The organism is Polycladomyces zharkentensis (genome assembly GCF_016938855.1).
Taxonomy (GTDB): domain Bacteria; phylum Bacillota; class Bacilli; order Thermoactinomycetales; family JIR-001; genus Polycladomyces; species Polycladomyces zharkentensis.
Genome location: NZ_JAFHAP010000001.1, coordinates 57,672 through 173,014, shown reverse-complemented (window position 1 = coordinate 173,014; position 115,343 = coordinate 57,672). Strand labels below are relative to the sequence as shown.

Annotated in this window: 110 protein-coding genes, 2 pseudogenes and 2 riboswitches (2 of these 114 cut by a window edge); of the genes and pseudogenes, 92 read left to right on the top strand and 20 right to left on the bottom strand. The window is 53.3% G+C overall.

From position 1 onward, the window contains the following. From JQC72_RS00800 to JQC72_RS00740, 13 genes are all read left to right on the top strand, one after another. Positions 1–252: the end of a TIGR01440 family protein gene (locus JQC72_RS00800; protein ID WP_419179820.1), read on the top strand. Its footprint begins 312 nt before the window's first position; the window shows 252 of its 564 coding nt (coding positions 313–564); its start codon lies off the left edge, out of view; the stop codon is at positions 250–252. 105 nt (positions 253–357) lie between these two features. Continuing rightward, positions 358–1,608, top strand: coding sequence for a serine hydroxymethyltransferase (glyA, locus tag JQC72_RS00795; RefSeq protein ID WP_419179819.1), 1,251 nt, complete (start codon positions 358–360; stop codon positions 1,606–1,608). 625 nt (positions 1,609–2,233) lie between these two features. Beyond that, positions 2,234–2,863, top strand: coding sequence for a uracil phosphoribosyltransferase (upp, locus tag JQC72_RS00790; protein ID WP_205492208.1), 630 nt, complete (start codon positions 2,234–2,236; stop codon positions 2,861–2,863). Between the two features lie 889 nt (positions 2,864–3,752). Continuing rightward, the gene (locus tag JQC72_RS00785) at positions 3,753–3,971 is read left to right on the top strand and encodes an AtpZ/AtpI family protein (RefSeq protein WP_205492207.1); all 219 of its coding nucleotides are present in this window, start codon (positions 3,753–3,755) and stop codon (positions 3,969–3,971) included. Positions 3,972–3,977: 6 nt separating this feature from the next. Next, a complete protein-coding gene (locus tag JQC72_RS00780) occupies positions 3,978–4,373 on the top strand; it encodes an ATP synthase subunit I (protein ID WP_205492206.1) in 396 nt (131 codons plus the stop codon). 8 nt (positions 4,374–4,381) lie between these two features. Continuing rightward, on the top strand, positions 4,382–5,107 hold the full coding sequence (gene atpB / locus JQC72_RS00775) for a F0F1 ATP synthase subunit A (protein ID WP_205492205.1): 726 nt from the start codon (positions 4,382–4,384) through the stop codon (positions 5,105–5,107). 91 nt (positions 5,108–5,198) lie between these two features. Further along, on the top strand, positions 5,199–5,417 hold the full coding sequence (gene atpE, locus JQC72_RS00770) for an ATP synthase F0 subunit C (RefSeq protein ID WP_205492204.1): 219 nt from the start codon (positions 5,199–5,201) through the stop codon (positions 5,415–5,417). A 112-nt stretch (positions 5,418–5,529) separates the two neighbouring features. Then, positions 5,530–6,018 carry a F0F1 ATP synthase subunit B gene (atpF, locus tag JQC72_RS00765; RefSeq protein WP_442956977.1) on the top strand — a complete coding sequence of 163 codons (489 nt, stop codon included), beginning with the start codon at positions 5,530–5,532 and terminating at the stop codon, positions 6,016–6,018. Further along, positions 6,015–6,560 (top strand): F0F1 ATP synthase subunit delta, encoded by a 546-nt coding sequence (locus JQC72_RS00760; RefSeq protein WP_205492203.1) that lies wholly within the window; start codon positions 6,015–6,017, stop codon positions 6,558–6,560. Before atpF ends, JQC72_RS00760 begins: the two co-directional genes overlap by 4 nt. A 36-nt stretch (positions 6,561–6,596) precedes the next feature. Next, positions 6,597–8,117, top strand: a complete 1,521-nt coding sequence (atpA, locus tag JQC72_RS00755) for a F0F1 ATP synthase subunit alpha (RefSeq protein WP_205492202.1) — start codon at positions 6,597–6,599, stop codon at positions 8,115–8,117. Between the two features lie 89 nt (positions 8,118–8,206). Continuing rightward, positions 8,207–9,064 (top strand): ATP synthase F1 subunit gamma, encoded by an 858-nt coding sequence (gene atpG / locus JQC72_RS00750; RefSeq protein ID WP_205492201.1) that lies wholly within the window; start codon positions 8,207–8,209, stop codon positions 9,062–9,064. Positions 9,065–9,139: 75 nt separating this feature from the next. Next, positions 9,140–10,549 carry a F0F1 ATP synthase subunit beta gene (gene atpD / locus JQC72_RS00745; RefSeq protein ID WP_205492200.1) on the top strand — a complete coding sequence of 470 codons (1,410 nt, stop codon included), beginning with the start codon at positions 9,140–9,142 and terminating at the stop codon, positions 10,547–10,549. 24 nt (positions 10,550–10,573) lie between these two features. Beyond that, on the top strand, positions 10,574–10,972 hold the full coding sequence (locus JQC72_RS00740) for a F0F1 ATP synthase subunit epsilon (RefSeq protein WP_205492199.1): 399 nt from the start codon (positions 10,574–10,576) through the stop codon (positions 10,970–10,972). 97 nt (positions 10,973–11,069) lie between these two features. Here the strand turns inward: JQC72_RS00740 and JQC72_RS00735 are convergent, their stop codons facing one another. Beyond that, positions 11,070–11,264, bottom strand: coding sequence for a hypothetical protein (locus JQC72_RS00735; RefSeq protein WP_205492198.1), 195 nt, complete (start codon positions 11,262–11,264; stop codon positions 11,070–11,072). Between the two features lie 445 nt (positions 11,265–11,709). Then, on the bottom strand, positions 11,710–12,807 hold the full coding sequence (locus JQC72_RS00730; RefSeq protein WP_205492197.1) for an AbrB family transcriptional regulator: 1,098 nt from the start codon (positions 12,805–12,807) through the stop codon (positions 11,710–11,712). 574 nt (positions 12,808–13,381) lie between these two features. On the opposite strand from JQC72_RS00730, the gene JQC72_RS00725 reads away from it, so the two are divergent. The 10 genes from JQC72_RS00725 to JQC72_RS00680 all read left to right on the top strand — a co-directional run bounded on the left by JQC72_RS00725 (position 13,382) and on the right by JQC72_RS00680 (position 22,583). Continuing rightward, positions 13,382–13,756, top strand: a complete 375-nt coding sequence (locus tag JQC72_RS00725; RefSeq protein ID WP_205492245.1) for an NADH-quinone oxidoreductase subunit A — start codon at positions 13,382–13,384, stop codon at positions 13,754–13,756. Further along, positions 13,747–14,265 carry a NuoB/complex I 20 kDa subunit family protein gene (locus JQC72_RS00720; protein WP_205492196.1) on the top strand — a complete coding sequence of 173 codons (519 nt, stop codon included), beginning with the start codon at positions 13,747–13,749 and terminating at the stop codon, positions 14,263–14,265. Before JQC72_RS00725 ends, JQC72_RS00720 begins: the two co-directional genes overlap by 10 nt. Then, positions 14,265–15,044, top strand: coding sequence for an NADH-quinone oxidoreductase subunit C (locus JQC72_RS00715; protein WP_302104379.1), 780 nt, complete (start codon positions 14,265–14,267; stop codon positions 15,042–15,044). The genes JQC72_RS00720 and JQC72_RS00715 overlap by 1 nt, the downstream gene beginning before the upstream one ends. Positions 15,045–15,432: 388 nt before the next feature. After that, positions 15,433–16,407: an NADH-quinone oxidoreductase subunit NuoH gene (gene nuoH, locus JQC72_RS00710; RefSeq protein WP_205492194.1), complete on the top strand. Its 975-nt coding sequence runs from the start codon at positions 15,433–15,435 to the stop codon at positions 16,405–16,407. Between the two features lie 21 nt (positions 16,408–16,428). After that, positions 16,429–16,842 carry an NADH-quinone oxidoreductase subunit NuoI gene (nuoI, locus tag JQC72_RS00705; protein WP_205492193.1) on the top strand — a complete coding sequence of 138 codons (414 nt, stop codon included), beginning with the start codon at positions 16,429–16,431 and terminating at the stop codon, positions 16,840–16,842. Positions 16,843–16,851: 9 nt separating this feature from the next. Next, a complete protein-coding gene (locus JQC72_RS00700; protein ID WP_205492244.1) occupies positions 16,852–17,349 on the top strand; it encodes an NADH-quinone oxidoreductase subunit J in 498 nt (165 codons plus the stop codon). Then, the gene (nuoK, locus tag JQC72_RS00695) at positions 17,343–17,654 is read left to right on the top strand and encodes an NADH-quinone oxidoreductase subunit NuoK (protein WP_205492243.1); all 312 of its coding nucleotides are present in this window, start codon (positions 17,343–17,345) and stop codon (positions 17,652–17,654) included. The genes JQC72_RS00700 and nuoK overlap by 7 nt, the downstream gene beginning before the upstream one ends. A 34-nt stretch (positions 17,655–17,688) precedes the next feature. Next, positions 17,689–19,551, top strand: a complete 1,863-nt coding sequence (gene nuoL / locus JQC72_RS00690; protein ID WP_205492192.1) for an NADH-quinone oxidoreductase subunit L — start codon at positions 17,689–17,691, stop codon at positions 19,549–19,551. Beyond that, entirely contained in the window at positions 19,548–21,068 is a 1,521-nt protein-coding gene (locus JQC72_RS00685; RefSeq protein ID WP_302104358.1) for a complex I subunit 4 family protein, read from the top strand. Before nuoL ends, JQC72_RS00685 begins: the two co-directional genes overlap by 4 nt. Before the next feature lie 6 nt (positions 21,069–21,074). Then, positions 21,075–22,583 (top strand): NADH-quinone oxidoreductase subunit N, encoded by a 1,509-nt coding sequence (locus JQC72_RS00680; protein WP_205492191.1) that lies wholly within the window; start codon positions 21,075–21,077, stop codon positions 22,581–22,583. Between the two features lie 377 nt (positions 22,584–22,960). On the opposite strand, the gene JQC72_RS00675 is transcribed toward JQC72_RS00680, so the two are convergent. Next, positions 22,961–23,299, bottom strand: coding sequence for a hypothetical protein (locus JQC72_RS00675; protein WP_205492190.1), 339 nt, complete (start codon positions 23,297–23,299; stop codon positions 22,961–22,963). A 171-nt stretch (positions 23,300–23,470) separates the two neighbouring features. Here JQC72_RS00675 and JQC72_RS00670 point away from each other — a divergent pair, with 171 nt between their 5' ends. The 4 genes from JQC72_RS00670 (at position 23,471) to spoIID (ending at position 27,056) form a co-directional block, all read left to right on the top strand. After that, positions 23,471–23,713, top strand: coding sequence for a DUF1146 domain-containing protein (locus JQC72_RS00670; RefSeq protein WP_205492189.1), 243 nt, complete (start codon positions 23,471–23,473; stop codon positions 23,711–23,713). Between the two features lie 105 nt (positions 23,714–23,818). Next, positions 23,819–24,544, top strand: a complete 726-nt coding sequence (locus tag JQC72_RS00665; RefSeq protein ID WP_205492188.1) for a YwmB family TATA-box binding protein — start codon at positions 23,819–23,821, stop codon at positions 24,542–24,544. Between the two features lie 19 nt (positions 24,545–24,563). Next, positions 24,564–25,865: a UDP-N-acetylglucosamine 1-carboxyvinyltransferase gene (gene murA, locus JQC72_RS00660; protein WP_205492187.1), complete on the top strand. Its 1,302-nt coding sequence runs from the start codon at positions 24,564–24,566 to the stop codon at positions 25,863–25,865. Between the two features lie 186 nt (positions 25,866–26,051). Then, positions 26,052–27,056: a stage II sporulation protein D gene (gene spoIID / locus JQC72_RS00655; RefSeq protein WP_205492186.1), complete on the top strand. Its 1,005-nt coding sequence runs from the start codon at positions 26,052–26,054 to the stop codon at positions 27,054–27,056. Positions 27,057–27,132: 76 nt separating this feature from the next. Here the strand turns inward: spoIID and JQC72_RS16335 are convergent. Then, positions 27,133–27,315: pseudogene (locus tag JQC72_RS16335) on the bottom strand (spore photoproduct lyase family protein); the annotation flags it as partial. Between the two features lie 209 nt (positions 27,316–27,524). Between JQC72_RS16335 and spoIIQ the strand changes: the two are divergent. The 17 genes from spoIIQ to JQC72_RS00570 all read left to right on the top strand — a co-directional run bounded on the left by spoIIQ (position 27,525) and on the right by JQC72_RS00570 (position 45,591). Further along, positions 27,525–28,193 (top strand): stage II sporulation protein SpoIIQ, encoded by a 669-nt coding sequence (gene spoIIQ / locus JQC72_RS00650; RefSeq protein WP_205492185.1) that lies wholly within the window; start codon positions 27,525–27,527, stop codon positions 28,191–28,193. 152 nt (positions 28,194–28,345) lie between these two features. Further along, positions 28,346–28,654: a sporulation transcriptional regulator SpoIIID gene (spoIIID, locus tag JQC72_RS00645; RefSeq protein WP_205492184.1), complete on the top strand. Its 309-nt coding sequence runs from the start codon at positions 28,346–28,348 to the stop codon at positions 28,652–28,654. Between the two features lie 536 nt (positions 28,655–29,190). Continuing rightward, complete coding sequence (locus JQC72_RS00640; RefSeq protein ID WP_205492183.1) at positions 29,191–30,012, top strand: DNA-directed RNA polymerase subunit beta; 822 nt, start codon at positions 29,191–29,193, stop codon at positions 30,010–30,012. A gap of 109 nt (positions 30,013–30,121) precedes the next feature. Then, a complete protein-coding gene (gene pgsA / locus JQC72_RS00635) occupies positions 30,122–30,643 on the top strand; it encodes a CDP-diacylglycerol--glycerol-3-phosphate 3-phosphatidyltransferase (protein WP_205492182.1) in 522 nt (173 codons plus the stop codon). Positions 30,644–30,706: 63 nt separating this feature from the next. Next, positions 30,707–31,993: an NAD-dependent malic enzyme gene (locus tag JQC72_RS00630; protein WP_419179824.1), complete on the top strand. Its 1,287-nt coding sequence runs from the start codon at positions 30,707–30,709 to the stop codon at positions 31,991–31,993. A 95-nt stretch (positions 31,994–32,088) separates the two neighbouring features. Then, positions 32,089–32,307, top strand: a complete 219-nt coding sequence (locus tag JQC72_RS00625; RefSeq protein ID WP_205492180.1) for a hypothetical protein — start codon at positions 32,089–32,091, stop codon at positions 32,305–32,307. 106 nt (positions 32,308–32,413) lie between these two features. Next, on the top strand, positions 32,414–32,848 hold the full coding sequence (gene fabZ, locus JQC72_RS00620) for a 3-hydroxyacyl-ACP dehydratase FabZ (protein ID WP_205492179.1): 435 nt from the start codon (positions 32,414–32,416) through the stop codon (positions 32,846–32,848). Between the two features lie 289 nt (positions 32,849–33,137). After that, positions 33,138–34,202 carry a non-hydrolyzing UDP-N-acetylglucosamine 2-epimerase gene (wecB, locus tag JQC72_RS00615; RefSeq protein ID WP_302104356.1) on the top strand — a complete coding sequence of 355 codons (1,065 nt, stop codon included), beginning with the start codon at positions 33,138–33,140 and terminating at the stop codon, positions 34,200–34,202. Between the two features lie 41 nt (positions 34,203–34,243). After that, positions 34,244–35,452 carry a glycosyltransferase family 4 protein gene (locus JQC72_RS00610; protein WP_205492177.1) on the top strand — a complete coding sequence of 403 codons (1,209 nt, stop codon included), beginning with the start codon at positions 34,244–34,246 and terminating at the stop codon, positions 35,450–35,452. 451 nt (positions 35,453–35,903) lie between these two features. Further along, the gene (locus tag JQC72_RS00605; protein ID WP_205492176.1) at positions 35,904–36,947 is read left to right on the top strand and encodes a Gfo/Idh/MocA family protein; all 1,044 of its coding nucleotides are present in this window, start codon (positions 35,904–35,906) and stop codon (positions 36,945–36,947) included. A gap of 4 nt (positions 36,948–36,951) precedes the next feature. Further along, entirely contained in the window at positions 36,952–38,061 is a 1,110-nt protein-coding gene (locus tag JQC72_RS00600; protein WP_205492175.1) for a DegT/DnrJ/EryC1/StrS family aminotransferase, read from the top strand. A gap of 19 nt (positions 38,062–38,080) precedes the next feature. Continuing rightward, positions 38,081–39,394 carry a nucleotide sugar dehydrogenase gene (locus JQC72_RS00595; RefSeq protein WP_419179818.1) on the top strand — a complete coding sequence of 438 codons (1,314 nt, stop codon included), beginning with the start codon at positions 38,081–38,083 and terminating at the stop codon, positions 39,392–39,394. Between the two features lie 10 nt (positions 39,395–39,404). After that, entirely contained in the window at positions 39,405–40,151 is a 747-nt protein-coding gene (locus tag JQC72_RS00590; protein WP_205492174.1) for an acyltransferase, read from the top strand. Between the two features lie 23 nt (positions 40,152–40,174). Further along, positions 40,175–41,632, top strand: coding sequence for a lipopolysaccharide biosynthesis protein (locus JQC72_RS00585; RefSeq protein ID WP_205492173.1), 1,458 nt, complete (start codon positions 40,175–40,177; stop codon positions 41,630–41,632). Between the two features lie 17 nt (positions 41,633–41,649). Then, on the top strand, positions 41,650–43,050 hold the full coding sequence (locus tag JQC72_RS00580) for an O-antigen ligase family protein (protein WP_205492172.1): 1,401 nt from the start codon (positions 41,650–41,652) through the stop codon (positions 43,048–43,050). Positions 43,051–43,237: 187 nt separating this feature from the next. Beyond that, a complete protein-coding gene (locus JQC72_RS00575) occupies positions 43,238–44,353 on the top strand; it encodes a glycosyltransferase family 4 protein (RefSeq protein WP_205492171.1) in 1,116 nt (371 codons plus the stop codon). A gap of 14 nt (positions 44,354–44,367) precedes the next feature. Next, positions 44,368–45,591 (top strand): glycosyltransferase family 4 protein, encoded by a 1,224-nt coding sequence (locus tag JQC72_RS00570; RefSeq protein ID WP_205492170.1) that lies wholly within the window; start codon positions 44,368–44,370, stop codon positions 45,589–45,591. 223 nt (positions 45,592–45,814) lie between these two features. Here the strand turns inward: JQC72_RS00570 and JQC72_RS00565 are convergent, their stop codons facing one another. Then, positions 45,815–46,759, bottom strand: a complete 945-nt coding sequence (locus JQC72_RS00565) for an LCP family glycopolymer transferase (protein WP_205492169.1) — start codon at positions 46,757–46,759, stop codon at positions 45,815–45,817. A gap of 571 nt (positions 46,760–47,330) precedes the next feature. On the opposite strand from JQC72_RS00565, the gene JQC72_RS00560 reads away from it, so the two are divergent. From JQC72_RS00560 to JQC72_RS00535, 6 genes are all read left to right on the top strand, one after another. After that, positions 47,331–48,770 (top strand): NAD-dependent succinate-semialdehyde dehydrogenase, encoded by a 1,440-nt coding sequence (locus tag JQC72_RS00560; RefSeq protein WP_205492240.1) that lies wholly within the window; start codon positions 47,331–47,333, stop codon positions 48,768–48,770. A gap of 513 nt (positions 48,771–49,283) precedes the next feature. Next, complete coding sequence (locus JQC72_RS00555) at positions 49,284–50,207, top strand: SDR family oxidoreductase (RefSeq protein WP_205492168.1); 924 nt, start codon at positions 49,284–49,286, stop codon at positions 50,205–50,207. Between the two features lie 263 nt (positions 50,208–50,470). Further along, complete coding sequence (locus JQC72_RS00550; RefSeq protein ID WP_205492167.1) at positions 50,471–51,118, top strand: sugar transferase; 648 nt, start codon at positions 50,471–50,473, stop codon at positions 51,116–51,118. A gap of 451 nt (positions 51,119–51,569) precedes the next feature. Then, positions 51,570–51,683, top strand: a riboswitch (SAM riboswitch). A gap of 78 nt (positions 51,684–51,761) precedes the next feature. Continuing rightward, positions 51,762–52,748 carry a methionine ABC transporter ATP-binding protein gene (locus JQC72_RS00545; protein ID WP_205492166.1) on the top strand — a complete coding sequence of 329 codons (987 nt, stop codon included), beginning with the start codon at positions 51,762–51,764 and terminating at the stop codon, positions 52,746–52,748. Then, positions 52,741–53,397: a methionine ABC transporter permease gene (locus JQC72_RS00540; protein WP_205492165.1), complete on the top strand. Its 657-nt coding sequence runs from the start codon at positions 52,741–52,743 to the stop codon at positions 53,395–53,397. Before JQC72_RS00545 ends, JQC72_RS00540 begins: the two co-directional genes overlap by 8 nt. Positions 53,398–53,517: 120 nt before the next feature. Beyond that, positions 53,518–54,312 (top strand): MetQ/NlpA family ABC transporter substrate-binding protein, encoded by a 795-nt coding sequence (locus JQC72_RS00535; protein ID WP_205492164.1) that lies wholly within the window; start codon positions 53,518–53,520, stop codon positions 54,310–54,312. Positions 54,313–54,631: 319 nt separating this feature from the next. On the opposite strand, the gene JQC72_RS00530 is transcribed toward JQC72_RS00535, so the two are convergent. After that, positions 54,632–55,267, bottom strand: coding sequence for a YigZ family protein (locus tag JQC72_RS00530; protein ID WP_205492163.1), 636 nt, complete (start codon positions 55,265–55,267; stop codon positions 54,632–54,634). A 157-nt stretch (positions 55,268–55,424) separates the two neighbouring features. Between JQC72_RS00530 and JQC72_RS00525 the strand changes: the two genes are divergently transcribed. Beyond that, positions 55,425–55,667: a hypothetical protein gene (locus tag JQC72_RS00525; protein ID WP_205492162.1), complete on the top strand. Its 243-nt coding sequence runs from the start codon at positions 55,425–55,427 to the stop codon at positions 55,665–55,667. On the opposite strand, the gene JQC72_RS00520 is transcribed toward JQC72_RS00525, so the two are convergent. Continuing rightward, positions 55,664–56,782, bottom strand: a complete 1,119-nt coding sequence (locus JQC72_RS00520; protein ID WP_205492161.1) for an LCP family protein — start codon at positions 56,780–56,782, stop codon at positions 55,664–55,666. The genes JQC72_RS00525 and JQC72_RS00520 overlap by 4 nt on opposite strands. Before the next feature lie 302 nt (positions 56,783–57,084). Here JQC72_RS00520 and JQC72_RS00515 point away from each other — a divergent pair, with 302 nt between their 5' ends. The 15 genes from JQC72_RS00515 to prfB all read left to right on the top strand — a co-directional run bounded on the left by JQC72_RS00515 (position 57,085) and on the right by prfB (position 74,183). Next, entirely contained in the window at positions 57,085–59,382 is a 2,298-nt protein-coding gene (locus JQC72_RS00515; RefSeq protein ID WP_205492160.1) for a S8 family peptidase, read from the top strand. 238 nt (positions 59,383–59,620) lie between these two features. Beyond that, positions 59,621–60,814 (top strand): methionine adenosyltransferase, encoded by a 1,194-nt coding sequence (gene metK / locus JQC72_RS00510; RefSeq protein WP_205492159.1) that lies wholly within the window; start codon positions 59,621–59,623, stop codon positions 60,812–60,814. A gap of 754 nt (positions 60,815–61,568) precedes the next feature. After that, positions 61,569–62,321: a LuxR C-terminal-related transcriptional regulator gene (locus JQC72_RS00505; protein ID WP_205492158.1), complete on the top strand. Its 753-nt coding sequence runs from the start codon at positions 61,569–61,571 to the stop codon at positions 62,319–62,321. Positions 62,322–62,380: 59 nt separating this feature from the next. Further along, positions 62,381–62,788 carry a hypothetical protein gene (locus tag JQC72_RS00500; RefSeq protein WP_205492157.1) on the top strand — a complete coding sequence of 136 codons (408 nt, stop codon included), beginning with the start codon at positions 62,381–62,383 and terminating at the stop codon, positions 62,786–62,788. Positions 62,789–63,029: 241 nt separating this feature from the next. Next, positions 63,030–64,739, top strand: a complete 1,710-nt coding sequence (locus JQC72_RS00495; RefSeq protein WP_205492156.1) for a helicase-related protein — start codon at positions 63,030–63,032, stop codon at positions 64,737–64,739. Continuing rightward, on the top strand, positions 64,736–65,437 hold the full coding sequence (locus tag JQC72_RS00490; protein WP_205492155.1) for a ComFC family protein: 702 nt from the start codon (positions 64,736–64,738) through the stop codon (positions 65,435–65,437). Before JQC72_RS00495 ends, JQC72_RS00490 begins: the two co-directional genes overlap by 4 nt. 120 nt (positions 65,438–65,557) lie before the next feature. Beyond that, a complete protein-coding gene (gene hbs / locus JQC72_RS00485; RefSeq protein WP_205492154.1) occupies positions 65,558–65,833 on the top strand; it encodes a non-specific DNA-binding protein Hbs in 276 nt (91 codons plus the stop codon). Then, positions 65,830–66,069, top strand: coding sequence for a hypothetical protein (locus JQC72_RS00480; RefSeq protein ID WP_205492153.1), 240 nt, complete (start codon positions 65,830–65,832; stop codon positions 66,067–66,069). The genes hbs and JQC72_RS00480 overlap by 4 nt, the downstream gene beginning before the upstream one ends. 100 nt (positions 66,070–66,169) lie before the next feature. Next, entirely contained in the window at positions 66,170–66,940 is a 771-nt protein-coding gene (locus tag JQC72_RS00475) for a basic amino acid ABC transporter substrate-binding protein (RefSeq protein WP_302104354.1), read from the top strand. A 141-nt stretch (positions 66,941–67,081) separates the two neighbouring features. After that, a complete protein-coding gene (locus JQC72_RS00470) occupies positions 67,082–67,768 on the top strand; it encodes an amino acid ABC transporter permease (protein ID WP_302104353.1) in 687 nt (228 codons plus the stop codon). Between the two features lie 9 nt (positions 67,769–67,777). After that, positions 67,778–68,500 carry an amino acid ABC transporter ATP-binding protein gene (locus JQC72_RS00465; protein ID WP_205492237.1) on the top strand — a complete coding sequence of 241 codons (723 nt, stop codon included), beginning with the start codon at positions 67,778–67,780 and terminating at the stop codon, positions 68,498–68,500. A 418-nt stretch (positions 68,501–68,918) separates the two neighbouring features. Then, on the top strand, positions 68,919–69,119 hold the full coding sequence (locus tag JQC72_RS00460) for a cold shock domain-containing protein (RefSeq protein WP_205492152.1): 201 nt from the start codon (positions 68,919–68,921) through the stop codon (positions 69,117–69,119). A gap of 206 nt (positions 69,120–69,325) precedes the next feature. Then, positions 69,326–69,874 carry a ribosome hibernation-promoting factor, HPF/YfiA family gene (gene hpf, locus JQC72_RS00455; protein ID WP_205492151.1) on the top strand — a complete coding sequence of 183 codons (549 nt, stop codon included), beginning with the start codon at positions 69,326–69,328 and terminating at the stop codon, positions 69,872–69,874. A gap of 438 nt (positions 69,875–70,312) precedes the next feature. Beyond that, the gene (secA2, locus tag JQC72_RS00450; protein WP_205492236.1) at positions 70,313–72,844 is read left to right on the top strand and encodes an accessory Sec system translocase SecA2; all 2,532 of its coding nucleotides are present in this window, start codon (positions 70,313–70,315) and stop codon (positions 72,842–72,844) included. A 219-nt stretch (positions 72,845–73,063) separates the two neighbouring features. Further along, a protein-coding gene (gene prfB / locus JQC72_RS00445) for a peptide chain release factor 2 (RefSeq protein WP_205492235.1) occupies positions 73,064–74,183 on the top strand; the annotation gives its coding sequence in 2 pieces (ribosomal slippage) (positions 73,064–73,135 and positions 73,137–74,183; 1,119 coding nt in all). 270 nt (positions 74,184–74,453) lie between these two features. Here prfB and JQC72_RS00440 read toward each other — a convergent pair. After that, positions 74,454–74,654, bottom strand: a complete 201-nt coding sequence (locus tag JQC72_RS00440; RefSeq protein ID WP_205492150.1) for a cold-shock protein — start codon at positions 74,652–74,654, stop codon at positions 74,454–74,456. A gap of 482 nt (positions 74,655–75,136) precedes the next feature. Here JQC72_RS00440 and JQC72_RS00435 point away from each other — a divergent pair, with 482 nt between their 5' ends. Then, on the top strand, positions 75,137–75,355 hold the full coding sequence (locus tag JQC72_RS00435; protein ID WP_205492149.1) for a hypothetical protein: 219 nt from the start codon (positions 75,137–75,139) through the stop codon (positions 75,353–75,355). 548 nt (positions 75,356–75,903) lie between these two features. Here JQC72_RS00435 and JQC72_RS00430 read toward each other — a convergent pair. The 3 genes from JQC72_RS00430 to JQC72_RS00420 are packed head-to-tail and all read right to left on the bottom strand — an operon-like array spanning position 75,904 to position 77,794. Next, positions 75,904–76,548, bottom strand: a complete 645-nt coding sequence (locus tag JQC72_RS00430; protein WP_205492148.1) for an ABC-2 transporter permease — start codon at positions 76,546–76,548, stop codon at positions 75,904–75,906. Next, positions 76,545–77,411, bottom strand: a complete 867-nt coding sequence (locus JQC72_RS00425; protein ID WP_205492234.1) for an ABC transporter ATP-binding protein — start codon at positions 77,409–77,411, stop codon at positions 76,545–76,547. Before JQC72_RS00425 ends, JQC72_RS00430 begins: the two co-directional genes overlap by 4 nt. Next, entirely contained in the window at positions 77,405–77,794 is a 390-nt protein-coding gene (locus JQC72_RS00420; protein WP_205492147.1) for a GntR family transcriptional regulator, read from the bottom strand. The genes JQC72_RS00425 and JQC72_RS00420 overlap by 7 nt, the downstream gene beginning before the upstream one ends. A gap of 194 nt (positions 77,795–77,988) precedes the next feature. Here JQC72_RS00420 and JQC72_RS00415 point away from each other — a divergent pair, with 194 nt between their 5' ends. From JQC72_RS00415 to argF, 12 genes are all read left to right on the top strand, one after another. Then, positions 77,989–78,417 (top strand): RrF2 family transcriptional regulator, encoded by a 429-nt coding sequence (locus JQC72_RS00415; protein ID WP_205492146.1) that lies wholly within the window; start codon positions 77,989–77,991, stop codon positions 78,415–78,417. Between the two features lie 218 nt (positions 78,418–78,635). After that, a complete protein-coding gene (locus JQC72_RS00410) occupies positions 78,636–79,685 on the top strand; it encodes a sulfite oxidase (protein WP_205492145.1) in 1,050 nt (349 codons plus the stop codon). Between the two features lie 92 nt (positions 79,686–79,777). Then, positions 79,778–80,563 (top strand): enoyl-CoA hydratase/isomerase family protein, encoded by a 786-nt coding sequence (locus JQC72_RS00405; RefSeq protein ID WP_335342365.1) that lies wholly within the window; start codon positions 79,778–79,780, stop codon positions 80,561–80,563. A 212-nt stretch (positions 80,564–80,775) separates the two neighbouring features. Next, entirely contained in the window at positions 80,776–81,393 is a 618-nt protein-coding gene (locus JQC72_RS00400; protein ID WP_205492143.1) for a hypothetical protein, read from the top strand. A 296-nt stretch (positions 81,394–81,689) separates the two neighbouring features. Further along, positions 81,690–81,824: a hypothetical protein gene (locus JQC72_RS16330; protein ID WP_302104350.1), complete on the top strand. Its 135-nt coding sequence runs from the start codon at positions 81,690–81,692 to the stop codon at positions 81,822–81,824. 355 nt (positions 81,825–82,179) lie between these two features. Next, positions 82,180–83,214, top strand: a complete 1,035-nt coding sequence (argC, locus tag JQC72_RS00395; RefSeq protein WP_205492142.1) for an N-acetyl-gamma-glutamyl-phosphate reductase — start codon at positions 82,180–82,182, stop codon at positions 83,212–83,214. 35 nt (positions 83,215–83,249) lie between these two features. Then, positions 83,250–84,518 (top strand): bifunctional glutamate N-acetyltransferase/amino-acid acetyltransferase ArgJ, encoded by a 1,269-nt coding sequence (gene argJ / locus JQC72_RS00390; RefSeq protein ID WP_205492141.1) that lies wholly within the window; start codon positions 83,250–83,252, stop codon positions 84,516–84,518. A 135-nt stretch (positions 84,519–84,653) separates the two neighbouring features. Beyond that, the gene (gene argB, locus JQC72_RS00385; protein ID WP_205492140.1) at positions 84,654–85,445 is read left to right on the top strand and encodes an acetylglutamate kinase; all 792 of its coding nucleotides are present in this window, start codon (positions 84,654–84,656) and stop codon (positions 85,443–85,445) included. Positions 85,446–85,451: 6 nt separating this feature from the next. After that, complete coding sequence (argD, locus tag JQC72_RS00380; RefSeq protein ID WP_205492139.1) at positions 85,452–86,654, top strand: acetylornithine transaminase; 1,203 nt, start codon at positions 85,452–85,454, stop codon at positions 86,652–86,654. Further along, a complete protein-coding gene (locus JQC72_RS00375; RefSeq protein WP_205492138.1) occupies positions 86,614–87,684 on the top strand; it encodes a carbamoyl phosphate synthase small subunit in 1,071 nt (356 codons plus the stop codon). Before argD ends, JQC72_RS00375 begins: the two co-directional genes overlap by 41 nt. Further along, positions 87,674–90,943, top strand: coding sequence for a carbamoyl-phosphate synthase (glutamine-hydrolyzing) large subunit (gene carB / locus JQC72_RS00370; protein WP_205492137.1), 3,270 nt, complete (start codon positions 87,674–87,676; stop codon positions 90,941–90,943). The genes JQC72_RS00375 and carB overlap by 11 nt, the downstream gene beginning before the upstream one ends. Further along, positions 90,940–91,899, top strand: coding sequence for an ornithine carbamoyltransferase (gene argF / locus JQC72_RS00365; RefSeq protein ID WP_335342364.1), 960 nt, complete (start codon positions 90,940–90,942; stop codon positions 91,897–91,899). The genes carB and argF overlap by 4 nt, the downstream gene beginning before the upstream one ends. A gap of 177 nt (positions 91,900–92,076) precedes the next feature. Here the strand turns inward: argF and JQC72_RS00360 are convergent, their stop codons facing one another. Continuing rightward, positions 92,077–93,438, bottom strand: coding sequence for a vWA domain-containing protein (locus tag JQC72_RS00360; RefSeq protein ID WP_205492135.1), 1,362 nt, complete (start codon positions 93,436–93,438; stop codon positions 92,077–92,079). A gap of 259 nt (positions 93,439–93,697) precedes the next feature. Here JQC72_RS00360 and JQC72_RS00355 point away from each other — a divergent pair, with 259 nt between their 5' ends. From JQC72_RS00355 to JQC72_RS00340, 4 genes are all read left to right on the top strand, one after another. Beyond that, positions 93,698–95,101, top strand: a complete 1,404-nt coding sequence (locus JQC72_RS00355) for an MFS transporter (RefSeq protein WP_205492134.1) — start codon at positions 93,698–93,700, stop codon at positions 95,099–95,101. A gap of 199 nt (positions 95,102–95,300) precedes the next feature. Next, entirely contained in the window at positions 95,301–96,065 is a 765-nt protein-coding gene (locus JQC72_RS00350; protein ID WP_205492233.1) for an ABC transporter ATP-binding protein, read from the top strand. A gap of 37 nt (positions 96,066–96,102) precedes the next feature. Beyond that, the gene (locus JQC72_RS00345; RefSeq protein WP_205492133.1) at positions 96,103–97,347 is read left to right on the top strand and encodes an ABC transporter permease; all 1,245 of its coding nucleotides are present in this window, start codon (positions 96,103–96,105) and stop codon (positions 97,345–97,347) included. A 243-nt stretch (positions 97,348–97,590) separates the two neighbouring features. Continuing rightward, entirely contained in the window at positions 97,591–98,580 is a 990-nt protein-coding gene (locus JQC72_RS00340; protein ID WP_205492132.1) for a hypothetical protein, read from the top strand. 435 nt (positions 98,581–99,015) lie between these two features. On the opposite strand, the gene JQC72_RS00335 is transcribed toward JQC72_RS00340, so the two are convergent. The 6 genes from JQC72_RS00335 to JQC72_RS00310 form a co-directional block, all read right to left on the bottom strand. Then, complete coding sequence (locus JQC72_RS00335) at positions 99,016–99,753, bottom strand: ABC transporter ATP-binding protein (RefSeq protein WP_205492131.1); 738 nt, start codon at positions 99,751–99,753, stop codon at positions 99,016–99,018. Beyond that, positions 99,737–100,510: an ABC transporter permease gene (locus JQC72_RS00330; protein WP_205492130.1), complete on the bottom strand. Its 774-nt coding sequence runs from the start codon at positions 100,508–100,510 to the stop codon at positions 99,737–99,739. Before JQC72_RS00330 ends, JQC72_RS00335 begins: the two co-directional genes overlap by 17 nt. Beyond that, a complete protein-coding gene (locus tag JQC72_RS00325) occupies positions 100,494–100,793 on the bottom strand; it encodes a thiamine-binding protein (protein WP_205492129.1) in 300 nt (99 codons plus the stop codon). Before JQC72_RS00325 ends, JQC72_RS00330 begins: the two co-directional genes overlap by 17 nt. A gap of 1 nt (position 100,794) precedes the next feature. After that, positions 100,795–101,793 (bottom strand): ABC transporter substrate-binding protein, encoded by a 999-nt coding sequence (locus JQC72_RS00320; protein WP_205492128.1) that lies wholly within the window; start codon positions 101,791–101,793, stop codon positions 100,795–100,797. A gap of 83 nt (positions 101,794–101,876) precedes the next feature. Next, positions 101,877–101,985: riboswitch (TPP riboswitch) on the bottom strand. A gap of 308 nt (positions 101,986–102,293) precedes the next feature. Next, the gene (locus JQC72_RS00315) at positions 102,294–103,304 is read right to left on the bottom strand and encodes a zinc-binding dehydrogenase (protein WP_205492127.1); all 1,011 of its coding nucleotides are present in this window, start codon (positions 103,302–103,304) and stop codon (positions 102,294–102,296) included. Between the two features lie 10 nt (positions 103,305–103,314). Further along, on the bottom strand, positions 103,315–103,617 hold the full coding sequence (locus tag JQC72_RS00310; protein ID WP_302104368.1) for a helix-turn-helix domain-containing protein: 303 nt from the start codon (positions 103,615–103,617) through the stop codon (positions 103,315–103,317). 662 nt (positions 103,618–104,279) lie between these two features. Here JQC72_RS00310 and JQC72_RS00305 point away from each other — a divergent pair. After that, positions 104,280–105,521: an MFS transporter gene (locus JQC72_RS00305; protein ID WP_205492125.1), complete on the top strand. Its 1,242-nt coding sequence runs from the start codon at positions 104,280–104,282 to the stop codon at positions 105,519–105,521. A gap of 134 nt (positions 105,522–105,655) precedes the next feature. On the opposite strand, the gene JQC72_RS00300 is transcribed toward JQC72_RS00305, so the two are convergent. Beyond that, complete coding sequence (locus JQC72_RS00300; RefSeq protein WP_302104347.1) at positions 105,656–106,174, bottom strand: AAA family ATPase; 519 nt, start codon at positions 106,172–106,174, stop codon at positions 105,656–105,658. A 263-nt stretch (positions 106,175–106,437) separates the two neighbouring features. Between JQC72_RS00300 and JQC72_RS00295 the strand changes: the two are divergent. The 4 genes and pseudogenes from JQC72_RS00295 to JQC72_RS00280 all read left to right on the top strand — a co-directional run. Continuing rightward, a pseudogene (locus JQC72_RS00295) lies at positions 106,438–107,100 on the top strand (ABC transporter ATP-binding protein); the annotation flags it as partial. A gap of 230 nt (positions 107,101–107,330) precedes the next feature. Then, the gene (locus JQC72_RS00290) at positions 107,331–108,158 is read left to right on the top strand and encodes a DUF2705 family protein (protein ID WP_205492123.1); all 828 of its coding nucleotides are present in this window, start codon (positions 107,331–107,333) and stop codon (positions 108,156–108,158) included. Positions 108,159–108,171: 13 nt separating this feature from the next. Further along, on the top strand, positions 108,172–108,930 hold the full coding sequence (locus tag JQC72_RS00285) for an ABC transporter permease (protein ID WP_205492122.1): 759 nt from the start codon (positions 108,172–108,174) through the stop codon (positions 108,928–108,930). A gap of 213 nt (positions 108,931–109,143) precedes the next feature. After that, positions 109,144–109,389 (top strand): hypothetical protein, encoded by a 246-nt coding sequence (locus tag JQC72_RS00280; RefSeq protein WP_205492121.1) that lies wholly within the window; start codon positions 109,144–109,146, stop codon positions 109,387–109,389. On the opposite strand, the gene JQC72_RS00275 is transcribed toward JQC72_RS00280, so the two are convergent. Continuing rightward, on the bottom strand, positions 109,382–110,563 hold the full coding sequence (locus tag JQC72_RS00275) for a vWA domain-containing protein (protein ID WP_205492120.1): 1,182 nt from the start codon (positions 110,561–110,563) through the stop codon (positions 109,382–109,384). The two genes, JQC72_RS00280 and JQC72_RS00275, sit on opposite strands and share 8 nt — an antisense overlap. A 678-nt stretch (positions 110,564–111,241) precedes the next feature. Between JQC72_RS00275 and JQC72_RS00270 the strand changes: the two genes are divergently transcribed. The 4 genes from JQC72_RS00270 to JQC72_RS00255 form a co-directional block, all read left to right on the top strand. Further along, positions 111,242–112,093, top strand: coding sequence for a GRP family sugar transporter (locus JQC72_RS00270; RefSeq protein ID WP_205492119.1), 852 nt, complete (start codon positions 111,242–111,244; stop codon positions 112,091–112,093). 38 nt (positions 112,094–112,131) lie between these two features. Continuing rightward, a complete protein-coding gene (gene gdh / locus JQC72_RS00265) occupies positions 112,132–112,917 on the top strand; it encodes a glucose 1-dehydrogenase (protein ID WP_205492118.1) in 786 nt (261 codons plus the stop codon). A gap of 83 nt (positions 112,918–113,000) precedes the next feature. Then, positions 113,001–113,612 carry a nitroreductase family protein gene (locus JQC72_RS00260; RefSeq protein WP_302104366.1) on the top strand — a complete coding sequence of 204 codons (612 nt, stop codon included), beginning with the start codon at positions 113,001–113,003 and terminating at the stop codon, positions 113,610–113,612. Between the two features lie 757 nt (positions 113,613–114,369). Next, positions 114,370–115,343 carry the 5' portion of an argininosuccinate synthase gene (locus tag JQC72_RS00255; RefSeq protein WP_205492116.1) on the top strand. It continues 283 nt past the right edge of the window, so only the first 974 of its 1,257 coding nucleotides appear in the window; it begins with the start codon at positions 114,370–114,372; its stop codon lies beyond the right edge, outside the window.

Sequence of the window (115,343 nt, the reverse complement as noted above, 5' to 3'; positions counted from 1 at the left end):
CCCGTACCGAAAGCGGGCGGTGCGATGGCTGCCTATGCTTACCGGCATCTGGATGATGCGGTCATAGTGGAAAGTGTGCGTGCCGACGCCGGGATCGACATCGGCGACACGTTGATCGGCATGCACTTGAAGCCGGTAGCCGTACCGGTGCGCCCCAGTTGTCGGCAGATCGGGGAAGCGCATGTGACGATGGCCAAAACACGTCCCAAATTGATTGGCGGTGCCCGTGCCGTCTATACGTTGCAACATTGATCGCACTGGATCACGAGGCAGGCAAGATTTTGATTCCACTTTGTCGGAAGTGCCGGACATGATAAGATAGTGAACGAATGGCACGTGAAAAAGGAGGAGAAGTCGGTGCTGGAACACATTCGGCAAACAGACCCGGAAACGGCGGAAGCCATCGCAAGCGAGTTGGCCCGTCAACAAGGAAAAATCGAACTGATTGCGTCTGAAAACTTTGTCAGCCGTGCGGTGCTGGAAGCGTTGGGAACCGTGCTGACCAACAAATATGCGGAAGGGTATCCCGGAAAACGGTACTACGGCGGTTGCGAATATGTGGACATCGTGGAGGATCTGGCCCGTGAGCGGGCGAAAAAGCTGTTCGGTGCGGAACATGCCAATGTGCAACCGCACTCGGGGGCGCAAGCCAACATGGCCGTTTATTTCGCCGTGTTGGAACCCGGCGATACGGTACTGGGGATGAACCTGGCCCACGGCGGTCATTTGACCCACGGCAGTCCGGTCAACTTTTCCGGAAAGTTGTACAAATTTGTCGCTTATGGCGTCGATCCCGAAACGCATCGGATCGATTATGAAGAAGTGCGTCGCCTGGCCCTCGAACACAAACCGAAATTGCTGGTCGCCGGCGCCAGTGCCTATCCGCGGACGATCGATTTCGCCAAGCTGCGGGAGATCGCCGATGAAGCAGGTTGCCTGTTGATGGTCGATATGGCGCACATCGCCGGTCTGGTGGCGACGGGACATCATCCCAACCCGGTTCCGTATGCCGATTTTGTTACGACCACCACGCACAAAACGTTGCGCGGTCCCCGGGGCGGAATGATTTTGTGCAAGGAGAAATACGCCAAACAGATTGACAAGTCGATCTTCCCCGGCATCCAAGGCGGTCCGTTGATGCATGTGATTGCGGCCAAAGCGGTGGCTTTTGCCGAGGCACTTTCCGATTCGTTCAAAGATTACTCGGCCAGAGTCGTCAACAATGCGGCCCGTTTGGCACAAGCACTGACCGAACGCGGATTCCAACTGATTTCCGGCGGTACGGACAACCACTTGATCCTGATCGATGTCCGCAACTTGAACTTGACCGGGAAACAGGCGGAGCACCTCTTGGACGAAGTGGGTATCACCGTCAACAAAAATGCCATCCCCTTCGATCCGGAGAGTCCGTTTGTCACCAGTGGTATCAGGATCGGTACACCGGCAGTCACGTCACGGGGAATGGATGAGGAAGCGATGGAAGAAATCGCCGACATCATGTCGCTGGTCCTGAAAAATCCGGATGACGCCCAAGCACAGGATCAAGCGCGTCAGCGTGTGTCCCGATTGACCGCCAAGTTCCCGCTGTATCCCGATTTGAAGTTATAAACCGCATCATGAAGTGATCATCCAAATGAAACAAGGGTGGGTTTTCCCGATTGGAGGGAACGACCCACCCTGAAAAAGCGGCAATCGAAACAATGATGTTCGCCGAACTTTGTCAAAAGCGATCTGCCGTATGATGCGGCTGTGAAACTGCTCTTGATTTCTCGGGTGATGTTTTCCCTCTCGCTCCTCTTTCGACAGCCCAACGGACACTCGTGTGAAAACGGCCACTCTCTTTTGGATGAGAGAGCGCTGATTTTGCCGCTGAATGTGGAGCTTAGACGGGGATCGGTTTTTGTCAACAACGTGCCTGCCGTACGATGCGGCAGTCTTTTTTTGGGGTGATATCCTGTTTTTGGGGAATGTTCATTCGATCAGGCGGCAACACATTCCCTGATAGGCGAGTTCTCAAGACCGAATGAGCGGAGAATCGAAAAAAGCGCGGAAATGAAGAAGTGTACGCCCGTGTCCTGCACCCCGGGTTACTGGCGGCCTTGGCAACCTCCCTTGCAGGTCGCATGGGGAGCGGTTCTGGAAAAAGATGCACGCGACAGGATCGGACTCAAAATGGACAAACGGCCCGGAAGACCTGTACAATGTGGAAGGAATCCGAAGGGAGTGAACCATCATGGGACATGTGTATGTGTTTGATCATCCGTTGATTCAACACAAATTGACCTATATACGCGACAAGCGAACCGGCACGAAAGAGTTTCGCGAACTGGTGGAAGAAGTATCGGCCCTGATGGCCTACGAGATCACGCGGGACATGCCGTTGGAGGAAGTGACTGTGGAAACGCCGGTAGCGCCGGCCAAGTGCAAGGTGCTTTCCGGCAAAAAGTTGGGATTGGTGCCGATCCTGCGGGCCGGCTTGGGAATGGTGGACGGCATTTTGCGCCTGATCCCGACGGCGAAAGTGGGGCATCTGGGATTGTATCGCGATCCGGAAACGCTGGAGCCGGTTCAGTATTATTCCAAAATGCCGTCTGACATCGGGGAGCGCGATCTGATCGTCATCGACCCGATGCTGGCAACGGGCGGTTCCGCCGCTGCGGCTCTGCGCATCTTGAAAGAAATGGGCGCACGCAATATGAAGTTGATGTGTTTGATCGCCGCGCCGGAAGGGATCGAACGCGTTCACCGTGAGCATGATGACGTGGATATCTATGTTGCGGCGGTGGATGAGAAGCTGAATGAGAAAAGCTACATCGTCCCCGGACTGGGAGATGCGGGCGACCGTCTTTTCGGTACGAAATAAAAGAAAGAATGCGGTTAACAAACGGATGGTAGGGAGAAGCCCGGAATGAAATCTGATCGCAATGATGATTATGCAGGGGGAGATGTTTTTCCGGTTGAGCGGCTTTTAGGAGCCGACAAAGCGGAGGAACGGACCATGAGTGAAAACGCGGGCTAGGGCGTGTCTGGTAAATCCGTAAGGGAGCAAATGGTTACCCAGGCGAGCGAAGACCCGGAAAGCGCAGGATGGAAATCGCGGACCGCCTCAAAGCGAAGCGTACTTTGCCGCGTCCCGCGCTCCGGGTCGGAGCGGTCATGGCCTGCTTCCTTGCAGGGCACAGGTGGAGTGAGCCGGGAAAGCAATGGGACAGTGAGCGCGTCTGGTCATTCATCAAGCCGCACCGTTTTCCTGACAAGTCGGTTTTTAAGCCCATTGAGCGGAGAACCGGAAAAGCGCGGGAATGAAGCGTACTTTGCTCGCACCCCGCGCCCCCCGTTACAAAGCGACCTGGATCTGCTTCCTTGCAGGGCAGATGGATGTGCGAAAACGACGGTTCGCTTCGACTATCGACATCTCATATTGGACAAACTGAAAGGGAAAAAGAGGGTGCAGATCATGGCAAAATCTTGACAGCCCCGATTGGAGCGGATTGAACAAGGGATTCTCTGCCATCTCACCCTGCAGAAACAACTGCCGCCAGCGTTTGGATCAGTTGATCAAAATGTGACTTTTTGTTCAAAATTGCGTCTGCGGAAGCGTTGACAACGGTTGTGAAGCTTCGATAGTATATACGGGGAACAATATGGCCACCCCGAAAAAAGGTGATCTGCAGCACAAAAAAGGATCGTTTGTTTCCTCCCCCGTTGGATCCTGCCTGTTTGCCAAGAGACTGTATACAGAGGGGGATTTTGTGAAGGAAAGCACAGATAATCCCTGGAAAATGATGGCTATCGCTGGTATGGTTGGCTTGGAAGTGGTGTTCTTGGCAGTCGGGGGCAGTTGGTTGGGATGGCTGTTGGATGAACGTTGGCACACCCGACCTGTCCTTTTGGTCACGGGGATGTTGTTGGGGTTTATCTTGGGTATAGCCAGTGTTGTCTATACCATCAAGGCTTTATTAAGGGAATGACTCCAAATGGACGCGCAAAACCTCTACCGCCGTCAAACGGCCATTCTCACCTCCATCTTCTTGGCCCTCGTTTCGTTTTTGTGGTGGACGACGTCGTGGAAGGCGTTTTTTGCGGGTTTTTTTATGGGTGGCGTAGCCGGTTTGTACAATGTCCTCTACCTCATCCACAAACTCCGTATCCTTGATGCACAGATTGCGTCCGCCGCGTCCGGGAATCGGCGGGTCAAAACAGGTTTGGTCAACCGGTTTTTGATGGCGGCGTTTCCGATGTTGTTAGCTGTCCGGTTTCCCGAGTGGATCGATTACCGGTCCGTCCTGCTGGGGTTACCGGTTCCATATATTCTCCTCATCGCCGTGGGATTACGGCACACTCAGCGCCAATTTTCCAAAGAAAAGAGGTGAGAGATGGGATGGAGCTCACACCGAAGATTCATTTGTTCGGCCTCACGTTTGACGTAGCCGTGATGATCACGACCGTCGTCACCTGCGTCGTGGTCTTTCTGATCGCTCTATGGGGTACGCGTGGACGGGACATTCGGCCGACGAAAATGCAGAATTTCGTTGAAATGCTCATTGAATTCATACGTGGCGTCACCCGTATCGGTTTGGACGCGAAGACGGCGGAGAAATACGTGGGGTTCGCCTTTACGCTCTTTTTGTTCCTGTTTGTGGCCAACCAACTGGGCCTGATCCTCAACATCAGCACGGAAGCGCATCACGCCATTCCGGCTCTCGGGATCGAGGAAGGCAAGCATTATGCTTGGTGGAAATCGCCCACCGCAGATATCAACATTCCGGTCGTCATGGCAGTCACTATCACACTTTTTGCACACTATATGGGGATCCGCTCGGGAGCCAAGCGGTACGTGAAGCATTATTTTGAACCGTTCGCTCCGATGGTGGTGATGCACATCATCGATGAGATCGCAAAACCGGTGACCCACGCGCTGCGTTTGTGGGGGAACATTTTCGCAGGGGAAGTGCTGATTCTGATCATGGTGAAAGCCGGTGTGTTCGGTTCATTGCCGCTGTTGCCCTGGCTGGCGTATTCGCTGTTCGTCGGCACGATCCAAGCTTATGTGTTTACGGTGTTGGCCGTTGTTTACATCGGGCAAAAACTGGCTCATGACCATTAATACACGATGGAGATTAAAACCAGATTAAAATAGAGGAATCCGAAAAGTATCGAAATTTTACCGAAAAGTATCCTGAAGGAGGAATTTGCTCATGTTGATGATTGCTGCTGCTATTATGTTGGGTCTGGCCGCCTTTGGTGCCAGCATTGGGAACGCTTTGGTGTACAGCCGTTATCTGGAAGGCATGGTCCGTCAGCCGGAAGCCAAGTTGTTCGGCCCAATGGTCCTCGGGATTGCGTTCGTCGAAGCGTTGCCGGTTATCTCCGTTGCCTTCGGTATCATGGTCCTCTTCGGGATTTTGGGCAAATAACGAACTTCCGACGTGAAGACGTGAAGGCGGGGTAGAACCCTCTACCCCGCATATTGCTGTACTCATACAAGCATCCGGTGGCGTTCAGCACGGTTGAAGGGAGTGACTTGGTGTGTTAAAGCTGGAATTGGGCACTATGCTGTTCCAGTTGGTCGCCTTCCTCGTTTTGATGGGCTTGATCATTCGCTTTGCGCTTCGCCCGGTCATGGGTGTGATGGAAAAGCGCCAAGCCTATATCGACGAACAGATCAACACGGCGGAGAAAAACCGCGCCGAAGCGGAGCGGCTGGTCGCAGAGCAGCGCGAAGAGCTGGATAAAGCGCGCAAAGAAGCACGTGAACTGTTGGAGCGGGCCAAGAAGCAAAAAGAGCAGGAAGCCGAAGCGATCATCAAGGAAGCCCAAGAGCGGGCGGAACGGATGATCCAGGAAGCGTCCAAGGAAATTGCTCGCGAGAAGGAAAAAGCATTGGCCGAACTCCGGGATCAGGTTGGTCAGTTGACCATCCTCCTGGCTTCCAAAGTGTTGGAAAAAGAAGTGGACGCCAAACAGCAATCCAAATTGGTGAGTCGCTATCTTGAACAGGTAGGCGAACTGCAATGAGTCAATCGGTGGTAGCCAAACGGTATGCGCGCGCCTTGTTCGAGGTGGCAACCGAGAAACAGTTGTTGGATCAAGTCGAGCAAGAGCTGTTTGCCGTAGTCCGGACACTGGAGGAAAACAGTGAATTTCAGCAATGGCTGGCGTATCCGCAGGTGGCCAAAGAAGAGAAAAAAGAATTGTTGGAACGCATCTTCGGAGAGCTGTCGGAGCCGACGAAACATCTCCTGTTCCTTCTGATCGACCGGGGACGGCAATCGGCGATCGGCAAAATCGCGGAGGAATTCCGCGCGTTGGCCAACGAATCGCGCGGCGTGGCGGATGCGGTTGTGACGACGCCGCGGAAGATGACGGTCAAAGATCAAAAGCGTTTGATTGCCCTTTTCAAAAAACTGATCGGGAAAGAGCTCTCCATCACCAACGTGGTGGATTCCGATATTTTGGGCGGGGTGATTGTACGGGTCGGCGACCGCCTGTACGATGGCAGCCTGAAGACGAAACTGGACCGTTTCCAGCAACAGCTGAGCGGAACCCGTATGCGTTGAAGAACGGATATGGACAGATAGGGGTGAAAACGGTTTATGAGCATCAAACCGGAAGAGATCAGTTCGCTCATTAAGCAGCAGATCGAACAATACCGGGCCGAGATCGAAATCTCCGATGTCGGAACCGTCATTCAGGTTGGTGACGGGATCGCCCGCGTCTACGGATTGCAAAAAGTGATGGCGGGCGAGTTGCTTGAGTTTGCCAACGGCGTCATGGGCATGGCGCTCAACTTGGAAGAAGACCATGTTGGGGTGGTTATCCTCGGACCATACACCGGCATCCGCGAAGGTGACCAAGTGAAGCGGACCGGCCGCATCATGGAAGTGCCGGTGGGTGAAGCCCTGCTGGGCCGCGTGGTCAACCCGCTGGGTCAACCGTTGGATGGCAAGGGTCCGATTGAAACGACCGAATTCCGTCCGGTGGAATCGGAAGCTCCGGGCGTCATCGACCGGAAATCGGTGCATGAACCGCTGCAAACGGGGATCAAAGCGATTGACGCGATGGTGCCGATCGGCCGCGGTCAGCGGGAGTTGATCATCGGTGACCGGCAAACGGGGAAAACGACGATCGCGATTGACACGATTATCAACCAAAAAGACCAAGACGTCATTTGTATCTACGTGGCCATCGGTCAAAAACAATCCACCGTGGTCGGTGTGGTGGAAAAACTGCGTCGTTTCGGTGCGATGGACTACACCATCGTCGTCTCCGCGACGGCTTCGGACCCGGCTCCGCTGTTGTTCCTGGCTCCGTACGCGGGTTGCGCGATGGGCGAGTACTTCATGTACAAAGGCAAACACGTGCTGGTCGTATACGACGACCTGACCAAACAGGCAGCCGCCTACCGGGAGCTGTCCTTGTTGCTCCGTCGTCCGCCGGGCCGTGAAGCATACCCGGGTGACGTCTTCTACCTGCACTCCCGCCTGTTGGAGCGCGCCGCCAAGCTGAGTGACGAAAAAGGCGGCGGTTCGCTGACGGCGCTGCCGTTCATCGAAACGCAGGCCGGTGACGTTTCCGCCTATATTCCGACCAACGTGATCTCGATCACCGACGGTCAGATCTTCCTGGAGTCCGACCTGTTCTACTCCGGTATTCGTCCGGCTGTGAACTCCGGGATCTCGGTATCCCGCGTAGGGGGTGCCGCACAGATCAAGGCGATGAAAAAAGTGGCCGGTACCTTGCGTCTGGACCTGTCGCAGTACCGTGAGCTGGCCGCTTTCGCCCAGTTCGGTTCCGACCTGGACAAAGCGACCCAGGCCCGTCTCGCCCGCGGGGAGCGCGTGGTGGAAATCCTCAAGCAGGATGAACACCAACCGATGCCGGTGGAGAAACAAGTCGTCTCCATCTACGCGGTGACCAAAGGATACCTGGATGATATTCCGGTGGCGGACGTTCGCCGCTTTGAAAAAGAATTCCATGCCTATCTGGACAGTGAAGGCAAAGAAATCCTGCAAGGCATCCGCGAGAAAAAGGAACTGACCAAAGAGATCGAAGAAAACCTGAAAAAAGCCTTGGAAACGTTCAAAAAAGGCTTTGTCACTTCGGAGCAAAAATAAACAGCGAGTCCGAACTCCCACGGTGACCGGGTCCGCTCGCGGATGCGGGCGGAGCCGGGACGCCGTCGGCAGAAAGGCGGTGAAGATGCGTGAAGAACAAACGGGAAATCAAACGCCGGATCCGCTCGGTTCAAAACACCAGACAAATCACCAAGGCGTTGGAAATGGTTGATGCGGCCAAACTGCGCCGTGCGCAGGAGCGGGTGGAATCGGCGCGTCCGTACGCGGAGAAAATGCGCGAAGTGATCGCCAACATTGCAGCCGGCACCTCTGTGGAACACCCGATGTTGGTCGCCCGTGAAGTGAAGAAAACCGGCTACCTGATCATCACGTCGGATCGTGGACTGGCTGGCGGTTTCAACAGTAACCTGCTTCGCAAATTGGTGCAAATCGTGCGCGAACGGCATCAAAGCCCGGATGAGTATGTGATTTTCGTGATCGGGCGCAAAGGGCGTGACTTCCTGAAGCGCCGGAAATATCCGGTGATCGGAGAAGTGGTGGGCTTGCCGGATTCGCCGACCTTCGCGGACATCAAGCAGATTGCCCGCCAAGCGGTGCAGTTTTATGCGGAGGAGAAATACGACAAGCTGGTTCTGCTCTACAACGAATTTATCAACCCGGTCACCCAGCGTCCGGTGGAAAAACAACTGCTTCCGTTGGAAAGCATCAGCTTGGAAGGTCAGGCCCGGACCCTCTATGAATATGAACCGGATGAAGAAGAAGTGCTGGCGGAACTGTTGCCGCGCTATGCCGAGACACTCATTTTCAGCGCACTGTTGGAGTCCAAAGCGAGTGAACACGGTGCCCGGATGACCGCGATGGGCAATGCGACCGACAACGCGACCGAGATGATCGCCACTTTGACCCTGCAATACAACCGGGCGCGTCAGGCCGCGATCACACAGGAAATCGCCGAAATCGTCGCCGGAGCCAACGCATTGTCCTGATCAACCCTGCGATCTACGCAGTTTGGATAAAGTACGGAATGAGTGTATCCCATCTGAAGCTGAGGAGGGAAACTGATGAGCACTGGACGCGTCGTACAGGTGATGGGTCCCGTCGTGGATATCCAGTTTGAGCGGGGCCATCTCCCTGAGATTTATAACGCGATCAAAATCGAACACAAAGCGGAGTCCAGCGACGAACGGGACATCAACCTGGTGGTGGAAGCCGCCGTTCACCTGGGTGACAACATCGTTCGTTGCGTGGCCATGTCCTCCACCGACGGTTTGGTACGGGGCATGAAAGCGGTGGATACCGGTGCGCCGATCTCGGTGCCGGTGGGCAAAGCCACCTTGGGCCGTGTGTTCAATGTATTGGGAGAGCCGATTGACGAGGCGGGTGAGGTGAAAGCGGAAGAGCGTCATCCGATTCACCGTCCGGCCCCGAGTTTTGAAGAACAATCCACCCAAGAAGAAATGCTGGAAACCGGGATCAAAGTCGTGGATCTCTTGGCCCCGTACGCCAAGGGTGGTAAGATCGGTCTCTTCGGCGGTGCCGGCGTAGGAAAAACCGTCTTGATCCAAGAGCTGATTCACAACGTCGCGCAGGAGCACGGCGGTTTGTCCGTGTTTGCCGGTGTGGGTGAGCGGACCCGCGAAGGGAACGACCTGTACCACGAAATGAAAGACTCCGGCGTTATCAGCAAAACGGCCATGGTGTTCGGCCAGATGAACGAACCGCCGGGGGCCCGTCTGCGCGTGGCGTTGACCGGTCTGACCATGGCGGAGTACTTCCGTGACACCGAAGGACAGGACGTGCTCTTGTTCATCGACAACATCTTCCGATTCACACAAGCCGGTTCCGAAGTGTCCGCGCTGCTTGGTCGGATGCCGTCCGCCGTGGGTTATCAGCCGACGCTGGCGACCGAGATGGGTCAGCTGCAAGAGCGGATCACCTCGACCAAACACGGTTCGGTTACCTCGATCCAAGCGATCTACGTGCCGGCCGACGACTACACCGACCCGGCTCCGGCCACCACGTTCGCACACTTGGACGCGACGACCAACCTGGAGCGGAAATTGGCCGAGAAAGGGATTTATCCGGCGGTGGACCCGTTGGCATCCACATCGCGGATTCTCACCCCGTCCGTGGTGGGGCGCGAACACTACGAAGTGGCCCGCGGCGTGCAGCAAATTCTGCAGCGGTATAAAGAACTGCAGGACATCATCGCCATCCTGGGGATGGACGAGTTGTCCGACGACGATAAACTGATCGTGGCCCGGGCGCGTCGGATCGAGAAATTCCTGTCGCAACCGTTCCACGTGGCCGAGCAGTTCACCGGTATGCCGGGTAAATATGTGCCGGTCAAAGAAACGGTGCGCGGATTTAAAGAAATCCTGGAAGGCAAACACGACGACCTGCCGGAAGACGCCTTCTACATGGTGGGCACAATCGACGAAGCCGTGGAAAGGGCGAAACAACTCGCCTAAGATGCGTAAAAGGAGCGGGTGTCCATGAGTACGATTCAATTGGACATCGTCACCCCCGAGCGGAAAGTGTTTTCCGACGAGGTGGAGATGGTGATCACCCGGGCCGCTGAAGGGGACATCGGGATATTGCCCAAGCACGCTCCCTTTGTGAGCCCTTTGGACGTCACGGTCGTACGCATCAAAAAAGATGGCAACGAACGCCAAGTGGCTGTCAGCCGCGGCTTCTTGGAAGTGCGTCCGGACAAGGTGACCGTGCTGGCTGAGGCGGCGGAGTTGGCTGAGGAAATCGACGTCGAGCGGGCGAAAGCGGCCAAGGAACGGGCCGAGCGCCGTTTGGCCGAAAGCTCGCCTGACATCGACCGTGCACGCGCGGAATACGCGTTGCGCCGCGCCGAAAACCGCCTCAACGTGGCCCGGAGATAAACAGGAAACGGAGAGAACACAAAAACTGCCGGTATTGCACCGGCAGTTTTTGTGTGCTGTTGATTCCACACGGCAAAAGCGCCAGTTGCCCTCCGTTTCACATCACCGTGGACTCTCGTTTTATCTGATGGTAACCCACATCCATGCACAACGGTTTCGCACCGGGACGTGTCGGATGTTTGCACCGCTTTTCGGGACGATCGGGAAGCAGGATCGCGGTCGATTGGAATCCGAGACGCGGGCCAGTTGCGCTTGGCATAACGGAGATTGCCCGCAGATTCGGTTTCTGCACTTTCGGTTCCCCTGCTTGGACGGGCTCGGATCGTCGCGCACTTGGGAAAACATTGCCCCTTCAAGGAATGACCAGAGACACACCTTGGTCCGGATGATTTGGTTTCACCGCGTTTTTAACGGATTTTGGGGAGGAGTATTGACAAACTCCGTGGGTTGCCGCTCCGTAGCGGCAACCAGAGTCGCTCCGACGAGAAATCCCGTTACCTAAAAAGAGGGTGGCCGTTTTCCCACGAGCGACCTTTGAGCTAGCGAAACAGGAGCGAGAGGGAAAATGGTGCACCCGGAATCGGGAGTAACACTTTGTCAGCAATCTCGGGAGCATATTCTTCTTGAGGAGCGGAACCGGATTTCCGACGCGTGTGTAGCTGAGGACGGGAATTCGGAGCCTGGGACTTTGTCATCAATCTGTTGCGGTGAATGAAGGTCTGTCTGACGGCTTTGCTTTAAGCGTGCGAGTTGCATGTGATCCGATGCAGCCATCGCAGCACCGGCGGGAGCATGATGATCACCGCCAGGACACGTATTACCTGCACGGCAACGACGAATGTGGCATCTGCATGAAAACTGATGGATGTGACCGCCATTTCGGCAACACCACCCGGTGCCATGGCAAACAGGGAAGTGGTCAGCGGGATATTCGTCCATTTCGAGATGATGAACGCACAAAGCACCATGACCGACAGCATGAGGAAGGACGTGATACCGCCCACCAGCGCCGCTGACTTGACTTCCATCAACCGTTGTCTGCTGACCTTGATGCCGATGCCGGTGCCGATCCACACTTGGGCTGCACAAAAAAGCGCATCACTCCACCAGGGATGCAGATCGTGCCCGAACCAGACGGAGACGGCCGTTTGAGCGAGTGCTGTTCCCAGCATACCACCTGTCAGCCAGGGAGCCGGAAATTTCAGTCGTTTCCCGACAATGGCCGCAATCCAGGCAGCAACGGTCAATACAATCGTCACCCAGAATGATCCGTTGTCTGTCCTGGCAGATACGACATGCCCGGAAGGGTGACCGACAAAGGCGAATGCCAAGAGCGGGATCAGGCTGACCACGAGAGAAAGGCGAATCAATTGCACCATACTTACCACAATCGGGTTGGCTCCCATTTCTTCTGCCAGGCTCGGCATGGTGGACATCCCGCCGGGAGTGGAGGCGAACAGACCGGTCAGCAGATCCGTGCGGCTGTATCGCCACAAAGCCCAACCACAGCATAGCGAAGCCCCGAAGGAAACGATCAACACAATGATGATAATCGGGCCGTTTTCAAACAAGGTCAGCCAAATCGAGCGGTTCACCTGCTTTCCCAGTTCAATCGCCAACAGCAATTGCCCCGCGTTTTGCCAAAACATCGAAAACTCTCGCTGGTTCGGATGAAACCAGTGTGGTTTCCAAAACGTCATGATGGCGGAAACCATCAATGACCCGATCATCCACCCGGCGGGAAGATCGGTCAATGCCACCAGCCAGCCGCCAATCCCCCCGATCACGATCAGTCCCGCATATCGCCCGTTTTTCTTTGTGAAAAAATGGCGCACAGAATTCCCCCTTTCTTGGTGAGGGTGATCTCACCGCAGGCCGGACAATCTGATTGGCGATTGTGAATGATTGGAGGTAATCGCGTTGGATGAGGGAAATTCAGTTGTGTGTCCGTTATTCGAAATTCGGGGTGAAAATGGCAAATTCTTTATAACCCAATAATACCATACAGAAAAATCAAAATCATGATCTGTCCATTTCATCCTTAAATGAAGGAACACCGACAGGGATGCAAGAAAAGTGGAATGGGCAATGTAAATACCGAGTTTTGTAAAAAAATAAAATGTGAGTATCTAGTAAAAACCAGTTGATGTTAGACACTTTTGAATCATTCTGCTATAATGAGGGTAAAAAATAGTGGGAATTACGATTCCCGCGTTGTATGAAGCGCTTACATCGGAAGGGATGGGGAAAAACGGGATTTTTTCATCAACCATAAATCGGTTCAGCATAAAAATGGTACTGAAACCCGCCGCCGGCGTACCATATTGGAGAAAAGATCAAGGAGTGCAGTCTCGCGCAACTCCAACGCTCACGATGAAAAATCAGACCATTTGGAGGGTAACCTTGGATATGGGCTATTCCGCCAATTACGTCATGCTTGCCGTATTCTTTTTGCTCGGGTTGGGACTTCCGCTTGTCGCGTTTACGGCGGGAAGCCTTCTTCGCCCCCGGAAACCGACTCCCGCAAAAGGGATCAGTTATGAAAGCGGAGCCGATCCGGTGGGAGACAGTTGGATTCAGTTCAATGTGCGATATTACCTGTTCGCGCTGCTTTTCGTCGTCTTTGATGTGGAGACGATTTTTCTCTACCCTTGGGCGACGGTGTATCACGAGCTTCGATCCGGCGTCGGATTGTTCACGCTGGTGGAAATGCTCGTGTTTGTGCTGTTGTTGTTGGTCGGATTATGCTACGCCTGGAAAAAGAAGGTGTTGGAATGGAAATAAATCTGGAAGGATTGTTGCCGGAGGAGAAAAAGGAACTGGAGCGCAACGTGTTGACCACCACATTGGAGCAGGTCAAAGGGTGGGCCCGCAGCAACTCGCTTTGGCCGTTGACCTTTGGCTTGGCCTGTTGTGCCATCGAAATGATGGGGACGGGCGGTTCCCATTATGATTTGGACCGCTTCGGCGTGATGTTCCGTGCTTCTCCCCGACAGGCTGATTTGATGATCGTCGCTGGTACCGTCACCAAAAAGATGGGGCCTTTGCTTCGACGATTGTACGATCAGATGCCGGAACCCAAATGGGTGATCGCCATGGGTTCCTGTGCCACGGCCGGCGGCCCGTATGTGAAATCGTATTCGGTGGTGAAGGGCGTTGACCAGATCGTCCCGGTCGACGTTTACATCCCTGGTTGTCCGCCCAATCCCGCAGCATTGATTTACGGGATCAACAAACTTCAGGAAAAAATCCGATATGAAGCGAAGACCGGGAGGAGGGTCACCCACCAGTGATGGACAAGGAAGAGCGAGGAAAAAACCATCCAGCCTCCGCCAGCGACTCCGATGACCAAAAGGGTGGTGAAGTCGATCGGGAATCCCCGAAGACACACCGAACGGAATCAAACGAGAAAACCGTGAAAAACGATCAAGTGAAGGATACAACCGCAAATGCCGCTGATGCGGATGCCAAGCGGAAAGCCGCAGCAGCCGCCCGCGCGAAAGCGGCAGCCGCGGCCAGAGCCAAACCGGTGGGGGCGGGGCGGAATCCGGCGGCCCGAAAAGCGGAAGAGAAAAAGAAGCCATTGGAAACTTCACCCAAACAACCCGTATTGGATGCGTTTGTCGACACCATCCGGAAACAAGCAGGGGATGATGCGGTGGAAGAAGCCATGATCAATCGGCCCAATCATCATTTGCCCACGATCGTGGTTGCAAAGGAGAAATGGCTTGAGGTGGCCCGTCTGTTAAAAGAGGACGATTCGCTCGCCTTTGACTACTTGCAAAATCTGTCGGGCGTTGATTATGAGACCCACATGGAAGTGGTCTATCATCTCTACTCGTTCCGGCATCGTCATTCCCTCTGTGTCCGGGTGAAAACGGACCGTGACGAAGCGCGGGTCGATTCGGTGACCTCCGTGTGGATCGGGGCCGATTGGAACGAACGTGAGGTGTACGATTTGTTGGGAATCCGTTTCGACGGACATCCCAATCTGAAGCGCATCTTCTTGCCCGAACACTGGGAGGGCCATCCCCTTCGGAAAGATTATGAGCCACTCGATCCGGAGATTTGATTGGGAAACCGACAGGAACGGCATACTTGGGAAAAGAAGATTCCGCTCGCGGCGGGAGTGAGTGTCCGGCCATTCCGTCAGAGGCAGGGTTTACCCGGATGAGCGACTTGCTCCACCCCGACCCGGCGGAGAACCGGAAAAACGAGAGGATCCAACAATGGCAGGCAACTTTCTCTGAGCAAAGCGTACGTTGCCTGCGTCCTGCATCCCCGGTTGCAAGCGTACAAGTTTCTGCTTCCGGAGAGAACGCAGGTGATGCGAGCCGGGAACAGGATGCACGTCATCCGGATCAGACACCCCCGAAGTATGTGTCTGGTCATCATCCAACTGAGAGAAGGATCGCTGATTCCGACGAAGTTTGGCTCGTTTCCAGGAGGTGGAGAGGCGGATGGAGATAGGGAAAACCATCGGGGCCGTCGTCATGCTGTTCATCCTGTTGGGGTTCGTCACGATGGCCGTATTGTTTGAGCGCAAAGTGATCGGGTGGATGCAGAGTCGTGTCGGCCCCAACCGCGTCGGGCCGTGGGGAATCCTGCAAACGGTGGCTGATGTACTGAAAATGTTGTTCAAGGAGGACACCGTCCCGCACAAAGCGGATCACACGCTGTTCAAGGCGGCCCCGATTCTCGCGTTTATGCCGGCGTTCGCCGTCGTGGCGGTGATTCCGTTCACACCGTCATTGGTCTTTTCCGACATCGCCGTGGGGCTGCTGTACTATATGGCAGTTTCCAGCATCACCACCATTGCCGTCATGGTCGGGGGATGGTCGTCCAACAACAAATATGCCCTGTTGGGCGGCATGCGCTCGGCGGCCCAGATGATCAGTTACGAAATTCCCTTGGTCATGTCGGTGGTCGGTGTGATCATGGCCGCGGGATCACTCAACCTGAAAGAGATCGTCGCTGCGCAAGCGGACATGTGGTTTATCGTGCCGCAATTTTTGGGCTTTCTGGTCTTTCTCGTCGCTTCCGTATCCGAACTGAACCGTACACCGTTCGATTTGCCGGAAGCCGAATCGGAACTGGTGGCGGGTTATCATGTGGAATACAGCGGATTTCGTTTCGCTTTTTTCATGTTGGCCGAATATGTGTATGTATTCGCAATGTCTGCATTGACGACAGTCCTGTTTCTGGGCGGATGGAACCCTGTTTTCGGTCTGACGTTCATCCCGCCGATCGTCTGGTTTGTCATCAAATTTGTCATCGTCGTCTTTTTCCTGTTTTGGCTGAGGGCGACCTTTCCACGGGTGCGGATGGATCAGTTGATGCAGTTGGGATGGAAGGTGCTCCTTCCACTGGCGCTCCTCAACATTTTCCTGTCCGCTCTGCTGAGGGAAGTGCCGTTCATCGGCCGGTTTTATTGACGTGACTTGGGAGGGATTCCCATGCTTGGGATGATAAAAGGTTTGGGCATCACACTGAAAACCATGACCAAGAAAAAGGTGACCTATCAATATCCGGATCGACCGCTGAAGATGCCGGAGCGATTTCGGGGCATCCAGCACTTCGACCCGGAGAAGTGCATCGTGTGCAACCAGTGTGCACGCATCTGCCCGACCGATTGCATCACCCTGACGGGCAAAAAACATCCCGATCCCAACAAAAAGGGAAAAATCATAGACACCTACGACATCAACTTCGAAATTTGCATTTTGTGCGATTTGTGCACGGAGGTGTGCCCTACCGAGGCGATCGTGATGACCTCCAACTATGAGCTGGCGACCTACAGCCGGGACGAACTGTTCAAAAATCTGGAGTGGCTCCATGAAAACGATCAGAACATCCGGGGAGGGTCGTAATTGGTACAGCTGACCGGAGAGTTTGTCGCGTTTTTCATCTTGTCCGTCATGGCGATCGGCGGTGCCGTGTTCATGATCAACCTGACGAAAGTGGTTCATATGGCGTTGGCCCTGGCGTTCACGTTTTTCAGCATTGCCGGGTTGTATCTGCTGTTGAACGCGGAGTTTCTGGCGGTCGTGCAAGTGTTGATCTATGCCGGAGCGATCACCATCCTGATGCTGTTCATGATCATGTTGACCCGTCATCAGGATGAAGGGGAAGCCGAACCGTTCGGATTGCGGCAGGGACTCTCTTTTGCAGGGGTGGCGGCGTTTTTCGGCATCGTGATGTGGGTGATCTACCGGACGCCCCTTCCGGCGAAAACGGCGGATACGTCCGGTTATACGGTGGAACGCATCGGTCATGTGTTGTTTCAACAGCAGGTGATCCCGTTTGAGCTGGTGTCGGTGCTGCTGTTGGCTGCACTGGTGGGGGCGGTCGTCCTGGCCCGGAAGGAGGAATCCTGATGCCGGTCACTTCGTATCTGGCATTGTCGGCCATCCTCTTCTGCATCGGTTTGTACGGGGTGCTGACGAAGCGGAATGCGGTGATGGTGCTGTTTTCCATCGAATTGATGCTGAACGCTGTCAACGTCAATTTGGTCGCTTTCTCCAAGTACGGATTGTATGCCAACTTGACCGGTCACATTTTTTCGCTGTTCACGATTACGGTGGCGGCGGCGGAGGCGGCGGTGGGAATCGCGATCCTGATCGCGCTCTACCGGAACAAAGCCACGACTGAGGCCGACAAGATCAATTCGATGAAAGGATAGTCATCAAACGATCTGAGAAAAGGATGGATGCTCCATGATCGCTTATGTTTGGATCATCCCGTTGTTCCCGTTGATCGCGTTTCTGCTGTTGATCGCCGGCCGGCGTCGGTGGAGCGAAAATGCGGCCGCCGTAATCGGAATCACGGCCACGTTGGCTTCATTCCTCGCTTCGGTGGCTGTACTGGCGCGGGAGGAAAGCGGAACAACCTCCGGGGTGCAAACCTTCCCGTGGCTGAAGGTGGGAAACACCGTTTTTTCGTTCGGGACGGACGTGAACCATCTGAACCTGTTGATGCTGGTCATCGTCAGCCTGGTCAGTTTTCTGGTGCACGTCTACGCCCGGGGATATATGCATGGTGATCCCCGTTTTACCGTGTTTTACGCCTATTTGACCTTGTTCACGTTCTCCATGCTGGGGCTGGTGATCTCGCCCAATCTGCTTCAGCTGTATATTTTCTGGGAACTGGTAGGGGTGTGTTCCTTCCTGTTGGTCGGTTTCTGGTACCACAAGCCGGAAGCCAAAGCAGCGGCGAAAAAAGCATTCATCGTCACGCGCGTCGGGGATGTGGGGCTGTTCATCGCCATCGCGTTGTTGTTTTGGCAGGTGGGCAGTCTGGACATCGCTTCCGTACTGAATGCGATTGAAGCCGGCAAAATCCCGCCGGCACTGTTGACGTGGATTGCCGTTCTCATTTTTGTCGGAGCTGTCGGCAAATCGGGTCAGTTTCCCTTACATACATGGTTGCCCGATGCCATGGAAGGTCCGACGCCGGTCAGCGCCCTGATCCATGCCGCAACGATGGTGGCCGCGGGCGTGTACTTGGTTGCGCGGTTATTCCCGTTGTTTGCGGCTTCCGAGACGGCGATGGACGTGGTGGCGTACGTGGGAGCATTTACAGCCATCTTCGCCGCATCGATCGGTTTGGTTCAGCACGATATCAAACGGGTGCTGGCCTATTCCACGGTGAGCCAGCTGGGGTATATGATGCTGTCACTGGGGTCGGCCGGATATGTGGCGGGCGTGTTTCATCTGATGACGCACGCCTTTTTCAAAGCACTGCTGTTCCTGGGCGCGGGTGCGGTGATCATCGCGTTGCACCACGAGCAGGACATTCGCCGGATGGGCGGTTTGTGGCGAAAAAACAAGGCCGTGGGATGGATGTTCCTCATCGGTTGCCTGGCCATATCCGGCATCCCGCCGTTTGCCGGCTTTTTCTCCAAGGATGAGATCCTGGCGGCGGCATACGCAGACGGTCGGACAGGGGTGTTCCTCGTCGGCCTGTTGGCGGCCCTGTTTACCGCATTTTACGTGTTCCGCCTGTTTTTCCTGGTATTCACAGGCGAGTATCGCGGACAGGCGCAGGTTCAACCGGTTCCCGCCGTGATGATCCTGCCGATGGCGGTATTGGCGTTGTTGTCCGTGGTCGGTGGTTTCGCCAATGCGCCCGTACCGTTGTTGGGCATGTGGCTCACGGAAGGGGTGGGTGTCCATGAGACGGCAGTTGGTACACCGCTTTGGGTCTCTCTCTGCGCCACGCTGGTCTCGTTGGCCGGTTTGGGGGTCGCCTGGATGATGTACGGACGCCGGGCATGGTCTCCCGCTGCGTGGAGAGAGCGGATGCCGATCCTGTATCAGTTGTTGTACCGAAAATATTACATTGATGAGATCTACCGGGCAGTATTTGTGGCCGGTTTGCGGAACATCGGCCGTCTGTTCCGCGGTTTTGACCGGTGGATCGTTGAAGGTTTGGTGGGACTGGCGGTCGGTGTGACGCGAATGATCGCCTGGGTCGGCTCCCGGTTGCAAAACGGTCAAGTGCAGGCCTACGCCCTGATCAGTCTGATCGGACTGGTTCTCCTGTTGGCCGGCCTGACGGCGGGGAGGTTGTTCGGATGACGGTGTGGAATGGGCTTCCTACATGGGTGACATTTTCGCCGATTTTGGGCATGCTGGTCTTGTTGTTCATTCCCCGGCAACGGAACCGGTGGCTGAAATGGGTCGGGATGGCGGGAACCTTGCCTCCGTTGATACTGGCCATTACGATGTTCGTGCTGTTTGACCCCCAATCCCGGGGTGTGCAATTTGCACAACACGTGTCATGGATTCACATCCCGATCCCGCAAAGTCCGGGATGGAAGCTGTCTTATGCCATGGGTGCGGATGGTTTGTCCTTGCCACTCGTCCTGATGACGACGATCATCGCGGCGCTGGCCGCAGTCGGATCGATGTACATCAAGGAACGGGTGAAAAGTTACTTCCTGCTGTTTCTTCTGTTGGAAACGGCGATGCTCGGTGTCTTTCTCGCCCGCGACCTGTTTCTGTTTTTCCTCTTCTTTGAGGTGACGCTGGTGGCCACCTATTTCCTGGTGGGCATCTGGGGGTACATGGAAAGAGAGCGAGCCGCCAACCAGTTCCTGCTGTATAACGGATTGGGTTCAGCATTGATGTTGCTTGCGTTTGGCGGTCTCTTGTTGGTGTTTGGCACGCTGAACCTGGATCAGTTGCTGGTTCGAACCTCGCAGCTGTTCGCTGACCCCGAATGGATGCAGGGGCCGCTCAGACAGGTGATATGGGGTATTTTCCTCTGCATTTTGATTGCATTCGGCATCAAGCTGCCCGCGTTCCCGTTTCATACCTGGATGTTGCGTGTCCATGTGGAAGCGCCCCCGGCAGTGGTGATGATCCACTCCGGTGTTTTATTGAAAATGGGTGCGTACGGGTTGATCCGGTTCGGCGTGGATCTGTTTCCTCCCTTGGTGCAGCAAATGGCGACGTTTTTGGCGGTGCTGGGGCTGGTCAACATCCTCTACGGTGCGGCGCTGGCATTTGTTCAGCGTGATTTGAAGCGCGTGTTGGCCTATTCCAGTGTCAGCCACATGGGGATCATCCTGTTCGGAATCGCCGCGCTCAATTTTTCAGGATTGCAGGGAGCCGTGTTTCAAGCGGTATCTCACGGTTTCATCTCCGCGCTGATGTTTTTGATCATCGCTGTGCTCTATGAACGGACGGGAACGACGATGATCGATGAAATGAGCGGATTGGCCAAGGCGATGCCGGTTCTCTCCGGCGTGTTGTTGGCGGGAGGTCTGGCGTTGCTGGGGTTGCCCGGTATGTCCGGTTTCGTCAGCGAATTTTTGGCGTTTCTCGGCATGTTCAAACAATACCCGGTCATTGCGGGCATCGGCGCATTGGGTTTGATCTTGGCCGCCGCCTATACGTTGCGGGCGGTCATGGCTGCCACGTTCGGACCTTTCCTGGACCGCTGGGAGCGCCTGACCGATACGAAGGCAGTGGAAACCGTGCCGATGTTGGTGTTGCTCGGCCTGATCATCGCGATCGGCGTCTATCCGCAGATGTTGGGCGAGCCGATGCAAACCACCCTGCAAATGATCGTCACCAGGATCGGAGGGTGAGCGGATATGGAAAAAGCCTTGGCACACATCGACTGGTCGGCGATGACACCCGAGTTGATCCTCGTCACCGCCGCCGCCCTGCTGATCGTGCTGGAGCTGTTGTTACCGGATGAGACTTCCCGCGACTGGCTGGGGTGGTTGGCCCTGTTGGCCGTCGTCGGGGCGGGGACGTACGTGGCCGTCCACTTCGGAGCGGCGACGGTGGATCTTCTGCAGGGATCATACCGTACGGACCCGGTGGCCCAATCGTTCAAACTGGTGTTGCTGGGCGGGACGGCTCTGATTTTGCTGCTCTCCCTCTCCGGAGGAAATCGGGAAGGGATCAGGGCGCGGGGAGAATATTACTTTCTGCTGCTTGCGGCCGTGTTGGGTGCTTCAGTGATGACATCCTCGGCTGATTTGGTTACGCTGTTTGTCGGGTTGGAGCTGTTGAGCATCTCCTCCTACATCCTGGCGGGGATCCGCAAACAGCGGACAGACGCCAATGAGGCCGCTTGGAAATATGTCGTCTTGGGTGGCGTCTCCTCCGCGTTCATCCTGTACGGGATGTCATTCGTGTACGGGCTGACGGGCAGCACCAATTTGTTTGTCGTCCAGCAGCGGATCGTGGAGGCATACCAAACCGGTTACGCACCGTTCGTGTTGCTGTCGCTGTTTTTGATGATGTTGGGATTCGGGTTTAAAATCGCCGCTGCACCGTTTCACATGTGGGCACCTGACGTGTATCAGGGTTCCCCCACGTCGGTTACTGCATTTTTGGCGGTTGTATCCAAAACGGCAGCATTTGCTTTGGTGACCCGGGTTGTGTTGGTGGTTTACCTTCAGTTGATCCAGCTGCGCGTGTGGGAGGAGATCATTACGCCGTTGTTGCTGGTGATCGCGGGGGCATCCATGATCGTCGGCAATGCCGTCGCATTGCGTCAGACCAATGTCAAACGGCTGATGGCGTATTCCGGTATCGCCCAGGCCGGATATGTGCTGGTGCCGCTCGCTTCGCTGGGGATGACGCTCTTTGAGAGCACCCTGTTTTACCTGCTTGCCTACCTGCTGATGACTGTCGGCGTATTCGCGGTGATCATGGTGGTGGAGCGCGATGCCGAACACGGTGAATTCAGTGCTTTTGCCGGATTATACAGGAGATCGCCGCTGGTCGCGCTTACCATGACCCTGTTGGTGCTGTCGCTGGCGGGCATTCCGGTCACGGCTGGATTTTTCGGTAAATTCTACCTCCTGATCAACGCCATCGCAACCCAGCACTTTTGGATCGCAGCGGTGATGGTGGTAACCACGGTCGTTTCCTATTTCTACTATTTCGAGTTTATCCGACAGATGTACTTCCGTCCCGCACCGAAGGGGAATCCGCTGGCCATCCCCATCGGTACGGCCATTGTAATTGGAATTGGTGTGATCGGCACTGTGGGATTGGGATTGTTCCCGAATGCGGTGCTCCATGCATTGGGACAACTGAAATGGGTGGAAGTTCTGTCGGTTCCACAGGCACCTCCGGGACCCTGAGTGAGAAACGACAAGTGCCAAGCAAGTCGAATGAACAGAGGGGAGCCGTTTGCCTTCCTCTGGCGGCAAACGGCTTTCGTCGTGATTGGGGGGCTTGGGGGGCTGCTCAGTCCCGATCTGTTCCGTAACCGTGACTTGCTCCACATGGCTTCGCCGTGGACTTCTCGTTTCATCTGCCGTGGGTACCTACACCCATCCACCAATGGTTCAAGACTGGGGAAGGTTTCATTTGAGCGTTTCCCCATCCGGCAGTTTTCGTTTTCATTGTTTTCGCATCCATGGCTTGAAAAACTGAGAGGGCAGAAGCCCTCCCACGTCTGACGCCAGCTTTCATCCCAACCTGAAAGGTTGGGTTCTCCCGTTCGCTTTCCCAAACGTCACCGCCATCGGATCCCGTGACGGTGAAAGAACCATTCGGCAATGGCCAGTACCAGACCGACGGCCAAGGAGGAATGGGTGTCCAGGGAAAACGAGATAAACAGAAATTGAAGGCCATACAACAACAAAGCAATGGCGAACAGATCGATCAATGCCAGTGCGAACCGGCTCATATGGCGAATCAGGATATGATCCAGCCATGCGGTCACACCGGCGATCACCCCCGCCGATATGACCAAGTGCCCCCAACGGACGATTTCCATATTTTTCAGGGAAAGGTTGGCGAGTTCCATCACCATGGCGTACAACACCCATTTGAAAAGAAAGTAGGAAATCAAAGTATCATGGTCAACTCCTCAAAATCCGTCATCTCATCTTTAGTATGACGATCCGACCGCCTATCCAATCATTTCCGGTTTGTCAAGAGATTTTCAGGGATTCATTTTTGCTTCTGAGTCCATTTTGATGTACGATGATAGAGTGAACCTGTCACCAAAGGAGTGCATACCATGGTGGATGGGGCGACAAGCTTAGGCGTGACCGCGCTTATCAACATCATCCTGTCGCTCGTCAGCATCGCTTTCAGCTGGTGGGCACTGACCAATCTCCGGTTGGACGTCTTTATGCGCCAACCCACATCAGTGCATGCCAAAGCGTTGATGATCCTGCTGTCGGTGGTGTTGGGACACGGACTGGCATCCTTTTTGATCGACTATATGGGTTGGTCTCGTCTGATCAGTCAACTGTTTTAATCTGCTGAAGAGTTTGTCTATTTTCTTCGTCAACAGCGGTCGCACTCGTATATCCTCTTTCTCTTTCGTAAACAATGGTGAAAGAGAAAGAGGGGGGCGATACATATGCGGTCCAAATGGTTGACACTCACGTTTGCACTGATTATTCTAAGTACGTTCATTGTTGCATCGGCTCCGGCAGCGATGCCGGAACAAACGCTGACGCATGTGTTTTTGGAAATGGGCGCACAACCGGAGCGATACGTGTTGCACCATGGCGGGCGAACCGCTCAGGTGATGGAAGGACACCGACTGGACCAATGGACGGATGGATTGCGGCAGGCATTGGGTTTGTCGCCGGCTCAACGCAAGGAAGGAGACGGTCTGCGTTGGTCCGCCTCCGGCTGGTGGGGGCGAAACCAACGGGTGGAATTGATCGTTATCAACGATGAGCCAACAAAGCGGTGGATTCAACCGTACGTATTGATTCGCATCAATGGTCGGGGACGTCCTGACGCGGCATTTTTCCGCGCCCGGCAACGTCTCGTCACACGATTGGAACAGCAGGGAATCGCGCCCAGGTTGCACTTCTCGATTCAAGGATACCATCGGTTGCAACCGTTGAATAAAGAGCAGTGGATCCAGCAAGCGATGAAGCGGATGCGCGCGCGGGAGGTGGAAGCGCTGCGCACGGCGCCGACCACCAGCGTTTCCTGTTATTCCCCCTTGTTCCCCGATGGATTAAACACGCAGGGCGGTTTCATGAATCTGCAGGTTGCCGCACGAATGGACCCCCTGCATCATCGTATCGCCGTGACCATGGGGACTCCAATCATCACCATAGAATACTAGTTTGGCGGAGGGAAGACATTTGGAAAAAATCATTGTTCGTGGCGGCAAGAAATTGAAAGGCAGAGTAAAGATTCACGGTGCGAAAAACGCTGTCCTACCGATCATCGCCGCTTCCATTCTCGCATCGCGGGGAGAAATCGTCATTCATGACACTCCCCTGCTGGAAGACGTCAAAACGATCACCCAACTGCTCCAAAACTTGGGCGCGGAAGCGCAGCTGGACGAAGGGTCCGTTCGCATCCGGGCGGAAAAGTTGACGACGACCCAGGCACCGTACGATTTGGTGCGGAAAATGCGGGCTTCGTTCCTGGTGATGGGTCCGTTGTTGGCGCGAAAGAAACACGCTCGTATTCCGCTGCCTGGTGGGTGCGCGATTGGCAGCCGTCCGATTGATCAGCATCTCAAAGGATTTGAGGCGATGGGTGCCGAGTTTGAAATCGGTCAAGGGTATATCGAGGGACGCGTGCCGGATCGTTTGCGGGGGACCCGCATCTATCTCGATGTGGCCAGTGTTGGAGCGACGGAAAACATCATGATGGCGGCAGCACTGGCGGAAGGGCGCACCATCATCGAAAATGCGGCGCGGGAACCGGAAATCGTTGATCTGGCCAATTTCCTGAACGCGATGGGTGCCCGGGTACGGGGAGCCGGTACCGGGACGATCCGCATCGACGGGGTGGATTTCCTGAGAGGAACGGAATATACCGTCATTCCCGATCGGATCGAAGCCGGCACATACATGGTCGCGGCAGCGATCACACGCGGCGAGGTGTTTGTGGAGGGAGCGATTCCCGATCACATCAATCCGCTGATTGCCAAGCTGCGTGAAATGGGTGTCCATGTATTGGAAGGGGAGAACGGCGTCCATGTTCGTGCGGAAGGAAAATTGCAGCCGGTGGACGTCAAAACGCTGCCCTATCCGGGGTTCCCGACTGATATGCAATCGCAGATGATGGCGTTGCTGCTGACGGCGGACGGCAACAGTGTGGTTACTGAGACCGTGTTTGAAAACCGGTTCATGCACGTCGAAGAAATGAAACGGATGGGCGCAAAGATCAAAATCAACGGTCGCTCTGCCGTGATCGAAGGAGGCCATCCGTTGTCCGGAGCTGAAGTGAAAGCCACCGACCTGCGGGCGGGAGCGGCGCTTGTGTTGGCGGGCCTGGCAGCCGAAGGCACGACGGAAGTAACGGAACTGCATCATATCGACAGAGGTTACGTTCAATTGGTGGAGAAACTGCAGGCATTGGGTGCGGATATCAAACGTGTCAAGGTGGACGCGGAGAAAGACGTATCCTCTGTTCAGCCCTCATATGCTTAGTTCATAACGGATCTGGAAGGTCGCGACATTCGCGGCCTTTTTGTTTGCAGCCGATAACTGTCATGCCGGGGTTATCCGGCCATCCCGGGGACGACTTCCGCTTCTGTGGTACTATCTCTTTCTGCGGTTCATAGGCTGTAAGAGAGGGTTGTCCTCAGTGAGAGAATCGGGAGAAAGAGGTGGATTATGCACAAAGGATTCGTTGTTTATGTGGTTGCGTTTCTCTCGGTGATGCTGGCTGTCCCGGCATTGGTGACCTATTTTGATACTTCTACCGCACCCCGTGCAAACGAACCGGTTCGGTTGACACATGATGCACATGAGCCGACGATACGCATCTTTTTGACCAAAGAGCGGCGTGTCGTGACGCTCCCGCTTGAATCCTATATCCGAGGTGTGGTAGCCGCGGAGATGCCGGCCCACTTTCACTTGGAGGCGCTGAAAGCCCAAGCGATGGCGGCACGTACTTATATTGCCGAGCGGCTGGCCAAGGGGGATTTTTCCGATATGCGGTCGTATGGTGAGGCGGCCGAGGATGCACAAGTGACCGATTCTCCGGTCCACCAAGCGTTTGTGACGGACGAGCAGTTAAAAGCGGAGTGGAAAGACAGATATCCCTCTTACTCAAACCGGATCAACCAGGCGGTGCAGGAAACACGGGGAAAAATTTTGTTATACGGGGGAAAACCGATCTACGCCGCCTTTTTCTCCACCAGTAACGGACAAACGGAAAACGCGGAAGATTATTTCCGTCGGTCGTATCCGTATTTGCGCAGCGTACCGTCTCCCTGGGATCGTGAATCGCCCAAGTACCGGGCGCAAATCCGGTATGCGACGAGCGAGGTCGTTCGCCGTTTGGAAGCATTCACCGGAAAAAAACTGGTCGCCCAATCCGTGGCGGGCGCCAACTGGATCAGCGGAGCGGAACGAACAAAAAGCGACCGCATCAGGAGAATCCGCATCGGGGATCAGTGGTTTACCGGACGTCAGGTTCGGGAGGCGTTGGGGTTGCCGTCTACGGATTTCACCTGGAGCATTCGCGGCGGTACCATCCTGTTCATTACCCAGGGTTACGGGCACGGTGTCGGGATGAGCCAATGGGGAGCCAACCTCTTGGCCAAGCAGGGCAGGTCGGCGGAGGAGATCGTCCGATATTATTATCGTGGCGTGACCATCGGAAATTGGCGATAACGGTGTAACCGCATGCGCTGTCGCTGAGGATTTCGTCACATTCCCGAGACTCCGTGTTTTCAAGTAAAATATTCTCACCGGGAATGCCGGTCACCCGATTGTGGGAGGTCGTCATGTGAATCGGTACGCCCAGTCTTTGAAACAGACGGTGCAGGGATTGGCCCAGCGGATAATTCAGCGCGGCCGGTTCGAAATATACGCGGTCCGGTTGAAACGGTTCCAAGGACTGTTCCTCCTTTAACGTTCTGAGCTCTATCATGCCCCTGAAGTTTTGGCCGGATGCATGGCATCTCTCAATGAATGCCGTCACCTTCCTATCACGCAAAACTCTCAACCAGCCGACGGAATAGTCGGGATCAACACGGGTCTTTTCAGGCTTTTTCTCATTCAAAAAAATAAAAAAAGTCGGGAGAGACAGGTATAAAAGTAGAAACCCGTGTCCAAAATGGTTGCTGAGGTGATAGGAAAATGAAACCAGAAAAACCAAATAAACCGATCCAAATGGACAATGCGAAGCAGGGAATCCGATGGAAACGTCTGTTTGCGAAGAAATGGGCTTTTCCGGCCATCTACCTCGCAGCTGCCGCACTCATTCTCACCGTGGTTTGGTTGTACCAAAACGCGCAAGAGCCTGGGGTGACCAAACCCGGAACGGATGTGCAAATCAGTCACAATACCGTACCGGTCGATCAAAAAGCCGAACAAATGACGACACCGGTCTCCAAGACCGCCGATGCCGACGTGCAAATGGGTTACTATGACGATACCGCGACCGCCAAAGCCAAAGAAAAGGCATTGGTTAAATACGCCAATACGTATTGGCCGCATTCAGGCATCGACTACGCCCGCAAAGACGGCAAAAGTTTCGATGTGATCGCCGCGTTGAGCGGAAAAGTGATTCGAGTGGAGCACAATCCGCTGGTGGGTCAGCAAGTGGAGATTCAGCACGATAACGGTCTGATCACCGTATATCAAAGTTTGACCGATATCCGCGTGAAAGTGGGTCAGGAGGTCAAACAAGGTGATGTGATCGCGCAGGCCGGAAGAAACAACTTTGAGAAAGAAGCCGGTGTCCACCTCCACTTTGAGGTGAGGAAGGGCAACCAACCGGTGCAGCCGGAACTGTACTTGAAATAAAAAAAGCATGACAAAGCCGGAGCGAAACAGCTCCGGCTTTTTTCATTTGGCCAAAAACCGCGTAAAATGGCTTGTCACGGCTTGTAAGGGGAGAATAACCGATCAAACGGCTCATATAATGTAGCAGACATTCCGAAGAGGGGGCGAAGGGAGTGCACGATTACATCAAGGAGCGCACCATCAAGATTGGTCGCTACTTTGTCGAGACCAGAAATACCGTTCGCACGATCGCAAAGGAATTCGGTGTTTCCAAAAGCACGGTGCACAAGGATCTGACAGAACGACTGCCTGAGATTAACCCCGAACTCGCCAGTCAGGTCAAGGAAATTTTGGAATATCACAAGTCGATCCGTCATTTAAGGGGAGGAGAAGCCACCAAAATCAAATATAAACGCAAACATAGCCAGAAGGAAAACGCCCGCGTGAAAGATCATATCACCAAGGTGAGTGTCACCACTTAACCCTCGGGATGGCCCTTTTCATACCTGCGTTTCACGCTGACATACATATATGCGACCTGTCCGGGCCGTACGAGCTGCAAAGAGATGATCCCTTTTTTGGCAATCATGAAATCATTTTTGGATAATTGAATCGCGATCTTCCCACAGGGATCATTTCTCCCCCCTTCCCCTTCCCGCTTAGCCCGGAAGTGTAGACTTATAACAACAATTGCGATATATTCTATCTATGAAGACGATCCCTTTGGTGTGAGTCCATGGTTGATCGATACAGTACCCTGATCAAAGGCAAACGACCGAAGATACGGCAGGGTACTATCAAAATGCCGAACGATCCGTTCGGGATGCATTCCCCATACCATACATAAGGAAACAGGGCAAGGGCGGGGCGATCGCATCCCAACACCGATCTTCAGATTCCTTGTACGATGGAAAGCGGTGGTCAGCCTTTCAAGTGTACATTGTCACAACGTCTTCCATTTTAAATGGACGAGCCGCTTTCACGTCGATCCAACAGTTGTTTGGAGAGGATTAGCACTATGCAAGAGGATAAAAAAAAGCCCAGTACCAGCCATTCGACGTCTCATCTGGTCATTTCCGAGTCTGAAAAAACGGACGTGGAGAAAGCTGAATCCGCCCAACCTGCTTTATCCGGAAAGCCGGAGCTTGGAAACTGGAAATGGAGCGAGGACACCCCCGAAGAAAAAGAAAACAAACCTGCCTCCCCATCCTCTGACCTGGTGGAAACCGAAAAGGAATCAAATGGTGAAGCCGAAGCCGAATCGCCGGTTGTTTCACCGGTGGAACCGACGGAAGATCAGAAACCGGAAAAAGGGGAACCGTCCGCCGAAGAAGGCAAAGAGACGACTCCATCCAACGATGAGGAAAGTGAGGGAAAACCGGATTCTCTCAGCCAGCAACAGGTGGATCCGAAGGTGATCGAAGAGGCTTCGCAGGACGATGAACAAGATGAGCAGGCGGACGAATGGGAAGAGGATGACGAACCCGTTCGAAGACCCATCGGCAAGCTGAAATGGAGCCAGGACGATGAAGCGCCATTGGATACAACTGCCCCGGTCGCTGTTGCGGCAGAAGCGGTGCAGGAGGCCCCTTCATCAACCCCGGAGCCGTCTCAATCACCGGTGGACAAGGCAGAGGATCAACCGAAGGAAACGATACAACAGAAACAAGGGTCGGGAGCCAAGTGGGTAAAACGTACTCTGTTATTCCTTCCGTTGGTGTGGATCATTGTATTGGCTGTCGGTTTGATGATCGGTTACGGTGTGATGGGGGATCAACCTCCAGGTGAGGTATTCAACCCGGATTTGTGGGAGCATCTGTATGATTTGATCTACGGGTGAGCCAAAGCCCCGCCCTGCCCATGTGGTAGCGCGGGATCTTTCTTGCCGTCTTTTCGGATGCCGAAAATCGGGTATAATACAGTAGGAATGCCGTGAGGAGGGACCCCGTGTGAATGTGCCCAACCTGTTGACACTCTTTCGGTTCGTGTTGATTCCGTTGTACTTATTCTTCTTTTTTTCCGATCTTCCGAATCGCATGTATTGGGCTTTCGGGGTCATCCTTTTGGCGGGGTTGACGGATGTGGTGGACGGTTATTTGGCTCGAAAACACCGGCAAGTGACCCAATTGGGCATCATGCTGGACCCGCTGGCGGATAAACTGATGATGCTGGCGGTCTTTATGTCGTTATTGATATCGGAGCGTATCAGTATTTGGGCGGGTGTAGCGATCGTCCTGCGCGACGTGGGGATGATCATCGGTTCTGCTTTCTTTCATCTGCGCGGGAAACGGACCGTACCGGCCAATGCATTGGGGAAACTGACCACGTTTTTGTTTTATGTCGCACTGTTTTTGTTGATGTTCGGGCTGCCGTTTGCGCAGACCTTCTTGTGGGGCGTGATCGCTCTTTCGTTTGTAACCACGGTCATCTATTTGTTCCAGTTCAAAATGATCAACCAACGCCTGATGTAGCGGATTCAGCCAATGAAGCAGGGGGTGCCCTTCTTGTCAGAAAGAAACGTCATCCGTTCGATTATGGTGGAAACACCTTCAAAACCGGGTAACTTGGGGCGAGTAGCAACCGCGATCGGTTCGGTGGGCGGTGATATCGGAGACATCGTCACGGTGCAGATCGGACCGTTCACCACCATGCGCGACATCACCGTGCATTGTGAGAACGAGGAACAATTGCACGCCGTCATCGACGCGATCCAAGGCCTGGGCGGCGGAATCAGGGTCCGCACCGTATCCGACGACGTGCTGCGTGCGCACGAAGGCGGAAAAATCCATATGAAAAGCAAAATGGACATCCGCTCGCTGGCCGACTTGCGGCGAGTCTATACGCCGGGGGTGGCCAACGTTTGCCGGGTGATCCAGGAAGAGCCGGAAAAAGCACGCATCTACACCAGTATCGGCAACACAGTGGCCATCGTGACGGACGGTACCGCCATTTTGGGACTCGGCGACATCGGTCCCGTGGCCGGGATGCCGGTAATGGAAGGGAAAGCGGCGTTGTTCGACCGGTTTGCAGGAATCAGCGGTGTACCGATTCTGTTGAACACCAAAGATCCCGATGAAATCGTGCGGACGGTCAAAACGATTTCACCCGGTTTTGGTGGCATTTTGCTGGAGGATATCGGTTCGCCGCATTGTTTTGAAGTGGAGGACCGGCTGAAGGAAGAATTGGATATTCCCGTCATGCACGACGACCAACACGGTACTGCGGTTGTCACGTTGGCTGCGGTCATCTCCGCATGCCGTTGTGCCGGAGTGGACTTGAAGGAAGCGGTGGTCGGACAAGTCGGTTTGGGTGCGGCGGGTCTCGCGATTTGCCGGATGTTTCTCGCTTACGGTGTTCAACGCGTGCACGGTGTCGATTTGAACGAAGATGCCAAGAAACGACTGGCCGCATACGGTGGGGAACCGCTGGACAGTTTGGAAGAACTGATGCAAACATGCGACATCGTCATCTCCACCACCGGCGTGCCAGGGTTGATCAAGCCGGAGATGATCCGGGAAGGACAGGTGATTCTCGCGCTGTCCAACCCGAAACCGGAGATCGAGCCGGAAGATGCGCTCAAGGCCGGTGCCGGCTTTGCCGCCGACGGACGTTCAGTCAACAACGTGTTGGGCTTTCCCGGTATTTTCCGCGGTGTACTGAATGCGGGAGCCAAACGCATTACTCATGAAATGTTGGTAGCGGCAGCCGAAGCTATTGCCAACTGCACCCGGGATGGTGAACTGGTTCCGCACCCCCTCAACCCCAAAGTGCATCGGGAAGTGGCCAGGGCAGTGGAAGAAGTGGCAGGACACGGTTTGTAAAGGGAAAATGGAGTAAAAATAGCATCAAAAAACTGTTGGTCATTTTTGTAGTCCTGTATTTTGCGGCGTTGATCGTGGTGAGTTTGTTGGGGTGGATGGCGCTGTTTGGATCAAGCTATCCGCCAATTTATTTTGCAAGTGATCGTTTTCCCCTTTCTTCACACTGTCATGATGTTGCTGGTCATCCGTTGGCTGGCGAAGGAATTCAAGCTGTGACAGCAGATGTTGAAAGGGAAAAAGAGCGCCGAAAGGCTTTTTGCCAAACGGCGCCCTTTTTATTTAAACCCCTTCATGGGGGACTGTTCTTATTGTAAACGGCTGAAAGCCGGACATACCTGCCGTATCGTGGCAATCCCCCGTTTGATTCGCTATAATGGGATCAGCTACTCGTGTTTTTGGTTCGGAAAGGAGTCGAAAAATATGGAAATGGACGCCATAGCGATCCAGCAAGTCATCCCGCATCGGTACCCGTTTTTGTTGGTGGACCGGATCGTGGAGGTCGAAGAGGGCAAACGTGCCGTCGGAATCAAAAATGTCACGATCAACGAACCGTTTTTCCAAGGGCATTTTCCTGATTATCCTGTCATGCCCGGCGTATTGATCGTGGAGGCGTTGGCGCAGGTGGGTGCGGTCGCTGTACTCGGCCTGGAGGAAAACCGGGGTAAGTTGGCGTTTTTTACCGGTATCGACAAATTCCGGTTCAGAGAGCAAGTGAAACCGGGTGATGTGTTGGAGTTGGAGGTGGAGATGGTGAAACTGCGCGGCTCGCTCGGCAAAGGCCAGGGAACTGCAAGAGTGAATGGGAAAGTGGTGGCCGAGGGAGAATTGATGTTTGCCATCACTGATCCCCGATAAATCCATAAAGGAAGGTCCCATCCGGGCCTTCCTTTCCTTCCGTCACGAAGCCTTATCAATCAAACCACATGCGAATGAGGAAATAAATAAATCCCCACAGTGGCAGACTCAGGATCATACCGTTGATCAACCCCACCGCACAAGGGAATTCATGAAGAGTCTGTTTCTCGTCCATTTTGCTCGCTCCCGTTTGAATTGCTGTACCTTTATTATGGTCGAAGATAGGGCTATTCATCCTTGATTCAGCGGTGGAAGGTCTGGGGGAAATTTGCCAGGAGGTCGTTTGCAGATGAAAGTTGTGACGGTTGTCGGGGCGCGACCCCAATTCATCAAGGCGGCACCCGTCTCCCGCAAATTGCGTGAAAAAGGGACGGAAGTGTTGGTGCATACGGGACAGCACTATGACAAGTCCATGTCGGACGTCTTTTTTGAGGAACTGAATATTCCCGCGCCCGATTATCATTTGGGTGTCGGTTCCAAATCCCACGGTGCACAGACGGGTGAAATGCTGGCCAAAGTGGAAGAAGTGCTGTTGGCGGAAAAACCGGATTGTCTCTTGGTGTACGGTGATACCAACTCCACGTTGGCCGGTGCGCTGGCCGCGGCCAAACTGCATATCCCCGTCGCGCACGTCGAAGCGGGTCTACGCAGTTTCAATCGCCGGATGCCGGAGGAAATCAACCGGGTGTTGACCGACCATGTATCCCGCTGGCTGTTTTGCCCGACGGAAACGGCCGTGCGTCATCTGAAGAACGAAGGGATCACTGATGGTGTCCATCTGACGGGGGATGTGATGATGGACGCGGTGTTGTACAACCGGCAGTTGGCCGATGAGAAATCGAATGTGCTGGAACGTTTGGGTCTTTCCTCCCGTTCGTATGTGTTGGTGACGCTTCATCGGGCGGAGAACACCGATGTACCTGAACGGTTGGCGGGCATCGTCCGGGCGCTGAACCAATTGTCTGTGCCGGCCGTGCTGCCGCTTCACCCGCGAACTCGTGGCAAGTTGGCCCAGACCGGACTGACCATTGACAACCCGAATATCCACGTGATTGAACCGGTGGGATATTTGGACATGCTCCAGTTGGAATCCCACGCCAGGAAAATTCTGACCGATTCCGGCGGGGTGCAGAAAGAAGCCTTTTTCGTTTCCGTCCCGTGCATCACGATGCGGGATGAAACCGAATGGACGGAAACCGTGGAATTGGGATGCAACGTCTTGGTCGGTGCCGACACCGACAAGATTCTGGATGCCGTGGAACGGTTTGAAGTGGACTTTTCTTCGATCGCGCCGGTATTTGGAGACGGACATGCCGCGGATCACATCGCCGAGCGTTTATCGGCGGACCTTTGATCCGCGGGGGCCATTCTACATGGAAAGGAATCGACATTGCCATGCTGAAAGTATTGGTCATCTCACACATGTATCCGAATCCCGCCAATCCGATGTCCGGCATTTTTGTACACAATCAGGTGAAGGCACTCGCCGCCGCAGGGGTCGAGTGCCGAGTGGTCTCCCCGGTTCCGCGGTTTCCGCTGTATCCCAAATGGAAAGCGTACAGAGAATTCCCGAAACGAACGGTCATGGACGGCATTATCATTGATTACGTCCCCACTTGGATGTTTCCCGGGGGATTCTTTTTCGGTGCGTACGGCATGTTGTATTACTGGTCGTTGTCCCGCCATCTGACTGCGTTGCGTCGGGAATTTCCGTTCGATCTCATTCATTGCCATACCATTTATCCCGATGGTCATGCCGGTGGCAAGCTGAAATCACTGTTCAACGTGCCTGTCGTCAGCACGATCCACGGTTCGGATATCCGTCTGTATCCCAAACGTAGTCGTTGGGTATATCGCAACACCGAGGAAGCGCTCCGTTTATCGGATCACATCATCACAGTGAGTGACCGCCTGCGCAAGGAAGCATTGCAAATGGTGGCCGGAATTGAAGCCGTCACCATTTACAACGGTTTTGACCCGACCCGCTTTTACCCCCGAAACCAAAAGGAAGTACGACAACAGTTGGGGTTGGATGAACAATACAAAATCGCGCTGTTTGTAGGGAATTTTTACCCGGTGAAAGGATTGTCCCACCTGTTGACGGCTTTTGCCCAACTGGTGGAAAAAGATCCATCCGTCCGCCTCGTGATGGTGGGAGACGGGCCGCTCAAGTCACAGCTTCAGCGGCAATGCCGTGAAGCGGGGATTCAGGATCACGTTCTCTTTCAGGGACGCAGGCCGCATGACGAAATTCCGTTGTGGATCAACGCTTCCGATGTGGTGGTGCTGTCCAGTTTGAGCGAGGGATTGCCGTCGATCCTGCTGGAATCGATGGGGTGTGGAAAACCGTTTGTGGCGACCGATGTGGGCGGGATTGCCGAAATTCTGCAACACCGAAAGACCGGTTTTCTCGTCAAGCCGGAAGATGCGGATGAATTGGCACGTTATCTGTCCATCTTATTAATCGAGGAAGAAGGATTGGCACGCGATATGGGCGAGCGTGCGTACACCCTGTCGGGTTCGCTGACATGGAAGGAAAACGCCGATCGGGTGAAGCGGTTGTACGAACAAATGTTGGATCAGCAGGTTGACACATCGCCGTGATCAGCGGAAGCCAAGAACGGTTTTCCCGGGTCTGGGGCGTGTCTGATATATCCGTAAGAGAGCAAATGCTATCCCTGGTGAGCGACTTACCAAGCCCGGCCGAGCGAAGACCCGAAAGGCGCAGGAATGAAATCGCGGGCAACTTCCTCTAAGCGAAGCTTGCCCGCGTCCTGCGCTTCGGGTCTCAAGCGGCCATGACCTGCTTCCTTGCAGGGCGCAGGTGGAGCGAACCGGGGAAGCAATTGTACAGCATTCATCAGACACGCTTTAGTAGCCATTTAGTCGAGGGAATGTGTGATATTTTCTTGACAGGGATACAAAAAAATTGTCAACTATGTTACAGTGTTAAATGGGTTTTGTAATGTTCCTGTAACATAACGAGGAAAAGATTGGATGTCGCGATGGGGCAATGGCAGGATCTTGATCTGGTGGTGGGAAAAGGAGGATTTACGTGATACGCTATGGAATCGTCGGCTGCGGTCACATTGCCAAAAAACATGTGGATGCGATCGCGGCGGTGGATGATGCCCAATTGGTGGCGGTGTGTGATACCAACCCCGAGCGGTTGCAGGCATTTGCAACGGACGGGGTCCGAGGATACACCGATTTGGCAGACATGCTCAAAAATCCGGACATAGACGCGGTTTGCATCTGCACGCCCAGCGGCCTGCACCCCGATCTGACGATTCAGGCGGCGGAAGCGGGGAAACACGTTGTGGTGGAAAAGCCGATGGCGCTTACGCTGGAAGATGCCGACCGGATGATTGACGCTTGTGAGAAAAACGGCGTCCTGATGGCGGTGGTTCATCCCAACCGTTTCCGTCCGGCCATTCGCGAATTGCGCAAGAAAATGGATGCCGGTGCGTTTGGCAAGATCGGCCATGCCAATGCGACGGTCCGCTGGAATCGAAACCAAGCATATTACGATCAGGCGCCGTGGCGGGGAACCAAAGCGATGGATGGCGGCGTGCTGATGAACCAGGCCATTCACAACCTGGACCTGTTGCTGTGGATGATGGGCGAAGTCGACGAAGTCCAATCGTATCAAGCGACGCGGATCCGCCAAATCGAAGCGGAGGATACATCCGTCTCTGTCGTCCGTTTCAAAAACGGCGCTTTGGGCGTAATCGAGGCGGCAGTCACCATCTATCCGCGTAACCTGGAAGAATCCCTCAGCATTTTCGGCGAAAAAGGCACGGCCGTTATCGGCGGACCGACTGCCAACTGGATCAAAACTTGGAAGTTTGAAAACGAGCCGGAAGAGGTATCGAATGAAACGATTGCCCGTATCGAAGAAGATCCGTTCGGCATTCCGGGGCATCAGTGCATTATCCAGGACATGACAGAAGCGATTCAAACCGGGCGCAAGCCGATCGTTTCCGGAGAGGAAGGTCGTCGTGCGCTCAGCCTGGTCATTGCCTGTCAGCTCGCAGCCGAAACGGGACAACCGGTAAAAATGGATACATTGGAGCGAAATCAGAAGAAACGGGGGTAAACCCATGAATATCCCTTTGCTTGATTTGCAGGCACAATACGCCAAAATCCGTGAAGAAGTCCGGCGCGCGGTGGATGAAGTGCTGGACGGGGGACGTTACATTCTCGGACCGGAAGTGAAAAAGTTGGAAGAGGAAGTGGCTGCGTTCAGCCAAGCCAAATACGGCATCGGCGTGGGCAACGGTACGGATGCGCTGGTGCTGACGCTGGACGCGCTGGGAATCGGGCAGGGGGATGAGGTAATCACCTCGCCGTTTACCTTCTTTGCCAGCGCGGAGTGTATTTCCCGCGTGGGTGCGACTCCGGTGTTTGCCGATGTCGACCCGAAAACGTACAATCTCGATCCGGCCAAAGTGCGGGAAAAAATCACCGATCGGACCAAAGCGATCATTCCGGTTCACATCTTCGGGCAACCGGCCGATATGGACGAGATCATGGAAATCGCCCGGGAACACGATCTCTACGTGATTGAGGACGCCTGTCAAGCGATCGGTTCGGAATACAAAGGACGCCGGGTGGGTTCCTTCGGTCATGCGGCGTGCTATTCCTTCTTCCCGACCAAAAACCTGGGCGGTTACGGAGACGGCGGAATGATCGTGACCAACGACGAATCGCTGGACCGAAAACTGCGCAGTCTTCGCGTACACGGAAAAAGTGAGAAATCCAAGTACTACAACAACACAATCGGCTACAACAGTCGCTTGGATGAATTGCAGGCGGCCATTCTGCGCGTAAAACTGCGTTATCTGAATGAATGGAACGAAGCGCGCCGCCAAAAAGCCGCGCTGTACGACGAACTGTTGAAAGATACGCCGGTAGTGACGCCGTATGCGGCCGATGATCGCAAACACATCTATCATTTGTACATCATCCAGGCGGAAAACCGTGACGGTCTTATCCAATATCTGAAAGAAAAAGGCATCGCTACGGGAGTCTATTATCCGGTACCGTTGCACCATCAGGAAGTGTACAAAGATCTGGAGTACGGCAAAGGCAGTCTGCCGGTGGCGGAAGAACTGTGCACCCGCACGATGGCCCTGCCGTGTTATCCGGAGTTGTCCGATGAAAACGTCCGTCTGATCGCGGATGCGGTGAAAAGCTTCTACAATTCATGATCAAAAGGGATGAAGGATCGTGGAAAACAAAACGCTGCTTCAAAAAATCGAAGACAAAACGGCGGTCATCGGTGTGGTCGGTCTGGGTTACGTCGGCCTGCCGCTGGCCGTGGAAAAAGCAAAAGCGGGTTATCGCGTCATTGGGTTTGACGTACAACAAAAACGGGTGGACATGGTCAACCAAGGGATCAACTATATTGGTGACGTGGTGGACGAAGAGCTGGTCCAAATCGTTCGGGAAGGTCGTCTGAGCGCCACCACCGATTATGATTACATCAAGGACGTGGACGCGGTGGCCATCTGTGTGCCGACACCCTTGGATAAATATCAGCAACCCAACACCTCCTATGTGGAAGGTTCCGCCCGTTCCATCGCCAAGCGCCTTCACAAAGGAATGCTGGTGGTATTGGAAAGCACGACATATCCGGGCACAACCGAGGAAGTGGTTCAGCCGATCCTGGAAGAGACGGGCCTCAAAGTGGGCAAAGACTTCTTCCTGGCCTATTCGCCGGAGCGGGTGGACCCCGGCAACAAGGTGTACAACACCAAAAACACACCGAAAGTGGTCGGGGGTGTGACACCGGAATGCACCAAGGTGGCCGCGGCATTATACCGTGCGGTGTTGGAAGGGGAAGTGCACGAGGTGTCCAGCCCGCGGGTGGCGGAGATGGAAAAAATCTTGGAAAACACCTTCCGTCACATCAACATCGCCTTGGCCAACGAGATGGCCATTTTGTGCAACCGGATGGGCATTGATATTTGGGAAGTGATCGATGCGGCCAAAACGAAGCCGTACGGGTTTATGGCTTTCTATCCGGGACCGGGTCTCGGCGGGCACTGCATTCCGATCGACCCGTTTTACCTGACTTGGAAAGCGCGGGAATACAAGTACCACACCCGCTTGATCGAGCTGGCCGGCGAGATCAACAACTACATGCCCGAATTCGTGGTGGAGCGCAGCATGAAGATTCTCAACCGATACGGCAAGGCGCTCAACGGAGCCAAAGTGCTGATCCTGGGTGTGGCTTACAAGAAAGACATCGACGACCTGCGTGATTCCCCGGTGCTGGATATTATCCAGCTGATGGAGAAAAATGGTGCCAACCTGAAGATCAACGAGCCGCACGTGCCGACGTTCACGCTGAACGGCAAGGAATACAAGAGCGAGGAACTGACACCGGAATTGGTGGAACAGGCGGATCTCGTACTGATCACAACGGATCACAGCGTTTACGATTATCAGATGATCGCCGACAAGGCGAAAGTCATCTTCGATACGCGCAATGCGTTGAAAGACGTGAAAGAGATTCGTGCGGACTATGAAAAATTATGAGGGGAACGCCATGAACCATTATATTCACGATTCCGTTCAACTGGGCGACAACGTGAAAATCGGCCATTTTTCGGTCATCGAAGAAGACGTTGTGATTGGCGACAATGTGGTGATCGGCAACAATGTGACCATTCACGCCGGCACCGTTGTGGGGAACAATGTCTCCATCGCCGACAACAGTGTGATCGGCCGTTGGCCCAAACCGGCCAAGACCAGTACGGTAAAGGTGGACGCGGAATTGCCGCCGCTCCGCTTGGGCGATGGATGCAACATCGGAGCCAATGTGGTGTTGTATCGCGGCAGCATCTTTGGGGATGAGGTCATGATCGGCGACTTGGCGTCCGTACGCGAGAAATGCGAGATCGGACGGAATGTCGTCATCGGCCGGGGTGTGGCCGTGGAAAACCAGGTGAAGATCGGCGAATATACCAAGATTCAAACCAACGCCTATATCACCGCTTACACCACTTTGGAGGACCATGTGTTCATCGCACCGACGGTGACCACGACCAACGACAATTTCATGGGCCGGACCAAGGAACGGTTCAAGTTCGTCAAAGGACCGTACGTCAAACGCGGTGCCCGTGTCGGCGGCGGTTCCATCTTGCTCCCCGGCGTCACCGTGGCAGAAGAGAGTTTCGTCGCGGCGGGCGCGCTGATCCACCGTGACACCGAACCGGCAAAACTGTACGTCGGCGTTCCGGCCAAACCGTTGCGGGACGTTCCCGACCGTGAGAAGCTGGAAAACCAAGAATAAGAGAGAGAATCTAGGTGTAAACCATGCGAAACAAGCTGAAACAGCTCTTCTCCGATTCCGCTTCGTTCGCCATCGCCACTATGGGAAACAAAATGGTGGCATTCCTGTTGCTCCCGATCATGACGCGGCATTTGCATTCCGCGCAGTATGGGGACTGGGATCTCACCAACACTCTGACATTGGTGGTCACGTACCTGAGCGTGTTGGGTATGGACGCCGCCTTGGCGTTTTATTACTTCGATGCCAAGGATGAGCAGGAAAAAAGGAGCTACTTTACCGCAACCGTGCTGTTCAGCAGCGGGATCTGTGCTTTGTTCCTGCTCGTCACCCTGTTGTTCGGCGATCCGCTCAGCCGTTTGCTCTACAACAAGCCGTACGCGGATGTCATGGCGATTGCGATCGCTGCGACGGTGGGCGCGATCGTCATCCAGCATACGCTGGCGCTGGCCCGGTATAACCGGCGCGTATGGCTGTTCAACATCATGAGCATGAGTTACGTGATCGGTTCCAACCTGCTCAGCATGATCTTCTTGGTCTACGGCAAAGGCGGTGTACGCGGTATCTTTGTCGGCCAGTTGGTGGGGCAACTTGCAGTGGCGGCCATTCTCGTTTTTCTCTTTCGCCGGGAATTCACTTGGCGCGTAAAGAAAAAGCACTTGGTCAACTTGCTGCGTTACGGGGCTCCGTTGTTGCCGACCATGCTGGCGTTTTGGGTGATGAATGCGATGAGCCGGCCCATGATCTACCATATGGTGTCGGAAAGTGAGGCCGGGATCTACGGGGTTGCGTTCCGCTTCGCCACGATGGTGGCATTGGTGACATCCGCGTTCCAGTTGGCGTGGCGCCCGTTTGCGATGTCCATCAAGGAAAGGGAGGATGCACCCCGCATTTACAGCTTTGTAGCCAGGGCGTTTTTGGTTGTCGGTGCCTTCTTCATTTTGGGATTGGAATTCATCATCCAGCCCCTGATCCAATGGACGACGGGGAAACCCGAATACTGGTCCGCTTACCCCTATGTTTGGATGTTGTCGTTCGGTACGGTGCTCAACACCCTGCACTTAATCGTCGGTGTCGGTTTGCTGATCCAGAAGAAAACGCGCACGATTTCACAGGTCTTCATCATGGCCGCAGTTTTGTACTTCATCGGTAATTTCATCCTTGTTCCGTTGTACGGCAACTGGGGAACGGCAGCGATGACCGTCGTCACGTATCTGTTCGTCGTCCTGCTGATTCATCGCAAAGCACAACAGGTATATCCGGTTGCTTTTCGCATGCCGTCCATGTTGGCGTTTTTGGCGGTGTACCTGGTGACGATGATCGGGATCACTTGGATTCAAGTGCATGATTGGCAAGACAAATGGGTGTATTATGTGGTCGCGACACTGGTCAATATCGCGGCGGTCTTCATCACGGGCGTATTCCGGCTGCGTTCGTTGCCTGTCTTGTTCCGGATGATGCCCAAAATCGGACAGAAAAGGTGAGGATGTTGAGTTCACTGATGTTACCGAGACAACAGTGGCTGGAAAAGCTGTTTTACGCGATGATCGCGTTTGCTTTGCTCGGCCCCACGTTGGGGGTCAAGCTCGTTGTATTCAAGCTGACGTTTTTCCGCGTCGCTTTCTTTGCCCTGGCGGTGGCGTTGATCTTGCGCTGGGTCAACGACAAAAGCATTGAAGCCTCCCATATGTACCGCATTCGCTGGTACTGGGCGTTTTTCGCCTTTTGGGTGGCCTATGCCGCCATTTCCCTGACATGGGTGATCGACCTCGAAAAAGGGATCAAGTATCTCACGTTCCTGTCGATGATGACGCTTCTCTGTTTGTCGTTCCCCTTCTTCGCCAAGAAGGAGAAGCAGTTCTGGCAGACGATGCGCACGCTGTTTTGGGTGTTTTTCGCCATTGTGGCCTTCGGTTTTTTTGAATCGATCACCTTTTTCCATTTGCCGTCTTCCCGTTATTGGTTGAGTGACGCGCCCAACATCACTTCCGTTTTTAAAAACCAAAACGATCTGGCCACGGCGATTACGCTGGCCCTGCCGTTTATCGGGACGGCGCTGTACATGTTCAAGTCGACCCGCCGTACCAAGGTGCTGACGTATATCACTGTCATTTTCGCCTTGTATTGCCTGTTGGCGACCGGCTCCCGTTCCAACACGATGATGGCCTTGCCGCTCATCCTGTTGATGTGGGCCGTCTCGTTACCGTTCACGGTGGACCGGGAAAAGCTGAAGAAAAACTTCCTGCGGGGATTGGGCGTATTTCTCTCCATTGTCCTGATCGTCGGGCTGTTGAACGCCACCTTGATCGCCGGAGGAAAGAACAGCGCGCGGGCCAAATTGGCCAGCACATTCGGCATCTTCCTCGATCTGAAGGGAGATTGGAAGGTCCCGGCCGATCAGGAAGGTATCGAAGCAGGGGAAGGAACGGGCGGCACCAGCATCACCGTGCGCAAAAACCTCCTGCTGTACGGACTGCACTACCTGCAGGAAAGCAATTATATGGGCGTCGGAGCCGGCAATGTGGAAGCCCACAATGAAACCAATTTGGGCAAAGGCATCAACAAAGTCAACATTCACAACTGGTGGGCGGAAGTGCTCGTCGACTTCGGCGTATTGATTTTCGTTATGTATATGGTGCTCTATTTCGGCCTGTTGCGTCGGTTGTGGCGGTTGGCCAGCATCAAACGTTCTCCCCATGTATCACCGCTCATCCGTTGGGGAGCGTTGTCCAGCCTGTTGTCGCTGACCGGCTTCTTTATCGGCGGGGTGGCACCCAGCAGCTGCATCCATTTCACCCCGATGTGGATTTCCTACGGGGTGGCGTTGGCTGTGGTCGTGCTCGGTGAACATCAACGGAAAAAGGCCGAACGGGAGCCGGAAGCGACCGCCGTCAACAGCTGACCCCGATTGTGGGTCGACATCGTGAACGAAGAAAGGTGACCTGTTTCCGGAGAGTAACCTTCCGACGCGGATGTCACAATAGCGATTGGGAAAAAAGTTACCCGGATACAACCGTTACCCGGCAGGAAGGACAATCTTTTCCGGAGAGCCGCATGAATGCGGGTTTTTAGGCCGAGAGGGGATGTCGATGGCCAAAAAGGTGATGATTTTCAGCTCCGTGCACGGGTACAACGATTCCCGCATCTTTCACAAACAGGCGGTATCGCTTGCCCGGGCGGGGTATGACGTGGAACTTCATGCGATTGCCGATTTTGAGGAGCGTACGGAACAAGGAGTTCGCATCAAAGGGATTCCGCCGCACAAGAGCAAACTCCACCGGCTGGCGGCCGGGTGGACGTTGTTTCGGCGGGCGATGAGAAGCCGGGCCGATTTGTATCATTTTCACGACCCCGAACTGTTGCCATGGGGAGCGCTGATCCATTGGCTGACGGGGGTTCCCGTCATTTACGACGCTCATGAGGATCTGCCCAAACAGATCCACACCAAGCCCTGGATTCCGGCGAAGATCCGTGGCATCGTCTCACGGGTGGTGCACAAGGTGGAAAAAGGATTGGCCCGTCGTCTGCCCGCCGTGGTGACGGCAACGGAGTCGATCCGAGACAAGTTTGCGGGTGCGGGGGTCCGCCGCGTCCAGGTGATTAAAAACTACCCGTTGCCGCTGCCGCGTTTGGAGCGGAGCGCAGAGGAAGACGGTGTCAACCGGGTGCTGTATGTGGGTGGCATCTCCTATCTCAGAGGATACCGCGAGATGATCGCGATGATGGATCACCTGCCGAAAGAGCTGAACGCCGAACTGCACCTGATCGGACCGCTTCAGCACATCGCGCCGGAAGATCAGGATCGCGAGTCGCTGGCCGCCAAACGGGTGTACCTGCACGGTCGCATTCCGTTTGAGGAAGTGCAGCAGTGGCTGATGAAAGGGAAGGTGGGGCTGGTTTGCCTCCATCCGGTGGAAAACTACCGTGAATCCCTGCCGATTAAAATGTTTGAGTACATGGCCGCCGGACTGCCGGTGATCGCCACCGATTTTCCGCTATGGCGGGAGATTGTGGAGGGCAGCCGGTGCGGATATCTGGTCAATCCGCTCAATCCCGAAGAAATGGCGGAAAAAGTGGCGACGCTCCTGTCGGATGAGGCGAAACGACGGGAGATGGGAGAAAACGGTCGGCGGGCGCACGAGGAAGTATACAACTGGCAAGTGGAAGAGCAAAAACTGTTGCAACTGTATCAGGAGCTTGCTTAAGGAAGTGAGAGGCAGTGCGAATCTGGTTGGCGAACCACTACGCAGTACCGCCGAACATTGCCGGGATTACCCGGCATTATGAGCTGGCACGAGAATGGGCGATCGGAGACGGAGCAGAGGTCACCTTGTGGTTATCCCGTTTTGTTCATCCGCGCCGTACGTTTATCACGCCAGAGGAAAAACGGGCCATTCCGCATGTTCCCGGTCTCCATTTTCAGTGGTTGTGGTCGTTTCCGCACAAGACGAATGACGTGCGTCGGATCCTGAATATGGGCAGCTTTGCCGCACTCTTTTTCCTCACGGGATTGTTCAAACGGCGCCCGGATGTGATCGTGGCTTCTTCGCCGCATTTGTTTACGGCATTTGCAGGATGGATGCTGAGCAAGGTGAAGCGTGTCCCGTTTGTACTGGAAGTGCGCGATTTGTGGCCGGACTCGTTGATCATGATGGGCGGGCTGAAAAATCCGCGTGTGGTCCGTCTGCTCACGTGGATGGAATCATTTTTGTATCGTCATGCTGATCATATCGTTGTGTTGACGGAACACCAGCGGAAGTTTATCGCGGACAAAGGCATTGATCCGGCCAAGATCGAGCTGATCCCCAACGGGATCGTGGTGGGATCGTGGGAACCCGATCCGTCCCGCAGAAGCGAAATCCGAAAGAAGATGGGGGTGCCGGAGGATCATTTCGTCGCCATCTACTCGGGGGCGCACGGTCCGGCCAACGCACTGGAATACGTGGTTAAGGCGGGACGCCATCTGGAACCCGGCATTTCCATCGTGTTGATCGGGGACGGCCCGGAGAAGGAGAAATTGAAGCGAATCAAGGAAGAGGAACAGTTGGATAACGTCCATCTGTTGGACCCCGTACCCAAATCGGAGATCTTCGATTATATCGCTGCAGCGGATTGTGGCATCATCTCGCTCGCGGACAACGACATTTTCCGCGGGGCACGTCCCAACAAGCTGTTCGACTACACGTTTGTCGGCAAACCGATCGTGACCACGGTGGACGGCGAAGTGCGCGAAATCGTGGAGAAAAATGAGGTAGGGTTGTTCAGCGGGGCGGAAGATCCCGAGGGCTTGGCCAAAGCGCTGGCGCAAGTGCGCAGCTTTTCCCGTGAGAAACTGGAACAGATCGCAGAAAACGGTCGTCGCTACATCGACCGTGAAGGCGATCGAAGAAAACTGGCCAAGCAGTTTTACCAGCGTCTCTGTGCATTGGTGAAAAAAGTCTAAACGACGGAAACCGGTCGGAATCAACACCGGCCGGTTTTCTTTTTTGACTTTCCGAACCGGTGAACGGGAAAAACGTGGCACATCATGCTTTGGGCCTTTTACTCTCCCGGTTTTTCGCGCAGCAGGGCGTGGCGTGCCGTTTACTCGGGAAGCACTGCTGCCTCATGATGTGTCAGACCGCCCGACGCAGAAGGTGGCAAGAGAAGGAATCCCGTCGAGCCCATCACGGCATCAGGGTTGATTCGTGATTGTCACCGGCCAGCTCCAAGTGTTGCCGAAGCAGGCGTTTCACCCGGTTGCGCTCCTCTTTGTCCACAACGTAGTAGTATACCCCATCGATGTAGGTGTTATTTCCGCTCAGGTGATGGGTGTGCATTTGGTCGATTGAACGATAGATTTGTTGAAACGTGAGCAGTTGCAGGGGGGACATATCCGTTTTCACATTTTCCCCGAGGTGCTGAAACACATTGTCCAGTCGGGTGATGGAGCCAAACGAGGTGCTTTTGTTCAAAATCGCTTTGATGACGAGTTGTTGCCGTTCGTTTCTCCCAAAATCTCCTCTGGGGTCCGCTTTTCGCATACGGGTGAAGGCCAGCGCTTCTTTTCCGTTCATGGTCATGGTTCCCTGGTGGAACGTGTATCCGTTATACGTGAAATCAAACGGAACCCGAACCTCCACTCCGCCCAATTCATCCACGATTTTTTCGAATCCCAGCATGTTCACTTTCACATAGTAGTCGACAGGGATATCCAAAAATTGCTCCACTGTCTCAATCGTCAGTTCACTTCCCCCACGTGCATAGGCATGATTGATTTTGTCCTTTCCGTTTCCGGGGATGGAGACATATGTATCACGGGGAATGTTCATCATCCAGGCTTGTTTTTGTCCCGGATTCACCGTGACCAGAACCAATGTGTCGGCACGGCCGACATCGCCTTCCCGTTCGTCGACTCCCATCAGCAAGACGGAGAAGGGATCTTTATGAATGTCAACCTCGTGTGACCGCTTGGCCGATTTTTCCCGCGGATCGTACGCTTTGTTGGCCGCTGACCAGATTTCGTAAGCGTAATAGCCCACGACACCGGCCAAGATCAACATGACGAACCAGAACCATTTCCACCAGCGGCGTCTTTTTCGGTGTCGTTCCATTCGACTGATCAAGGCCATTCCTCACTCTCCGATTGATGTGGCGAACCAATTTTTTGTTATTATATTTTATCGAAGGAAAAACACACCATGCAAGGAATGGAGAAGGAAATTCCTTTGCAATCCGGAGATATCGGAAATTTGATCTGAAAAGCGGACGGGGTAAACCGGTGGATGAACATCACGGACGGCCGTGTTTTGGATAACGGAACGCGGCTTCCGCTGATCCGATCAAAAACAGAGGTGAATCCCGTCAATCATGCCCAACCGTAACCGGAGATTTTCCGGATCAAAATGCGTGCCGCATGTAAGGGGGGACATTGCTTTCCAGGTGGGCAACAAAACATGAATCCGACAGCCGAGACCGGGTCACAGGAACCCCACATTCTCTAAGTGAGGCATACGGGGGTTCCCCGGTTCGGACCATGATTTGCTCCCCGGCAGGCTGAGGTGGAGCGAGCAAACGTTGGGACGATAAGACATTTCCCGGGCCTGTTTGTTCGGTTTGGTCTGCAGGGAGGAATTTGCCTGCAGGCCGCTGAAGAATATGGCGGGAATTCTCATGCATCAATGGGAAAGGAGCTTGGAACGGATGTTGCAATATCAACTCTATATCAATGGAGAGTGGGTCTCCTCGGGGAATGGACGCACGTTTGCGGTCACCAACCCCGCCACCGGAGAAATGGTGGGGGAAGTGGCCGATGCGACAGCCGAGGATGTACGGCGTGCCGTAGAGGCTGCTCACCGTGCGTTTCCCGATTGGTCCGCCCGTACCGCATGGGATCGGGCTGCATATTTGCGCAAGGTGTATGAGTTGATCATGGCGCATCAGGATGAGCTGGCCGAGCTGATGACCACTGAACAGGGAAAGCCGTTGCCGGAAGCCAAAGGAGAAGTGCAATACGCGGCCAACTTTTTTGAATGGTATGCCGAAGAGGCCAAGCGGATCTACGGTGACACCATCCCGGCCACACATCCGGACAAGCGAATTTTTGTCCTGCGACAACCGGTCGGTGTCGTAGCCGCCATCACGCCCTGGAATTTCCCGGCGGCCATGATCACCCGCAAGATCGCCCCGGCGTTGGCGGCGGGATGCACTGTGATCGTCAAGCCGGCGGAACAGACACCTTTGACAGCGCTCCGGTTGGCGGAATTATGCCGGGAAGCGGGGATTCCTGCGGGTGTTGTCAACGTGGTAACCGGAACCGATCCGCGGACCATCGGCGAGATTCTGCTCCGGGATGAACGAGTGCGCAAGGTGACGTTTACCGGGTCCACGGAAGTGGGCAAGTTGATCATGCGGCAAGCGGCCGATACTGTGAAAAAGGTAAGTCTGGAATTGGGCGGACATGCTCCGTTTCTCGTGTTTGAGGATGCCGACCTGGAGAAGGCGGCACGGGAAGTACTCATCAGCAAGTTCCGCAATGCGGGGCAAACGTGTGTCTGCACCAACCGGATTTATGTCCATGAGAAGATATCTGATGCGTTCGCCGGGATCCTGGCTGAACAAGTGAAACAACTCCGTATGGGCAACGGGATGGAAGCGGGTGTTGACATCGGTCCGCTCATCGACGGACAAGCGGCGGAAAAAGCGGAACGTCACGTCCGGGACGCCGTGGAAAAAGGCGCCCGTATCTTGACCGGCGGACGCCGCCGCAGTGAGGGAGACGTCCACTTCTTTGAGCCGACCGTACTGGTTGGTGTCACGGATGAAATGCTTGTCCAAAGGGAAGAAACATTCGGTCCCGTCGCGCCGATTGCCGTTTTCCGCGATGAAGAAGAGGCGATCCGACGCGCCAACGATACACCCTACGGTTTGGCCGCTTACCTGTACACGCGCGATCTGGCCAGGGCCATCCGCGTTTCGGAGCGGCTGGAGTACGGGATTGTCGGCATCAATGATGGCCTTCCCTCCACCGTACAAGCGCCGTTTGGCGGCATGAAGGAATCCGGCATCGGACGGGAAGGCGGCAAGTACGGACTGGAGGAATTCCTCGAAACCAAATATGTTTCCGTTCGTCTTCACGATTGAAACAATACGGCCGGCTTCATCCGAAGTCGGCCGGGTGGATGATCAAGTCCGCGGGAACCGATTTTCCGTCTGAGACTCCGCTCTCGACGGGGAATTTGAATCTGCTCCCCTGAAGGAGGATCTGTTTTCCTGCGACGACCTTGTGCGATACAGGAGCGAGAGGGAAAACGGCGCACCCGAAATGAAAATGGGTTCAATTTTGTCAACGGTCACCGGCTTCATTCGAAGCCGGTCGTTTTTTTCATTGGGGATGGTTTTGAGACATAATCTTTGGACATTTTGTGCCGTCTGCCAAAACGGAGTGGATAATATGGCTCGGAACGTGTACAATCAAAAAAGGATGTGTAACATTGGTGTAATATTTCGGTTGCAAAGGATACCCAAAACGGTCACAGGCGTCCTGTATCGCGCCTGTTTCGCATAACATGCAAGAGTCCGGACTTGTTCAGAGCGGGCATTTTGCTTCGGATTTTCCGTGGCGATGCCGTCGACAGTATAGAGAGGAGTAATAACATGAAAGTGTTGGTTACGGGAGGAGCAGGGTTCATCGGGTCCCACATCGTGGATCTTTTGTTGGAACGCGGTGATGACGTCATCGTGGTGGATAATCTCAGCACGGGACAGGAAACGCATCTCAGACCCGAAGTGACATTTTACCGTATGGACATCACCGATCATCGTTTGTCTGACGTTGTCGCCGAAACGCGACCCGAAGTGGTGATTCATCAGGCCGCACAGATCGACGTACCCACGTCCGTACAGGATCCGTTGCACGATGCCAGGACCAACATCATCGGGACGCTCAATTTGCTGGAAGCGTGCCGTAATGCCGGTGTGCGCAAGGTAGTGTACGCCTCATCTGCGGCCGTGTACGGGAATCCCGAATATTTGCCGATCGACGAGAAGCATCCGGTTGCACCGCTTTCCGGTTACGGTATTTCCAAACATACACCGGAACATTATTTGCAAGTGTATGCCCAGCTGCACGGGTTGGCTTACACAGTGCTTCGATACGCCAACGTTTACGGCATCCGTCAAGATCCCCGCGGGGAAGGCGGCGTCATCTCCATTTTCATCGAAAAGGTACTCAAAGGTGAACCGATCACAGTTTTCGGTGATGGCGAACAGACACGCGATTACATTTACGTGGAGGATGTGGCGCGCGCCAATGTGGCGGCGCTGATCAACGGGGACGGACAGATTTTGAATATCGGAACCGGTCAAAAGACGTCCATCAATGAGCTGATCGCCCTGTTTGAGGAAGTGAGTGGACAAAAAATGGAAATCCATCATGCGCCAGACCGTCCGGGAGATATTAAGCATAGTTACTTCGACAACCGGCGTGCGATGGAGATGCTGAACTGGCGCCCGGAGACGGAGCTTTCCGTGGGCTTGCGGAAAACATTGAGCTATTATCGCGAACGGATTACCGGATGATTGAAATATGGCCGTAAAAAACGTGAAACGTTTTTGTAACAAAACACGTCTCATTATATAGAAGGATCTCGTGATTCCTCCATCCTGCGGAGTTTTTCAACTGTTGTCACCGAACGGCAAACACAGTATACTGGTTACGAGTTATCTGGAGTACGGAACGGTCAAACCACGAAGCAGACAGGTTCGCAGGTGTGGGCCGCCGGATGAGCGGCTCGATTCGGGAAGGATTTGTGGCAATTATATTAAGCAGGAGTGGTTTGCGGATGCGATCGAAAGCAGTGTTTGAAGGGGACGCGCACTTGTACTCGGAAGGCGTTTACCAACCGCCTTCGGGCTGGTACCCGATTGCCAAACGGGTATTTGAAATCATTTTTTCCGTTACTTTCTTGATTCTGACCTTGCCGGTATTGGTGTTGACCGCGATTGCGATCAAATTGGAATCAAAAGGTCCCGTCTTCTACAAACAGGAACGCGTCGGCTTGCACGGGAAACCCTTCTATATCGTCAAACTGCGCTCCATGCGGGTGGACGCGGAGAAAAACGGTCCGCAATGGGCATCCAAAAACGATCCCCGAGTGACCCGCGTAGGACGGTTTATCCGCAAGACGCGGATCGATGAAATTCCGCAGCTGATCAGTGTCTTGAAAGGGGACATGAGTTTGATCGGCCCGCGGCCGGAAAGACCGATGTTCACCGAGAAATTTGCCGCAGAGATTCCCGGATTCAAAAATCGCCTGTTGGTGAAACCGGGTTTGACCGGATGGGCACAGGTGAACGGTGGTTATGACATGACACCGAAAGAGAAATTCGAATTGGATATGTACTACATCAAACGGCAATCGTTCGCGCTGGATATGCGCATTCTGCTGCGTACGGTATGGGTGGTGCTGACCGGTAACGGTGCCCGTTGATTCGCTGTGCCAAGACAAAACGGATTGCCCCGAGGGTAATCCGTTTTTTCCCGTTTCTGTTCATTTGTATCACAAGCTTTCCCGACACATGAAGCTCCGGCTGTGGCAATCCCCCATTAAAAGGTCAGCCGAAGGGCCATATACAGGAGAAGCCAAAACGGGAGGCTTAAACCGGTCGCATTGATCAGGCCGATCCAAAACGATTTGCCGACAACCGTGCTCATGTCGGGCACCTCCGTTGTTCGTGTCCTTGATTGTCTTTATTATACGCGAATGTCCGTCGCCGTAGTGGGTTTTTGGCCATTTGTAAACGAAATGTAATCTCATGGTAATCTACCGTCATCATTCATCAAAAAAATTTGTATATTATGGGAAAGAAGAATGTCGTTGACATCGCGAACGTTGTCGTGGTAGGATGTAATCTGACAACTTGATACGACGATGTTGCGCGCTCTTATCAAGAGAGGTGGAGGGACTGGCCCGATGAAACCCGGCAACCGTCCGCGGTATGCACGCGGAAATGGTGCCAATTCCTGCAGAGCCCATCGGTTCTGGCAGATGAGAGAGGCGATTTTATGATAAATAAGATCCCTTTCTGCTCTGGCAGAAAGGGATCTTTTCTTACAGACAGGTGGTGAACGCGATGATTGTACTCGACCAAGTGAACAAAGTGTACCCTTCCTCGAAAGGCGAGGATGTGGTCGCGTTACAGGATATCAATCTCCGCATCGAACGCGGAGAAATTTTCGGGATCGTCGGTCACAGCGGAGCGGGGAAAAGCACATTGCTTCGACTGCTCAACGGATTGGAAAAACCCACTTCGGGCAGTGTCACGGTGGATGGCATTTCCATTTCCGAAAGCAGCGAGCGGGAGTTGCGCGAAGCGCGAAAGAAAATCGGCATGATTTTTCAGCATTTCCACTTGCTATGGTCCCGCACCGTGTGGGAAAATGTGGCCTTCCCCTTGGAGCTGGCGGGCAAATCGAAAAAGGAAATCCGGGAAAAAGTGGATGCCTTGCTGGAACGGGTGGGTCTTGCCCATCGGGCAAACGCGTATCCCGCCCAACTGTCCGGGGGACAGAAACAGCGTGTCGGCATCGCACGGGCGTTGGCCAATGATCCGAGCGTCTTGCTTTGTGATGAGGCGACATCGGCACTGGACCCGGAGACGACAGCTTCCATTTTGCAATTGTTGAAGGAGATCCACCGGGACACCGGCATTACGATGGTGATCATCACGCATGAAATGAGTGTGGTCAAACGGCTGTGCCACCGCATGGCCGTCATGGAAGCCGGAAAAGTGGTGGAACTGGGTGAGGTGGATACGCTGTTCCGGCAACCGAAACACCCGGTTACCCGACAATTCGTACAGTCCTATCACACTGAAGAACTGGAAGCTTCAAAAGAGCATGCCGCTTTGATCCAGGTGCGGTCAAATGATTTGGATCGCATCTGGTCCCGCTTGGCCGATTGGGTAAAACGAGGCGTGACAGTGACGATCTTGCCTGACCATGAGGAAAACGACGGAACGATCACCTTGCGGGTGAGCGGAGAAGGGGACCAAGTCCGGGATGCAGTGGAGGCGATCCGGGAATTTGAGGGCAGTTCGGAGGTGATCCCGTATGTTTGATCAACTGGACACCACCCTTTTGTGGCAAGCGACCGGGGAAACGCTGTACATGGTGGCCATCTCCACGTTTTTCTCGGCCGTGATCGGCATTCCGTTGGGGGTGCTCCTCGTGATCACGGATAAGGGACACCTGTGGGAAAACGTTGTGATCCAGCGGATCTTGGGCCTGATCGTCAACCTGTTCCGGGCGGTGCCGTTCATTGTACTGGTTCTCTTTCTGTTCCCGCTGTCCAAGCTGTTGGTCGGCACCACGCTTGGTCCGACGGCGGCCACGATTCCTCTGATCGCGGGAGCGGCCCCCTTCTACGCCCGAATGGTGGAAACCGCCATCCGGGAGATCGACCGGGGAGTGATTGAAGCCGCCCAAGCGATGGGGGCTACCCGGATGCAGATCGTCCGCATGGTGCTCCTGCCGGAAGCCAAACCGGCAATCATCTCCGGGTTGACCGTCACCTGTGTGGCCCTGATCAGCTTCTCGGCGATGGCGGGCATCGTGGGTGGCGGCGGATTGGGTGACGCGGCATACCGCTTTGGGTTCCAATCGTTCAACGATCAGATGCTGTACGCGTGTGGCCTGTTGCTCGTCATATTTGTTCAGCTGGTACAATGGTGCGGCGACTGGCTGGCCCGACGCGTCGATAAACGATAAGATACAGGAACTGCAAAAAGCAGGGTGGCCTTTTCCCCGTGATCGGTCTTTGGGTCCAGCAATTCAAGAGACGAAAGGGAAAAAGGTTCACCAAAATCCATGCACGAGGAGGGTGCGATGATGAAAAAATGGTTGATCGGTCTGCTCGCACTGGTCATGATGTTGGCGACGACCGCTTGCGGTGCAGGCAAGAAGGATGAAGCAACCATACGTGTAGGGGCGACGCAAGTTCCCCATGCCGAGATTTTGAACCATGTCAAACCGATCTTGGAAAAACAGGGCGTCCATTTGGAAGTGCGTGTGTTCCAAGACTATGTCCTTCCCAACAAATCGGTGGAGGAAGGGGAGTTGGACGCCAACTATTTCCAACATATCCCCTGGATGGAAGCCTCCAACAAAGAGCAGGGTTGGCATTTGGTCAAAGTGGTGGGTGTACACATCGAACCGATGGGCGCCTATTCCAAAAAATACAAATCCAAATCGCAGATCCCCAATGGTGCGACCGTCGCTCTGCCCAATGCCACCAGCGAAATGACACGGGTGCTGTTACTCTTGGATCAGCAAGGCCTGATCAAACTGGATAACCGTCAAGGTGACAAAACGCTCAACAACATCAAATCCAATCCGAAAAACCTGAAGTTCAAGCCGCTGGAGCCGGCGATCCTGCCGCGGGTGCTGGATCAGGTGGATGTGGCGATCATCAACACCAACTATGCGTTGCAAGCCAACTTGAATCCGGTGAAGGACTCACTCTTTATCGAGGACAAAAATTCCCCCTACGTCAATGTACTGGCGGTCAAGGCGGGCAATGAAAAGAAACCGGCCATCCAAAAGCTGGCCAAAGCGCTCACTTCCCCGGAAGTGAAGAAATTCATCGAGCAAAAATACAAAGGCGCCGTCGTTCCGGCGTTTTGACAAAAAGCCCCACGCATCAACGTGGGGCTCAGACTGCTGACAAAGTGTTGAACCACTCCCAATTCCGGGTGCACCGTTTTCCCTCTCGCTCCTGAATCGCTGCGCTCAAAGGTCGCTCGTGGGAAAACGGCCACCCTCTTTTAGGTATTGGGTCCGAATTTCCCGTCGAGCGACTCTGGCTGCCGCTACGGAGCGGCACGCCAACGGAGTTTGTCAATAACCTCAGCCCCACGCATTAGCATGGGGCTTTTTTCCTGTTCATATTGGGCGCATCGCTTTCCCGATGGAAAACATTTACCGGATGGGATGTGGACGCACCCTAGGGATTTACTTCTTTTTCCCGGAACATCGTTTCCCCTTCGGTAATGGAGGCCCTCCCGTTGGTCAGTTCAGTCACCCATTTTGTAACCTCGGCTTCTTCTCCGAGCGGTATCCAGAGGTGCCAGGTTACTTGATCGGTAAACTCCGGCGGCTCCATGTCGAATCCGTGGGTACGCAGTTCATGTTCCATTTTGCCGACGAACGAGTAATCCGTCGTAATCGACATTTTTTTGTGCAAAATGCGTTCCACTTCCCCGGCGGTGTCGATGCCGGCTGCGGCGCATTGGCTGTATGCGCGTATCAGGCCGGAAGCCCCCAGCTTGATCCCCCCAAAATAACGGGTGACCACGATAACCGTATCATGCAAGTCTCGATTTCGGATCACTTCCAAGATGGGTCGACCGGCCGTTCCTGCCGGTTCACCGTCGTCCGACGATTTTTGCACTTGGGTGCCGCGGGTGACGTAGGCGTAGCAGTTGTGGGTTGCATCCCAGTGCTTTTTGCTGATTTCCTCCACAAATGTGGCTGCCTCCTGCTCGTTGGCAACACGGTTGACGCGGGTGATAAACCGCGATTTTTGGATTACGATTTCTGTTTCGCCATATCCCTTCACGGTTCGGTAACGGGTTTCCATCTGCTTCACCTTCCTGTCATCAACCTACAATCATCCGCATGCGGCAGGGATGAGCCGATGTTTTGAAAACCTTTGTCGAAAGGGTAGCCGCATATTCCGATATCCTCTATCCTAATAAACAAATCCACTCAATACCAGTGAAAAGGAATGAACGTGCATGCGTATATGGTTTGTCATGCCGTCCCTTTATAAAGAAAGTGTGATCATGGGCAATATGATCGTATCCCATTTACCGTCGTGGAAACGGGTCCACACGTCGTTTGGGGACGCGTCGGGACGTTGGTGGATCAGACGGGAGAACCGGCTGCTCCCGCTCGGCAAGATGATCAAACATCCCCGATCTGGTTCACTCCGTCTGCCCGGCATGATCCGGGACCCAAAAAAAAGAGGGCCGACTTAGTAGTCGGAACCCCCGCTTTGATCGTATGAATCGATACCGTCACCGTTACCGTTACCCAACGAACCATCGTCCTGCCCGTCCCCTTCGGATGAATCGTCAAGGATGCCTTCAGTCAGGTCAGGTCCGGGAATTTTTTCGGGTTTCAGTTCCAGCTGTTTGCGCAGGATGTCACTGATTCGCTGCCGTTCTTTTTTGCTGACGAAGAAGTACCAGTATTTCAGGCGTTTGTTTTCGCCCTTGATGCTGATGGTCTGGATGTTTTTCTTGGGTATGTCCCGGTAGATTTTTTGCAAGGTGATCATTTCATCCACCGTAATGCTGGTGGAGACATTTTCACCCAACGATTTGAGAATCGAGTTCACTTTGGTGATGTTGTCAAAGCTGACGATCTTGTCGATCAGCTGGGTGACCACTTCGCGCTGGCGCAGGTTCCGTCCCTGATCGCCCAACGGATCCTGCTTGCGCATCCGGACGTAAGCCAACGCTTCTTCTCCGTCCAGATGGTGAGGACCGGGGTTGAACCGGATGACCTCGCCGCCGAATGTCTCCTGATGAAAGGGGAATTTGACGTTGACGTCCACTCCCCCCAGTGCGTCAACGACGTCCATAAATCCTTTGAAGTTGACTTTGGCGTAATAATCTACGGGAACATTGAGAAAGTTTTCGACGGTTTCCACGGTGTTCAGCACGGGACCGACGTTGCGGGCGCGTGCCCATGAAGCGGCGGAGTTGATTTTATCCCTGTGGCCGTTGGTGTTCGCGATTTCCACATAGGTATCCCGCGGGATGCTCACCACTTTGATCGAGTGTGTTTTTGGGTTGACGGCCGCCAGGATAATCACATCCGGTCGCCAATTCTCAGTTTCCTTTCGAACGTCGGTACCCAGCAGCAAAATGTTGACGGGGCTGTCAACCGATACAGCCTTGTCGCGTTTTTTGGAGTGGTCACGCGCAAGCGGTTCGTATGTGCCGGCCAATACGCCCCACGTTTGATAAAAGAAATAAGCACCGATAACCAGAATGAGGACGAACAATGTGGCGATCGATCGCCATATCCATTTGCGTCTTCTTTTTTTGTTGACTCTCGTTACCCTGCTTTTTTCGATCCGTTCCATCGTATTCCCCGCTTTGCAAAGCCTTTCACGTCTTTCACCATACTATCATCAGATCCGGCTGACCATCAAGTAGAAAAAAACGAATATTTTTGGGAAAATGAAGGGTTTGTACGGGACAGTCGATCCACTTGATGTAACCCGACTTCTCTTATTTATAACGGTGAAATCAGCAGAAAAGTTTCATAGTCGCCAATTGATCCGAGTCGTGATAAGCTAACGTTGATGATGCCAAAGTCGCAGTCGCCGGGAAATACGGTGGGTTCCGGCGGCCGGTCAGTCTGAGATGGAGTGGGTGAGCGGCGATGAAAAAAGTCGTTTGGGTCACCTGGATTTGTCTGTTCGCTTTGCTGATCACCGCCGCTTGCGGACAGGCGTCGCGTGAGCACCAAGTGAACGAAAAGGACTCGTCCAAAACGGTGTTCCACCGGGAGTGGGTGATTAAGTGGAAAGAAGAGGCGGACCCGGACTTTTTGAAAACAGTGGACATCCTTCACGAGTCGCTGGACCCGAAGGACAAAGGGCAGACGATGCTGATTCGGCTGAAACCCAACGTGGACGAGGAAAAATGGGAATCCCGTTGGTCAGGTGATCCGCGTGTGGAGTATCTGCACCCCAATCACAAGTTCAAGGTGGAAAGTCGGGTGTCGATGCAACATCGGGGCGGTAACAGTATATACTACCTGAAACGGATTCGTGCCGAAGCCGCCTGGCCTTTGCTTGCCAAATGGAAAAAGCAAGGTCGTATCTCCAGTGTGACGGTTGCCGTCGTCGATACGGGTGTTGATTTGAATCATCCCATGTTGGCCCCGTTTCTGGTGGCGGGCGTCAACCTGCGTGACCCGGCGCAACCCCCGCAGGATCACATGGGTCACGGTACGCGGGTGGCGAGCGTGATTGCCGCCGTCTGGGGAAGTGTCGGCGGGAAAAAGAGTCCGTTGATCGGGTCGGCGCATATCATGCCCATCAAAGTGATGGAGGATGGACAGGACGGAGATGTATACCACACGGCAGAGGGGATTCGTGAGGCCGTTCGCCGGAAAGCCGATGTGATCGTGTTGGCGCAGGGAAGTTGGACATATTCCGAGACGATGGCGGAAGCGGTCGAAGAGGCTGAGCAAGCAGGCGTGACGGTCGTCGGAGCTGCGGGAAACGCCAGTCTGAACGATGATGGAGACATTTTATATGATCATCCTCTCTATTACCCTGCGGCGTTTTCTACCGTCCTGGGCGTCGGCTCCGTGGATGCGCAAGGTCAACGCGCGATGACTTCCAATTCGGGTTCGGGGCTGGACGTCATGGCTCCGGGAGAAAATATCTGGTCCGCGATTCCCGGCGGCAAATACGGGTACGACTCCGGTACGTCGTTTGCTGCTCCGCAAGTGGCCGGATTGGCCGCTTTGGTCAAGGAACGCTTTCCGTATTTCACCCCCGCTCAGATTCGCAATTTGATCCGGCAAACAGCCAGGCCGTCGGGCGGAGAACGTTGGAATACCCTGTACGGTTTCGGCACGATAGATGTATATCGTGCGATGACCGCCAAACCGGAACCGGACATTTTCGAGCCCAACGACCGTGCCGAACAGGCCATGCCCATCTCGACGGATCAGGTTTACCAGGCGACTCTCCATTCCTCAACCGATGCGGATTGGTACAGAATTCATCTGTTTCACCCCGGCACGCTGGTGGTGACATGCGATGCCAAGCGGCATGCCCGTATGCGCATTCGCGTGGAAGTGGAACGAACAGGTCAGACGGGTGAATACGATCTGTCCTCTCAACCGTTGTATCTGACCGTACCCGGTGGGCAGATCCGGCTGAAAGTGTGGGCGACCGACATGAAAAAGCCGGTTTCCTATACATTGGCCAATGCGTTTTCACCGCAGGCGGACATCAATGAAAACAACGACTACCAATGGAATGCCACGAAAGTAAAACTGACGCCGGATTGGGTGCCGATCAAGGGAACCTGGCACAAACAAAGGGACATGGATTGGTATCAGCTGGAGATTCCCCGTCCCGGCACGCTGGAAGTACGCCTGGGTGTTGTCACGCCGCGCGCCGATCCTGTTCTGTTTGTGCAGGAGGATGAAAGCTGGCACACAGTCCGTGTCGATGTCAAAGCGGAGGGCGAAGAGGAGACGATTCGCCTCCATGCGCCCAAGGGTTTTCTCTATGTCCGGGTGTCGGATTACGGTGGCAATCCGATCGTTGAACCGTATCAACTGCTCATTCACTATCAACCCGAGATGAGTGATGCCTTTGAACCCAACGACAACTCGGATCAAGCCACGCTCCTCTTCCCGGACGAAACGCTGACGGGAAGACTGACGGGGCCGGCCGATTTGGATTGGTACGTGTTTCAGGTGACGGAACGATCCCGTCACACCATTCGGTTGCAAATCCCAAAGGGATGGGAAGATGTGGAGATGATCCTCTACGATTCCCGGAAGCGGGCGTTGAAACAGGTACGGCTGTCCGATTCCCGTCGGGTGGTTGAAGTGACACGCATGCTGGAAATTGGGAACTATTACATTCGTATCCAATCATCCGGAAACAGGGGAGAAGGTGCTTATTCATTGGTGTTGAAACGTCCCGGCTGAGAATCGAATCCTGTCGAAAAAGGGAAAAGAAGGGTTGTCTTTCCCATCCGTTTTCGCTATCCTATATATTGATATAGGTCAGACCGAATGGAAACGGTTTGTGCACGGTCAACAGCTTCATAGATCATGATGTGTTGCCGCCGTTTTCGAGGATGCCTCAAGGTGAAGTCAAAGCGCCTTTCCTCGAGGAAAGGTCTTTTTTTATGGTTACGTTTGAAGGAAAAGGAGGAGCGTGACGATGCCGAAACGCAGTTTGTTCACTTCGGAATCGGTGACAGCCGGTCATCCGGACAAGATTTGCGACCAAATTTCCGATGCCGTTCTCGATGCGATTCTGGCCAAAGATCCCAACGCACGGGTTGCTTGCGAAACTTCCGTCACGACGGGGTTGGTGTTGGTTTCGGGTGAAATCTCCACGACCTGTTATGTGGACATTCCCAAAATTGTACGGGAGACCATCAAGGAAATCGGGTACACGCGTGCCAAATACGGCTTCGATGCTGAAACGTGCGCCGTTTTGACCTCCATCGACGAACAGTCCCCGGATATCGCGGCGGGGGTTAATGAAGCGTTGGAAAAACGGGAAGGTCAAATGACTGAGGAGGAAATCGAAGCGATCGGTGCCGGTGACCAAGGTTTGATGTTCGGTTTCGCCACCAATGAAACGCCGGAACTGATGCCGCTTCCGATTTCGTTGGCCCACAAACTGGCCCGTCGTCTCCACGAAGTGCGGGTGAACGGCACCTTGCCGTATCTGCGCCCCGACGGCAAAACACAAGTTACCGTCGAGTACGAGGACGACAAGCCGGTGCGGATTGATACGATTGTCGTGTCCACCCAACACTCCGAGGAAGTGACATTGGAGCAAATCAAGAAAGACGTACATCAACACGTGATTTTGCCGGTTGTTCCGCAAGAGATGCTGGATGACAAAACGAAATACTTCATCAATCCCACGGGCCGTTTCGTGATCGGGGGTCCGTTGGGCGATGCCGGACTGACCGGTCGGAAAATCATCGTGGACACTTATGGCGGATATGCACGTCACGGCGGTGGCGCCTTCTCGGGTAAAGATCCGACCAAAGTGGACCGCTCCGGTGCCTATGCGGCGCGTTACGTGGCCAAAAACATCGTCGCTGCCGGATTGGCCGACAAATGCGAAGTGCAGCTGGCGTATGCCATCGGTGTGGCCAAACCGGTTTCCATCCGTGTAGATACGTTCGGTACCGGACGGGTGGACGAATCCGTGTTGGTGGATTTGGTACGCAAACACTTTGATCTGCGTCCGGCCGGCATTATCCGCCAGCTGGATCTGCGTCGTCCGATTTACAAACAAACCGCGGCTTACGGGCATTTCGGACGCAACGACTTGGATTTGCCGTGGGAACGTACGGACAAAGCCGAAGTGCTGCGTCGCGAAGCCGGTTTGTGATGCGAAAGATCGTGTGAAGGGAAAGGTGGCTTTTCCAGCGAATTTGTCGGAGGCGGATCCGGCTATCACCATCGGCTTGGATTCCTCTCCACAGCTTCGCAACCGGTTGGCCGGAGTCGCGACGGGAAAGGCGGCTTCGCTCCCAAAATCACATTTGCCAACAGTTTCACCGCCATTTTTGGCGGTTTTTTTCATGTACACGGATTTTGACACTCCACACGTCTGAAGACGTGGGATTCCTGGGTCGTTAGCGTCCGCAGTCCGTTTCCGTTTTGGACAACGCCCAGGTTCAGGGGTGTGTCATCACCCCGTCCCAGGCAGTTCTGCAGCAACGCTGTATGTACCCGCCTGGGCGGCGTACCTGCGACCAACGGAAGTGCCCGTGGTATTACCAGTACGCTGGTTCTCCTTTACTTACTCTCATGGTTTTACCTGGTGGGAGTCTTCGCCGCCAGAACCTCCTACCATGACGTACAAAATCCTACTACCAGCAGGATGAGCACAGCTCGATGAAGATTCTAACATTTCTTGTTTGTACTAACAATACCGGTGAAGAGGATCACGGGCAAAACTGTCTTTCAGCCCACGATGCAAATACCCCAAGGGTACTTCCTATGGTCGCCGTGAGCTTTCAGACAGTCATTTTGTAAAAACGGTTTCCTTCACATGTCAATAATGGTAGAATAGTACTGGACATTCATTCAGAAAATTCGACGGAATTTTCCGTTGTATGGCTGGTAGAAGAGGTGAGAAGGTGATCAAGCGCCTGTCACTTCCCGCTTTGCAGCAGTCACCGCCGTCTGAAAACGACCCTCGCCGCCTTTACGTGATCCGTATGGTTGTGGCTGATCGGCATCGGTTGTTTCGTGAAGGGGTGAAACGAATCCTTTCGCAAATGAACCGTCCCATCTCATTTGTTGATTGTGGGGATGGCGAATCGGTATTGATGGCCTGTCGAGAAAACGAACCGCACTTGGTGTTGATGGACCTGGACTTATCCAAGGGCAGCGGAGTGGACGTCACGATCCGACTCAAAGAGGAGTATCCGCGGTTGCCGATCATTCTGTTTTCGGGTGAACGGGAGACCACCATGGTGGTGGAAGCCGTTCGAGCAGGTGCTTCCGGTTATCTTCCCAAAGATGTGGAGGCGGAAGATCTGGTTGAGGCGGTACGCTTGGTCTTGTCGGGTGAAATCTACATTCATCCGCGTGCGAGCGGGCAACTGGTACGGGAGATCCTCCGAATCAGCCGGCAACAACGGGAAATGACAACCACCGTCCCCGAATTTGATGTACCTGAATGGCCGGACATCCTGACCCAGCGGGAGATGGACGTATTACGGCTGATGGCGCAAGGGAAAAACAATCGGTCCATCGGTGATGTGCTTTACATAAGCGAAAAAACGGTCAAGAATCACGTGAGCAATATTTTGTACAAACTGGGTGTTCAGGACCGCACGCAAGCCGTGTTGGTCGCGCTGAAAAAAGGATGGGTGAGGTTGCATTGACGCCGTCGCACCCCGTCTATGCCCACGGCATATACTGTGGGCAAAGGAGGACGAGTGCGATGGTGCAATCAATCGTATGGGGAATCGTGTTGTACGGCGTCATGTGGTTTTTGTTGCATTGCATCGGCAAAGCCTGTTGGCGTCCCGTCCGTGTCGACCCGGTTCATCTCATCCTCTTGACAGGAAACAGCCAGGGAACCATTGAATGGGTCATCCGTTCCTATGTGTTTTGGCATTGGATTCAGGGGAAGTCCAGCCGCATCACTTGCGTGGACCGATTCTCCGTTGATGATACGTTGTCCATTCTCACCCGTTTGCAAGGGCAGTTGCCGGGATTGGAAGTGGTTACCGTGCGGGATGAGAATGAAATGTGGAATGAAGTGGCGTCGCGAAGCCATTCGGATGTCCGCAGGGTTTGGGTGATGGATCTCCGTTCGCCGAACCGGAGCATACAGGTGTTGTCCTGATGCGATGAGAAGCGGGACCGGTTCTGTCGGACAACACTGACAGAGATGGATCCTGAAGATTCAACACCATATCCGACAGCAAGTGGAACGCAGGTCAGCGATGAAGGAGCGAACCTGCGTTGTTTTTTATCCGGGCCATCGTGGACCGATGTAAGGTTGCTTTACCGGATGAAGCGAACAGCCCACTGAGCTGTGTGGGGCCAGTCACGAGTCGGGAGAACCATTAAGAAGGGGTATGGCCATGTTTACGCTGTATCAGGCGACGGTGAGAGGAGAACCTCCTCATTGGGGGATCAGTTTGGCTCCTGAGGTGGACGAGCGGTTTTGGCGGGACCGGGGGAGGGAGTTTCGCATAGCCGGTTCGTTTGAAACGATTGGACAAGCTTGGTTTGTTTTAAGGAAACATGTTTCAAAAGAACAATCCAAATCATCGCTGATCGGGAATGGGATGGAGCACTTCGAACAAACGACCGATGATGATCATCTGTCGCCGGGACAAAGGTACGGTGTGGCAATATGGAATATATTAGGTGGTCGTGTGCTGTTGGAGGAGGAAATTCGATCATTATTGCGATTCCGGTGGGGTAAGGACCCCGATCCGGCGGCCCTGCGTGCGGGTTTGCAATGGTTGTGCCTGATGGGAGCCGCGGAATGCGTGCCCGCCGTCGAAATGGCCGGTCCCGCGGTGAAGTGGCATTGCAGCCGATGCGGCAGTGGACCGTCCCGGTTGTTTCGGACGAAATGTAAACGGTGCCGCCAAGCATGTGCCACCTGCGATCATTGTCTCGTATTGGGCAGATGCCGGTCATGCGTTCCGTTGTTTCGTATCCGTCCCCCCGATGCTTCCGCGGTTCGCACCGACGGGGTTCGTCTCCGCTTGCCCCCACTGACCCCGAAACAACAGGAAGTCGCCTCCCTTCTGGAAGGCTGGAGAGACGGACAGGAGCGGATACTGTTGCTGTGGGCGGCAACGGGAGCGGGCAAGACGGAGGTTTGTTTGCCGTTGGTTCGCCGGACACTGCAAAGCGGGCAGCGTGTGCTGTGGGTGACACCGCGTCGTGATGTGGTGGATGAGTTGTATCCGCGTTTGAAAAAAGCGGTGGAAGGCGTTCGGGTAACGGCCGTTCATGGGGGAACGCGGTCGACATGGGATGACGGAGAGCTGGTCATCGCCACGGCGCACCAAGCCTGGCGGATGTACCGACGGTATGCTTTGGCGATCGTTGATGAAGTGGATGCCTATCCATTGTATGGAGATCCCGCGCTGCAATCGGGGATCGACCAAGCTTTATGCAACGATGGAAAAGCAGTGTGGGTGACGGCCACTCCACCGATGGTCTGGCAGAGAAAAGCGCGGCGGGGCAAATTGCCCGTCATCACCCTGCCCGCCCGATTTCACGGTCATCCGCTGCCCGTACCCGAACGGTACGGGGTCCGCGGTTTGTGGAATAAGGTGAGTCGCGGCAAACCTGTCCCGCCGTTGTCGGATTATTTGCGTCATCTGATGCAAACCGGCAAACCAGGGTTGATTTTTGTGCCACGGGTGGCGGATTTGCCGCGTCTGCTGCAGTGGATCAATCGGAGGTACCCTTCAATGGCCCGGTTCTGTGCGGCTGTGTCCGGAAAAGAGCGCAACAGGGAGGAGATCGTGGCACGATTTCGCCGGGGCCGTGTTCGCGTGTTGCTCTCCACGACTGTCTTGGAGCGCGGCGTGACGGTTCCCGGTTGTCAAGTGTTGGTGCTGGGTGCGGACCATACCGTCATGGACGCCGCCACTTTGGTTCAGATGTCGGGACGGGCGGGACGGTCACCGGAAGACCCGGCGGGGATCGTCCGGTGGATCTCGGAGGAATGGACGGAAGCTCAGCGGCGGGCGATTCGGGAAATCAAAGCGATGAACCGGTTGGCATCCCGGATGGGGTGTCTGCATGCGCCCGGGGTGAAGCGATGATCGGATGGCTGTTCTCATCGTCCGGTAGGTGTCCGTTTTGCGACACGCCAGTCCGCGCTCTTCCCTGGGCACCGGTATGGGAAAAAATCTGTCCGTATTGCCGCGACGGGTTTTCTCCCGTTGAACCTCCCTACTGCCGTCGTTGCGGGAGAGCGGGTGGGGAAGCGCTTTGTACCGATTGCCGATCCCATCCGTATCCGGAGCTGATACAGAACTGGAGTGCAGTATCCTACACGCCCCATACCCGCGAAGTCATTCGTTTGTACAAATATCTGGGCAGGGAGCGATACGCCCGTCCGATGGGGGAGATGATGGTGTCGGTCGCTGCCCGCAGGGGACGGAAGCCGGATGTCATCTCCTATGTTCCCCTGCATCCCTCCCGGCTGGCAGAGCGAGGGTTCAATCAGTCGGAGCAATTGGCCCGCGTCATCGGAAAGCAATGGGGAGTACCGGTGGTGTCATTGTTGGTGCGGTCATCACCCACTCCACCTCAAAGTCGGCGATCCCGGGCGGAGCGTTTGCGGTCGATGGAGGGGGTTTTTGATTTGCATCCGTCGATCCCCGCCGAAAAGTTGGTCGCTTTGAATGTATTGTTGGTGGATGATGTATATACGACCGGCGCCACATTGGGCGCCTGTGCCCGCGTACTGGCAGAGGCGGGATGTCGAATGGTCCGTTCTTTGACATTTGCGCGTTAAAAAGGAAAAGTCAATCTACCTATCAAAAAAAGAGGTATAAACAACCAAAAGATGGGAAACACAGGGTAATAGTCATGATTCAAAACCCAAAAACTTGTGAGAGAAAAGGAGAGTTGACACATGAACAAATCGGAACTGGTCGATCGCGTGGCTGCGGCGACGGGGAAAACGAAAAAGGAATCGGCTCAAGTGGTGGAAGCCGTGTTGAGCACCATCGCCGAAGCTTTGCGTAATGGTGAAAAAGTGTCGTTGGTCGGTTTCGGCAACTTTGAGGTTCGCGAGCGTGCCGCCCGAACGGGCCGCAACCCGCAAACCGGTGAAACAATTCAGATCGAAGCCAGCCGGGTTCCGGCATTTCGTCCCGGCAAACAGTTGAAAGAGGCCGTCAATCAGTGAGTGAAGAGCCGCCATTCGGCGGCTTTTTTGATTCAGAAGGTCTTCCTATATTTTCTACAGGACTTTATGAACCCAAAATCGAAAGAAGTATTTCTAAAGAAGATAATTTTAGAATATTCCTTTTATTGAACAGGAGAGAAAGAAAGGGGAGGGTTACCAAAACATACAAATTGAATATAAATACAACAACACTTATAATAACTCAAGGGAGATTTCATCATGCTAAAGCATTGTAGACGCTTTTAAACCAGAGAAGGTTTCAATCCACCGCGATTTCTCCGTTCATGCGGTGGAAGAGACGTATGTTTGAATATGCAATCTCAAGGGGGATCAAACATGAAAAAATTGGGGGTTTTGATCTTATCACTGGTATTCTTGTGCTCATTTGCTTTAACCGGCTGTGCCAAGAACAACGCGGGGGCAGGCGGAATCGTCAAAGTGGGTACCGACGCCGCCTATCCGCCGTTTGAGAAACAGGAAGGGGACGGGAAACTGACCGGCTTTGACATCGAACTGATGAACGCGATCGCCAAAGCCGGCGGCTTTGAGGTGGATATTCAACACGCAGGTTGGGACCCGATGCTGGACGCCGTAAAAAACGGCAAACTGGATGCGGGAATTTCCGCCATCTCCATCACGGACGACCGCAAAAAAGTGTATGACTTCTCCGACCCGTATTTTGACGCCAAACAGTTGATTCTCGTACCGGCCAATTCCAACGTGCAGTCGCTGAAAGATCTGAAAGGGAAACGGATCGGCGTGCAAACGGGGACGACCGGTGAAATCGTCGTACAAAAGGCATTCGGTAAAACGTATCAGGGCATCAAGGGATATGACGATACACCGGCCGCGATTGACGATTTGGCCAACGGCCGTGTCGATGCCGTGGTGGCGGACAATGGGGTGGTCCTCGAATACCTGAAAAAACTGCCTGCCGGTAAGTTCAAAAAGGTGGAAGATCAGTCGTTTGAACCGGAACAATACGGGATTATCGTCAAAAAAGGAAACAAGGAACTGCTGAAGAAAATCAATGACGGTCTGAAGAAAATCCGGGAAAACGGCACCTACAAGAAGATCTACGAGAAATATTTCGGTCCAATGCAATAAAAGGAGCGGGGTTGGGGAGTGCCCTTGTACTCCCCATTTCCTCCTGTTTTCAAACAATTTCCTGTGGATAATGTGGATAAATATGTGGATAAGTTGCGCAATTCATGATGCAATCCATTCTGCCTGGAAAGAGGTGGATGTATGCCAATCGATTGGTCCGTCATTGTGGAGTACAAAGCCTATTTTATCCGTGGACTTTGGACCACCATCGAACTGACGACGGTGGCTGTTTTGGTTGGGTTGGTCATCGGACTGATATTGGGATTGATGCGGCTTTCGCGCAGCCGGTGGTTGGTCATCCCGGCTCAGGTGTATGTGGATATCTTCCGGGGAACGCCGTTGCTGCTGCAAATCCTGGCCGTTCATTTCGCTGTGATTCCCACGATTTGTGAAGAGTGGCTCGGCGTGAAACCGCCCGAGGCGATCGTGTCCGGTTTCGTGGCCTTATCGCTCAACGCCGGGGCCTATATCGCGGAGATTTTTCGCGGCGGCATTCAATCCATTGAAAAGGGGCAGATGGAAGCGGCCCGTTCGCTCGGCATGACATACGGACAAGCCATGCGGCACGTGATTCTCCCGCAGGCGTTCAAGCGGATGTTGCCTCCGTTGGGCAACGAATTCATCGCCTTGCTCAAAGATTCGTCCTTGGTCACAATCATTTCGGTCAATGACATCACCTACGCCGCCTTCACCACGGCGAAAAACACATTTGAACGCTGGGCTCCGTATATCACTTCCGCCGCAATGTATTTTGTACTCACTTTTGTCTTATCGCGCTTCGTCCTTTTCCTGGAAAACCGCTACCGCACCGACAGACAGGAGGGATGATCCATGGCCATGATCCGCGTCGAACATCTGCGCAAACAATTCGGCACATTGGAAGTATTGAAGGATATCAACGTCGAAATCCAGGAAAAAGAAGTGGTCTGTGTGATCGGTCCCAGCGGTTCCGGGAAAAGCACGTTTCTGCGCTGTCTCAATCTCCTGGAGTCCATCTCCGGCGGCAAGGTATGGGTGGACGGGCATGACCTGACCGATCCCAAGACGAACATCAACAAGGTGCGTACCGAAGTGGGCATGGTGTTCCAACAGTTCAACCTGTTCCCGCACAAGCGCGTGATCGAAAACATCACGCTGGCACCGATCCAAGTCAGGGGTTGGACCAAGGAAAAAGCGGAAGCCAAGGCGATGGAGCTGTTGAACAAGGTGGGCTTGGCAGACAAGGCCCAGGCTTATCCGGAACAGCTCTCCGGCGGACAGCAACAGCGCGTGGCCATCGCACGTGCACTGGCGATGGACCCCAAGGTGATGCTGTTTGACGAGCCCACGTCGGCCCTTGACCCCGAAATGGTGGGCGAGGTGTTGGCCGTCATGAAGCAACTGGCCAAAGAGGGGATGACGATGGTCGTCGTCACCCACGAGATGGGGTTTGCCCGAGAAGTGTCCGACCGGGTGCTGTTTATGGACCAAGGCGTAATCGTTGAAGAAGGAACGCCGAACGAGTTGTTCAATGCTCCGAAGCACGAACGGACCCGTGCCTTTTTGAGCAAAGTGCTCTAGGAACAGGGAGAGTCTGGTCGTTCCGTAGCGGAGCAACGTTTTTCAGGCGAGCGACTTACCGGGGCCTGACTGAGCGAAGACCCGGGAGGCGCAGGATTGAAATCGCAGGCAATTTCCTCCAAGTGAAGCGTGCTTGTCCGCGTCCCGTGCTGATCGGGCCGGAGAGATCATCTCCGCCTCACTGCAGGACTTAGGGGAGCAGGCCGGAAAATCAATGTGGACAGGATTCACCAAACACATCCTGGAACCGAACGGCGCAGGAATGGTGAACCGCGTCAGTAAGTAAGCCTCAAGGCGATCATTTCCCCGTTTGGAGAAATATTCTTGACTTTGGTTCAGCCCAATGATATAGTGAAAAAGCATTATGAGATTTACCCGTCTCATTTGCGTATTTAAATCAAGAAGGGAATGTGTTTTCATGCAAGGCAAAGTCAAGTGGTTCAACGCGGAGAAGGGCTATGGTTTCATTGAGCGCGAGGGTGGCGAAGACGTATTCGTCCACTACTCGGCCATCCAGGAAGAAGGATTCAAAACCCTGGATGAAGGTCAGTTTGTAGAATTTGACATCGTGGAAGGTCCGCGTGGACCACAGGCTGCGAACGTCACGAAAATCGGGTAATCGTTTTTCCTTGACTGGATGAACAACCGATGACTACTCACCCCTTCGCTTCGGCGAAGGGGTTTCGTTTTGATTCGACGTTTTTCGAAGGAAGCGATTTGTTAAAAATGGGTGAACTTACTATTAAGAAATAGTGAATATAAGGGAGGAATTTTCGGATAACGCAGGAATAGATAATGTATAAAGCGAAAAGGGGGATTCGCTTCATGAATTATGTCATTCGCGGAAATAACCTCGAAGTGACGGAAGCTTTGCGGAATTTTGTCGAAAAAAAGATCAGCCGTCTGGAGAAGTATTTCGACACCCCTCCTTCCGCCGATGCACACATCGCGCTCAGCGTGATTCGCGATGATCACAAGGTGGAAGTGACGATTCCCTTTCCAGGCGTGCTGGTTCGCGCGGAGGAAAAAAGCGCGGACATGTATGCTTCGATCGACTTGGTCGTGGAAAAGTTGGAGCGCCAGATTCGGAAGTACAAAACCAAGGTCAACCGCAAAGTCCGTCAGGAAGGAAGCCTCCGTTCGCAACTTGTTGAAAACGGAAACACCTCCACCGCTTTGGTGGATGATGAAGAAGAACCCGTTGTGGTTCGCACAAAGCGTTTTCACTTGAAACCGATGGATGTGGAAGAAGCCATCATGCAGATGGAAATGCTCGGACATAATTTCTTCGTATTCACCAATGCGGATACGGATGAAATCAATGTGGTGTACCGTAGAAAAGACGGGCGTTATGGTTTGATTGAGCCTGAATGATAAGGAAATATAAGGAATTCGATTCGGGTTTGACGGCCCAGTTTGAGGGGAAGAAAAAAGTAAACCCGGAAAACACCCTCTTCACCAGGGCGTGGTGGATGGATGTGGGTTGCCACGCCAGATGAAGCTGGAAGCCCACGGCGACCGAAGGAATTGCCTCAGGTGCTTCAGCCGTGAGGGGCCACTCACCTGACCGTCCTTCAAATGAATGATTGTGCGGATCGGCCAAACAGGCCGGTTCCAGGCGGCAGTGATTTCACTGCCGCCTCGTTTTGTCCATGAAGAGGAGACAAAAAGCTTTCGAACCTTTTGCGAAAAAAGTGAAATTCAGCTGGTATTTTTGGTAAACTAATAGTTGATACCTTCCTTGGAATTTCGTGTGACCTCGGATGTCGCACTTACCAATATACCCTGGATGATGGGGAAGGGGATGAAATGATGCTGGGTTTGCTCAAAAAGCTGATCCCGGATGCCAACGAACGCGAATTGAAACGTTGCTATAAAATTGCCGATCAGATCGAAGCGCTGGAGCCGGAGATCTCCAAACTCTCCGACGCGGAGCTTCGAAACAAAACGGACGAGTTCAAAGCGCGCCTGGCGGAAGGCGAAACCTTGGACGATCTGCTCCCGGAAGCGTATGCGGTCGTTCGGGAGGCAGCCAAGCGCGTGCTGGGCATGCGCCATTTTTACGTTCAGCTGGTGGGCGGCATCGTCCTGCACAACGGCGATATTGCCGAGATGAAGACCGGGGAGGGGAAAACCCTGGTCGCCACGTTGCCGGCGTATTTGAACGCTCTGGAAGGGAAGGGCGTCCACGTCGTGACGGTAAACGACTACCTGGCCAAACGGGACAAAGAGTGGATGGGTCAGGTGTTTGAATTTCTCGGCCTGAGCGTCGGGTTGAACCTTCCCGGGCTGACTCCCGAAGAAAAGCGTGCCGCTTACCAGGCGGACATCACCTTCGGGACCAACAACGAGTTCGGATTTGACTATCTGCGCGACAACATGGTGCTGTATCCCGAGCAGATCGTGCAACGGGACCTGCATTTCGCCATCGTGGACGAGGTGGACAGCATCCTGATCGACGAAGCGCGGACGCCGCTCATCATCAGCGGGCAGGCCAACAAGGCGACTGATTTGTATTACGTGGCCGATCAGCTGGTGCGCCGACTCCGCCCGGAAGAGGATTACACGGTGGACGAGAAGACGAAAGCTGTCTCCCTGACCGAGCAGGGTGTGAGCAAAGCGGAAAAATTCCTGGGTGTGGACAATTTGTATGACGTGAAAAACATTACGTTGAATCACCATGTCCAACAGGCCCTCAAAGCGCATGTGCTGATGAAGCGGGACCGTGACTACGTCGTCAACGAAGACGGCGTGGTGATTGTGGACGAGTTTACCGGTCGCCTCATGCACGGTCGCAGGTACAGCGACGGTCTGCACCAAGCGATTGAGGCCAAGGAAGGTTTGCAGGTCCAACGGGAGAGCATGACGTTGGCCACGATCACACTGCAAAACTATTTCCGTCTGTACAAGAAACTGGCTGGGATGACCGGTACGGCCAAGACGGAAGAAGAAGAGTTCCGCAAAATTTACGGTATGAATGTGGTGCAGATTCCGACCCACCGCCCGATGATCCGCGAAGACATGACGGATCTGCTTTATAAGACCGAGGAGGCCAAATTCAAAGCCGTCGTCGAAGAGATTGTCCGTCGACACAAGAAGGGGCAACCTGTCCTTGTCGGAACGGTGTCAATCGAGAAATCGGAACAGTTGTCCCGCATGCTGAAAAAACGCGGTATTCCCCATCAGGTACTCAACGCCAAAAACCACGAGCGCGAAGCGGAAATCATCGCGCAGGCGGGGCAAAAAGGTTCTGTGACCATCGCTACCAACATGGCCGGACGCGGAACGGACATCGTCTTGGGCGAAGGCGTGGCTGAGTTGGGCGGATTGCATGTCATCGGGACCGAACGACACGAAAGCCGCCGGATCGACAACCAGTTGCGCGGACGTTCCGGCCGGCAGGGCGATCCGGGTTCGTCGCAGTTCTATCTGTCGTTGGAAGATGATTTGATGCGGCGGTTCGGCTCCGACAGCATCAAAAACATGATGGATCGTCTGGGGATGGAGGACGACCAGCCGATCGAGGGCAAAATGTTCACCAGAGCGGTGGAAAACGCGCAGAAAAAGGTGGAGGGCATGAACTTCGATGCCCGTCGCTGGGTGTTGCAATACGATGACGTTCTGAACCAGCAACGGGAAATCATCTACAAACAGCGGCGCGAAGTGCTGTTCAGCGACAACCTGCGCGATGTCGTCCTCAATATGGCCAAAGACGTGATCGAACACGCGGTGAAGGCCCACACATCCGAAGACGCGTTGCCGGAAGAGTGGGATTTGGAGTCGATCATCGACTACATGGAATCCAACCTGCTCCCGCCCGGTTCGGTGAGCGAAGAGGACTTGCAGGACAAGGAGCCGGATGAAATCATCGACACGTTGTACGAAGCCGTGGAAAAAACCTATGACCAGCGTGTGGAGGAGATCGGCTTCGACCGGATGCAGGAATTCTCCAAAGTGGTCATCCTGCGCACGGTGGACCGCAAATGGATGGACCACATCGATGCCATGGACCAATTGCGTCAGGGCATCCACCTGCGGGCGTACGGACAGACCGATCCGTTGCGCGAATACCAGTTTGAAGGCTTCGAGATGTTTGAGCAGATGGTGCGCGAGATCCAGGAAGAAGTGGTAAAATACGTGATGAAGTCCAGCGTGGGCGAAGAGATCGAGCGCGAAGAGGTGGCAGTCAACACCACCGCCGTCCACAGCGATTCGCAAGCCAAAGAGGAAGCCAAACGCCAGCCGGTTCGCCGGGCGGACAAAGTGGGGCGCAATGACCCCTGTCCGTGCGGAAGCGGCAAAAAGTACAAACACTGTTGCGCCCGCGCAAAACAAACGGGTTGATGCAGGAATAATGGAGCAAAAGGAAAGTCCGTCTCGTATCTCAGGAGGCCTCCCCTTTAAAATGGGGGGCCTTTTTCGACAGGTCCCTTTGCGTACAGAAAAACGGGAGAGAAAGAAGGCATGCCTGGTCTACGGATTCGAATTTCGTTCCGGATTGCGTTATAATGAGGGAGGTACATTTCCTTGAAACGGAAAAGCGCGAAGAGGTGATTTGTCGTGATTTCATTGGGTGAACTGAAACAGGAAGTAAACAATACAGCCAAGCGATTGGCGGACATCAGGGGGTCTCTTTGACCTCGATCAGAAAAAAGCGCGCATTGCGGAACTGGAAGCGCAAATGACTGCCCCCGATTTCTGGGATGATCAGCAACAAGCGCAAAAAGTGATTGACGAAGCCAACGCGCTGAAAGCCCAGGTCGAAACGATGACCAAACTGGAGCAGGCGCACGAAGATCTGCAGGTCCTGTTGGAGCTGGCCGCCGAGGAGGACGATGAGTCGCTCCTGGAGGAAGCGGAAGAAACGATTCGTTCGCTCAAAAAAGAGATGACGCAGTTTGAGCTGAGTCTCCTGTTGAGCGAACCCTACGACAAAAACAATGCCATCCTGGAGCTTCACCCCGGCGCAGGCGGAACCGAATCGCAGGACTGGGCGTCGATGCTGCTCCGGATGTATACGCGCTGGGCGGAGCGCAAAGGATACAAGGTGGAAACGTTGGATTACCTGCCCGGCGAGGAAGCGGGCATCAAAAGCGTCACGCTGTTGATCAAAGGGCACAATGCCTACGGATATCTCAAGGCGGAAAAAGGCGTCCACCGTCTGGTGCGGATTTCGCCGTTCGACGCATCCGGGCGCCGGCATACGTCGTTTGTCTCCGCCAACGTCATGCCGGAAGTGGATGATGATGTAGAGGTGGAGATCAAGCCGGAAGAACTCAAAATCGACACGTATCGTTCCAGCGGCGCCGGGGGACAGCACGTCAACACGACCGATTCGGCGGTGCGGATCACGCACTTGCCCACCGGCATCGTGGTGACATGCCAATCGGAGCGTTCGCAGATCAAAAACCGGGAGCGCGCGATGAAAATCCTGAAGGCGCGTCTGTATGAACGCATGATGGAGGAGCGGCGCAAACAGATCGACCAGTTGAAAGGGGAGCAGACGGAGATCGGTTGGGGCAACCAGATCCGCTCTTACGTCTTCCACCCCTACAGTATGGTCAAGGATCACCGCACGCAGGTTGAGGTGGGCAACGTGCAGGCCGTGATGGACGGGGAGATCGATATCTTTATCGACGCGTATCTCCGGCAAAAAATCGGCGGCCAACAATCGAAAAAGTGACGATACCAAGGACCGGGGCATTTTGTTCCGGTGAGGCTACCTGAAAAACCCGGCGGAAAAACCGCCGGGTTTGTATATGGATTGGGCATGTTTTTTTGTTGAACCCTTCCCAGACGGTCACGGAATTGAGCAAAAGAGGACCAGGCTCTCTTACCAAGGAGTCTTTCTGGGCAGAATGGCCGAAACACTGGACAATGGAAGTATGAGACCTAAAACCCCACAGGAGTTAAGCTCCAGTGGGGCGGTTCTGAATGGGTTATTTCTCTGTTTTTACAACTTCACCACATTGACGGCTTGATCACCACGGTTGCCTTTCGTGATTTCAAAGCTCACTTTATCGCCTTCATCCAAAGTCTTAAATCCTACACCATTGATTGCAGAGTAATGAACGAATACGTTATCTCTGCCTTCCACTTCGATAAACCCGAAGCCTTTGTCAGCATTAAACCATTTAACGGTTCCTTGTAGCATGTGTGAATTCCTCCGAAAAATATTTGTGTTGATAATATTTAAGGTATGCATTCACACATTATAAAGAATGACAAATCGAAACTTATCATCCTTTATAAGATGTGTGAATTATATACCCTCAATATAACAACCAGAATTTACTATACCACAAATAACCTTTTTTGTAAAATAAATTATGATCCCCTCAACTCATACCGCATGCAGATCCCTTGCTTGACACTGGAAGCAGGTGTAATGCTCAAATCCCAACGAACGAGAAAACGCCAGTGCGCGATTCACCACTTCAAGGCGCACCTCCAGCCTGCCTTGGGCGACCGCCCAAGGCAGGAACCTTCCGCAATTTCCCGACCGTAGCCCCGCCGCTAATGATTTCCGATGAATGAACAACAATTCCAACAGGGCCTTCCATCCGTATCTGATCGTTCCCAATACTCCACGGGCGTCTGGATTTCACTTTAGCGGCAGTACCAATGGGTGTTATTATGGTTAATCAGCCATTGGAGAAGGCGGTGGAACATTTGGCCGCGATGGAGCCGAACCGGGGTAGGTGGACGATTGTGTGTGAGTTGTCTCCATTTGCGAGCATTCCGGGAAGAAACTATCCGGTGGTGATGTCATTTATGGGAGAAGACGGCCCGTCGGCATCGAACGGCATCAGCTCTGATTCAGTATCGGAAATCCTTTCGGAGGCATTTGTGTAATCTCTTGACTGACGGTGAGTGTGAGTGGACGATATTAGAGGAGAGTATGTAGGCGATGGGAATTCCTGACGGGCCAGCCGTTTAAATGGGTTCAATCATGACGCTTTGGAGGAGGCACAATGACCAATCCGCGGATGGTTTTCCTTGGGTTGATTGTTTCAACGATTTTGGCACTGGTTTTTTTGACGCTATATTTTACAAATGTTTTGCCCTCTCTCCCTAAAACGATCATATACTTTTATCTGTTCATCACCGTGATCACGGGTTTTGTTTTCGGTACGGCGGGATTTCGGGAAGGCTCGAAAGTGTACTGGGCCGCCGTTGTTTTGATCCTCGACATCTTGATATTGGGGTTCATCCTTTTGGGTTTATTGATCACTTCGATGTGAAAAGGTGACGAATCATGCCGTTGACATTCCTCATGGCTGTTTCTTTTCATTGCGACTTCCTTCATCGTCCTTGCTGTACGTGAAACGAAAGAGTAAGTCAAAAACCGCCCCTTGAACGGACGGTTGAGCTGTTCATTTGCTGATCAAGTTCACGTCACCCTACAAATCCTTTTTTTGATACAAAAACAGGGATAGACGGTATGATCCGTACAACAACAATGATACACCCAACCCGATCACAGCGACATGCAGTACGAAAGGAGATCCGGCCAGCGGCGAATCAGGACTTTTTATCCAGTTGGCGAAGAAAAACAGACCCGTTCCGCCCACTGCCAAAACGACGAACAACAGATATTGCATCACATTCCAGTCGAACGTGAGAGCGATCGGAAAAAACAAGGCGGCGAGTACCATGATGCACACCAGTGCCCAGAATACATCCTGTATCGTAAACAGTGACAAGGTAAACGGATTGTGGTGTAATCCGAACCGGGCGATGAACAGGGCGGCCAGATTGACCAGAAACACCATCACCACAGAGATCAATGTATACAGGAAAATACTGAGATATTTGGATGCGACAAAAGATCGGCGGGTGATGGGAAGGCAGTTGAGCAATACGGATGTTCGCTGCTTTTCGTCATACTGAATCGAGCTTGTGATCATCATATAGGCGAGGATGACGATGTTGACCAGTTGGTTCATTCTGGTCAGCAACATGTTTACAAAGGCGAAGAACAGCGCGACGAGGAACATGTATTTCTGCACACGCAGATCTTTGATGATCAAATACCATACACTCAAGCGGAACGCCCTCCTTTGATCGTAAAATACATGATGTCTTCGAGCGACGGCTTTTCCATCACACAACGCTCACCCAACAGACGATGTACATGGTCCGCATCGGCAGCCAATCCTTCAAATCCCACATCCGTTTCCCGCAGGCCGATCAATGCTTGACGCGCTTCCGGTGTGAGCCATCGGGTATCCCCTTTTACCAAGGCATACGTCTCTTCAATCCGGTCCTTGGTCTCATCCCATACCACGCGTCCTTTGTGCAGAAAGATGATGTGGTCGGCGATCTGTTCCAGATCCGTGGTGATATGGGTGGAAAAGAAGATGGTTTTGTGCTCGTCCAGCATGATCTCTCGCAACAAATCGAGTATCTCTCGACGAAAGACGGGATCGAGGCCGGATGTGGGTTCATCCATGATGATGAGATCCGGTTCGTGAGCGAGGGCGAATGCAAGCGACAGTTTCATTTTCATTCCTTTGGAGAGCTGCTTGATTTTTTTGTGAAGCGGGAGATCAAAATCGCGGGCGTAACGTTGAAACATCCGCTCATTCCACCGCTTGTAAAAAGGAGCGATGATGTGCTTCATCTCATCAGCGGTAAGATGTTCATAGAAATGGTGTTCATCGAACACAAAGCCGATGCGCTCTTTGATCTCCCGACTGTGCCGGGACGGGTCCAGTCCGAAAATCCGAATTTCCCCCGAATCAGGGGTCAGAAGTTGCAGGATGAGCTTGATTGTGGTGCTCTTCCCTGACCCGTTTTCCCCGATCAAACCGGTGATGTACCCCTCTTCCAAGGAGAACGAGACGTCCTGAAGCGCAAAACCCCGAAAGGATTTGGATAAATGTCGGACTTCCAATGCCTTCATGATTCCTGATCCTCCCCGCAATCACATTGTCGTACCCAAGTGATCAATTCTTCCTTGCTTAAGCCGAGTTCTGCGGCTTCCTCCACCAGTTGTTGCAAACGGCATCGCAGTTGGAAGATCCGTTGCTCCCGAAGCGTATCCAAGGTGTTTCCCGGAGCGATGTAAGACCCCTTCCCAACGACGGATCGGATCAATCCCTCCCGTTCCAATTCTTCATAGGCGCGTTTTGTCGTAATCACGCTCACCCGTAAATCCCGGGCCAATTGCCGGATGGAGGGCAGTGGATCTCCCGGACGGGCGGCTCCTTTCAATATCTGATCACGGATCTGGTCGATGATTTGTTGGTAGATCGGTTCTTTCGAAGAATGGGAAATCGTGATGTTCAAACAATCACTCTCCATGAATAAATAGTGTGTATATACAATATATACACTTTGACAAACCGTTGTCAACCCGCTTTTTGTCCTGATGTACAAAAATACCGGCACACATCTCTCATCATGTGTATATACATAATAATCGACGGCTGTGATATCATTGTCGACCATTCAGCTCGGGATGGTAGGGATGGGAGGGGAGCATGAAGGTTTCCAGCCGCGGGGAGTACGCATTGCGTGCCTTGTTGTTGTTGGGATTGCGCAAAGGGGATGTGGTTCCCATATCCGAGATTGCGGAAAAAACGTTGGTTCCCAATCACTATTTGGAGCAGATTTTACTTCAGTTGAAAACCAATGGGTACGTGAAGAGCAAACGGGGAGCCCAGGGAGGATATTCTCTTCGACTTCCGCCTGAGCGGATCGTGATCGGAGAAGTGATCCGCAGGCTGGAAGGACCGTTGGCTCCCATGAGCTGTGTCAGTGTGACGGCATATGAGCCGTGCCCGTTGGAAGGAAATTGTTTGTTGAAACCGTTGTGGGCGTTGGTTCGCGATACAGTGGCACAGGTATTGGACCGGACGACGCTGGACCATTTGTTGCAAGGGAAGGCGAAAGCCGGACCGACCGGCTGATCGGGGATGCGGAGGAGGATGGCCGGTCTGGGTGATAACGGGAGTATGTTTGGTGCTTCAACCGTTGTTTGAGAAGGGTGATCGTCATTCTGCGAGGTGGTCCGATTTTATTTTTTCAATATCATTGAGATCTCTTACATACCCGGTTGTGTGGGATATGATCCCGCGCAGCCGGGTTTCTCCAACACAGCGGAACATTCGCAGGAGGGGTGAATGAGATGAAAATGTCACGAGCAAAGCAATTGTTTCGGGAAACGGTAACGATGCAACCGGAAAATCAAAGTTCCCCCGTTCGCTGGATCACGGATTGGATGACACCGGACGATTTATGGTACCGTCGCAATCATTACGCTTATCCTGCGCCGAATATGGACAGTTTGCAAGTGGTGGGGGCGGTACATCGTCCCTTGACCCTGAGTTGCGAAGAGATCCGGTCCAGACCGGCCAAGTCAGTAGTGGCGGTGATGGAATGCGCGGGCAACCGCAGGACCATGTTCCGTCCGCGGGTATACGGCGTACCCTGGAACGAAGGGGCGATCAGCCAGGCAGAATGGACGGGCATCCCGCTCCGGGATTTGTTGCGGGAGGCCGGTATCTGCTCGACGGCACGGGAAGTCGTGTTTTGGGGCATGGATGGTGAAGGGGAGGAGAAGGGGCCGTTTGCCCGCAGCTTATCACTGGGCAAATCACTTCACCCGGATACGTTGGTGGCCTATGCCCAAAACGGTCGGCTGCTGTCACCGGAACACGGTGCGCCTCTTCGGCTGATCGTGCCGGGTTGGTATGCGATGGCGTCCGTAAAATGGTTGAGACGCATCGAAGTGGTAACGGAACCGTTTCAGGGGTACTATCAAAAGGAGGATTACCACTACTATCCCTTTCCCGACAGTGATGAGGGGAAACGGCCCGTCACCGTTCTCCGCGTCAATTCCCTCATTCGGTATCCCCATGATTTTTCGGTGCTGAAAACGGGGCGTCACCGGGTGGAGGGGCTTGCGTGGACGGGGAAGGGTGTCATCAGGAGAGTGGAGGTATCTGTCGACCGTGGGGCGCATTGGCATCCTGCACGGTTACTTCAACGCCCCTGGGATCATCCCTATGCATGGGTCCAATGGAGTTGGAACTGGAAAGCCTTGCAACCGGGGAAATACGAAATCTGGTCGCGGGCGGCGGACACAGCCGGCCGTATGCAACCGCTCCGTGCCCAATGGAACCGGAAAGGGTACGGGTACAACGCCGTCTGCCGTTCACGGGTGCAGGTGGAATAGGATGGATCGATCAGATGGGAGGAAGAGCACCATTCGACACCGAATTCATAACCAGACATGGTTCCCGAAGACGAGCCAGGGGGTGTTGCAGTGTGGAATGGAACAATATTGTGCTGGAACAAGGTAACGGATGGGCACTCCTGACCATTCAGCGCCCGCAAGTGCTCAATGCGCTCAATCGTAAAACGTTGGAAGAGTTGTCAGAGGCGGTCGATTGGGTGGAGCAAAATGAAGATGTGCGCTGTCTGATCATTACCGGAGCGGGGGAAAAAGCATTCGTTGCGGGAGCGGACATCAACGAGCTGAGGCAAATCGAATCGGCTGCCGAAGCACAACGGTTGGCGGCGAAAGGGCAGGCGCTCTTCAGCAAAATCGAAGAGCTGGACAAGCCGGTGATCATGGCCGTCAACGGCTTCGCCTTGGGTGGCGGGTGTGAGTTGGCGATGAGCGGCGATATTTTGATCGCGTCCGAAAATGCCAAGTTCGGTCAGCCGGAAGTGAATCTGGGTGTGATTCCGGGATATGGCGGGACCCAGCGATTGGCGAGGTTGGTTGGAAAGGCGACCGCAAAATACTGGTGTTTGACCGGGGAGATCATTTCTGCCGCTGAGGCTTATCGTTTGGGATTGGTGCAAAAAGTGACGCCGCCCGACATGTTGCTGGACGAGTCGAAACGGCTGGCGGAAGTGCTTGTCAAAAAAGCGCCCATCGCCATGAAATACATTAAACGGACAATCAATCAAGGAGCAGAGACGGATTTGCAATCCGGCTTGCAGTTGGAGGCGGCTTGTTTTGGTCTGACTTTCGACACCAGGGACCGCATAGAAGGAATGGATGCATTTCTTCAGAAGCGGAAACCGGAATTTCAAGGGAAATAATTTGTCTACTGCCGGCTTGATCAGCCGGCAGTTGTCGTTTCCCGGGAAATAATCATCCGTCACGTCGATTTAAAAAACAGGCGGGTTTGACAAAAAGGGCGGAGATTGCTACAACTTTTCTGTATGGGGACGGCGGGACACGATGGTGTTCACAATCCGATTGACACCAATCGTGAGCAAAGTGCGTTCAATTTCAGGGAGGTGTGACATTAATGGTATGGTTGCATGCCATGCTGTTGGAGGGGATTTTCAGCGTGATACCCACTTATGTTTGGATCATTCTCGCTGTGGTGATCATCGGTGCGGTAGTGGGTTCAATCTGGTTGTCCAAAGCGCGTAACAAGGAAGTGGAAGAACTGGAGCGCATGTTTCAGCGTGATTCGGAGGATATCGATTTCACCGAGTTTTCCGTCCTGGAACGCCGGGCCAAGCGGGAAGAGCAAAAACGAAAAGAGCTGGAAAACCTGGAGCCGCGTTATCGTCCCAAATTTGATGAGGAGGAGGAAGAAAAACGCGGCGTATTGGGTTGGTTGAAAAAAAAGAAGGACGACGAGCCGGAAGAAGAGGTCAATTGGGAACCACCGTCTAAAGAAGAAGAAAAAAAGGATAAGTCGGATCATGTGTTGGTCGATCCGGAAATTCAAAAACAACAAGAACAGGAGACGGAGGAATGGGAGGAAGAATCGGGAGAACAGGAAGAAAATGAACAGGAACCGGCCAAAATCCCGTTCAAGCCTTCATGGTTGAAGGAAAAGGATCCTGTCGCCAAATCGGGCAATCCGTATGATTCCGAATCAACATTGCCGCCCCGAGGCAAGCGGAAGAAATAATCATGGTGGAAAACGTGAAAAAGAGAAAGTAAAAAACAGCCCTCCATTTGGCCACGACGCCAAATGAAGCGAGAAGCCCACGTCTTTCGCTGTGTTCCGATCGGAACATGTAGCGTAATCGAAAAGAAGGGAAGGGTGACCTTTTTTCAAGTGGTGTTTCCGCTTGATGAATCAGGTGCGAGCGGGAGAAAGGCGTACCCGGATCATTATGGGTCGGAAGCGAAGAAACCTCAGGTTGCGTGACGCATAATGACGGCCAATGAGTCGCACCCTGATGATAACGGGGGGTGAGACCATTGGCCGAACAACGTGAAACGCGCGTGGCGGAAGAGTCTGAGGATCGAAAAAACCTGATGGAACAGCCGCAAGGAAAAACGGAATCCCAAAACGCCGACAAAGTTCAAGAGCCGAATCACTTGCGGGCGCAGTGACATCAATCTTGAAGGCAGACACCCAAAAAACGATTCCGTCATCGGGCAGATGACAAAGTCTTTGATCCGATCACTCCACGCTCCAGGGCAAAAGCGGAGTCACTCAACGGGAAATTCGGCCCCCTTCCCGAATGACGAGTGGTTGATTTGGTCGGCAGTCTCAGTGAAAGCCATTGGGGCAAGCCGGAGAACGGCTTTTTTACGGGCATTTGGTCACGCGTTTTGATTTTCTTGGAATCGTCCCTCAAAACGGGGGCGATTTTTTTTGTGTCGAAATGAAAAAAGGGGTTGAATAAATATTACTATGGCCGTATAATGATACAAACTTCGACCGCGTGAGGAGGTAGCTTATCCAGTGAAAGCAGTGGTGATCGGATCGACGGGCTATGGTGGCGTCGAATTGATCCGATTGTTGCAAGGGCACCCGAATGCCGAGATCGGCGCGATGGTTTCTTCTTCCTCGGCGGGAAAACCGCTTGGAGAAGTGTACCCACACGCGGCACACCTCACGTTCACCTTGGAGGAAATGGACGTTGACGGTATCGCGGAAGCGGGGGAAGTGATCTTTTTTGCCACACCTCCCGGCGTCAGCGGCAAATGGGCTGCTGCCTTTTTGGAGAGAGGGAAGATCGTGATCGATCTTTCCGGAGATTTTCGATTGGGGAACCCTGACATCTATCAACAGTGGTACCAACGGGAACCCGCACCGGTCGAATGGATGGAACGGGCGGTGTACGGGTTGAGTGAATGGTACAAAGAGCAAGTCGCCGAGGCGACGTTGATCGCCAACCCGGGATGTTATCCGACAGCCACGTTGCTGGCGGTTTTGCCATTATTGAAAGAGGGACTCATTCAGACTTCCCCGCTGGTGGTGGACGCCAAATCGGGCGTATCCGGCGCGGGACGGGGATTAAGCGAATCCAAACTGTACTGCGAAGTGAACGAAAATCTGTACCCATACAAAATTGGGGTACATCAGCATACACCCGAGTTGGAGCGGTTTGCGGCAGCGGAATCTGGTGAGCCGGTGAAAATACTGTTCACGCCGCACCTGGTTCCCATGAACCGCGGGATTCTGGCCAACATATACGCCCAAGCGAACCCGGGCGTAACCGGTCAAGATGTGGCTGACTGCTATCGGTCGTACTATGAAAACGCCCCATTTGTTCGGTTGAAACCTGAAGGAGAATGGCCACAGACCAAGCACGTGCGCGGCAGCAATTTCTGCGATCTGGGATGGCATGTGGATGAACGGACGGGAATCGTCACTGCCGTTGCCGCGATCGACAATTTGATGAAAGGAGCGGCGGGCCAGGCGGTGCAAAACCTGAATCTCCGGATGGGATGGCCGGAAACGGCGGGTTTGGAAGGATTACCGTTGTATCCGTGATAGAGACTCGTTGAGAAAAAGGGGAGAAACGAAAAATGAGCGGAACGGACGTGGCCCAGCTACAACAAACGACGATTGGCGCGTTTTCGGTGGTGGAGCATCCACGGATCCATTCGCCCAAAGGGTTTAACGCAGCGGGTTTGCACTGTGGCATCAAACGGAAACGGAAAGATCTCGGTTGGATCGTCTGTGAGGTTCCCGCTTCCGCCGCCGCCGTGTACACGATGAACGCTTTTCAGGCGGCGCCTTTGAAAGTGACGCGCGAGAGCTTGGAAAAAGAGCATCACCTGCAGGTGATGCTGGTCAACAGCGGCAATGCCAATGCCTGTACCGGCCCGCAGGGAGAAGCGGATGCGTACCGGATGCGCAGGGAAACGGCGGAATTATTCGGGATCTCTGAGCATTTGGTCGGTGTCGCTTCCACCGGGGTGATCGGTGAATTGCTGCCGATGGACCGGATTTCGGCAGGGATTCGCGCTTTGCGGGAGCAAATGGATCATGATGTGAGAGACAGCGGTCACGACGATTTCGCCCAGGCCATCTTGACCACCGACACTTGCACCAAAGCCGTGGAAGTGGTGGTCACGGTTGAAGGTCAGGAAGTGAAAATCGCCGGTGTGGCCAAAGGATCAGGCATGATTCATCCCAATATGGCAACCATGTTGGCCTTTCTTACGACGGATGCGGTGATCGAACCGGCGGTATTGAGGGGACTGCTCAGAGAAGTGACGGATGAAACATTCAACATGATCACCGTCGATGGCGACTGCAGCACCAATGACATGGTGGTTGCGATGGCAAGCGGATTGGCTGCACACCCCACCGCCCTTCAGCCGGATCATCCGGATTGGCCAGCGTTCCGCTCGGGTTTCGCTTATGTATGTCGCCGTTTGGCGCAGATGATTGCACGAGACGGAGAAGGAGCGACCAAGCTGGTGGAGGTGACCGTCAGTGGTGCTCCGACGCAGGAGACGGCACGGCAGGCGGCCAAGGCGGTGGTGGGTTCCAATCTGGTCAAATCGGCGGTGTTCGGTGCCGACCCCAACTGGGGGCGAATACTCTGCGCGGTCGGATATGGTGCGCCGTTGATTGATCCCGTTTCAGTGGATGTGAAGATCGGAGAGATTCCGGTCGTGAAAAACGGTTTGCCCGTCCCGTTTGACGAAGAAGCAGCCCAATTGGTATTGGCCGGTGACATGGTGAAATTCCATGTCGACCTGCATCAGGGAGAGTTTGAGGCGACGGCATGGGGATGCGACCTGACATACGAATACGTGCGTATCAACGCTTGTTACCGGACATGATGTCTGCAATTGGCATCCGATGTCCCGGAGCGATGTTGACAAAAAGCGCCGGGGCAGGGTGCTGATTTTCTGGTTGATCTGCATATTTATACATGATCGTGTTTTTATATACAGACCGGAGAGGAGAGAGGCGACATGGATACCGGCAATATCATGGTCATCAAAATCGGCGGCAGTGTGACGGATCAGCTTCATCCATCGTTCTTTTCCACCTGCGTCTCTCTCTGGGAGCGGGGGTGGCAGCCCATCATCGTACACGGAGGCGGTCCCTGGATCAACCGCTGGCTGGAGAAAGCCGGGATCACGCCCCGCTTTGTTGACGGATTGCGCATCACGGACGCCGATACATTGGAAGTGGTCGAGATGGTACTGGCCGGTGTGATGAACAAACATTTGGTTACGCGGTTCACCCAAGCCGGTGCGCGGGCAATCGGAATCAGCGGGGTTGACGGCGAGCTGCTTCGGGTGAAACAACGCGATCCCGCCCTGGGTTATGTGGGCGACGTGACGGAGGTAAACCCAGGTATTTTGCAGGGGTTGCTGGATCAAGGATGGTTGCCCGTCGTCGCATCGCTGGGTGTGGATGCAACCGGTCAACACTACAACGTCAACGCCGATCACGTCGCGGGGGCAATTGCACAGGCGCTGAAGGCGCACACCTTGGCTCTGGTGACCGACGTCCCCGGCATCTGGAAGGTGGAAAACGGGCAGAAGCGTGTACTGCGACGCGTCACACCCGAGCAGATTGACGACATGATCGAAGATGGCACGATCGCCGGCGGCATGATCCCAAAAGTGACAGCCGGGATGCGGTGCTTGAGCGGTGAAGTGGAACGCGTGATGATCGTCGACGGACGCGCTCCGCAGGAGTGGAAAGACGATAACCAAACGGTGTTTGCAGGCACCAGCATTGTAAGGGAGTGGTGAGGAACCGTGGCTTTGTTTCCGACCTACACGCGGGTTCCGGTCCGCGTGGCGAGTGGCAGTGGCAGTATCCTGCTGGATGAAGACGGCAAGCGTTATCTGGATTTCACTTCCGGTTTGGGCGTGTGCAACCTGGGTCATTGCCACCCGGCCGTGACGACGGCAGTGGAGGCCCAGCTGAAACAATTGTGGCATGTGTCCAATTTGTTTCACATTCCGTTGCAGGAACAGGTGGCGGATTTGCTGGTGCAAGCCAGCGGCCTGGGAGCGGTATTTTTCTGCAACAGCGGGGCGGAGGCAAACGAAGCGGCCATCAAACTGGCGCGGAAATACGCCCGTGAAAAACAGGGGATCGAACGTCCCGTCATTCTCACGTTCCGAAAATCCTTTCATGGCAGGACGCTGGCCACATTGACGGCGACGGGGCAGGACAAGGTGAAAACGGGGTTTGACCCCTTGCCGGAAGGCTTCGTTTACGCCACTTATAACGACTTGAGATCGGTAGAAGAGGCACTGACCCCGGATGTGGCCGGAGTGTTTCTGGAACTGGTACAGGGTGAAGGAGGCGTCCGGCCCGCCGATCCGGCGTTTGTGGAGGGATTGGCCCGGTTGTGCGCCGACAAGGGTGTGCTTCTGATGGTGGATGAAGTGCAGACCGGAATCGGACGGACCGGCAAACTGTTCGCCTGTGAACATTATGGTATCGTGCCGGATATCATGACGTTGGCCAAAGGGTTGGGGAACGGGATGCCGGTTGGGGCGATGCTGGCCCAAGCCAAATATGCGGATGTGTTCGGACCAGGTTCGCACGCCTCCACGTTTGGTGGCAATCCGCTGGCGATGGCGGCCGCAAGGGCGGTACTCACGGAGATGACGGAATCGGATGTGTTGTCTCGGGCGGCAGAGCACGGCACCTGGCTGATCACCCGTTTGAAAGAGAAGGTGGAGGGTCGGCCAGGAGTGGTGGAAGTACGCGGGTTGGGACTGATGATCGGGATCGAGTTGAACCAACCCGTCACCCCGGTGATCGAGGCTGCTCGTCGACGCGGTTTGCTGGTGAGCCCTGCGGGACCGCAGGTTGTTCGTTTGTTGCCGCCGCTGGTCACGAAGCGTGCCCAATTGGAAGAAGCGGTGGATATCCTGACAGCCGCATTGGAGGAGGTGGAGAAGGGTGAAAGCGTATCTGGTGTTGGACACGGGGGACGTATATGAAGGCACTTGGATCGGGCGTCCGTCGGAAGTGTTGGGCGAAGTGGTGTTCACCACCGGTATGACCGGTTACCAGGAGGTACTGACCGATCCGTCCTATGCGGGACAGATCGTGACGTTTACCTATCCGCTGTTGGGCAATTACGGTATCGTGCCGGGAGAGGAGGAGAGCATCCGCCCGCACTGCGCCGGTGTTATTTTGAGTGAAGCATACGAGCAGGCGGACACCTCATTGGGTGAATGGCTGCACCGTCACGGCGTGACCGGCATCGCCGGCGTGGATACGCGCACGGTGGTGAAGATTGTCCGTGAAAAGGAATGCGTGCGTGGGGTGATCTCCCCCGTACCGAATCCGCAGGTGAAAGAATGGCCCGATCCCTGTTCCCTGCGCTGGGTGAGCCAAGTGTCGGTGACCAGTCCCGTGACCTATACCGGAGAACCCTTCGCTCCCCATATCGTGCTGGTGGATTTCGGGGCGAAAGCCTCCATTTTGCGGTCATTGCAGGAGTTGGGTTGCCGGGTGACCGTGGTACCGTTCCATCTGTCTCCGTCGGAGGTGGCCAAATTGGAACCCGACGGATTGCTCTTTTCCAACGGACCCGGTGATCCGAAAGCGTTATTGCCATATTTGTCCGAGTGGGTGCCGTTCATCCAACGCATCCCCACGTTGGGCATTTGCCTAGGCCATCAGTTGCTGGCTTTGGCGATGGGGGGGGACACGGCCCGCCTGTCGTTCGGCCATCGCGGAAGCAATCATCCCGTCAAGGAACTGGAAACAGGACGGGTGTGGATCACGTCGCAAAACCACGGATACGCGGTGCGTGAAGAATCGCTGGACCCGGCCCAATGGCGGGTGACGCACCGACATATCCACGACGGATCAGTGGAGGGAATCGCCCACCGGCAATACCCGATTCAGGGCGTGCAATTCCATCCCGAGGCACATCCGGGGCCGTCGGATGCTGCGGAAATCTTCCAGCGTTTCATCGAGACGGTACAGCAGAAGAGGAAGGTGACGATCCATGTCGGCTGATGCAGTGAATCCGGAACAACCGGCGCCAAACCCACAACCTGTTCGCAGCGTGCTGGTGATCGGCTCCGGTCCGATCGTGATCGGTCAGGCCGCCGAATTCGACTATTCCGGTACGCAGGCCTGTCTGGCGCTGAAGGAAGAGGGTATCCGCGTCATCCTGATCAACAACAACCCGGCCACGATGATGACCGATCCGGATGTGGCCGATGTCATCTACATGGAACCGCTCACCGTCGAGGTGGTGACGGAGATTATCAAGCGGGAGCGGCCCGATGGCTTGCTGGCCACGATGGGCGGGCAAACGGGTCTCAACCTGGCGGTGGCCCTGCATGAAAAAGGGATACTGGAGCAATACGGTGTCCGTCTGCTCGGAACGCCGATCGAGACGATCATCAAAGGAGAGGATCGGGAAGCATTCAAGCAGATGATGGCGGACATCGGAGAACCCGTCCCCCGGAGCCAAACTGTGTCGACGGTGGAGGAAGCGGTGGCATTTGCCGGAGAAATCGGCTACCCCGCCATCATCCGCCCGGCCTACACCCTGGGCGGGTTCGGCGGCGGGATCGCCCGGAATGAAACGGAGCTGCGCGAGATCGCCCGCAAAGGCCTCGCGGCCAGCCCCATCCGCCAGATTCTCGTGGAACAGAGCATTTTGGGATGGAAAGAGATTGAATATGAAGTGATGCGGGATCAGGCCGATACGTGCATTACCGTGTGCAATATGGAAAACATCGACCCCGTCGGTATCCACACCGGGGACAGCATCGTCGTGGCCCCGTCACAAACGTTGACCGACCGTCAGTATCAACAGTTGCGGACGGTGGCGTGCAAAGTGATCCGTGCCCTGGGCGTGATCGGCGGGTGTAACATCCAATTCGCCGTTCATCCCGAGACGGGGGAATACGCCATCATCGAGGTGAATCCGCGGGTCAGTCGTTCCAGTGCGCTGGCTTCCAAGGCGACGGGGTATCCGATCGCCCGCATCGCCGCCAAATTGGCGGTGGGATACCGCCTGGACGAGTGTATCAACCCTGTGACGGGCCACACGTTTGCCAGCTTTGAGCCGGCGCTGGATTACGTGGTGGTCAAATTGCCGCGTTGGCCGTTCGATAAATTCCCGTACGGGGAACGCAAGCTCGGCACACAGATGAAGGCCACCGGGGAAGTAATGGCGCTCGGTCGCAACTTGGAATCGGCCATGTACAAAGCGATCCGCTCATTGGACATGGGATTGGACGCGCTGGTATTGCCCCAATTTGCCGACTGGAGCGACGAAGCGTTGATACAAGGCTTGAAGGAAGCCGACGACCGGCGTCTGTTCCTGATCGGAGAAGCCTTCCGTCGCGGCTGGAGTGTGGATCAGGTGCATCAGCTCACCGGCATTACGCACTTTTTCCTGCACAAACTGCAGCAGATGGTGGAGCTGGAACGGCAACTGGCGGGGCACACTTGGGAATCGGTTCCTGACGATCTGTTGAAAAAAGCCAAGGAATGGGGTGTGGCCGACTCCTGGTTGGCACGGACGTGGGGTGTTTCGGAAAACTGGTTGCGTGCACGCTTGCAACAAAAAGGATGGTCTCCGTCATACAAATGGGTGGATACCTGTGCCGCCGAGTTTGTCGCGGAAACCCCGTACTTTTACTCCACCTGGAAAGGCAATGACGAAGTGGAGACCGCATCCGCCGAGCGTCGCGTCTTGGTGGTCGGTTCGGGGCCGATCCGGATCGGGCAGGGCATTGAATTCGACTACTGCTCGGTACACACGGTGAAAGCCCTCAAAAAATGGGGAATCTGCGCCGTGGTAGTGAACAATAATCCCGAGACGGTCAGCACCGACTACGCCACGGCCGACAGATTGTATTTCGAACCGCTCACCGTCGAAGACGTCTGGCATGTCGCCGAAAAAGAGCTGGTCGATGGCGTGATGGTGCAAACCGGCGGGCAGACGGCGGTCAAATTGATTCAGGGCCTGGAGAAAGCAGGTTTGCGTTTGTACGGCACCTCGTCCGATGCGATCGATCGGGTGGAGGATCGGGAGCTGTTTTACCGCTGGTTGAATGAGCTGGAGATCCCGCACATTCCGGGGGCAACAGCCGCCTCTCCCGAGGAGGTTTTCGCACTGGCGGAGAAGCTGGGTTATCCCCTGTTGTTGCGTCCTTCTTATGTGATTGGCGGACAGGGGATGATGGTGGTACACAGCCCCGCCCAACTGGCTGCCGTAATGGCAACGTACGATCAGTATGGCGTGACGGAAGCCGCTTATCCGCTCCTGCTGGACCGGTTCATGGAAGGAATCGAAGTGGAGGTGGACGCCGTCACCGACGGTCGGGACGTTGTCATCCCTGTGTTGGTCCAGCATGTGGAACGGGCCGGTGTTCATTCCGGTGACAGCATTTCGTTCCTGCCGGCGATCGACCTGCCCGACGCGGTACGCGACCGGCTGGTTGATTACACGGAGCGGATGGCTCGTTCCCTGTCACACAAAGGGTTGCTCAACATCCAATTCGTCATCCACGACGGAGAGGTGCGCGTGTTGGAAGTCAACCCGCGTGCATCCCGTACTGTGCCCATCGTCAGCAAGGTGACAGGGGTACCGATGATCGAGTGGGCTACCCGGGTGCAGATGGGCGAAGCCCTGGCCGATTTCGCCCCGACGGGACTGCTTCCTCCGCCTCCGATCGTGGCAGTGAAAGCGCCGGTGTTTTCCGCTGCCAAATTGCCCGGCGTCGATCCCGTCCTCGGCCCCAATATGAAATCGACCGGTGAAGTGTTGGGGATGGGTTCCACACCGGAGATCGCCATGAAAAAAGTATTGCCGTCGGCTGTCGGTGCACCTTTGCCCGAACTGAATTCCCGCACCCGGGTGTTGTTGTCAGTATCCGACGTCAAAAAGCATGAGCTCGGCTCGCTGGTTCGTGAACTGTCCGCCAAAGGGGTCTCGCTTTACGGAACGCCTGGGACAGCCCGTTATATCCTGCAGCAATGGGGAGTCGAGGTGAAGAGCCTGACCGAGGAGGAGTGGACGGAATGGTTGAAGGCCAATGGCGACAAAGTCGTCGTCAATGTGGCCACCCGTGGCAATGATCCCAAGCGCGCGGGGTATCGACTGCGCCGGGCGTGTCTGGCATGGCAGGTGCCTTGCTTCACTTCCCTGGAGACGTTTCTCTGGTATGTCCGCATCGCTGAAGAGCCTACTCCGGTGGAGCAGGCGTTGGTTCCCATTACCGCAACCGGATGGAAGGAGGTCGTCCGACCGTGAGTGTCGCATTGGTTCCCGTACAAGCAGAACCGTTGAAAGGACGGGACTGCCTGTCGCTGGCAGATTGGAAACCGGAAGAAATTGAACTGATTTTGGATGTGGCCCAAAAATTGAAGGAAAAACAGCGCCGCGGAGAGCGCTACACTCCGTTGGCCGGCAAAACGCTGGCCATGATTTTCGACAAACCGTCCACCCGGACGCGGGTATCGTTTGAAACGGGGATTGCCCAACTTGGGGGATATGCGCTCTCATTGAACCGAAATGAACTGCAATTGGGCCGGGGTGAGACCATCGCGGACACCGCCCGCGTACTGTCCCGCTACGTGGACGGGATCCTGATCCGCACCTTTGAGCACCGCACCGTGATCGAATTGGCCCGGTACGCCGAGGTGCCCGTCATCAACGGACTGACCGACCTGCACCATCCGTGTCAGGTGTTGGCCGACCTGCTCACCCTTCGGGAGAAAAAAGGATCGTTGGTCGGCTTGAAGCTGGCTTTCGTGGGCGATGGGAACAACGTGGCCCATTCCCTCCTTCACGGTTGTGCAGCGATGGGCGTTCACATTTCTGTCGCCGCTCCGGAAGGGTATCAGCCGTTGTCGGAAGTGGTGGAGGAAGCACGGCAAATCGCCAAGGATACGGGAGCGGAGATCACGATTACGACCGACCCGGCTGAAGCGGTCCAGCAGGCCGATGCCGTCTATACCGATGTGTGGGCCAGCATGGGTCAGGAAGAGGAAAAAGAACTCCGCAAACAAATCTTCGGCGGCTATCAGGTGGATGCGGAATTGATGAGCAAGGCGAAGCCGGATGCCGTTTTCCTCCACTGCCTGCCCGCCTATCGCGGATGGGAAGTGACCGCCGACGTATTGGACGGACCGCAATCGGTCGTGTGGGATCAAGCGGAAAACCGCCTGCACGCCCAGAAAGCGCTGATGTTGTTGTTGATGGGTTGAGCGTGAATGATAGGTTAGGCGTGTCTGTCATTTCCAGAGGGTATACCAGACACACCATTGTGCCAGCGCCTATCTCCGCATCGGGGCCAAAACATCACCAATGGAAACAAGCTGCTATTATCATGAAAAAATCCTGTAAGCCGCGAATATATGCAGGCTTACAGGATTTTTGCCTTTTCACGGCATATAGGTTTCCGCTTTGGCGTTTTCCCGCTCTTTGATTTTATCCAGCAAGTTCATGATACGGTTATAGGCATCATCAATTTCTTTCATTTTTTGATCTTGAAGCTTGGCTTGATATTCTTTTAACTTTTCCCGACGTTTGTCCAGTTTTTTTGTTACAGCTCCATCATATCCGCCCATGGTTTCCGGGATGATTTTTTGATCGACCAAGAACTGGACTGCGGCTGTCATGTGTTCATATTCCGTGTCGCTCAAGCTCCCGATCTTTCCGGGGTCAACGGCGCTTCCCAGCAGATCCCAGATATATTCATAAGCTCGTTGCCGTTCCCAGAAGAGGCGATTGATGTTATCAATGCTCCACCAATTCAATTCATTCACACGGCCGATATATGTCCAGATGTCAAACCCGTCCCGCAATTCTTCGCCGGAGCTGGCATTGGTGAATTCTCCGCCTCCCGCTTTGGCTACTTGCTCCAATGCCTTCTGGCTTTTGTCATCCAAATCAAACCCGATAATGTTGATGACGGCTTTCACTTTGGATTGATGCAACGCTTTCGCTTCTTTCACCGGATCGCCGCCACAGGATTCAATACCGTCACTCACCACATACACGACGTTTTCCTCATCGGGATGAGCCGCTTGTAAATCTTGCCCCGCTCCTCTGATCGCCGCTGCAAGCGGAGTCCAACCGGACGGTTTCAATGAGTTGACGACTTTCGTAAACTTGTCTTCTTGATATGTAGACAATGGATACAGCTCTTCCGTACTGGCACAGGAAATCGCTTTATCTTTTGGTTGGTTGCTGCCTTTGTGCCCGTAAGCGCGAATGGAGATGCGCACGTCTCCTTCAAGTGATTTGGCAAACTCTTTCACCGCTTGTTTTGCCTCTTCCATCTTGGTGTTTCCATTCACTTTACCAGCCATACTGCCGCTGGAATCGATCAGGATGACGATATTTTTCTTTTTCACTTTCTTTTCATTCTTACCGTCGCCCTGTTGCCGGTTCGGATCGAAATTTCCCAGTTTACTTAAGGCAAATGAAGGTTTGTACGCTTTCGCTTCTTTGATGATGGGTTTGTAATCCTCCGCCAATAGCCACACCAAGCGCGTATACACTTGATCGGCAGTCAGATTTTTTGGCCATTTCTTCAACTCTTGTTGTACCTTCGTTTCGTCATATTTGTCTCCCGCATACTTCCCCGGTCCTTCTGTGGCCATACCTTCTGCCGTCGTGGCCGCTGTTTTCACGATCGGCTTTTTAGGTGCGGCTTTCTCGGGCTGATCTGCTGCACCCGTACAGGCGGATGCGAGAAAAACGATAATCAACAGAACACTGAGAAATGAGAGCTTCTTCATCAATAACCTCCTCCCAAATCTATTCTTGCATTCATTATACAAATTGAGAAGGAATCGGAAAGATGAAAAGCGGTGCATTACGATATTGCAAATTTTTATTGATCCATCATGATGATCATAGTACGATGAGGAAGGAAACAACAGGATGAAGGCCGACATTATCAGTACAGACTTATGGATCTGTCCCCCTTATCGGTTCTTGATCATTGAAAGAGAAAAATCAGCGTACCCTACAATTTTATAACCGGAGGTGATCATCGTGACATGGGTACAACAGCGATGGTTGATCTTTTGCATTGCTTCGGGTGTGTTTGCCAGCGTGATGAGCACCTCCATGCTCGCCATTGCGTTTCCCGATCTCGTCCAATTCTTTTCGATCAGTTATGAGACACTTCAGTACAGAAACATCCTGTTCTTTACTTTTTTTGCGGTCGGGCTTCCGTTTTTCGGCAAAATCACGGATCGCATCGGTGCCCGACCGATGTATTTGACGGGGTTGTCCCTGTTTGTTTTGTCCTGTTTGATGTGCAGCGTGATGACCCGTTGGTACGGCTTTTTGTTTTTCCAATCAACACAGGCTGTTGCCGATGCGATGATCGTCCCGGCGATCGTGACACTGATCCGGCACCATTTTCCCGACGAGCGGGTGGGGTGGGCATTCGGCTGGTTTTCTGCCACACTGTCATTGGCCACCATCGTGGGACCCGCTACGGGGGGATTGATTCTCAAATTCTACGAATGGCACGCGCTCTTTCTCGTTCTGGCCTTTTGCGCGCTGATCAGCCTGACGCTCGGTTGGATACGCATTCCCGCCCATCATGCGCGTGAAAACCCGTCCGAAGATGCGTCCATCCCTTGGATCAGCAGTTTGTCATTGTTGGCGGGGATCATCTTTTTGCAGATGTTTTTGTTGGAGTCGGACAACATCGTCATGCTGGTCACGGCACTTTTGGCCCTTGGCGGATTTTGCTACGGAGAGGCACGTCACACGCCTCTGTTGCCCGGAGGGTTTTATCGGAATGCCCGTTTTCTGAACGCCTGTATACGTGTCTTTCTGATTTTTATGGTGATCAACACCGTCTCCCTCTACGGTCCCGGTTATCTGCGGGATGTTCATCATTGGCCGACGGATCGAATCGGATGGGTGATCTTGGTCGAGTCGGCGATCGGAATGCTTTTGGCCAATCTGGCTGGCAGGGCGGCGGACCGGTATCCGTTGTTGGCGATGGGGGGCGGTATGGGGATGAGCCTTTTCGGGATCGGCCTGTTGTTGTGGTCGGCTTTCGGTATCGGTTCCATATGGATATTTCTCTTGATCTACTTGATCATCGGTATCGGTCATACCCTCACCATGCCCGCGCAGAACAAAATCGCGCTGCTGAGTGTTTCGAGGCGACAAACGGGCAACTATATGGGACTCTTTCAAATGATTCAGTTTATTACGGGGGCATTCGCAGCGGGTGTGTTCGGTTCACGGGTGGAGGCAGGCGGAGCGGGAAAGATTGACCTCTTGGGATTTCGGTGGACGATGTGGATCTGTGTGGGATTGTTGGTCGGAGCGTTCGTTACGGTCTTGGTGGATCGGTATCTGTCCAAAAGGCGGACGGATCAATCTGACGCCACGGCGCTGGCCGTTGACAAATCCGTTGAGGGAGAGGGATGACGTTTCAGGCAAAAGACGGCGCGTTCAAGGCGATCAGGGCGTGTAGTGGGTACGCATTGGCAGGCAGCGGCGTGTCCTTTTCCAGCGAAACGATCGTTGGGCGTGGTGAATCGTATCCGGAATCATTGATCAAACAAACACCAGTCCGACGGAAACGGAGTAGAAGGATATGGAATGGAAAGGTCAGGGACGTGTCGATATGGAAGTGTTGCAGGTCGATCTTCGGCGAGCCGGCTATGGGCAGGCGCAAGCAGTGGTCCGCGATATTTCGTTTTCCCTGAAAAGCGGTGAGATGATGGGATTGATCGGTCCCAATGGCGCAGGAAAAAGTACCACCATCAAAGCGATTTTGGGCTTGTTGAAAAACGTGGATGGTCGGGTGAGCCTGACAGGTCCCCGCCAACGGTACAGCTATGTACCGGAGCATCCCGTTCTGTACGATGATCTGACGGTGTGGGAACATCTTGAACTGGCGGCTTCCGCCTGTGAGATACCGCGTCAGGAATTTGAAAGGCAAGCCGAAACGTTGTTGGAACGGTTTCAATTGACGAACGAGAAGCATCATCTTCCACGGAGCTTTTCCAAAGGGATGCAGCAAAAGGTGATGCTGATCGTGGGATTTCTGTTGCAACCCGATCTCTATATCGTGGATGAGCCTTTTATCGGTTTGGACCCGCGGGCGACCAGGGAGCTGCTGCAATTGTTGATGGAAGAGCGCAAGCGCGGGGCAGCCGTGCTGTTGTCGACGCATGTGTTGGATACGGCGGAAAAGATCTGTGATTCGTTTCTTCTGCTTTCAGGAGGGCGATGTGTGGCACGTGGCACGTTGGCGGAGCTACGGTCAAGGATGGGGCGTGAGAAAGCTTCGTTGATGGATTGCTTCGATTTCTTTACGTCAGCCTGGGATACGTCTTCCTGCCATCTACCGAGAGCAAGCTTCCCGGAACCAAGAAAGGTTGATTGAAGAGCGGGTGGTTTTGACACTCCAGGAGGTGCAACCGATGTCTCCGCAAAAATGGTTTTTCCGAAGATGGTGGTCGGACTGCCGGTTTCAGTACCAGGTATGGCGAACCGTCATTGATTGGACGGTGGCGTTGTACCTGATCGTCCCCGGTTTGGCGATCCTCATCGATCGTTACCTCTCCTGGTGGAAAGAAGAACCGGTCTGGCTGCGCCCCTTGTCGCCTGTATTCCTGGTGGGTATGGCTTTCCTGTTGGTTTGGCTGGGGTCGTTGCGATTGTACGTCGAACCGGCTGATCAGTTGTTTTTGCTGCAACGGTCGGAGTGGATGAGGCGTTTTCTTCGCACCGGCCTTCTTTTTGCATGGATGAAGCAAGCGTTGGAAAGTTTGTGGATCGCAGTGCTGTTGTGGCCGCTGCTCCGGTATAAGATGGATCTTTCCTTTCCGGCAGTTGCCGCTTGGTGGATGTGGATCTGGCAAGCCAAAGCGTGTGTGACCCTCGTCAAAAGGAGATTGGCCGTGATGGAACGCCCTTTCCTGAAACGGGTATGGACGGTGTTGTTCTTCCTGGCGGCAGGGATCGGATTTGTCGCAGTCGGATATGGCGGGGGTGACAATCCGGCCGTATGGTTCACAGTGGCCGTGATGCTGTTTGGATGCTGGATGTTTTTGGTGCGTATGCGCATCCGGCAGCGGGGAACCTGGCTTCAGGATATCGGGTATGAACAAACTCAGCGGATGAAGTGGGTTTCGTTTATTTTAGGCAAGTCGGGCACGTTGAACCGACCTTCCTATTGGGTCAAAAAAAAGCCGTGGCTGTTCCCGCGTTCCGGCAGGATATTTCGGCAGCGGACAGCCGCTCATGTCCTTGCGGAAGCAATCATCAAATCCTTTCTTCGCAACGGCCAACAGCTGATCCAATACGGCCAATTGGTGGGCGTGTGCACAGCGGCGATCGTCGCTTCGCCGTTTTGGTTGCGATGGGGGCTATGGCTGATGTTTTCCTTGTTGCTGGGGTTCTGGGTGCGCTCCTTCTGGCGTGGGTGGTGTTCCCATGTGCTTTTTCACGTGTGGTTTCCAGAGGGGAGCATCCCGAAAAGCGGATTGGTCATCGCCTTCTCCTTTTTGCATCTGCTTGGGTTCCTCCCGCTGTCCGTAGCGGTTGGCATTGTTTCGTTCAAGCGGTTGGTGGGTATTGTGGATGATCCCCGCCGGTTGGGGGGCGGGGCGGTTAGCCGCCCACCTGTTTGCCGATTGGGAAGCGTCTGCCGGTGTGTCCGGTAGAACCGGCTTGTCTGGCTGACGACAGACTTTGTGAATGGGTTTCGGTCCTGATGCCTGATGTTTATTCAATTGCTGCATGGATTTATCCTGATAAAAATTATCGGATATGATTGAAATATGTATAAATAAGTGATATGGTGCGAGTAAAGGAATTTTTTGGGTGTTAAGGAGATGGCCTGAAATTAACTGAAGGAGAAAGGCATTTACTTGAGAGATGCATTTCATCCACATGGAGGTTTATTCATGAAATTGAAGAAATGGTCGATCGCAGTGGTTTTGATGTGTACCGTGAGCCTTGCGGGAACACCTTTGTCTACCGAAGCGAGTCCAACTCCCAGGCCATCACCAGGCCCAAGTCCAACGCCGCCAGAGGACAGGCCCAAACAGTCAAAGTTGTTTAAAGTGGGACCGACCATTCCCGGAGTTAAAAAATATGGATGGGTTCCACAAGGACTTGGCTACTTGAAATCCAAGAATTGGATTTTAATATCCAATTACTGGGATGAGGGGAAAGGCTCACAGGGTCATCCCAGCACGATATCCGTCGTGGACAGAAAAACCGGGAAATTTGTGAAAAACGTTTATTTGTATGAGAAAAAAGGCAACAAACATACGGGGCACGTGGGTGGAATCACAGTAACTCCTCATTATCTTTGGGTTGCTTCCACCACTGGTGGCAAGAATTATCTGCTGCAGTATCCTTTGAATCAACTGGTCAACAAAAAAGATGATCAACCCATTTATCCCAAAAAAATATATAATCTGAAACATGGTGTTTCTTATGTCACGTATCATTTCAAGTACGAGGGAAACCGGACAAACCCAGTGAAACAACTGTGTATCGGGAAATTCGAAGACAAGAAAGCAGGTAGCTTGTATTGCCATAACTTGGATTCCAAAGAGAATATGTCTTCAAAATATGTCTCCTATCAAACGCCATCCAATGTGCAAGGTGTAGAGTTCTACGGAAAAGATGTAAACAACCGTGGTTATATCCTCTACAGCCGATCCTTTGGCCGAAAGAAAAACAGTACCTTGGATGTCTATAAGGGACTCGGTACAACGAACAAAGTGAAATCGTTGAAGATGTACTCGATGGCCGAGGAAATTGTCCAAGTGGGAAATCAATTGTATGTCAACTATGAGTCGGGAGCGAAAAAGTACCGCCGGGGTGGCATAAAGAAAACTTACCACCTTTACTATGCCGATATCAGAAAGATCGTGAAGAATTGACACTCCACACGTCTGAAGACGTGGGATTCTTGGGTCGTTAGCGTCCGCAGTCCGTTTCCGCTTTGGACAACGCCCAAGTTCAGGGGTGTGCATCACCCCGTCCCAAGCAGTTCTGCAACAACGCTGCATGTACCCGCCTGGGCGTGCCCGTGGTATTACCGGTACGCTGGTTCTCCTTTACTCACTCTCATGGTTTTACCTGGTGGGAGTCTACGCCACCAGAACCTCCTACCATGACGTACTAAATCCTACTACCAGCAGGATGAGCACAGCTCGATGAATATTCTAACATTTCTTGTTTGCCCTGAAATCCCCGTGTAGGGGATAACGGGCAAGCTGTCTTTCATCCCACGTGGGCTTTCAGACAGCTTAGATGAAAACGGGCGCGGCTTGGTATCCCTTTGACAGCCTCAAACAAGAAATATCCCATACTTTTTACTTTGGCAAGAGGAGGCTTTCAATTTCCCGGTGCAGCGCCATCCAATCGGCTGTCCCACGCAAGGAGAAGCGGTCACCGCGGGAATATGGCACGGAGATCTCCCGAAGCACCCGCATCGGCTGCCGGCTTAGGACATAAATGCGGTCAGACAGAAGGAGCGCTTCTTCAATGCTGTGGGTGATGAAAAGAATCGTTCGCCGTTCCGTTTCCAAAACGGTTAACAGCCATTGCTGCATATGGGTGCGGGTAAGAGCGTCAAGCGCGCCGAACGGTTCATCCAGGCATAATAGCTCCTGTTTGCTGGCCAGGGCACGGATAAACGCGGCGCGCTGTTGCATGCCGCCGCTCAGCTCATGCGGATAACGTTTGGCCACATGGTCAAGCCCCGCCTTTTTTAACAAACGCTGCACATGCGAAGGATCAACGTGACCATTCAGCTCTTGGGCCAATCGGACATTTTGTTCAATCGTGCGCCAGGGAAACAGGGAGGGTTGTTGGGGCATGTAAGCGATATGCCCTTTTTTCCCGTGGATGGGTTTGCCGTCGAGCAAAATTTCTCCCCGTTTCGGCTTGTATATCCCGCCGATGAGATAAAAAAGCGTGCTTTTCCCACTCCCGGAAGGGCCGATCAAAGAGACGAATTCCCCTTGATTGACCCGGAGCGAAAGATTTTCTATGATCAATTGTCGGTCATAGGCAAAAGCCAGGTCTTTCACCTCAAGCTTCACGGCCATCTCCTCCCTTCCTGATTTGCCAACGCAATGTCCATGCTTCAATGAGGGAGATTGCGGCAAACAGGAGCAAGCTCAAGCCCGCGACCAACAAGATGGCCACAAAGACCCGATCCGTGCGGAAGGAGGAAGAGGCCAGTTGCATCATCACGCCCAACCCGTCTTTTGCTCCCAGCCATTCCGCAATCACAGCACCCATCACGCTGTAGGTGGCCGCAAGTTTGCATCCGGAAAAAAAGGAGGGAAGCGCTGACGGCCATTCCAGTTTAAAAAAACGTTGCAGGCGCGAAGCTCCCGCCATTTCCATATACATGATCAATGTTCGGTCCGTTTGCTGAAAACCGTCCAGGGTGGATACGGTGATCGGAAAGAAGCAGACCAGAGCCACGACAATCACTTTCGGTTCCATCCCAAAACCGAGCCATAGGATGAGCAAGGGGGCCAAGGCGATCAACGGGATGTTTTGCGACAAGACGAGCAGTGGGTAGATCATTTTTTTCAATAGAGCGGACAAGTGCAACACGACGGCAGATACCAAACCGATGGCCAGACCCGAGAGCAAGCCGCAGATGGCGATCCATGCGGTCGCGATCAAGTTTTCCGGTATGCGAGTCCACTCATGGGCAAGGGTCTTCAAAATCAATGAAGGGGCCGGCAACATCCAAGGATCAATGGACCACAGACGAACAGCCGCCTCCCACAGAAGCAGGAGGACGGCAAAAAACAGGATGGATGGTCCGTGGTTAAACCGTTTCATCATATTTTTGCGTCAACTCTTTCATGGTGATACCATCCACATGATGATAGATTTTCACGTGCGAAAGGATGCTGCGACAGCCCATTTTCACCATTTCTTCATTCATTTTGGCCACGATGGCCAGTAGCTCGGGCAGTTCGCCTTCCATGGTTGTTTCAAGCGGGCCGACCCGGTAAGGCACCCCGGCGTTTTGAATGATTTCTATGGCCCGGTCGACGTAGGGGATCACACTCTCCCCGCCCGGCGTATGCGGGAGGATTTGAATGCTCAAGAGTGTACTGGCCATCTCATTTTCCTCCTTGGGGCAAGAACTGATTGGTAAACGCTTTACTCGGGTCAAAGTTGCCTTCGAGCAGATGGTGCTCCTTCATCCAGTTGGCGTATCTGGCCCACACTTCTTGTTTTTGATGGCCCCAAACCGGCGCATCCGCTTGATAACGCGGACTCAGCCATTTTTGGCTTTCCTTTACCAGCTTCGGATCGAGGTCCGGAACCGCTTTGGAAAGAATGGAAGCAGCATCGTCCGGGTGGGCAATGGCATACTGATATCCTTTGCTCACGGCGCGCATAAACGCTTTGACTGTTTGCGGGTCCTGCTTGATCTCTTTTTCACTGGTGATCAACACCGGAGTATAGTAATCCAGATCTTTGGAGTAATCGGTCAGATAAATAACGTTCAGCTTCATGCCGCGAAGTTCGGCTTCAATTCCCGTCCAACCATAATAAATCCATGCAAAATCCACATTACGTTTGACGATCGAGAAGAAATCCGCATTTCCCGTGTTGATGATTTTTACCTTGTTGGGATCGGCATGATCCCCTTTCATCAGCGACGTGATCATTTGTTTTTCAACCGGAGAACCCCAACCGCCATAGGTTTTGCCCTCAAAATCCTTGGGGCGCTTGATGTTTTTGTCTGCGGGTGAAGCGAATCCCGAAGTGTTATGCTGGATGACCGCCGCAATCGAGATGATGGGAATGCCTTGGGTACGTGCTTGGGTGACATTTTCTTGGTAGCTGACGCCAAACTGGGCGCGTCCGGAAGCAACCATCTGTTCAGCGCCGCTCTGTCCCGGCTGAATCATATCCACATCCAGCCCTTCGCGTTGAAAGTAACCTTTTGCTTTCGCCACATAAAGGCCGGTATGATTGGTGTTGGGGGTCCAATCCAGGACGAGCGTCACTTTTTTCAACCCTTTGTCCGATGAACCGGCCCCCGGCGCACTGCAGGCGAAGGCCACGACCAGCAAGAGAGCCAAGCTCACGAGCCATCCGATCCGTTTCATTGATGGATTCCACCTTTCAAAAAGAAATCGATCCATAAAGTAAGCGCCTCCCTGATCCGGAGGCGCTGATATGCACAGAAAGAGAACGATATTCATCATTTCCCTACGCCGGAATTACCCGGATCAGGTTCTTAGGGTCAGTGTATCGGTACACTTTCTCAGCCGGCCATTATCCAGCTCCCCTTGAATATTCGATTGGTTCGGGCTTCATTATACGAAAGGACATCGTTTTTGTCCATAAGAGGGAGGGGATGGAAAGATTAGGAGCTCTCTTTTTCCGTAAAGTGGATCAAGTGAAAACAGCGTTTAAAAACGGCACATCTCTTACAAAGAAGAGGGCCAGAGACGCGCGTTCCGGGCTCTGCGGGGATTTCCATCGACCGTGATCAGGATTCAGAGCCGTTTTTGGTTGGAAATCAGGATCATTGCCGGAAAAAGATTGGATATAAAAGGCCCCCGAAAAGGGGGCGATCCAAACTCGAAATCAACCGTTGGAACGATTACTCGGGAATTTCCAGCAGGATTTTCCCGAACTGATCTCCCGCTTGCATCCGCTTCACTGCTTCGCTCACCTGCTCCAATGGGTACGAACGATCGATCACCGGCCGGATTTCGTGCTTTTTGAAGAAGGACAGCATTTGTTCGAACTCCTCGGCATTCCCCATGGTGCTGCCGAGGATATCCAGTTGCTTCAGGAAGATGAGCGGCATGACCAGGTTGGGGACCGGTCCGCGGGTCGCTCCGAAGGTGACGATGCGTCCGCCCGGCTTGGCAATCCGGATGAGCTGGGAAAAGGTGTCCCCGCCGACGCTGTCCACGCAAAGATCGGCCTGTCCCTCCATCCGCTCTTGCAGTTCCTTCACCCACTTCTCCGAGTTGACATTCACCCCGCCGGATGCTCCCAGCTGAAGTGCTCGTTCGATTTTTTCGTCGCTACGTGAGGAGACAAACACCCGAGCTCCGGCGGCTACAGCGATTTGGAGCAGAAAGGTGGCGACACCGCCGCCGATTCCCGGAATAAAAACCGTCTCGCCCGGCTGAAGCCGCCCGCGGGTGATGAGCGCCCGGTAAGCAGTAAGCGCTGCCAGCGGAAGAGCCGCGGCCTCTTCCCAAGTGAGGTATTCCGGTTTCGGATAGACGTTCTCCGCTGGAACTTTCACCAGCTGCGCATAGGTTCCGTCAGTGGGAACGCCCAAAATGTGAAAATCCGGTCCCTGAACCCGCGGGTTGTCCCCCCAGTTCAAGGTGGGATTGATCACCACTTCACTGCCGACGGCGACGTTGTCCACTCCTTCACCGACGGCGGCCACGATCCCCGCACCATCGGAACCGGGGATTGCCGGGAGTCGAATCCCGGGATACTGGTTGATGGTGATGAAATAATCCCTTCGGTTGAGGGCCGCGGCTTTCAGACGGACGACCACCTCTCCCCGACCGGGCGTCGGGTCCGGCACCACCTCGAATCGCAGTTGTTCCGGACCGCCAAATTCTCTGAGAACGATTGCTTTCATCTTTCCTCCCTCATTTCTGCATTCGATTTGGGGAACGTTCGTCCCACGTCCGTTCCCCACATTGGCTACCGAAAAACGCTTGAAGTGCTTTGTCCCATCGTTTGTCTGCGTCTTGAAGAACCTGAGAATGGATCTGTTTGAACTCCGGGATCTCCTGCTTGAGTTTGGGGAGTTCTGCTTCCTTGTGATCGTTCAACGTCATACCGCGTCTTTTGCAGGCGAACTTTCGTTGTTCCGCCATGAAATGGTAAACCTCGCGGCACATGCCCAGTGTCCATTTCATCTTCTTGATTTGCTCTTTCGTTGGTTTCAGCCTGAATTTCTAGTTTCCCATCACCATGATCAACTCTTTGTATGGTCTTATCTTGTATTATACAGGATTGCTACCGGTATGGATCAGAAGGGAGAACTGTCGAACTTGTGAGAGCGGAAACCCTTCCGGGTCCGACGATCGCTTTCATCCCAGGGCTGGGTTTTCCCGCTCGCTCTTGATAACACGTTAAAGCACACGATGATGTGATCAGTATGGAATCACTCGTTTGGGTACCGATTTTGCTGGCGATCTTTTGAGAAAGTGAGACGTTCAATTGTCGGATTTGTGATGATTTCGCTGTTGATTTCGAGTTATTTACTAAATATAATCAACATTATAAATTAAAAATACATAAAAAGGGGAAAAGTCATGAGAAAATGCTTGGGTTCTTAGTCTTTCGTCCTTCTTGTCGGTGTTGTCCACAAAATGAACACGATCAATTCCTACGGAGAATTTGTTACTCACAAACAACAAACGGCATCCCTCCAAGATCATCCGTACCGTCTCCCCAACCATCCGCAGCAATCGCCACCAACCTTTCCAACGGAGATTTCCAAACCACAGTGACTGACGTGTCGAGTTGATCCCACGATATCTTGCACCTATCATGTGATCGCAAAGAGGTGTGGTGTTGATTTGATCACCGGAAAGGAGCCTGAAACATGAACATCACGCTGCGGGATTTATTTCGACAGCCTCACTTTGTGAAGCTTTGGTTATCCCAGACGCTCCAATCTCTCGCGGTCGTCCTGCTCCAAGTGATCGTGATGGTAAAAGTGTACCAACACACGGACTCCGTATTTGGTTCGTCTTTGGTATTGGCTGTGATGGCTTTTGGGTCCTTTGTTGGCGGAGTCCTTGGATCGTATCACATTCATCGATATTCGTTGGTTCATCTGCTGCATGGGATCGGATGGGTTCAGGCGGGCTTCACAATCATTCTGGGGATTTTACTGTCTGACATTCGCCCCTTATTGGTATTGATCCCGCTGTTTTTCGTTGCGGCCATCGGTGCGTGGTATCAACCGGCTCGTTTCGCTTTACTCCCATTGGTCGTATCGAAAAAGGAATATATGAAAGCAGCTGGAACGCTCAATGTGATCCATCAGCTGTTTTTAATTGCGGGATGGGGATTGGGTGGGATTATTGCTGCGCTTCTTCCGTTTTACTCTGTTATTCTCATGATTTCCATATCTTTCTTTCTGTCGGGGGTATGCGTCCGCCTGATTCGACTGGATCATTCATACAAAGGGGAAAAATCCGGCAAGCCGGAACCTGCTTGGCAAATAATGATAAAAGTTGGGGTGATCCGAAATTTAACATTGATGGACATGATCGAAGCATTGGCGAATGTGATATGGAGCAGTGCCTTCATATTGGCTTTTACTTATGAGATTTTGAAAAAGGGAAGCGAATGGTGGGGATTTATCAACGCTGCCTATTGGATTGGGGGAATGGCGGGGAGTTTCATGGTCATGATGATGACCAGGCATTTGGAGAAACGGATGGGTTTGATGATTGGTTTCAGTGCACTATCCATGGCCCTGTTAACCTTTTTGTTTGCCATCAATACCAATGCGATTTTGGCTTTGGTCTTGTGTATTTTGATGGGGCCGATCTATCAAGCCAGAGAGATCTGCCAAGAGACGGTCCTCCAAGACGTCATCACTCCCAGGGAACGAGCAAATGTAATGGCGGCAAGGAATGCCATTTTGACTCCCTGGTGGGGAATGACTTATCTGATCATGGGGTGGGCAGCGGATCGAATGGATATTCAATCCATATATATTCTCGCCGCAGTTTTGTACGGGGTTACGTTTTTCATCGTTTTCCTTCATCCGCAACTAAAGGATTATCAATATGATGTCGAGGAAAAATCATCGGTTACAGACGTTGCCGAATAGATTACGACGCCTGTGTTGAAATGCGAATCGGTTTTTCTTGGGGTAGATCCGTTGACGATCCACACGGCTGAAGACGTGGGATTCCTGGGTCATTGGCGTCCGCAGTCCGTTTCCGCTTCGGACAACGTCCAGGTTCAGGGGTGTGTCGTTACCCCATCCTGCGGTTCTACAGCAACGCTGTGTACAGGATTCACATTCACAATTTTCGACCATCCTTCCTCGTAAGTGGGATATTCCATTTTCTTCGCCATTTGGTCAATCACATTTTCCGGGACGATTCTTTCACGTTCTCGATTTCGTCTTTTGCACTCGTCAACGGGCGTATGGATGACATGGATTTCTTTTTCATATTCACGAAACATATCGATCACTTGAAGTCTCCTATGCGCTTCAAGATGGGTGGAGTCAATGACAACATCATAACCGTGTTCCAAATATTCTTTTGCTCTTCCGTAAAGGGTATCAAACACTAACGCATTATTTCCCTGATACTGTACATCATTGAATAACTCCTTTCTGATCGCATCACTGGACAATACCACACAGTGATCGAATCGATTGGCATAAGTACTTTTCCCTGAGCCGGGAAGGCCCATCAGGACGATTAATTTAGGCATTTTATCCCTCCTGAAACAAGGATTTATCGTTATCATACCCACAATTGGAACGGTTTCATCACGGAAAAACAGCTGTGAGGGCTTTCCCTTGAGCGGGGTTCACCAGTTACATCAGTTACATACAGTGATCGGAACACCCCAACGTCTCTTATCGCTGGGGTGTTTGTTGATTTTGATCCTTACAAAAATGTCACTCCCACCGGTCCCGTTGTAAGACAAATCGATGGGAAGACCTGCTGGGCTACAGATACAATGGGCGTGGAACAAAAAACGGGAGGTGGCCGGGGGTGTCCGTAAAAATGCTGGAAGCTTGCAACGTATCCAAAATCGTCCGGGGCAGGAAACTGATCGACCACGTTTCCTTCGAGGTGTACCAAGGCGATATCTGCGGCCTTCTGGGTCCGAACGGCGCGGGAAAAACAACGATGATCCGCTTGTTGACAGGACTGATCTCACCGACAGCTGGAGAATTGCGGGTGAATGGGATCGATGTTCGCCAACATCGGCGAAAAGCGTTGCTGGAGCTAGGCGCCATCGTGGAATCACCGATTTTTTTCCCTTACATGACGGGAAGAAAAAATTTGCTCAATCTGGCCCGTTTACATCCCAACCTTCCGGCAGGGGAACGAAAGCGCCGGGTGGAGGAAGTGTTGCAGACAGTCGGGCTGACGGAAGCGGCCGATCAGAAAGTGAAGACCTACTCACTGGGTATGAAACAGCGGTTGGGAATCGCACAAGCGCTGTTGGGGAAACCGAAGGTCGTCATCTTGGATGAACCGGCCAACGGACTGGATCCCATGGGAATGAGGGAATTGCGTGAACTCATCATCCGACTGCGTGATCAACAAGGGTTGACGTTTTTTATATCAAGTCACCTGCTGGATGAGTTGGAACAGATGTGCAATCGGTTGGTGGTCATTCAAAAGGGGCGCTTGATTTGGCAGGGAAGAATGGAGGGATTGTCCAGAAACGATGTGTGGGTATTCACGGTACGACAAGTGGATCGGGCATTGGCAGTTTTGGCCGGGAAAGTGACAGTGAAAAAGCTGTCGTCCACCAAATTGGAAGTACAAGCCGGAGAAGAAGAAGTGGGTGAGATCAACCGGTTGCTGATGCAACACAATGTGCAGGTATCGGGAATCGAAAAGAAACAAAAGAAATTGGAAGACATTTTTATCGAGTTGGTGTCATCATGATTCGGTTGTGGATCAGTGAGTGGGAACGGTTATGGAGCAGACGGATCACTTGGATCCTTTTCTTTTCGATTCCGTTGGTATTGTGGGTGACAGGAAAGTATTACTTGGGGAAGAATGCGCATCTTTCTCCCTCCAGCCCCGAGTTCACCGTGATGGACAATTTTCCGACCATGGCTCTGGCAGAGCAGTTGATCACCTTTTTTAACGTGGTTGTGTTGATGTTGCTGGTCTTTTCGATCACCGAAGAGTACGGGACCGGACAGCTTCGATTGATCATATTGCGTGCCTGTTCTTTTCGTCAAATCTTTTTTGCTAAATGGTTGGCTGTGATGGGGACGGTGGGGCTGTTTCAGGTGGCTTATTTTCTGGAGAGTTATCTGATCGGTGCCTGGATGTTCCCTTTCACTGGCCGGACCCGCCTCTTTCTGCATGCGGGATGGGCTTCCAGCGGGCAAGCCTTTTCCTATCATATCCGGTATTATCTGATCGCCTTTGCGACCCTGGTCGTCATCTCGGCAGTGATGATGTTTTTCGCCGTCATCAGCAGCACGACTACTACGGCCATGGGATTGTCTGTCGGCTTTCTGATGATCTCCATCGCTTATCCCTATGTGTTGTTTGTGTTTACGAGGGGGTTGAACCCTCCTCTTTCGCCCAAGTGGTTTTTCCTTTCCCTGACCCACATTCAATATCAGGGGATCGCCCGCATGTTGGCGGAAAAACCGGATTTCGTCGGATGGAATTTCGCCATAATGGCCGTTTACGGCGTGTTTTTCACTGTGATGGCTTATGGGATCTTCACCCGCCAAGACCGATTTTTTTAGGGGGGATGGATTGGTGAAGGATTTGGTGGTTTCCGAGTTGGAACGCATTTGGAGCAGGAAGAAAACGGCGGTATCGTTCGGGATTCTGGGATTGTTGCTGGTATTCATGACGTTTTGGTTGCAGCGCGGCGGGATCGGATTTTATGATCCGCTGCATACAACCCGGCTCAATTCCGTCAATTTTTCCGTGTTCCTGTTGAAAGAGATTTCATTTGTTCTTTCCTTGATCCTGATCCCGATGATGGTGGCAGACAGTTTCAATGGAGAATATACATCCGGCGCCTATCGGTTGGTCCTGATTCGTCCATATGCACGTTGGCAGTTGTTGACGGCCAAGTGGGTCAGTCAGGCGGCAGTGATCGGAGCGATGCTGGCCATGATTCTTCTGTATGGATTGTTGGCGGGAGCGGCGTTGTTTCCCCATGTGGAAACCGTACCGTTTTTCAACCGGCCGGAGGCGGAAGGGTACGGATTTGTCCTGCTGTTTTACGGCTGGCATGCCCTTATTTTTCTGGCGTTGCTGGGGGTCGGCGGATTGCTGAGCTCCGTTCTCCCCAATACGATTGTTGCTTTCTTCGGATTGATTGCATTTTTGGTCGGTGCTGTGTACGTTTCCCGTCAGATGGTATTTTTTCTGAAGACCGGGGAGTCGGTGTTCAAGCTGATGGGTGGCTTGGGGACATCATCGGTTTTGGCGTTGCTGGCGGCTTGTTTGCTCTTCTCATGCAGTATGACTTACGTACTGTGGGGGAGAAGGGATTGGGTGTATTGAATTTGGTCTAATCGATGGAAATAAGGCAAAAAAGTTCATACCGACGGAGTTCCAAATTGGAAGGCGAAACAAAGGCTTCTGATCTGTTCCATCAACACGTGGGCATTTTCCAAGTAACATGGGATGGGCATCTTATCCTCTGTCCGAGTTCCTTTTCCAATCAGACGCAGGAAATAAACGCGGCCCAGTTGGTGGAAGGAGAAGAGATCGGGGATGAACCCGAAAAATGTACTAAAAACCGGAGGCCAGCGGTTTTGGTCTCCGGTTTTGGTGTCTTCGTCAATGTTTGCCCAGATTTTGATTGATTTTCTCTTCCGCCTGTTGCCTCCGACGTTTCGCCATATCTTCCATCCGTTTTTGGAAGGCATCAATTTCCTTGAACAGACGCTTCCGTTCCTCGGAGCGGTAATGTTCCAGCTTCGATTTCCGGTCTTGGATCAGTTTGCCGACCTCAACTGAGGTGTGATGAGTCGATAATCCCTTTTTCCTCCAGGTAATCCCGGGCGGCACGTAGATGTTCATCTTCTTTACGCCAAGTATTTCGAAACAGTCCGTCGGGCAATCCGATGATCCGGTCAGCCTCATCCTGCTTGTCGATCCTGTTAAAGAGCATGTCCCATCTCACTTGGCTTTCGTAGATTTCCCACTCCTGCCGCAGCTCCTTGTACCGCCGTTCCAGTTCCGCTTTCAGATCCTCTTTGGTACGAACGGTTCGGTAGGTCCCGCCGCCTGCTTCCGCCACTTTTTGCAGGGCTTGCTGCCCCGCGTCATCCACGTCGAATCCGATGATGTTGACCACCGCCTGGATGTCGGATTGATACAACGACTGGGCGGCCTTCACCGGATCGCCGCCGCAGGTTTCCACGCCGTCACTGACGACATAGACGATATTTTGCGTGTCTTTCCCCGCTTCTTTTTCCAGATCCATTTGAGCGGCTTGGATGGAAGCGGCCAAAGGCGTCCATCCGCCCGGCTTGAAGCTGTCCAATGCCCGGTTGAATTTGCCTGCATCATATTCCGACAACGGGTAGGCCAGTTCACTGCTCTTGCAGGAGAGCGCCTTGTCCTTTGGACTGTTGGTCCCCTTGTGCCCGTATACCCGAAGGGAGACCCGCGCCCCTTTCGGCAGGGAGGAGACGAAATCGCGAATGGCCTGTTTGGCCAGTTCCATCCGCTGTGCCCCGTCCGTCTTTTCCGCCATGCTTCCGCTGGAGTCCAGCAGGATTTCCACATTCATGTTCTGCACCTTGACATCCTTGTTGATGTCGGACGCCGGCATTTTGGCGTCGGTGGGCACCGCCGGGTTGAACTCCTCCACCTTTTTCAGGATGGGCTTGTAATCCTCCGCCAGGTAATAGATCAAGCGGTTATATACCTCACGGGCGGAGAGACCTTTCGGAAACTTGTCCAGTTCCGCCTGTACCTTTGCTTTGTCGTATTTGTTGCCCGCGTATTTCCCCGGCCCCTCTCTCAGCATCCCCTCCACGGTTGTCGCTGCTTTGAACTCTTCCGGCCCGGCGGGTTTCTTTTTCTGCACCGCTTCCTGAGGGGAACCGGCGGACAGGAGGCCGGAACACCCGGTGCTGATCATAAGCGATAACATGAGGACCAACATTCCGACGATCCGTTTCATCCTTCCACCTCTTCAATATTTTTCAACAGTCTTCATCTTACAAAAAACAGAAAACTCCGTCCATAGAACAAAGGGAGTAAATGGAATGTATGTGCAGAATAAAACTTTAAAAAGTTTGGCGATGGGGAAACACCGGTATGTTGGTCGCCAGTACAAGCGAGGGAAGTGCTACTCTGTCCGTGGTCTTTGGCGCGATGGGAGGAGTGGAAAGAAAAAAGTTCGTCATGGGGAGCAGCGAGAGATTGTGTGGCCGGATGGGCGTATGTTATAGATGGACAGGCGTATTGGATCGACCAGTACTGACGAGGAAATTGACTTGATGCTTGCGTCACCAGAGTTTGACTAAGGGGGAGACGTGATGGATGACAATGGTGATCGTCCCATGTGGGGCGTTTTTTTGTTCGGTTTTCAGTGCGGATCTCCAAGGGGGCGGCTCCTAGCTTATACTGATTTAACGGGTGTTGGGGAGAGAGGAAACCCTCTATTTTTTTGTGTATTGAGCGAGTTCAATCAGTTTTCGTAGTTTCCCTTTCGTGACCTCATCAGTTCAAATAAAGGCTTCTATTTTTTACTAATTGACTATTAGAAACGCAAGTGGTACTATTGGTTACGTAAAATAATCAACTAACTAAAGTAAAGTATATTATCAAAGTACATCATGAAAGAAGGGTTCAACCAATGGATATACTCTTAGCTCTCATCCCGGCACTGGCTTGGGGAAGTATTGTATTACTTAACGTGAAACTGGGTGGTGGACCTTATAGCCAAACGTTGGGAACAACGATAGGGGCATTGGTTTTTTCCATCGTGATCTTTCTTTTTGTACAACCTCCGTTGTCACCCCTCATTTTTATCGTCGGAATCCTATCCGGCTTATTTTGGGCTCTTGGTCAGCGAAACCAATTGAAAAGCGTGGAATATATGGGTGTTTCAAAAACCATGCCGATTTCAACAGGGATGCAATTGGTCTCTACGACGCTCTTTGGCGTGATTGTGTTTAAAGAATGGTCTACACTGAGCGCCATTCTCTTTGGGACAATCGCTCTCATCCTGATTGTGATCGGGATTGTCCTCACTTCTCTGGAGGATGAAAACAGAAAAGATACATCCAGGCAAACGAAAAAAGGGATCGTCACACTGATTGTGTCTACGGTCGGTTACCTCATTTACGTGGTGATTGTACGACTTTTCCATATCGATAGCTGGTCGGCCCTTTTCCCTCAAGCGATTGGAATGGTCGTTGGGGGGGTGATGCTGACTTATAAACACAAACCTTTTAATCGCTATACCCTCAAAAACATCTTACCTGGGGTCGTTTGGGCAACCGGCAACTTGTTTTTGTTCATTTCCCAACCAAAAGTAGGTGTAGCCATCAGTTTTTCTTTATCCCAATTGGGGATTATCGTTTCTACGCTCGGCGGTATTGTTTTCTTGGGCGAAAAGAAAACGAAACGTCAACTTATTGGGATTGTGACAGGGATTATCCTGATTGTGATCGGTGCTGTTTTCCTTGGTTTAGCCAAATCATAAATGCAACAACCAATACATCAATCGGAGGAGGATGTTTTATGTATCCAGATCTGAAAGGAAAAGTCGTTGTCATTACCGGAGCTTCAAAAGGTATTGGTCGGGCCATGGCCATTCGGTTTGGTCAAGAACAAGCCAAAGTGGTGATCAACTATCGTTCGAGTGAAGAAGAAGCCCTTGAAGTGATGAAAGAAGTCAAACAAGCAGGCGGAGATGCGATTATTGTCAGTGGGGATGTGACGAAAGAAGAAGATGTCAAACGTCTTGTTCGATCTGCCATTGATCATTACGGTACTTTAGATGTGATGATCAATAACGCCGGAATTGAAAATCCAGTCCCATCACACGAATTATCCCTATCGGATTGGAACAAGGTTATTAATACCAACTTAACCGGTGCTTTTTTGGGTAGCCGTGAAGCCATTAAATATTTTGTAGAAAACAACATTAGAGGGAACGTCATTAACATGTCGAGTGTGCATGAAGTGATTCCTTGGCCACTGTTTGTCCATTACGCTGCAAGCAAAGGCGGCATCAAGTTAATGACCGAAACCTTGGCGTTAGAATACGCTCCAAAAGGCATCCGTGTGAACAACATTGGACCAGGCGCCATTGATACTCCGATTAATGCTGAAAAATTCTCTGATCCTGAACAAAGAAAAGATGTCGAAAGTATGATTCCGATGGGCTATATCGGTAAACCGGAACAAATCGCCGCAGCAGCGGCATGGCTGGCTTCTTCTGAATCCAGTTATGTGACAGGGATTACCTTGTTTGTAGATGGCGGAATGACCAAATATCCGGAATTCCAAGCAGGAAGAGGCTAAACTTTAGAATAGTTAAGGAGATGTGTTAAATGGGATTCTTAGATAATGTATTCGGAAATAAAATGAAACCGGGGGCGAGTGGCATGGCGAATAGCGCAAAAGATTTCTATACAGCAGTGAAAGATCGACGCACTTATTACGGGATCAGCAAAGAAGCACCCGTTTCTGATGAAAGAATTAAAGAAGTGATTGACCATGCTGTCAAATACACACCATCTGCATTTAATTCCCAGAGTGCACGAGTAGTTCTGTTGTTAGGAGAGCATCACAACAAGTTATGGGATATTACTAAGGAAACGTTAAGAAAAATCGTTCCTGCAGATCGATTCGCTTCAACGGAAGAAAAAATAAACAACTCATTCCGTAGTGGCTATGGGACAGTTTTGTTCTTTGAAGACGAACGTGTAATTCAAGGTCTGCAACAACAATTCCCATCTTATGCGAAGAATTTCCCGATTTGGGCTCATCAATCTTCGGGTATGCTCCAATATGTGATTTGGACATCATTAGAAATCGAAGGATTTGGCGCCTCTTTGCAACACTATAACCCACTCATTGATGATGAAGTGAAAAGAGAGTGGAATATCCCCAACGAATGGACACTTATTGCTCAAATGCCGTTTGGTAAGCCGATTACTACACCTGGAGATAAAGAATTCAAGCCGTTGGAAGAACGTGTTAAATTCTTCAAATAATTAATGACAAGCCATTTTTAAACTGACTAAGGGCTACAGTTCTGAAAAACCTGATTTCCTTTGGGAAAACGAAGGGAATCAGGTTTTTCTTTTGAACGTCCGTAAAGATTAAGATAAAGTTAATTTTACGAAACTTTTCATTCCGAGAAAAAGAAGCAAATTTGCTTCTGACTAATTGATATGATATTACAATTTGCTCGTTACGAAAAGCAACAACTTTACATTATTACTACTTTCTAAGCAGGGATAATAAGCCCATCCTTTTTGGGAATGGGAAGGATAAAAGTTCACGCCATCACCAACCAAAAGATGGACTCCCTTTGAGGATAGCAAAAAAACGCCTTCAAGACGAGACTGTTGACAGTGTGGTCGGACCTCACGCAATTTCGGGGAACGGAGCGAAATTTCCGTCCATCGCGGAGCTACAGACGGGAAATCGGAGTCAGCCGCTTTGTCATCAATCTGCTTCGGTACAAGTCAATGGGTTGGCATGTGAATGGGCTGTTGGGCCTACGCATGATGATTTTGTGAACTGGTTGATTCAATATTTTCCATCCTCAAAGTTGGATTCTGTTGAGGGAAAACAGCCGTTGTATCGGGAGTGGGCGAAAAACCGGAAAAGGCAGTCCGACATGTGGATCGCCCCCCGGATCAAAATGTGTGACATTTGCTTGACACTCGAAAAAAACATGGACTTTTATCGGTTGGTATGTATAATAATACACTAAGATGAATTTTTATAAGGGAGAGGTCAAACGTGGCAAAAGATAAGGTGATCCTGGCATATTCCGGGGGTTTAGATACATCGGTCGCCATCAAGTGGTTGCAGGAGCACTACGGTTATGATGTTGTCGCCGTCGCCCTTGATGTGGGAGAGGGCAAGGATTTGGATTTTGTCAAAGCCAAAGCGTTGAAAGTGGGTGCGGTCAAGTCGCTGGTCGTCGATGCGCGGCAGTGGTTTGCCGAGAAATATCTGGCGCCGGCACTGAAGGCCAATGCGATGTATGAAGGCAAATATCCGTTGGTGTCCGCGCTGTCCCGTCCGCTCATCTCGGAAGTGCTGGTGCAAGTGGCGGAAAAAGAAGGTGCGGTTGCCGTGGCGCACGGTTGTACCGGGAAAGGGAATGACCAGGTACGGTTCGATGTGTCCGTCGCCGCATTGAATCCACACCTGAAAGTGATCGCACCGGTTCGGGAGTGGGCGATGTCCAGGGACGAAGAGATCGAATACGCCAAAAAACACGGTATTCCGATCCCGGTCGATTTGGATAATCCCTACAGCATCGACCAGAACTTGTGGGGAAGAAGTTGTGAGTGCGGCATTTTGGAAAATCCGTGGGCGGAGCCGCCGGAGGAAGCGTATGAATGGACAGCTTCACTGGCCGATACGCCCGATCAGCCTGATGAAGTGGAGATCACATTTGAAAAGGGACTTCCTGTCGCATTGGACGGGCAAACGATGCCGCTTCATGAGCTGATTGCCGCGTTGAACCAGATCGCCGGGAAACACGGTGTCGGCCGGATCGATCACGTGGAAAACCGGCTGGTGGGCATCAAATCGCGTGAGGTGTACGAGTGTCCGGGAGCCATTACACTGATCACGGCTCACCGGGAACTGGAGTTTCTGACGCAAACCCGGGAGATTGCCCAGTTCAAGCCGATCGTGGAACAGCAATGGGGCAAATTGATCTATGAAGGCTTGTGGTTCTCCCCGCTCAAAAAAGCATTGGA

Bases quoted from the DNA above. Each gene is read 5' to 3' on its own strand.
- upp (WP_205492208.1), top strand. From the start codon at position 2,234: ATGGGACATGTGTATGTGTTTGATCATCCGTTGATTCAACACAAATTG.
- JQC72_RS00780 (WP_205492206.1), top strand. From the start codon at position 3,978: ATGGACGCGCAAAACCTCTACCGCCGTCAAACGGCCATTCTCACCTCC.
- atpB (WP_205492205.1), top strand. From the start codon at position 4,382: ATGGAGCTCACACCGAAGATTCATTTGTTCGGCCTCACGTTTGACGTA.
- atpE (WP_205492204.1), top strand. From the start codon at position 5,199: ATGTTGATGATTGCTGCTGCTATTATGTTGGGTCTGGCCGCCTTTGGT.
- JQC72_RS00760 (WP_205492203.1), top strand. From the start codon at position 6,015: ATGAGTCAATCGGTGGTAGCCAAACGGTATGCGCGCGCCTTGTTCGAG.
- atpA (WP_205492202.1), top strand. From the start codon at position 6,597: ATGAGCATCAAACCGGAAGAGATCAGTTCGCTCATTAAGCAGCAGATC.
- atpD (WP_205492200.1), top strand. From the start codon at position 9,140: ATGAGCACTGGACGCGTCGTACAGGTGATGGGTCCCGTCGTGGATATC.
- JQC72_RS00740 (WP_205492199.1), top strand. From the start codon at position 10,574: ATGAGTACGATTCAATTGGACATCGTCACCCCCGAGCGGAAAGTGTTT.
- JQC72_RS00725 (WP_205492245.1), top strand. From the start codon at position 13,382: ATGGGCTATTCCGCCAATTACGTCATGCTTGCCGTATTCTTTTTGCTC.
- JQC72_RS00720 (WP_205492196.1), top strand. From the start codon at position 13,747: ATGGAAATAAATCTGGAAGGATTGTTGCCGGAGGAGAAAAAGGAACTG.
- JQC72_RS00715 (WP_302104379.1), top strand. From the start codon at position 14,265: ATGGACAAGGAAGAGCGAGGAAAAAACCATCCAGCCTCCGCCAGCGAC.
- nuoH (WP_205492194.1), top strand. From the start codon at position 15,433: ATGGAGATAGGGAAAACCATCGGGGCCGTCGTCATGCTGTTCATCCTG.
- nuoI (WP_205492193.1), top strand. From the start codon at position 16,429: ATGCTTGGGATGATAAAAGGTTTGGGCATCACACTGAAAACCATGACC.
- nuoL (WP_205492192.1), top strand. From the start codon at position 17,689: ATGATCGCTTATGTTTGGATCATCCCGTTGTTCCCGTTGATCGCGTTT.
- JQC72_RS00685 (WP_302104358.1), top strand. From the start codon at position 19,548: ATGACGGTGTGGAATGGGCTTCCTACATGGGTGACATTTTCGCCGATT.
- JQC72_RS00680 (WP_205492191.1), top strand. From the start codon at position 21,075: ATGGAAAAAGCCTTGGCACACATCGACTGGTCGGCGATGACACCCGAG.
- JQC72_RS00670 (WP_205492189.1), top strand. From the start codon at position 23,471: ATGGTGGATGGGGCGACAAGCTTAGGCGTGACCGCGCTTATCAACATC.
- JQC72_RS00665 (WP_205492188.1), top strand. From the start codon at position 23,819: ATGCGGTCCAAATGGTTGACACTCACGTTTGCACTGATTATTCTAAGT.
- spoIID (WP_205492186.1), top strand. From the start codon at position 26,052: ATGCACAAAGGATTCGTTGTTTATGTGGTTGCGTTTCTCTCGGTGATG.
- spoIIQ (WP_205492185.1), top strand. From the start codon at position 27,525: ATGAAACCAGAAAAACCAAATAAACCGATCCAAATGGACAATGCGAAG.
- JQC72_RS00640 (WP_205492183.1), top strand. From the start codon at position 29,191: ATGCAAGAGGATAAAAAAAAGCCCAGTACCAGCCATTCGACGTCTCAT.
- JQC72_RS00630 (WP_419179824.1), top strand. From the start codon at position 30,707: ATGGTGGAAACACCTTCAAAACCGGGTAACTTGGGGCGAGTAGCAACC.
- JQC72_RS00625 (WP_205492180.1), top strand. From the start codon at position 32,089: ATGGCGCTGTTTGGATCAAGCTATCCGCCAATTTATTTTGCAAGTGAT.
- fabZ (WP_205492179.1), top strand. From the start codon at position 32,414: ATGGAAATGGACGCCATAGCGATCCAGCAAGTCATCCCGCATCGGTAC.
- wecB (WP_302104356.1), top strand. From the start codon at position 33,138: ATGAAAGTTGTGACGGTTGTCGGGGCGCGACCCCAATTCATCAAGGCG.
- JQC72_RS00610 (WP_205492177.1), top strand. From the start codon at position 34,244: ATGCTGAAAGTATTGGTCATCTCACACATGTATCCGAATCCCGCCAAT.
- JQC72_RS00600 (WP_205492175.1), top strand. From the start codon at position 36,952: ATGAATATCCCTTTGCTTGATTTGCAGGCACAATACGCCAAAATCCGT.
- JQC72_RS00590 (WP_205492174.1), top strand. From the start codon at position 39,405: ATGAACCATTATATTCACGATTCCGTTCAACTGGGCGACAACGTGAAA.
- JQC72_RS00585 (WP_205492173.1), top strand. From the start codon at position 40,175: ATGCGAAACAAGCTGAAACAGCTCTTCTCCGATTCCGCTTCGTTCGCC.
- JQC72_RS00580 (WP_205492172.1), top strand. From the start codon at position 41,650: ATGTTACCGAGACAACAGTGGCTGGAAAAGCTGTTTTACGCGATGATC.
- JQC72_RS00575 (WP_205492171.1), top strand. From the start codon at position 43,238: ATGGCCAAAAAGGTGATGATTTTCAGCTCCGTGCACGGGTACAACGAT.
- JQC72_RS00565 (WP_205492169.1), bottom strand. From the start codon at position 46,759: ATGGCCTTGATCAGTCGAATGGAACGACACCGAAAAAGACGCCGCTGG.
- JQC72_RS00560 (WP_205492240.1), top strand. From the start codon at position 47,331: ATGTTGCAATATCAACTCTATATCAATGGAGAGTGGGTCTCCTCGGGG.
- JQC72_RS00555 (WP_205492168.1), top strand. From the start codon at position 49,284: ATGAAAGTGTTGGTTACGGGAGGAGCAGGGTTCATCGGGTCCCACATC.
- JQC72_RS00550 (WP_205492167.1), top strand. From the start codon at position 50,471: ATGCGATCGAAAGCAGTGTTTGAAGGGGACGCGCACTTGTACTCGGAA.
- JQC72_RS00545 (WP_205492166.1), top strand. From the start codon at position 51,762: ATGATTGTACTCGACCAAGTGAACAAAGTGTACCCTTCCTCGAAAGGC.
- JQC72_RS00540 (WP_205492165.1), top strand. From the start codon at position 52,741: ATGTTTGATCAACTGGACACCACCCTTTTGTGGCAAGCGACCGGGGAA.
- JQC72_RS00535 (WP_205492164.1), top strand. From the start codon at position 53,518: ATGAAAAAATGGTTGATCGGTCTGCTCGCACTGGTCATGATGTTGGCG.
- JQC72_RS00530 (WP_205492163.1), bottom strand. From the start codon at position 55,267: ATGGAAACCCGTTACCGAACCGTGAAGGGATATGGCGAAACAGAAATC.
- JQC72_RS00525 (WP_205492162.1), top strand. From the start codon at position 55,425: ATGCGTATATGGTTTGTCATGCCGTCCCTTTATAAAGAAAGTGTGATC.
- JQC72_RS00520 (WP_205492161.1), bottom strand. From the start codon at position 56,782: ATGGAACGGATCGAAAAAAGCAGGGTAACGAGAGTCAACAAAAAAAGA.
- JQC72_RS00515 (WP_205492160.1), top strand. From the start codon at position 57,085: ATGAAAAAAGTCGTTTGGGTCACCTGGATTTGTCTGTTCGCTTTGCTG.
- metK (WP_205492159.1), top strand. From the start codon at position 59,621: ATGCCGAAACGCAGTTTGTTCACTTCGGAATCGGTGACAGCCGGTCAT.
- JQC72_RS00500 (WP_205492157.1), top strand. From the start codon at position 62,381: ATGGTGCAATCAATCGTATGGGGAATCGTGTTGTACGGCGTCATGTGG.
- JQC72_RS00495 (WP_205492156.1), top strand. From the start codon at position 63,030: ATGTTTACGCTGTATCAGGCGACGGTGAGAGGAGAACCTCCTCATTGG.
- JQC72_RS00490 (WP_205492155.1), top strand. From the start codon at position 64,736: ATGATCGGATGGCTGTTCTCATCGTCCGGTAGGTGTCCGTTTTGCGAC.
- hbs (WP_205492154.1), top strand. From the start codon at position 65,558: ATGAACAAATCGGAACTGGTCGATCGCGTGGCTGCGGCGACGGGGAAA.
- JQC72_RS00475 (WP_302104354.1), top strand. From the start codon at position 66,170: ATGAAAAAATTGGGGGTTTTGATCTTATCACTGGTATTCTTGTGCTCA.
- JQC72_RS00470 (WP_302104353.1), top strand. From the start codon at position 67,082: ATGCCAATCGATTGGTCCGTCATTGTGGAGTACAAAGCCTATTTTATC.
- JQC72_RS00465 (WP_205492237.1), top strand. From the start codon at position 67,778: ATGATCCGCGTCGAACATCTGCGCAAACAATTCGGCACATTGGAAGTA.
- JQC72_RS00460 (WP_205492152.1), top strand. From the start codon at position 68,919: ATGCAAGGCAAAGTCAAGTGGTTCAACGCGGAGAAGGGCTATGGTTTC.
- hpf (WP_205492151.1), top strand. From the start codon at position 69,326: ATGAATTATGTCATTCGCGGAAATAACCTCGAAGTGACGGAAGCTTTG.
- secA2 (WP_205492236.1), top strand. From the start codon at position 70,313: ATGCTGGGTTTGCTCAAAAAGCTGATCCCGGATGCCAACGAACGCGAA.
- JQC72_RS00440 (WP_205492150.1), bottom strand. From the start codon at position 74,654: ATGCTACAAGGAACCGTTAAATGGTTTAATGCTGACAAAGGCTTCGGG.
- JQC72_RS00435 (WP_205492149.1), top strand. From the start codon at position 75,137: ATGGTTAATCAGCCATTGGAGAAGGCGGTGGAACATTTGGCCGCGATG.
- JQC72_RS00415 (WP_205492146.1), top strand. From the start codon at position 77,989: ATGAAGGTTTCCAGCCGCGGGGAGTACGCATTGCGTGCCTTGTTGTTG.
- JQC72_RS00410 (WP_205492145.1), top strand. From the start codon at position 78,636: ATGAAAATGTCACGAGCAAAGCAATTGTTTCGGGAAACGGTAACGATG.
- JQC72_RS00400 (WP_205492143.1), top strand. From the start codon at position 80,776: ATGGTATGGTTGCATGCCATGCTGTTGGAGGGGATTTTCAGCGTGATA.
- argJ (WP_205492141.1), top strand. From the start codon at position 83,250: ATGAGCGGAACGGACGTGGCCCAGCTACAACAAACGACGATTGGCGCG.
- argB (WP_205492140.1), top strand. From the start codon at position 84,654: ATGGATACCGGCAATATCATGGTCATCAAAATCGGCGGCAGTGTGACG.
- carB (WP_205492137.1), top strand. From the start codon at position 87,674: ATGTCGGCTGATGCAGTGAATCCGGAACAACCGGCGCCAAACCCACAA.
- JQC72_RS00360 (WP_205492135.1), bottom strand. From the start codon at position 93,438: ATGAAGAAGCTCTCATTTCTCAGTGTTCTGTTGATTATCGTTTTTCTC.
- JQC72_RS00350 (WP_205492233.1), top strand. From the start codon at position 95,301: ATGGAAGTGTTGCAGGTCGATCTTCGGCGAGCCGGCTATGGGCAGGCG.
- JQC72_RS00345 (WP_205492133.1), top strand. From the start codon at position 96,103: ATGTCTCCGCAAAAATGGTTTTTCCGAAGATGGTGGTCGGACTGCCGG.
- JQC72_RS00340 (WP_205492132.1), top strand. From the start codon at position 97,591: ATGAAATTGAAGAAATGGTCGATCGCAGTGGTTTTGATGTGTACCGTG.
- JQC72_RS00335 (WP_205492131.1), bottom strand. From the start codon at position 99,753: ATGGCCGTGAAGCTTGAGGTGAAAGACCTGGCTTTTGCCTATGACCGA.
- JQC72_RS00330 (WP_205492130.1), bottom strand. From the start codon at position 100,510: ATGATGAAACGGTTTAACCACGGACCATCCATCCTGTTTTTTGCCGTC.
- JQC72_RS00325 (WP_205492129.1), bottom strand. From the start codon at position 100,793: ATGGCCAGTACACTCTTGAGCATTCAAATCCTCCCGCATACGCCGGGC.
- JQC72_RS00320 (WP_205492128.1), bottom strand. From the start codon at position 101,793: ATGAAACGGATCGGATGGCTCGTGAGCTTGGCTCTCTTGCTGGTCGTG.
- JQC72_RS00315 (WP_205492127.1), bottom strand. From the start codon at position 103,304: ATGAAAGCAATCGTTCTCAGAGAATTTGGCGGTCCGGAACAACTGCGA.
- JQC72_RS00305 (WP_205492125.1), top strand. From the start codon at position 104,280: ATGAACATCACGCTGCGGGATTTATTTCGACAGCCTCACTTTGTGAAG.
- JQC72_RS00300 (WP_302104347.1), bottom strand. From the start codon at position 106,174: ATGATAACGATAAATCCTTGTTTCAGGAGGGATAAAATGCCTAAATTA.
- JQC72_RS00290 (WP_205492123.1), top strand. From the start codon at position 107,331: ATGATTCGGTTGTGGATCAGTGAGTGGGAACGGTTATGGAGCAGACGG.
- JQC72_RS00280 (WP_205492121.1), top strand. From the start codon at position 109,144: ATGAACCCGAAAAATGTACTAAAAACCGGAGGCCAGCGGTTTTGGTCT.
- JQC72_RS00275 (WP_205492120.1), bottom strand. From the start codon at position 110,563: ATGAAACGGATCGTCGGAATGTTGGTCCTCATGTTATCGCTTATGATC.
- JQC72_RS00270 (WP_205492119.1), top strand. From the start codon at position 111,242: ATGGATATACTCTTAGCTCTCATCCCGGCACTGGCTTGGGGAAGTATT.
- gdh (WP_205492118.1), top strand. From the start codon at position 112,132: ATGTATCCAGATCTGAAAGGAAAAGTCGTTGTCATTACCGGAGCTTCA.
- JQC72_RS00260 (WP_302104366.1), top strand. From the start codon at position 113,001: ATGGCGAATAGCGCAAAAGATTTCTATACAGCAGTGAAAGATCGACGC.